Origin of the sequence: uncultured Xanthomonas sp., assembly GCF_964278005.1 — a bacterium.
Classification (GTDB): domain Bacteria; phylum Pseudomonadota; class Gammaproteobacteria; order Xanthomonadales; family Xanthomonadaceae; genus Xanthomonas_A; species Xanthomonas_A sontii.
In genome coordinates, this window is sequence record NZ_CAXYKF010000023.1 from 172569 (window position 1) to 287557 (window position 114989).

Here is a 114989-nt window from a genome sequence, read left to right on the forward strand (position 1 = left end):
TAATGCTCTCCTGGTTCAAACAGAAGGGCTGGAGCGTGGAGATGTCCTCGCCAGGGCTGATTGCTACCCAAATGCTTCGAAGCCTACACGGAGAGGGTGGGCTATACACCATTAATTCGGAGCGACTTCTAAAGATATTAGATAAGCATGCTTCGGAAAAGAAGGAGCATGATGGTCCAGATTCACCGAGAGCACCTAGGTGGATTAAGGAGAGCGCGCTTCATGCTGAGGTTAGGAAAATTATAATCGCCGAAGGCCTGCGCTTTGAACCCTCAAGGTATATTTCCCGTCTTTTGGAGGATAATGTTTTGCGCTTGGGATTGCAATTGCATTGTCCAACCTGTCAGCGCTGGATGTGGAAGGCGGTTGAGAGTTTGAGTGAAGAAATTGACTGTGAGCAATGCCTTAGCAAATTTTCGCTTTCCGCAGCTCCGCCAAGAGAAAGAGAGTGGAGTTACAAGCCGCATGGACCTTTTAATGTCCGAGGCTACGGTGGCGGGGCTTATCCAGTCCTTCTGACATGGAAGTATTTCAGCAGAGCTGGCATGAAAAGAACGACGCCTCTTTTAAGTTTTAATGCGCTGAAAGGGGATGTGAGGTGTGAGGTGGATTTGGCAATCTTCTGTGAGGACGAATCGTGGAGGAATTCAAAAAGTGAATTGATTTTGTGTGAATGCAAGGCTTATGATCTCCTGAAATCTCGTGATATCTCTAGAATGGAATTTCTCGGGAAGAATTTTCCTGGTTCTACCTTGGTTTTTTCAAAGTTTGGTGGCGAGTTTGAAGATTCAGAAAAATGTCTTTTGAAGTCTTTTGTTACTCGTCAACGAAAGTTGCGCTTAGCGGGGAAGCCTCATTGTCAAGTGGTTTTGCTAACCGGGCTTGAGCTGTTCGCTTATAATGATGCGCCCCAGTGTTGGGATGGGAAGCCGGAGCCATACGCAAATTGGCGACATATTTCAACAATATCTGAGCTTGGTGATGCGACTCAGAATATCTATCTGGGGATGGAGTCGTTCCATGAATGGGGCGATCCAAGCCGTACGAGGGTTTAGGCTAGGTAATCTTAGACATAGGTGCTGGCTTGGGTTGCTGGTCTGTGCTTAGGGGCTTGCGCGCACTTGAGCGACGAATGCTCATTTTGCGCTTCGCCTCATGCTGTTGCGTTTGTGTATAAAGCATGCCAATGCATGTGCTATTGATGATTCCGCGTGGTGCGGTAGCATCATTGATCCTTACGTGAAGGAACTGTCCAAAGTCTTTGCAGATAGGGATTCCTGCTCACATCCCATCCTAATGGGGCACCATCTAGTTGTAAGAGTGAGCGGTCAAAAATTATGGTCCCGACCCGCACTTAATCAGGCGCATCCCGCTAAGAAAAAGGCCTTCGGAAATCCGAAGGCCCTATATTCCAGTGCTATTCGATGCAATCAGCGCTTCATCGAACCGAAGAACTCGTCGTTGGACTTGGTGTTCTTCATCTTGTCCAGCAGGAATTCCATCGCCGCGATCTCGTCCATCGGATGCAGCAGCTTGCGCAGGATCCAGATCTTCTGCAGCAGTTCCGGCTCGATCAGCAGGTCCTCGCGGCGGGTGCCGGAGCGGTTGATGTCGATGGCCGGGTACACGCGCTTCTCGGCGATACGGCGGTTCAGGTGCACTTCGCTGTTGCCGGTGCCCTTGAACTCTTCGTAGATCACCTCGTCCATCTTGCTGCCGGTCTCGACCAGCGCGGTGGCGATGATGGTCAGCGAGCCGCCTTCCTCGACGTTGCGCGCCGCGCCGAAGAAGCGCTTCGGGCGGTGCAGGGCGTTGGCGTCGACGCCGCCGCTGAGCACCTTGCCGGAGGACGGCACCACATTGTTGTAGGCGCGGGCCAGGCGGGTGATCGAGTCGAGCAGGATCACCACGTCCTTCTTGTGTTCGACCAGGCGCTTGGCGCGCTCGATCACCATTTCGGCGACCTGCACGTGGCGCGCGGCCGGCTCGTCGAAGGTCGAGGAAATGACCTCGCCGCGCACGGTGCGCTGCATTTCCGTCACTTCTTCCGGGCGCTCGTCGATCAGCAGCACGATCAGGTGCACGTCCGGATGGTTGGTGGTGATCGCCGTGGCCACCTGCTGCATCAGCATGGTCTTGCCGGCCTTCGGCGGGGACACGATCAGCGCGCGCTGACCCTTGCCCTGCGGCGCCATCAGGTCGAGGATGCGGCCGGAGATGTCTTCCGAGGAACCGTTGCCGCGCTCCAGGGTGAAGCGCTTGCGCGGGAACAGCGCGGTCAGGTTCTCGAACAGGACCTTGTTCTTGCTCGCTTCCAGCGGCTCGCCGTTGATGGTGTCGACGATCGACAGCGCGAAGTAGCGCTCGCCGTCCTTCGGGAAGCGGATGCGGCCGGACAGGTGATCGCCGGTGCGCAGGTTGAAGCGGCGGATCTGGCTGGGCGAGATGTAGGTGTCGTCCGGGCCGGCCAGGTAGCTGGCCTCGGCCGCGCGCAGGAAGCCGAAGCCGTCCGGCAGGATTTCCAGCACGCCGTCGGCGGCGACGCCTTCGCCGTGGCGGGTCAGCACCTTCAGCAGGGCGAAGATCACGTCCTGCTTGCGCGCGCGGGCCACGCCGTCCTGGATGTTGAGCTGCTCGGCGATGTCCAGCAGCTTCTGCGCCGGCATCTTCTTCAGGTCGCTCAGCGAGTAGATCGGGAAGCCTTCCGGCACGCTCGCGTGCGGGCGCGGCACGAACGGCTCGTTGCCGCCGTTGTCGCTGGGCAGGCCGTTGTCCTGGAAGCGGTCGCCGCCGCGCTGGTTGCGGTCGCGGTCGCGGCGATTGCGGAAGCGGTCGCGGCGGTTGCCCTGCTGGTTGTTCTGGTTGTTCTGGTTCTGGTTGTTGAAGCGGTTGTTGTTGCCGCCGTCGCGCGGCTCACGGCCTTCGCGCGGTTCTCCGCCTTCGGACGCCTGGCCGCCGCCCTGCTGGGCCGGCGCGTCGCCGCCGTGGCTCTGGCCGCCGCTTGAGGCCGGGGCCGGAGCCGACTCCGTGGCCGCGGCGCGCGGCGCCTCGGTCTGGACGGGCGCAGGCGCGGGCGCGGGATTCAGCGGCAGGGTCGGCTGTGCCGGCGCGCCGTGCTCGGCGGCGCCTTCCGCGCCGCTCGCGGCCTTGCTGACGCGCGGCTTGCGCACGCGCTTCTCGGCGGGGGCGTCGGCGCTCCCGGGTTCGGACATGGTGTGATCGGACAAGTGGTGTTCCTCGCTAAGAGTGCGAGCGCCCAGCGTGGGGGCATACGGGGTTGGGAGGAGGTCTGGGAGAGAATCTTCCAGAGGGGGTGCGGTGTGCGAATGCCACCGGATGTATCGACACTATCACCGCCACGCAGGCACGGCAAGCAGGCGTTCGTGGGCGATTCAGCCGCCGGCGATGCTGCGCCGGCCGGGCTGCCGCGGCGCCGCCCCGGTTGCGGGGCGGACGCCGGCAGCGGGCGTCAGGCGGCGCTGCCGCCCAGGGTCTTGTCGATCATCTGGGTCAGCTGGCCCTTGCCGACCGCGCCGATCTGGGTGGCCTGGATCTGGCCGTTCTTGAACAGCAGCAGCATCGGGATCGAGCGCACGTGGTACTTGATCGCGGTGGCGCGGTTCTCGTCCACGTTGACCTTGGCGACCTTGAGGCGGCCGTCGTAGGCGTCGGCGAGGTCGTCCAGCACCGGCGCGATCATCTTGCACGGGCCGCACCACTCGGCCCAGAAGTCCACCAGGACCGGCTCGTCGGACTGCAGCACCGTGGCATCGAAATCGGCGTCGCCGACGTAAAGGACCTTGTCGCTCACTTTGGGGGTTCTCCTGGGCCAATGCGACTGGCCGGACCGGGTGGCCGCCGCATTGCGGTAAACTGGGGCATTGCGCGGCGATCTCAAGGGATTCCCCCTGTCGCGCGACCCGGCATGGAAGACGCCAGTGTGCGACGCTGCCGGGACCGATGCAAGCCGCGACCTTACGCTTCGGGCGGGGTGGCCTCACGAAGATGGAATGATGAGCGACAAACCGCTGACCGATGTGACTTTTTCCGCGTTCGAACTGCAGCCCGCGCTGCTCGCAGGCCTCGAAAGCGCCGGCTTCACCCGCTGCACCCCGATCCAGGCGCTGACCCTGCCGGTGGCCCTTCCCGGCCGCGACGTGGCCGGCCAGGCCCAGACCGGTACCGGCAAGACCCTGGCGTTCCTGGTGGCGGTGATGAACCGCCTGCTCAGCCGCCCGGCGCTGGCCGACCGCAAGCCGGAGGATCCGCGCGCGCTGATCCTGGCCCCGACCCGCGAACTGGCGATCCAGATCCACAAGGACGCGGTCAAGTTCGGCTCCGAACTGGGCCTGCGCTTCGCCCTGGTCTATGGCGGCGTGGACTACGACAAGCAGCGCGAACTGCTGCAGCAGGGCGTGGACGTGATCATCGCCACCCCCGGCCGCCTGATCGACTACGTCAAGCAGCACAAGGTGGTGTCGCTGCACGCCTGCGAGATCTGCGTGCTCGACGAAGCCGACCGCATGTTCGACCTGGGCTTCATCAAGGACATCCGCTTCCTGCTGCGGCGCATGCCCGAGCGCGGTACCCGCCAGACCCTGCTGTTCTCCGCCACCCTCAGCCACCGCGTGCTGGAGCTGGCCTACGAGCACATGAACGAGCCGGAAAAGCTCGTCGTCGAGACCGAGAGCATCACCGCCGCGCGCGTGCGCCAGCGCATCTACTTCCCCTCCGACGAGGAGAAGCTGACCCTGCTGCTGGGTCTGCTGTCGCGCAGCGAGGGCGCGCGCACCATGGTGTTCGTCAACACCAAGGCGTTCGTCGAGCGCGTGGCGCGCGCGCTGGAGCGCCACGGCTACCGGGTCGGCGTGCTGTCCGGCGACGTGCCGCAGAAGAAGCGCGAGACCCTGCTCAACCGCTTCCAGAAGGGCCAGCTGGAGATCCTGGTGGCCACCGACGTGGCCGCGCGCGGCCTGCACATCGACGGGGTCAAGTACGTCTACAACTACGACCTGCCGTTCGACGCCGAGGACTACGTGCACCGCATCGGCCGCACCGCGCGGCTGGGCGAGGAGGGCGACGCGATCAGCTTCGCCTGCGAGCGCTATGCGATGAGCCTGCCGGACATCGAGGCCTACATCGAGCAGAAGATCCCGGTCGAGCCGGTCACCGCCGAGCTGCTGGTGGCGCTGCCGCGCACCCCGCGCGCGCCGGTGGAGGGCGAGGCCACCGAGGCCGATGGCGAGGAGAGCATCGGCGAGATCTTCCGCGAGGCCCGCGCCCAGCGCGAGGCCGACGAGCAGCGTCGCGGCGGCGGGCGCGGCAAGCCCGGCGGCGGCCGCAGCGGCCCGGGCGGCCGTGGCGAGTCGCGCAGCGCCGATGGCAAGCCGCGGCGTCCGCGCACGCCGCGTCCGGCCGATGCCACGGCCGCTGCGGCCGACGGCACTGCGCCGGTTGCCGCCGCGCCGGCGCCCGCGCCCAAGCCGCCGCGCGCTGCGCCGGCCGAGGGCGCAGCGCCCGCGGTCGAAGGCGAGCGTCCGCCGCGCAAGCGCCGTCGCCGTCGCGGCGGGCGTCCGCTGGAAGGCGCCGAGGGCGCACAGGCCGGCAACGGCAGCGCCGCTCCGGCGACCGCGGCCCCGGCCAAGCCGGTGCAGGTCGTGGCCACCCCGGTCAAGGCCGCGCGCCAGGCCGAGCGTGGTGCGGCGGCGAAGAACGATTCGTTCCTGACCCGCCTGGGGCGCAAGCTGCGCTCGCTGGTGTCCAGCTCCTGAGCCGGACCGGCCGTCCGCCGCGTGCGAGGCGCGCGGTGGACGAACACCCCAGCCGCTCCGGCATAATCGCCGGATGAGCGTTCTGCGGTTCGACAATGTCAGCAAACAGTACGCCGGCGGCCACGCGGCGCTGGTGGACGTCAGCTTCGAGGTCGAGGAGGGCGAGATGCTGTTCGTCACCGGCCATTCCGGTGCCGGCAAGAGCACCTTGCTCAAGCTGATCCACCTGAGCGAGCGGCCCTCGCGCGGCGCCGTGCTGTTCGGCGAGCGCAACCTGCTGAAGGTACGCGGCCGCCGCGTGCCGCTGCACCGGCGCGAGGTCGGCGCGGTCTACCAGGACCACCGCTTGCTCACCGACCGCAGCATCGCCGAGAACGTCGCGCTGCCACTGATCCTGCGCGGCACCCGTCGCGCCGAGATCGGCAAGCGCGTGCGCTCGGTGCTCGAGCGCATGGGCCTGGGCCATCGCGAGAAGGCGCTGCCCTCGCAGCTGTCGGCCGGCGAGCAGCAGCGCGTCGGCATCGCCCGGGCGATGGTCGGCGAACCGCGGCTGCTGGTCGCCGACGAACCCACCGGCAATCTCGACCCGACCCTGGCCGCGGAGATCATGCAGCTGTTCGCCGAACTGCCGGCGCGTGGCACCAGCGTGCTGGTGGTCAGCCACGACCTGGCCCTGCTCAAGCAGATGCGCAAGCGCGTGCTGATCCTGGACCACGGCCGCCTGGTCGACGACATCTCGCCGCAGGACTTGGCCGAATGAGCGCGCGCAACGCCGGCGCCGCGGCGCCCTCGCGGCTGGGCGTGTGGTGGGACCACCACCTGCACAGCATCGTCTACAGCCTCGGCCGCGCCATGCGCAAGCCGTGGGCCACGCTGCTGACCATGGCGGTGATGGCGCTGGCGCTGACCCTGCCGCTGGGCCTGTCGATCGCCCTGGACAACCTCAAGCAGTTCGCCGGCAGCGTGCAGCAGTCGCGCGACATCAACGTGTTCCTGAAGACCGACGTCGACGCCGCCGCGGCGCAGGCGCTGGCGCAGACCCTGCGCGGCCGCGCCGACGTGGCCGCGGTAACGCTGCGCACCCCCGCCGAAGGCATGGCCGAGCTGCGCGACAGCGCCGGCCTGGGCGAGGCGCTGGACGCGCTGCAGGACAACCCGCTGCCGACGCTGCTGATCGTCACCCCGGCCGCGGCCGACGACACCCCGCTGGCGACCGCGCTGACCGCGCTGCCGCAGGCCGACCTGGTCCAGCACGACGCGCTGTGGCGCAAGCGCCTGGACGGCTGGCTGCATTTCGGCGAACGCCTGGTGCAGGTGCTGTCGCTGCTGCTCGGCGCCGGTGCGGTACTGGTGGTCGGCAACACCGTGCGCCTGGACATCCAGTCGCGACGCGAGGAGATCGGCGTGCTGCAGCTGCTCGGCGCCAGCGACGGTTTCATCCGCCGCCCGTTCCTGTACCTGGGCGCCTGGTACGGTTTCGGCGCCGGAGTGCTGGCGCTGGGCCTGCTCGCCGCCTCCGGCATGGCCCTGGGCCAGCCGCTGGCGGCACTGGCCGACAGCTACGGCAGCCACTTCGTGTTGCACGGGCTGGACGCGTTGCACGCCGGCTTCGTCCTGCTCGGCACCCTGCTGCTGGGCTGGCTCGGCGCCTGGCTGGTGACCGGCCACTTCCTGCGCCAGACGCGGCCCACCGACACCTGAGGCGCACATGGCCGGGCACGAGCTCAAGCATCTGATCAGCGCCGCCCCCCGGGTGATGGTGGTCGATGGCTCGAAGCTGGTGCGCAAGCTCATCGCCGACGTGCTGCATCGCGAACTGCCCGACGTGACCGTGGTCGGCTGCGCCAGCATCGCCGAGGCGCGCGCCGCGCTGGAGGCCGGTCCGGTCGATCTGGTCACCACCTCGCTGGGGCTGCCCGACGGCGACGGCCTGACCCTGGCGCGCAGCGTGCGCGAGGCCGCCGGCCAGGCCTATGTGCCGGTGATCGTGGTCTCCGGCGACGCCCAGCAGCACCTGGTCGAGCGCCGCTTCACCGAGTACGTCACCGACTACTTCGACAAGGCGCTCGGCCACGAGGCGCTGGCCACCTTCATTCGCGGCTACGTGCAGCCGCAGCCGGTGGCCGGCGCCACCGTGCTCTACGTCGAGGACAGCCGGGTGGTGGCCGAAGCCACCAAGCGCATGCTCGAGCGCCAGCAGCTGCACGTGGTGCACGTGCTCAGCGCCGAGGACGCCTTCGCCCTGCTGACCGCCGAGTCGCTGGGCCGCACCACCCGCCGCATCGACCTGGTGCTGACCGACGTCACCTTGAAAGGCGAGCTCAACGGCCGCGACGTGGTCCAGCGCATCCGCGTCGACTTCGCCTACGGCAAGCGGCGCATGCCGGTGCTGGTGATGACCGGCGACAGCAACCCGCACACCCAGTCCGAGCTGCTGCGCGCCGGTGCCAACGACCTGGTGCAGAAACCGATCGAAGAGCGCCTGCTGGTCACCAAGGTGCTGTTCCAGTTGCGCCTGGCGCGGCTCGACGAGATCGCGGTGACCTTCTGACCGATGTGATGTCCCGAGCCTGGAAGCGATGAGCAACAACGAAGACGAAAGCCGGATCCAGCTGGAGCCGTCATGGAAGGCGCAGGTCGGCGACTGGCTGCTGCGTCCGGAGATGCGCGAGTTGGCCACCTTCCTGCGCCAGCGCAAGGCCGCCGGTGCGCGGGTGTTCCCGCCGGGGCGGCAGATATTCGCCGCCTTCGACGCCACCCCGTTCGAAAAGGTGGAGGTGGTGATCCTCGGCCAGGACCCGTACCACGGCTACGGCCAGGCGCACGGGCTGTGCTTCTCGGTGCTGCCGGGGGTGCCGGTGCCGCCGTCGCTGCTGAACATCTACAAGGAGATCGAGGACGACCTGGGCATCCGCCGGCCGGACCACGGCTGCCTGCTGCCGTGGGCGCAGCGCGGCGTGCTGCTGCTCAACGCGGTGCTGACGGTGGAAGAAGGCCGCGCCGGCGCGCACCAGGGCAAGGGCTGGGAGGGCTTCACCGACCACGTCGTGGAGACCCTCAACCGCGAGCGCGAGGGTCTGGTGTTCCTGCTCTGGGGCAGCTATGCCCAGGCCAAGGGCAAGGTCATCGACACCCGCCGCCACCGTGTGCTCAAGGCCCCGCACCCCTCGCCGCTGTCGGCGCACCGCGGCTTCCTCGGTTGCAAGCATTTCTCCGCGGCCAATGAGTACTTGAAGCGCCGCGGCGCCGCCCCCATCGACTGGAGTCTGCCGCCGCGCGCAGAGCTGGAAGCGGTGCTGGGCGGCGCCTGAACCGCGGTTGGACAGGGCGACGCTGTCGCCTGGCGTGGACGCCATTTTCGCGAACCGGCTGCTACTTTTGCGGTCAGAGAACGGGATGACGATGCGTCCCGATTGTTTCAGTGGCTTGTGATGCAGTGTCATTCCTGATTCATATGTTGCATAAACAGAACACAGGAACTTTTTACTGTACCCAGCAGTCCAATTAGTAGACTGCTAAGATGAGCCCTATGAGCCAGACGCTTACTTCCAACGCATTGGTTGCCAACAACCTCCCGATCCCCAGTCCGCTCGGTTCGCTGGATGCCTATATCGGCGCCGTGCATCAGATCCCGGTGCTGACGTCCGACGAGGAACGTGCACTGGCGGTGCGATATCGCGACCAGGAAGACCTGGACGCGGCCCGCGAACTGGTCCATTCCCACCTGCGCTTCGTGGTCCACGTGGCCCGCGGCTACAACGGCTACGGCCTGCCGCTGGGCGACCTGGTTCAGGAAGGCAACATCGGCCTGATGAAGGCGGTCAAGCGCTTCGACCCCGACATGGGCGTGCGCCTGGTCAGCTTCGCGGTGCACTGGATCCGTGCCGAAATGCACGAGTACATCCTGAAGAACTGGCGCATCGTCAAGGTCGCCACGACCAAGGCGCAGCGCAAGCTGTTCTTCAACCTGCGCAAGTCCAAGACCCGCCTGGGCTGGATGAACGCGGCCGAGGTCACCGCCGTGGCCAAGGACCTCAACGTGTCCGAGCGCGAGGTGCTGGAGATGGAGTCGCGCCTGTCCGGTCGCGACATCGGTTTCGATGCGCCGTCCGACGAGGACGACGACCACGCGCCGCCGTCGCCGGCCGCGTATCTGATGGCCAACGAGGAAGATCCCTCGCAGGCCTACGAACGCGCCGACAGCGAGGACAACCAGCTGCAGCTGCTGCGCGAAGGCCTGGCGGAACTGGATGCGCGTTCGCGCGACATCATCAAGCGCCGCTGGCTGGATGCCGACAGCAAGATCACCCTGCAGGAACTGGCCGACGAGTACGGCGTGTCGGCCGAGCGCATCCGCCAGATCGAGGCGAACGCGCTGAAGAAGATGAAGGCGCTGTTCGTCGCCTGAGTCGCCTGCGGCGAGCGATTGCAGCGCGCGAAAAGGCCCGGCATTGCCGGGTCTTTTTTCTTGTCCTGGGCTGCCCGCGGATTGGCGACTGCCGGCTGCGGAAGTCCGTCCGCACGGCGCTGGATCACGACTCCGGCGGACGCGCCACCGGCAGGTGCCAGCCGTAGCGGATCGCCATGAAGCGCAGGCCGAAGCACAGCACCGCACCCACCCCCAGGCCCCAGGGCTGCGGCAGGTGCAGCACCTGCGCCACGGCCACCACGCCGCCGCCGAGCAGCGCCGCCACCGCGTACAGCTCGGCCTGCAGCACCACCGGCGTGCGCGCCACCAGCAGGTCGCGGACGATGCCGCCGCCGATGCCGCTGAGCATGCCCAACAGCGGCGCGCTGAGCGGACCCAGGCCGAACGCCAGCGCCTTGCTGGTGCCGTAGACCGCGAACAGCGCCAGACCCATCGCGTCGAAGATCTGCACCGGATTGCGCAGGCGCTCGACCGTGTGGTGGCTGTAGAAAGCCAGCAGCCCGGCCAGGCAGGCGACGCCGAGATAGCGCACGTCGGCCAGCGCCGCCGGCGGGGTGGCGCCGATCAGCACGTCGCGGGCGATGCCGCCGGAGACCGCGGCCGCGCACGACAGCACCAGCACCCCGAACAGGTCCAGGCGATGGCGCACGCCGACGGTGGCGCCGCTGATCGCGAACACGAAGGTGCCCAGCAGGTCGAGCAGGAACAGGAAGGTGGCCAAAACGGCACTGCGCTGCAGCAAAAAGGCCGGCTAGGATCGCAGCCCGGCCTTGCAGTGTCACCTGTCCACGGGCGGTGCGGGCTGCGCCTGCGTGTCCTCCGCCGCGGGCGGGTCGCCGAGGATGATGCGCGCGGCGCGCTGGTAGCTCCAGTACGCCCAGGCCCAGTTGAGCAGCACCACCACGCGGTTGCGGAAGCCGATCAGGAAGAACACGTGCGCGGCCAGCCAGAACCACCAGGCCAGCACCCCGGAGAGCTGCAGCCGGCCCAGGTGCACGATCGCGGCCATGCGCCCGATGGTGGCCAGGTTGCCGTAGTCGGCATAGCGGAACGGCACGCTGGCGGTGTCGCCGCGCAGCCGCCGGCGCAGGGTGTCGGCGACGTGCCGGCCCATCTGCTTGGCGGCCGGCGCCACCCCGGGAACCGGGCGGCCGTCGGCCTGCTGCAGCGCGGCCAGGTCGCCGGCCACGAACAGCTCCGGATGGCCGGGCACGCTCAGGTCCGGCTGCACCTGCACGCGGCCGCTGCGGTCCAGCGGCGTCTGCAGGGTCTTCGCCAGCGGCGAGGCGGCCACGCCGGCGGCCCAGACCACGGTGCGCGCCGGCACGAAGGTGCTGCCGAGGCGGTAGCCATGGGCGTCGATGTCGGCGACCGGGACCCCGGTCAGCACGTCCACGCCGAGCTTCTCCAGCTGTTTCTGCGCCTTGGCCGAGAGGTGTTCGGGGAACGAGGACAGCACCCGCGGGCCGGCCTCGATCAGCCGCACCCGCGCCTCGGCCGGGTCGATGCGGCGGAACTCGTGCTTCAGCGTGTGCCGGGCGATCTCCGCCAGGGTGCCGGCCAGCTCGACCCCGGTGGGGCCGCCGCCGACGATGGCGAAGCTGAGCCAGGCCGCGCGCGCGGCGGGGTCGGTTTCCGCTTCGGCACGTTCGAACGCCAGCAGCAGGTGCCGGCGCAGTTGCAGCGCGTCGTCCAGGGTCTTCAGGCCGGGTGCGTGCGCGGCCCAGTCGTCGTGACCGAAATAGGCATGGGTGGCGCCGGTGGCGACCAGCAGGTAGTCGTAGGCCAGCGTCTGCCCATCGGCCAGGCGCACTTGCCGCGCCTGCTTGTCGATGTCGACGACTTCCCCAAGGCGCACTTCGACGTTGTCCTGGTGGCGCAGGATCTGCCGCAGCGGCGCGGCGATGTCCGGGGCCGACAAGCCGGCGGTGGCGACCTGGTACAGCAGCGGCTGGAACAGGTGATGGTTGCGGCGGTCGATCAGGGTGATGTGCAGCGGCGTCCTGGCCAGAGCGCGGGTGGCCCACAAGCCGGCGAAGCCACCGCCGACCACGATCAGGTGCGGCACGCGTGTGTCGTCCATGCAGGACTCCAGGAGGGGAAGGGGAGAGGAGGCGTCCGTTGTCGGCGCGGCGGTCGCGTCGCAGCCGCGCGGCGCGCCGATCCTTTGGAACGCGCGCTGCCGGTGAGGCGCTGCGCGAACGTCGAGGGCCGGACCTGCATGTCCGTATAGTAGCGCGATGCCAAGCGCGGTCAGCGACATGGAGGACGCACGCTCATGCCAGCGACAGTGAAGGCGCGCGCGTCGGCGCCGCCGCCGACGCCGCTGCCCTCGCGCTGGCGCAGCCTGCTGTTCTGGGCCAAGACGCGGGCGCTGCAACTGCGCCGCGCGCTGCACGATCTGCGCGGCGGACCGCGCCGGCACCGGCGCGACGCCGGCCTGGCGATCGCCGACGGCACCTGTGCCGAATCGGTCACCGCGCTGTGGCCCGACAGCGAGGAGACCGCACCGCAGCTGGTGGCCGGCAAGATCCACAACCTGCGCCTGGCCGCGCGTGCGCTGCACGGCGTGGAGGTGCCGGCCGGGGCGACCTTCGGTTTCTGGCGCCAGCTCGGCCGCGCCACCCGCCGTCGCGGCTTCGTCGCCGGCCGCGAACTGCGCGAGGGCTGCCTGGTGCCGTCGATCGGCGGTGGCCTGTGCCAGGTGTCAAATGCGATCTACGACGCGGCGCTGCGGCAAGGCCTGGAGATTGTCGAGCGGCACCGCCACACCCAGGTGATTGCCGGCTCCCTGGCCGAGCGCGACCGCGACGCGGTGGTGTTCTGGAACTACGTGGACCTGCGCCTGCGCGCCGCCGCGCCGTGGCGGCTGGAGGTGTGGCTGGACGGCGAAGCGCTGCACGTGCGCATCCGTGGCGTTGCCGTGGCGCCGGCGGCGTTGCCGTTGCCGCCGCTGCAGCGACCCACCGCGCCGGCCGGTGTCGACGCCGCCAACGACTGCACCCGCTGCGGCCGCAGTGCCTGCCATCGCCATGTGCCAGCGGTGCCCGATGGGCTGCACCGCACCTGGCTGGTCGACGAGGACTGGCCGGAATTCGCCGAAGACCGCCGACGCCGGCAGCAACCCGGCGACCGCGTGCTGGCGCTGCCGCGGACCAGCGTCGCGGCCTTGCGCGCGGCGCTGCTGCGGCGCTGGTGGTTGTGGCGCGGCATGCCGTTGCCGCAGGCGCGCCAGCGCGCGCAGCGCATCCGCCTGCAGGCGCTGCGGCGGCGCCTGGGCGCGCGCGATGTCGACCTGGTGGTGCCGCAGAGCCTGTTGCCGGAGCTGTGGCTGGCCGGCGAGTTGCAGGGCCGGCGCTGGGACGTGTACATGACCGCCTTGCCGATGCACCTGTTGCAGGCGCGCCTGGACGTGGCCGCGCAGCGGCATCCGCACAGTCCCACGCTGTGCGATTTCCGCGCCGATCCGGCGCTGGTCGCCGCCGAGCGTGCGGCACTGGCGCAGGCGCGGCACTGGATCACGCCGCATCGCGAACTGCTGGCGCTGGCCGGTAGCCGCGGCCTCGCGCTGGAATGGCAACGGCCGGCGCTCCCGGCAGCCGCGCCGGAGCATGCGGCCATCACGGCGGACGCCGTACCGCGGGTACTGCTGGCGGCCTCGGCGCTGGCGCGCAAGGGCGCCTACGAACTGCGTGAGGCGGTGCGTGGCCTGCCGGTGTTGTTGCTGCTGCCGCCCGGTGCGCAGGAGACGCCGGACTTCTGGAACGGCATCGCGGTACAGCGGGTCGCGTCGATGGCCGAAGGCGTGCACGCTGCTTGCCTGGTGCTGCTGCCGGCGTGGATCGAACAACAGCCGCGCGGCCTGTTGCTGGCCATGGCGCTGGGCAAACCGGTGATCGCCACCGCCGCCTGCGGCCTGTCCGCGGACGCTGGCGCGTGGCGCTGCGTGGAGGCCGGCGACAGCGCTGCATTGCGCGCCCAATTGGTCGACGCACTGGGTCTGGTGGACTGAGCGAAACCTGTAGGCATTAGGGCCACCGTCTGCTTTTCCACGCCGATTGGATGCGCGTTCGTCTGGAGCAGCTTCAGAGCCGCCCTGCCTGGCGACACGCGCCACTGCCGCGTAGGGGCGGCTTCAGCCTACCGGTAATGCCCGTCGCGGCTGAAGCCGCCCCTAGGGAAGCGGATTGCGTGCGGTGCTGACGATTTGCAGCTTCATGCAAGGCCTGCGTATCGCTGGCTCGACGCGCTCTGGCGCTCCAGCGATGTACGTCATCGGTGCATTGAAGGACTTGCGTCGCGCACCGCGCGCCTATCTCAGTACAGATCCTGCGGATCCACATCCAGCGACCAGCGCACCCGCCGTGCCTGCGGCAGCGCGTGGATCGCCGGCACCGCCGCGTCCAGCAACGCGTGCAGCGCGCGCCGCGTGTTGGCCGACAGCAGCAACTGGGTGCGCTGGAAACCGGCGCGGCGCGGCATCGGCGCCGGCATCGGGCCGAAGCGCTGCACCTCGTCCTGCACCGGCAGCAGCGCGCGCACTGCGGCGAGGAAGGCGTTGGCGTGCTCGACCTGCTTGGCCTCGGCGCGCAGCAGCGCCAGGTGCGCGAACGGCGGGAAGCCGGCGGCCTCGCGTTGCTCCAGTTCCGCGGCGGCGAAGGCGTGGTAGCCGCCGTGCACCAGGGTCTGCAGCAGCGGATGCGCGGGGTGGTGGGTCTGCAGCCAGACCTCGCCCGGGCGCGCGGCGCGGCCGGCGCGCCCGGCGACCTGGATCAGCTGCTGCGCAAGCTTCTCGCTGGCGCGGAAATCGGCCGAGAACAGGCCTTCGTCGATGCCCACCACCACCACCCGGCTCAATTGCGGCAGGTCGTGGCCCTTGGCCAGGATCTGGGTGCCGACCAGGATGCCGGGCGCAGTGCCGAGCGTGGCCAACTGCGTCTCCAGCGCATCGCGGCGCTGGGTGGTGCTGCGGTCGATGCGCAGCACCGGCACGTCCGGGAATGCCTGCACCAGGCGCTCCTCCAGGCGTTCGGTGCCGATGCCCTGCGGCTGCAGGGCCAGGCTGCCGCAGTCCGGGCAGGCCAGCGGCGCCGGCTGGCGCGCGCCGCAGTGGTGGCATTGCAGGCGCCGGCCGCCGGCGTGCACGGTCATCGGTGTGGCGTGCAGTGGGGTGCTGCAGCGCTGGCACGGCGCGGTCCAGCCGCAGTCGTGGCACAGCAGCACCGGCGCATAGCCGCGGCGGTTCTTGAACACCAGCACCTGGCCGCCGTCGGCCAATGCCGTGCCGATCCCGGCCAGCACCTCCGGCGACAGCCCGTCCTGCAGCGGGCGCTTGCGCACGTCGAGCACGCGCACCGTCGGCGGTCTGGCGTCGCCGGCGCGGCGGGTCAGGCGCAGGTGTGCGTAGCGGCCGCCGGTGGCGTTGTGCAGGCTCTCCAGCGACGGCGTGGCGCTGCCCAGCAGCACCGGCACGTCCAGCGCCTTGCCGCGCACCAAAGCGAAATCGCGGGCGTGGTAGCGGATGCCGTCCTGCTGCTTGTAGCTGCCGTCGTGTTCCTCGTCGACCACGATCAATCCTGCCCGCGGCAGCGGCACGAATATCGCCGAGCGGGTGCCGACCACCACCCGCGCCTCGCCGCGCCAGGCGGCGGCCCAGACCCGGGCGCGTTCGTTGTCGTTGAGCCCCGAATGCAGCGCGTGCACCGGCACCCCCAGGCGGGCGCGGAAGCGGGCCAGGGTCTGCGGGGTCAGGCCGATCTCCGGCACCAGCACCAGCGCCTGGCGCCCGCGCGCCAGACAGGCGGCGATCGCCTGCAGGTAGACCTCGGTCTTGCCGCTGCCGGTCACACCGTCGAGCAGGAACGGGGCGAAGCCGGCGGCGGCGACCACCGCGTCGATGGCGGCCTGCTGTTCGGCATTGGGGGGCGGACCGGGTTGTGGCTGCGGCGCCGCGGCGCTGGCCGGCACCGCGATGCGCTCGGCGTGGCCGCGCTTGGCCAGCGCGCGCGCGGCGCTGCGCCAGTCGTCCATCGCCTGGTCCAGCCGGTCCTCGTCCATGGCGCCGTCCGCCAGCAGCGCGGCGAAGCGGTGCGGGCGGGTGCCGGCGCGGGCGCGGTGGCTGGCGCCAGCCTCGGTCAGGCGCCAGGCCCAGGCGTGGGTGTCGGGCAGCGGTTCGCCGCGACGCAACGGCACCGGCAGGGCGGTCGCCAGCACCTCGCCCAGCGGCGCGTGGCTGTAGCGCGCCAGCCAGCGCAGCGACTCGGCCAGTTCGCCGTGGAGCAGGGGCACCGGGTCCAGCCAGGCCAACGCCGCGCGCAGGCCGTCGGCGTCCTCGACCTGGCCGATCGCCGCGACCACTCCGCTCAGTTCGCGGTTGCCGAACGGCACCTGCACCCGGCGGCCGACGTCGCCGTCGGCGACCGTGCCCCCGGGCGGCGGCAGGTAGTCGAACACCTGCGGCAGCGGCACGGGCAGGGCGACGCGGAGCGTGGCGGCGGGGGAGGGCATCCGCCTAGTCTAGGGCGTGTCACCGATCCCCGAGTACGCCGCGTTGGGTCTGGCAGGCGCGCTGCCGGCGTTGCGGGCGCAGCGCCTGACTGGCCGTCAGGTCAAGCCGCGCGGCGTCGGCAGCGCGCCTGCCAGACCCAACCCGAAGGGCCGTGGTTGCGCGTGCCCGTGGCCGCGTCATCGCTCGGGCGTGGACGCACGTCCACTTCCTCGCTCTTCCTTGCCACAAGCACGCGCAACCGCGGCGCGGCATGCTCGGGGATCGGTGACACGCCCTAGCGGCCGTGGCAAGTGGGTTCCGGGGGGCGGGAGTTGCGCGCGATTGCTGCCCGCAAAGTGATAAACCGGTCGTAAATGGCCGCCGCGCTTGGGGAATCGAATTTATCCACATCTGCTGTGGATAAAGCTGTGCATGACGGGCATGCTCCACGCCGTGAAGACGGACTCACAAGCCTCTGCCACGAGTTGGACAAAAAAGCGCCAATCGCATTTATTCTTTTCGAAACAACAACTTGGCCGTGAAACACAGATGCAACATGGTTTCGCGGGGGCTTGACAAGACCTGTCGCAGGCCAATTTCCGGCGCTGTGCACAACCGGCCGTCGCGACGGCCGCGGGTGAGCCGATCGGGACGCCGCTGTCAAGCGCGCGGTGTGGCGGCTGCCTCGCTATCATCGCGCCGATGATGGAGTCCCGATGACCGCCACGTCCCCTTCCGACGGCGTGGCCGCACCGCCCGCCCTGGCCGCGTTCCTGCGCGGCATCGAACGCCGCGCCGCGGTCCTGGCCGACCTGCAGAGCGGCCGGCCCGAACGCGGCATGCCGGCCCTGGCGGCGGCGATGCGGGCCTTCCGCAGCCACGCCGCGGCGCTGCCGATGGCCGACTGGCCGCTGCGGTTCTGGAAGCTGCTCGCTGCGGTGCCCACCCTGCGCCAGGCCGATGCCGCCGACGGTGCCTGGCCGGCGCCGCTGGCGCATCTGCGCAGCCTGCAGCCGGCCGACCGCCTGGCGCTGTTGTTGCGCATCGTCGCCGGACTGGACGAGCCGCTGGCTGCGCAGGTGCTGCAGCTGACCACCGAGGACTACCAGCAGGCGCTGGCGCGGGCCTGTCCGCGCGACGCCGGCGGGCGTCCGGATGCGGCCGGCTGGCGCGCGCTGGCCGACGCGGCGCAACAGTGTCTGCGCGACCTGCCGCCGGCGCGGCTGCAGGCCCTGGCGCAACTGCGCGATGCGGCGATCGCCGGCAGCACGGCCTCGCCTGCGCCGGCCAAGGCGCCGGCCTCTGCCGCGGCCGCGGCGCGTCCACGCCGCCGCGCCGCGCGCTCGGCCCTGCGCACGCGCCTGGCCGGGGCGGTGATCGCGGTGGTGGTCCTGGCCCTGGTCGGGACGCTGTTCTGGGACCGCCTGCCCTGGCATCGGTCCCGTGCCGCGACCGCGGCCGGTGGCAGCGACGCGAGCCTGGCGCTGGGCGATACCGGCCCGGTGCAGGTGGAAGTGCTGCCGCCGGAGTCGGACACCGCCAGCGCGCCGCCGCTGCCGGCCGACCCGCCGGCGCCGCTGCCGGAGCCGGCGATCTACGACCTGGATTTCTATGCGTGGTACGCGGCCGGCGCGCCGCCGCCGCGGATCGAGCGCAGTGCTCCCAGCGCGGCCGACTTGGCGGAGGCCGCCGAAGCCCCGCCGGCTGCCACCGTTGCCCCGGCCGTCGCGCCCGCGGCGACCACGCCACCGGCGCTGACCCCGGCGCAACTGCGCGCGCGCCAGGCCGCCTGGGATGCGCTGCCGGCGGCGGCGCAGGCGCGGCTGCGTCAGGTCGCCACGGCCTTCGCCGGCCTGCCGATCGAGCAGCAGCACAGCCTGCATGCGCAGTTCGCCGAGATGGACGCCCTGGAGCGCCACGGCTGGTTGCTCGGCCCGGAACTGGGTGCCGAGTTCTGGGCGCTGCAGCCGCTGCTGGGCTACGTGCCGGAGGCGCAGCGGCAGGCACTGCTGGGCCTGTTGCGCGGCCTGCCGGCGGACCAGCGCGAGCATCTGGCGCTGCTGTCGCAACGTACCCCGCCGCAGGACCGTGCCGCCTTGCGCCGCGACCTGCTGGCGCAGGGCGCCGACAGCCGTGGTGCCTGGCTGAAGCAGCGCGCCGCGCGCTGAACTGCCCGCGGCGCCTGGCGTTCCGGGCACCCGGTCCCGAGCCCCGGGTCCGGGCTCCTCCTGCAGTCATCCGCCGCAGCGGGTAGAATGCCCGGCCTCCGCCACCCGGTGCCGGCGCTGTCTGCGCGGCCGCAGTCGGCGGGATCGCCAGAGTCTTGCAATGTTTTCGTCTTCCACCCCGGCCTCGGTCCGGGGCCGCGAACTGCGCACCACCGCGCAGCTCGCCCTGCCGCTGGTCCTGGGGCACGTCTCCACCGGCCTGATCAGCTTCGTCGACAACGTGATCGCCGGCCACCACGGCACCCGCACGCTGGCCTCGGTGACGGTCGGCACCGCGCTGCTGTGGCTGCCGATGATGATCCCGATCGGCACCCTGATCGCCCTGACCGCCTCGGTGTCGCAGCTCGACGGCGCCAAGCGCCATGCGCAGATCGGGCCGCTGTTCCGCCAGGCGCTGTGGCTGTCGCTGGGCCTGGGCCTGCTGATGTTCGCGTTCCTCAGCGTGATGCCGATGGCGCTGCCGCAACTGGGCATCGCCCCGGAGATCGTGCCCGGCGCGCGCGACTTCCTGCTTGCGATCCGTTGGGGCGTGCCGGCGCTGGTGCTGTACTTCTGCATGCGCTACCTCAGCGAAGGCATGCACTGGACCCTGCCGACCATGCTGCTCGGCTTCGGCGGCCTGCTGCTGCTGGCGCCGCTCGGCTATGCGCTGACCTTCGGCCTGTGGGGTCTGCGCGAGCACGGCGCCGGCGGCCTGGGCATGGCCTCGGCGATCATGATGTGGGCGCAGGCGTTGTGCTTCGCCATCTACCTGGCGCGGTCCAGGCGCTTTGCGCCGTTGCGCCTGTTCGCGCGGTTCGAGGCGCCGGACCTGCGCGCGATCGTCGGGCTGCTCAAGACCGGGTTGCCGATCGGCGTGACCATCCTGATGGAAGGCGGCCTGTTCATCGTCACCGCGCTGCTGATCGCGCGGCTCGGCGAGGTACCGGCGGCGGCGCACCAGATCGCGATCAACGTGGCGCAGCTGTGCTTCATGGTGCCGATGGGCGTGGCCGAGGCGACCACGGTGCGGGTCGGCCGCGCCGCCGGCGCGGGCGATGCGGTAGGCGTGCGCGGCGCGGCCTGGGCCGGCTATGCGATCGTGCTCGGCACCCAGGCGCTGTCGGCGCTGGTGCTGCTGGTCGGCCACGACGCCATCGTCGGCGTCTACACCAGCGACCTGGCGGTGGCGGCGCTGGCCTCCACGCTGCTGCTGTACGCGGCCACCTTCCAGTTCCCCGACGGCGTGCAGGTGCTGTCGGCCGGCGCGCTGCGCGGCCTCAAGGACACCCGCGTACCGATGTTGCTGGCCCTGTGCTCCTACTGGGGCCTGGGCATGCCGCTGGGCGCCGGCCTCGGCCTGTGGCTGGGCTGGGGACCGCAGGGCATGTGGATCGGCCTGATCCTGGGGCTGACCGCGGCCGCGGTGATGATGGGTGCGCGTTTCCGCTGGAGCAGCGCGCGGCTGCTGGCCGCGCCGGCGGCCCCCTGACTTCAGACGCATGTGCGGCGCCTGATGCAGCCGGTATGCTGCGCAGGCGCAAGACGCCTTCCTTTCGGAGCTTTCCATGAACCAACCCGTGCGTCGCAGCCCCGTCGCCAACTTCTTCGTCGGCCTGTGGGATGTGATGAACTTCACCCGCCGGTTGATCTTCAACCTGGTGTTCTTCGGTTTCCTGTTGCTGATCCTGCTGGCGATGGTGTTCGCCATGGCGCGCGGCGACGGCGGCAAGGCGCTGCGCGACCGCACCACGCTGCTGATCGCGCCGGAAGGCAAGCTGGTCGAGCAGTTCAGCGCCGACCCGGTCAGCCGCGCGCTGGCCAAGGCGATGAACGACAAGGGCGCGCAGGAGATCCAGTTGCGCGACCTGGTGCGCGCCATCGAGGCGGCCAAGACCGACCCGAAGATCGAGCGCGTGGCGCTGCGCCTGGACAAGCTGCAGCCCAGCGGCTTCGCCTCGATGCGCGAGGTGGAGAAGGCGCTGCAGGACCTGCGCAGCTCCGGCAAGCAGATCGTCGCCTACAGCGACAACCTGAATCAGTGGCAGTACCTGCTGGCCGCGCAGGCCAACGAGGTCTACCTGGACCCGATGGGCTCGATGACCCTGGAAGGCCTCGGCCGCTACCGCCAGTACTTCCGCGAGGGCCTGCAGGACAAGCTCGGCGTGGACGTGCACCTGTTCAAGGTCGGCGAATACAAGTCCGCCGCCGAGCCGTACGTGCTCGACGCGGCCTCGGCGGCGTCCAAGGAAGCCGACCTGTTCTGGATGAACGATGTGTGGCAGCGCTACGTGGCCGACATCGCCAAGGCGCGCAAGCTGGCGCCTGAGCAGATCAACGCCGGCATCGACACCATGCCCGAGGGCGTGGCCGCCGCCGGCGGCGACCTGGCCAAGTTCGCCCTGCAGCAGAAGCTGGTGGACGGCCTGAAGACCCGCGAGGACGTCGAGCAGTTGCTGGCCAAGCGTGGCGTGGCCGACGACGATGCCGACACCGGCTACCGCAACGTCGACCTGGACGGCTACCTGCAGCAGCTGGACCTGCGCCGTTCGCCGGTGGACTCGCGTCCGCAGGTGGCGGTGGTGGTCGCCGCGGGTGAGATCAGCGGCGGCGAACAGCCGGCCGGCCGCATCGGCGGCGAGTCGACCGCGGCGCTGCTGCGCCAGGCGCGCGACGACGACGCGGTCAAGGCGGTGGTGCTGCGCGTGGATTCGCCCGGCGGCGAAGTGTTCGCCTCCGAGCAGATCCGCCGCGAGGTGGTGGCGCTGAAGGCCGCCGGCAAGCCGGTCGTGGTGTCGATGGGCGACCTGGCTGCGTCCGGCGGCTACTGGATCAGCATGAACGCCGATCGCATCTACGCCGACCCGTCGACGATCACCGGCTCGATCGGCATCTTCGGCATGATCCCCAACATCACCCGCACCCTGGACAAGATCGGCGTGCATACCGACGGCGTCGGCACCACCCGTTTCGCCGGCGCGTTCGACATGACCCGGCCGATGGATCCGGCGGTGGGCCAGCTGATCCAGTCGGTGATCAACAAGGGCTATGCCGACTTCACCGGCAAGGTCGCGCAGGCGCGCGGCAAGTCGGTCGAGGCCATCGACCAGGTCGCGCGCGGCCGCGTGTGGAGCGGTGCGCAGGCCAAGGAGCGCGGGCTGGTGGACGCGTTCGGCGGCTTCAAGGACGCGGTGGCCGATGCCGCCGCGCGCGCCAAGCTGGGCGGCCCGGACAAGTACCGGGTGCGCTACGTCGAGAAGCCGGCCACGCCGTTAGCGCAGTTCGTCAGTGGGTTCGCCGGCAGCCGCCTGGGCGTGTGGATGCTGAGCGACTCGGCGCTGGGCCACGCCCTGCTGGCGCGCAGCCTGCCGGAACTGGACACCCAGCTGCGCTTCGTCAAGGACGCGGCCGACACCCGTCCGGGCGCGCCGGTGAAGGCGCTGGCCTACTGCTTCTGCGGTCTGTAAGCCGGCCCTGCGCCGGCAGCGGCGCGCTCTTGCGAGCGCGTCGCCTGCTTCCTGCAACGCCGGCCCCCGTGGCCGGCGTTGTTCATTGCGCGGTGGCGGCGTCGAGCGCGGCGTTCTGCGCGGCCGCGGCGTGGTCGAGCGTGGCCTGGGTCTGCCTGGCGCGATCCAGCGGCTGGGCGATGGCGCTGCGCAATGCGCTGGCCTTCGGCGGTGGCGGCGCATCGGGCGGTTGCGGCGGCTCCGGCTTGCATGCCGCCAGCAGTGCGAGCAGCGGCAATGCCAACGTCATCCTGCGCAGTGGTGCGGACATGGCGGCGACCTCCTCGAGGGTGGAGGTATCATCCTACGCCTCCCATGTGAGCAGACAGGCACGCGCATGCAGCACCGTTGGCGGCTGGACGGACAGACCGCGCTGATCACCGGCGCCAGCGCCGGCATCGGCCTGGCGATCGCGCGCGAACTGCTCGGGTTCGGCGCCGACCTGCTGCTGGTGGCGCGCGACCTCGACGCGCTGGAAGCGGCGCGCGACGAGTTGCGCGAGGCCTTTCCCGAGCGCGAGATCCTGGCGCTGGCCGCCGACGTCGCCGACGACGAAGACCGCCGCGAGATCCTGGACTGGGTCGAGGACCATGCCGATGGCCTGCACCTGCTGATCAACAACGCCGGCGGCAACGTCAGCAAGGCCGCGGTGGACTACACCGAGGACGAATGGCGTGGCATCTTCGAGACCAACCTGTTCTCCGCGTTCGAACTGTCGCGCTACGCGCATCCGCTGCTGGCGCAGCACGCGGCCTCGGCGATCGTCAACGTCGGCAGCGTGTCGGGACTGACCCACGTGCGCAGCGGCGCGCCCTACGGCATGACCAAGGCGGCATTGCACCAGCTCACCCGCAACCTCGCCGCCGAATGGGCCGAGGACGGCATCCGGGTCAATGCGGTGGCGCCCTGGTACATCCGCACCCGCCGCACCTCCGGGCCGTTGTCGGACCCGGACTACTACGAGCAGGTGATCGAGCGCACGCCGATGCGCCGCATCGGCGAACCGGAGGAAGTGGCGGCGGCGGTCGGCTTCCTGTGCCTGCCGGCGGCCAGCTACATCACCGGCGAATGCATTGCGGTGGACGGGGGCTTTTTGCGTTATGGGTTCTAGCGGCTCAGTCCTTTGCATGGCGGCTGCGCGGGCGCATGGCCGCAGCTGGAAGGCGCAGTGCAGTACGTTTCGGGTGGTGCGGCGTCGGGACTGAAGTCTCTCCCAAAAAAACCGGGATTGGGGAATCGGGAATGGGGATTGGTAAAAAAGCTGTTCGCACACACCGCGGTGACCTGTTCCTTTGCCTGCCGGCGGCCAGCGACATCGCCGGCGAATGCATCGCGGTGGGCGGTGGTTTTTGCGTCACGGGTTCTAGCGGTTCAGCCCTTTGCGTGGCGGCTGCGCGCGCGCAGGGCAGCAGATGAAAGGCGCAGTGCGGTACGCCCCGGGTGATACGGCGTCGGGACTGAAGTCCCTCCCACAAGAAGCTGTGCGCGCGCACCGCGGTGACCGGTTCCTTTGTCTTCCGGCGGCCAGCGACATGACCGGCGAATGCATCGTGGTGGATGGTGATTTTTGGCTGAGCGCTTTGTTTAGCGCTGCCTGCTGTGGTGCACGCGATCAACTGCGCGCAGCGGAATGCCTAGGAGCGGCTGGAGCCGCTCCTACGAAAACAGGCGCACAGCCACGCGCGCGGGCGATGGGTCACAGTCTACCGTCGGCGCACAGGATGCGGCTCGGCTGCACCGCCACGCGCGAGCGCGATGGGTCACGGTGCACGGCGATCCGGCGCGCCGCACTCGCTGGCCTCGAGCAGGTGCTGGCGGCGTTCGAACTCCGTGCGCAGTGCCTCGGCATGGTCGGGCACGGCGAAACGCCAGTGTGTCTCGGCCTCGGCCACATAGTTCTTCCAGGCATCGCATAGCTGCTCGGCGGGCAGCGGCTGGCACTGGTCGCGCAGCACTTCGCAGGCGCTGCCGCCGGCCTGGTTGGGGCCGCCATCCAGGTCCGTCGTGGGCAGCGGCACGCACCGCGGCGGCGGTTCGGCGACCTCTCCGATGTAGGACGCCTGCTCGCGGGTGCTGCAGGTGTACAGCGGCGGGGGCGGCAGCATTGGTGGCGGTGGCGCGGCGGCTGCGTCTGCCGCGGTTGGCGTGTCAGCAGACGTGGTGGTGGACGCGGCGGTCGTGGCGCGTGCGGGCGGCGGCGATGGCGCGGGCTGGGCGGCGATCGCGGCCGGCAGTGCGGCGCTGCTGACGCCCTGCATGATTTTTTTCTGCTGGCGCATGCCCTTGGGACAGGGCTGGTTCTGGATGGTCAGGTTGTCCTGCGCGTCGGTGCAGCGATAGAACACCACCGGTTCGGCGTGCGCGGCGCCGGCACAGGTCAGCACCACGGCGAGGCAGAGTGCGCGCCGCATCAGCTGCCGCCGCAGTCGCGCGCCAGACGCGCATCGATGCCGCGCTGCTCGGTTTCCATTGCGCGGCGCTCGCTCTGCAGCGCACTGTTGTAGCGACGGATCAGTTCCCAGCGGCGATCGCTCAGGCGTGCGCAGACTTCCTGCTCGGGCAGCGCGGTGCAGGTGTCGCGGATCATCGTGCTGCCGGCCGGCACGATCACGCCGGCGCCGGCGGACACCCCAGGCGGCGGTGGACCGGGCGGGCGCGGGCCGCCGGGCGGAGGCGGTCCCGGCGGGCCGGGCGAGCGACCATCGGGGCCGCGCCCGTATGGCCGTGCGTACGGGCCCTCGGCATAGCCATAGGCCCACAGCGGCACCCAGCGCGGATTGCCGGCGTTGTCGTCGCTGGTGTAACGCGTGCCTTCCGGGGTGACGCACTCGTACATCGGCTGCGCAGGCTGCACGGTGACGATGCGGAGTTCGCGCTGCGGCAGCGGCGCCGGCGAGGCCTGCGCGCGTGCCGGATCGGTGCTGATGGTGGTGGTCGGCCGCGGCGGCGGATCGCGCGGACGCTGCATGTCCAGCACCTGCTGCTGGCGCGCGTTCTCGCAGGGGGCGTTCTGCAGGCTGACCGCGCCGGAAGCGGCGATGCAGCGATAGATGCGCACCGACGCATTGCTGCCGTCGCTGCTGACCGTCTGCGTCTGTTGCGCCCAGCCGGCACCGATCCAGGACGACAGGCTCAGCAGCAGCAATGGGCGGAGAAGGAGGCGCATGCGCGCATCTTGCGCGCCTTGGGCAGCCAGGGAAAGGGCGGGGGAGCGGGGATTCAGGACGCGATGGCGCGGGTGGGGCCGCAGCGGGGTCTTGTCGCGCATCGGGCAGGCCGCGGGTCGGCCAACGTGCTTCCTGCAGCATTTCGCAGCTGCTGTACGGTGCCGCCGGCCTCGGCCAGGGCGCGCTCGTGCAGTACTGGCGCGTTGATCTGTCGCCGCGAGGCTTCGCCCGACCCTCATCCGGCCCTCCGGGCCACCTTCTCCCAATGGGAGAAGGGAGCAGCTACCCCTCTCCCGCTGGGAGAGGGGTTGGGGTGAGGGTCCGGCGCGAAGCGACTCGCGTAGTTTGAGTGCACGAGGCTGCGCCCGCACCCTCATCCGGCCCTCCGGGCCACCTTCTCCCAATGGGAGAAGGGAAGCGCTAGCCCCTCTCCCATCGGGAGAGGGGTTGGGGTGAGGGTCCGGTGCGCGAAGCGCCCGCGTGGCTCATCGCGCCATTGCCGCCAGACGCCGACGCGGCGGAAGACAGGCGTGCCGCGCCGAAGAGCAGCGCCTCAGGCGCGCAGGATCTCGCCGCTGGCGGCGTCGCGGATCGGGGTGGGCTGGGCCAGGCCGCCGGTGTCGCCGTCGAGCAGGCCGTCGAGGTCGCCCAGCACCAGCGGATCCAGTTCGCTGCGCTGCCGTGCCGGCGGCTCGCCGCCGCGGTTGGCACTGGTCGAGACCAGGGCGCCGCCCCAGGCCCGGCACAGGGCGGCCACCAGCGGATGGGCACTGATCCGCACGGCGATGCCCTGGTGCGCGCCGGTGATCCAGGGCGGCGCATGCGCGGCGGCGGGCAGGATCCAGGTATGCGGTCCGGGCCAACTGGCCAGCACCGCGGCCAGCCGGTCCGGCGGCAGGGCCGACAGGTCGAGCAACGGGCGCAACGGGTCCAGTTCGGCGGCGACCACGATCAGGCCCTTGTCCACGGGCCGCTGCTTGATTCGCAGCAGGCGGGTCACGGCGGTCTCGTCGTGCGGATCGCAGCCCAGGCCCCACACCGCTTCGGTGGGATAGGCGATCACGCCGCCCTTGCGCAGGACGGCGACGGCATGGCTCAGGGACAGGTCGGTCATGCGCGCATCATGCGGCACGTCCTCGTCTAAGGACAATGAGGGTCGGTTGGGCGGGGCTCGGGATTTTCGCAAGTCTCCGGCCCGCCGCTTTGCTGTGGGAGGGGCTTCAGCCCCGACGCCGTACCGATAAAGCGTCGGGGCTGAAGCCCCTCCCACAGAAAAACCGCGGTGTCGCGGATCTTCAGGCGCTGAGAGACGCCGTCGGCACCGCGAGAAGGCGGCTCGGCGCCCGCGCTCGTACTATTCGAGGGGGTGCGTCGGGCCGCCCTGGGCCATCCGCAGAGCGGCTCAGCCGCCCTTGGCCACGGTCTTCTTCGCCGCCTTCTTCACCGTTTTCTTGGCGGTTTTCTTCGCGGCCTTCTTGACCGCCTTCTTCGCCGCCGGCTTGGCCGGGGCGTCGGCGGCGGCCTTCTTCGCCGCGCTCTTCTTCGGCGGGGCTTCCTTCTTGGCGGCGGCCTTCTTGGCGCCGAAGCCCTTGCGCACCGGCTTGCCGGTTTCCTCCAGCAGCTTCTGCACTTCGTCCAGGCTCAGCGAGGCGGGCTCGCGATCCTTGGGGATCTTGCCGTTGAGCTTGCCGTCGCTGATGTACGGGCCGAAGCGGCCGTTGAGTACCTGGATGTCGCTGCCGGGAAATTCCTTGATGATGCGGTTGCGCGCGATCTCTTCCTTCTCCTCGATCAGGAACACCGCACGGGCCAGGTCGATGGTGTAGGGATCGTCTTCCTTCTTCAGCGAGGCGTAGACGCTGCCGCGCTTGGCGAACGGGCCGAAGCGGCCGATGCCGACGCTGACCTCCTCGCCCTGGTCCTGGCCGAGGCTGCGCGGCATCAGGAACAGCTCCAGCGCCTCCTCCAGGGTGATGGTGTGCATGCTCTGGCCGGGACGCAGCGACGCGAACTTGGGCTTGTCCTCGGCGTCCTCGGCGGTGCTGCCGATCGCCGCGTACGGCCCGAAGCGGCCCAGGCGCACGCTCACCGGCTTGCCGGTCTTGGGATCGGTGCCGAGCTCGCGCGCACCGCTGGCTTCGGCGCGGTCGACCGATTCCTTCTTGTCCTCGACCAGTTCCTTGAACGGCTCCCAGAAGCGCGACATCAGCGGGACCCACTCCTCCTCGCCGCGCGAGACCGCGTCCAGCTCGTCTTCGAGCTTGGCGGTGAAGTCGTAGTCCACATACTGGGTGAAGTGGCTGGACAGGAACTTGGACACCGCGCGGCCGACGTCGGACGGGCGGAAGCTGCGGCCTTCCATCTCCACATACTTGCGGAACAGCAGGGTCTGGATGATCGAGGCGTAGGTCGAGGGACGGCCGATGCCGTACTCTTCCAGCGCCTTCACCAGCGCCGCTTCGGTGAAGCGCGGCGGCGGCTGGGTGAAGTGCTGCTCGGCCAGGATGCGTTCCAGCGGCACGCGGTCGCCAGGCTTCATCGCCGGCAGCTTGCGGCCTTCGTCCTCGTCCTCGGCGCTCTTGTTGTCCTTGCCTTCCTCGTACACGGCCAGGAAGCCGGGCACCACCACGGTGGTACCGCTGGCGCGGAACACGTGTTCGCTGCCGGCCGACAGGTCGACGCTGACGGTGTTGAGCGTGGCCGGAATCATCTGGCAGGCCACCGCACGCTTCCAGATCAGCTCGTACAGCTTGCGCTCGTCGTCGGTCAGGAAGCGGGCCACCTGCGACGGGGTACGCAGCGCCGAGGTCGGACGCACCGCTTCGTGCGCTTCCTGGGCGTTCTTGGACTTGGTCTGGTAGGTGTTGGGCTGGTCCGGCAGCGAGGCGATGCCGTAGTCGCGGGCGATCACATCGCGGATCTCGGCCAGCGCGTCCTGCGACAGGTTGACCGAGTCGGTACGCATGTACGAGATCAGGCCGACCGTGCCTTCGTCGCCGATCGCCACGCCTTCGTACAGCTTCTGCGCCACCTGCATGGTCTTGCGGGTGGTGAAGCCGAGCTTGCGCGAGGCTTCCTGCTGCAGGGTCGAGGTGGTGAACGGCGGTGCCGGGCGGCGCTTGCGCTCCTTGCTGGCGACGTCGGTGACGTGCAGCGCGCCCTGCGCGGCCTGCTGGATGCGCAGGCGCGCGGCCTCGGCGGTGTCGCCGTCGGTGATGGTGAACTGCTCGAACTTCTGCCCGTCGAGCTTGATCAGCTTGGCGTTGAAGTGCTGCGAAGGATGCGCGCAGTCGGCGGCGATGGACCAGTACTCGCGGGCGATGAAGGCTTCGATCTCCTCCTCGCGCTCGACGATCATGCGCAGCGCCGGCGACTGCACGCGGCCGGCGGACAGGCCGCGCTGCACCTTGCGCCACAGCACCGGCGACAGGTTGAAGCCGACCAGGTAGTCCAGCGCGCGGCGGGCCTGCTGCGCATCGACCAGGTCGCCGGCGATCTGCCGCGGTTGCGCCATCGCTTCCTTGATCGCGCGCGGGGTGATCTCGGTGAACACCACCCGGTGCAGCGGCTTGCCCTTGAGCAGCCCGCGCTCCTGCAGGATCTCGGCGATGTGCCAGCTGATCGCCTCGCCCTCGCGGTCCGGGTCGGTCGCCAGGTAGATGTCTTCGGCCGCCTTGGCCGCCTTGGCGATGGCCTCCACGTGCTTCTCGTTCTTGTCGATCAGCGCGTAGCGCATCGCGAAGCCGTCGTCCGGATCCACCGCGCCTTCCTTCGGGATCAGGTCGCGCACGTGCCCATACGAGGCCAGGACATGGAAATCCTTGCCGAGGTATTTGTTGATCGTCTTGGCCTTGGCGGGCGATTCGACGATGAGCAGGTGCTTGGACATGGCGGGTCGGGCTTCGATGGGCGTGGGCGGACGCCCTGGGGGCGGTAGGGTGGCGCAATTGCTCCGGTTAGTGAAGCGTTGCGGTCTCGCAGAGAAGCCGACGCCCGGGATGGAACCCCCGGGCGTTCAGCTACGGCGCTTATTTATTAGTGGGCATGTCCGGCGCCCGCTGTCAAGCCGGCGCCTGCCGGCCGGGCAGGCGCGCGGGCGGCGGCGGGGGTTCCCGGAGCCCGCCGGACTCAGTGCCAGCCGCCCTTGGCGGCCACGCCGATCGCCAGCGCCACCACCAGCAGCGCCGCTGCCGACAGCAGGCCGAACAGGGCCAGGATCACCACCGTGACCGTGCCCAGCTTGCGCTGCTGCCATTCCGGGTGGTCGGTGTAGGCCCACTTGTCCACCACCAGGGTGTCGCAGAGCATGTCGTGCAGGGCCTGCTTGCGCTCGGTGAAGGCCGCCATCAGCAGGCCGATGCCCAGGGTCAGGCTGCTCAGCATGAAGCCGAAGTAGCGGCCCACGCCGCGGGACACGGTGATGCGGCTGCCGTCGGTGCGCACCACCTTGATGCCGACCGCCATCTTGCCCAGCGTGGCCTGCTTGGTGGAGGCGTGGAACAGGCCGTAGTACAGCGCCGCGATCGCCATCGGCAGCAGGTACAGCAGGAGCAGCATGACGATGCCGGCGGCGGTGCTGAAGTCCGGCTGCTTGCCGAAGCCGGTGATCCCGAAGAAGCCCAGCATCACCACGAACTGGATCACGTTGGCGACGATGCCGACCAGGAACGCGTCGATCAGGTAGGCGGCCACGCGTTTCCAGAAACCGGCCTGCACCACCTCGCCGCCGCCGACCACCCGCGCGCCACCGTCGAGCACGGCGCTGGGCGCCGCGTAGGGCGACGCCGCCACGGCCGGCGCGGGCGCGGTCCAGGCGTCGGGGACGGTCGCGGCCGGGGGCGGAGGAGGAGTCTCTCCGTCAACCTCGATCGGGGCAATCGCAGGCGCCGGCGCCTGGGTCAGGCCGAGTTCGTCGACGAACTCGGCCAGGGTGCGCCATTCGCTCAGGCCCTCGCGCCAGACCAGGGTGGACAATCCGATCTCGCCGCGCTGGAAGCGCTGCTGCAGGTCGGCGGCCGCTAGCGGCCCATGGCGCTGCTGCGCTGCGTCGGCGTAGTACCACTCAGTCATTCTGTTCCCCGGGAGTTGCAGTCGAAAACGGTGCGCCGGTCAGCCGCCGCGGCAGTGGACCGGCAGGACGCGATCGTCCAGGTCGGAACTGCAGTTCCAGGCGGACGTGCGCTCATCGTAGTCCAGCCACAGCGCTTTGCCATCCAGGCGCTTGTGGTCGGGCAGGTGCAGGGTGGCTTCCAGGCCGCAGTGGCCGTTGTCGAAGCGGCCGACCCGCACCTGCGCGATGGTGTCGCCGGCATAGCTCTGCGGTGCGCCGAAGCCGGTGTCGCCGTTGACCGCGCAGCGGTGCTCCTGTGCATTGAAGGCGGCGATCTGGTCCTTCAGCGGCGCCAGGTGGTCGAGCGCCTGCGCGACCTTCGCGCGTGCCAGGTAGTCCTGGTAGGCGGGCAGGGCGATCGCCGCGGCGATGCCCAGGGACGCCACCAGCAGCACGCCGACGATGGTGCCGACGATGGCCATGATCGCGCAGCCGGACAGGCCGCTGCGCGGCGCGGCGGTGGCAGCGGGGGGCACGGGCGCGGCCGTCTGGAGCGGTGGCGGCAAGGGCGGCGGGGTGGGGGCGTCGGGCAGGCCCAGTTCGGCGGCGACCGCGTGCAGCGGCCGCCACTCCGGCAGGCCTTCGCGCCAGACCAGGGTCTCGCGCTGCAGGCGGCCGTCGTGCAGGCGTTCCAGCAGGGCGGACGCCGGCAACGGGCCGTGCCGCTCGCGCGCGGCATCGACGTAGTACCAGATCGCCAATGGGGAAGTGTCTTCGTGCATCCGTGCGCGACCGTCAGCGACTCAGTGAACCGGCTCCGGCTCGTCGACGAACATCTGCGTTTCCATCCACGCGTACGCCGCCTCGGCACCAGGCTGGTTGAACAGCACCATCAGCACCACCCACTTCAGGTCGTCCAGATCCAGTTCGTCCTGATCCAGGGCCATGGCCCGGTCCAGCACCAGCTCGCGCTGGTCGCTGTCGAGGATGCCGTGCTGCTCCAGGAACAGCAGGAAGCCACGGCATTCCACGTCGAGCTTGTCCAGTTCCGGACCGTGGTAGATGCGGATCGGGCCATCGATGCGCGGCTGCGCCACGGCTGGGCGCTGGTCGGCCAGGGCGTCGAGCCAGTCGAACGCCTTGCTGATCTCGGTGGGGCTGAAACCGGCCTGGATCAGGCCATTCTGGAGGGAGTCGCGATCACGGACCGGATCCGCGTCTTCGCTGAAATAGTGTTCGAACAGGTACAGCAGGACATCCAGAATGCTCTCTTTCATTGCCCCTCGGCCTGCGTCGCGAGACGCTGTGGAGGTGAAGAAACTAGGGTTTGCGGGTGTAACGACCGCGTTCGACCGCCACGTAGCCATCCAGTTCCATGGCCAGCAGCATGGAGGACGCCGCTGCGGCCGTCAATCCGCTGCGTGCGATCACTGAATCCATACAGATGGGGTCGTGGCCCAGCGCCTGCCACAAGCGCTGGTAGTCGGGGTCGGAGAAGGCCGGCGTGGCGCCGTGCGCGGTGCTGGCTCCCTGTGTGGGGGCGTTCAGGCGCCCGCGCAAGGCGTCGGCCAGTGCGGCGGCCAGGGGCGCGACCCCGGCCAGCACCTCCTCGGCGCTTTCCACCAGCCCGGCGCCGTCGCGGATCAGCCGATGGCAGCCGCGCGCCAGCGGATTGTGGATCGAGCCGGGCAGGGCGAATACCTCGCGCCCCGCCTCGGCGGCCAGCCGCGCGGTGATCAGCGCGCCGGAGCGGGTGGCCGCCTCGATCACCAGGGTCGCCAGGCTCAGTCCGGCGATGATCCGGTTGCGCGCCGGGAAGTGCCCCGCCCGCGCCGGCGTGCCGGGCGGGTGCTCGCTGACCACCGCGCCGCGTTCGGCGATCTGGCGGCGCAGGGCGGCGTGCTGGCGCGGGTAGGCCAGGTCGGGGCCGGTGCCGACCACCGCCACGGTCAGCCCGTCCGCGCGCGACAGTGCGGCCCGGTGCGCGGCGGCATCCACGCCGCTGGCCATGCCGCTGGTCACCGCAAAGCCGGCCGTGGCCAGGGCCAGGGCGAAGCCGTAGGCGTTGTCGCGGCCGCCGGCGCTGGGGGCGCGGCTGCCGACCACGGCCACGGCCGGGTGCCACAGCACCGTGGGATCGCCGTCCACGTACAGCGCCAGTGGCGGATTGGGCGTGCGCCGCAACAGGGCCGGGTAGTCGGCATCGTGGCAGCCCAGCAGGTGCCGACCTGGTTGCGCCAGCCAGTGCTCGGCGGTGTCCAGCGCGGCGCGGTCGGGCCGCTGCAACGCGGCGATCTGCGCCGCATCCAGGCCGGCGGCCTGCCAGCCGGCGGGACCGGCGGCCAGCGCCGCGGCCGGGCTGCCGTGTTGCTCCAGCAGCAGCCGGCGTGGGGCGCTGGCGCCGCCGGCCAGCGACAGGCGCAGCAGGGCCGGGTCGGCGGGTGTGTGGGTAGGGGCGATGACCGGACTGGACATGCGCCCAGCCTAGGCCGCAGACGCGGACGGCGCCCTCGGGCGCCGTCTGCAATCGCTGTAGGGGGAGTCCCCAGCCGCGGGTCAGCGCGCGTCCGGGTGCTTGACGTCGTAGCCGATCCGGGTCGGCTTGATGCCGTCCATCACCAGCGCGTAGCTGACCTTGTCGAAGGTGCGGAACACCATCGCGTGCGCGGCGTACTCGTCCGGCAGCGCCACGGTACCGCTGCCGCCGGTGAAGCCGTCGTCGGCGCGGGAGGTGTTGGGGTGGCGCACGCGGTCGTTGACCCGGGTGCCGTGGCGCCACAGCGACACCACGGTGCCGTTGTCGATGCCTTCGCGGCGGCCGCCGGAAATGGCGATCACGTCGCGCGGGCCGGCCGCGCTGAACGCGTCGGCCACCGCCAGCACCCGCAGGCCGGCGGCCATCGCCTGCTCGGACGGCGGATGCGGCACGAACTGCAGGTCGTAGGGCTGCGCCTCGACCGGAATCAGGCGGTCGCCGGCGCGCACTTCGCGGGCGTTGTCCTGCAGCAGCAGGCCGGTGGCCTGGCGGCCGTCGGCGGACACGCGGGCGACGGTGCCGATGTTGACCTGGGCCAGTTCGTAGCCGAGGGTCTCGCGGCGCTTGTCCGGCGGCACGAAGGTCTGCCACAGGTTGCCGCTGCCGGGGATGCTGCGGCCTTCGGCGTCGAGGTCGTCGCTGAGCTTGGGCAGCAGGTAGCGCACGGTCGGGCGGACCACGGCGTAGCGCTGGCCGGCCTGCGCCTGGCCGAGGCCGACCGCGTAGACCAGTTGCCCGTCGGTGGCGCGCAGCCGGTTGTCTTCGGTGCCGACCACGTAGGGCAGGTTGTCGATGCGGTCGACCACGCGCAGGTTCTTCAGGAACGGCTCCACCTGCGCCAGCGGGATCGCGTCGATCGGCGCGTCCTGGCGCGGGCCCGGCTTGACCTCGGCATGCGCCACCCGGTCCAGGTAGGCCAGGCTGAGCACGTCGCCGGGGTAGATCAGGTGCGGGTTGTGCACCTGCGGATTGGCCTGCCAGATTTCCGGCCACAGCCAGGGCTTGCCGAGGAAGCGCCCGGCGATGTCCCACAGCGTATCGCCCTTGCGCACCACGTAGGTGTCGGGGTGTTCGGCGGCCATGCTGGCGGAAGCAGCGTAGGTCGCCACGGTGAGCATCGCCACGGCGACGACCGTACGGAGTCGATTGAACATGAGCGCGGAGCCTGATTCCCCAACAGGTTCGCGCACTATAGTGCAGAACCCTGGTGCGGGCGCAAGCGGCGGGCGCAGAAACGGGTAGAATCCGCAGGTCTTGCCGAATCGTCCGGCGCCCCCATCTTGGGTACCGCTATGGCCCTGCTCCCCATTCTCGAATTCCCCGATCCGCGCCTGCGTACCAAGGCGGTGCCGGTCGACGCCGCCGAGGTCACCTCCGCAGCCTTCCAACGCCTGCTCGACGACATGTTCGAGACCATGTACGACGCGCCCGGCATCGGCCTGGCCGCCAGCCAGGTCGACGTGCACAAGCGCTTCATGGTCATCGACGTCAGCGAGGAGAAGAACGCCCCGCAGGTGTTCATCAACCCGCAGATCGTGCAGCGCGACGGCGAACAGGTGTACCAGGAAGGCTGCCTGTCGGTTCCCGGCATCTACGCCGACGTGACCCGCGCCGACGCCATCACCGTGCGCTACCTGGACCGCCAGGGCCAGCCGCAGGAACTGAGCACCGACGGCCTGCTGGCGGTGTGCGTGCAGCACGAGATGGACCACCTCGACGGCAAGCTGTTCGTCGACTACCTGTCCCCGCTCAAGCGCGAAATGGTGCGCAAGAAGCTGGCCAAGGCGCGCAAGCACGTGGCCTGAGGCCGGGAACCGGGAATGGAGACACGGGAATCGTAAGCGCGGTGCCCGTGCCATTTCCGGGTCCGCGCGCTTTTCCCATTCCCCATTCCCCATTCCCGGTTCCCAGCCTCCATGAAACTCGTCTTCGCCGGTACGCCGGACTTCGCCGTGCCGTCGTTGCGCGCGGCTGCGCAGCGCCATGAAGTGGTCGCGGTCTACACCCAGCCGGACAGGCCCGCCGGGCGCGGCCGCGGGCTGACCCCGTCGCCGGTCAAGCTGGAGGCGGTGGCGCGCGGCATCCCGGTGTTGCAGCCGCAGACGCTGCGCGCGCCGGAAACCCTGCAGGCGCTGCGCGCGCTGCAGCCGGACCTGATCGTGGTGGTGGCCTACGGGCTGATCCTGCCCAAGGCGGTGCTGGCGATCCCGACCCATGGCTGCTGGAACGTGCATGCCTCGCTGTTGCCGCGCTGGCGCGGCGCCGCGCCGATCCAGCGCGCGATCGAGGCCGGCGACAGCGAGACCGGGGTGTGCCTGATGCAGATGGAAGCGGGTCTGGATACCGGCCCGGTGCTGTTGTCGCAGCGGACCCCGATCGGTGCCGACGAGACCGGCGGGCAGTTGCACGACCGCCTGGCCGCGCTCGGCGCGCAGGTGCTGGCCGACGGCCTGGGCCTGCTGCGCGCCGGCCTGCGTCCGGTGGCCCAGCCGCAGCCGGAGGCCGGCGTCACCTACGCGCACAAGCTGGACAAGGCGCAGGCGCGGCTGGACTGGCAGCAGCCGGCGGCGCAGCTGGCGCGGCAGGTGCGCGCCTTCGATCCGTGGCCGGTCGCCGAGGCGGTGCTGGCCGGCGAGCGGGTGCGGGTGCACGGCGCGATCGCGCTGGACCTGGCCCACGCGCAGCAGCCGGGCACGGTGCTGACCGCGTCCAGGCAGGGCATCGACATCGCCTGCGGCCAGGGCGCGCTGCGCCTGCGCGTGCTGCAGCGCGACGGCGGCAAGGCGATCACCGCCGCCGACTACCTCAACGCACGGCGCGACCTGCCGGTCCTGGCCTGAGGCGTCGACCATGCCTGCGTACGCCGCGTTGGGCCTGGCAGGCGCGGCTGTGGCCGCCTCCGCGCTGCGGCGCGGGCGGACGTCCACTGCGTCGCGCACCCCCATCATCCGCACGCGCAACCACGACACGGCATGCGCGCTAAAGCCTGACACCTCCCGGAGCGCCCGCCGATGACCGCGACGCCCGCCGCTGCGTGGCCGCCGGGCGTGGCCCCGCGGGTGCTTGCCACCCGTGTGCTGACCGCGGTGATCGACCGCGGCCGCTCGCTCAAGGCCGAACTGGCCGCCGCGTTGCCGACGCTGCCGGATCCGCGCGACCGCGCGCTGGTGGAGGCGATCTGCTTCGCCGTGCTGCGCCGCCGACCGGCCTACGAGGCCGCGCTGCGGATGTGGCTGCAGAAGCAGTTGCCGCAGCGCGACGCCGAACTGCGCGGCCTGCTGCTGGCCGGCTTCGCCCAGCTCGATGCGCTGGGCCTGGCGCCGCACGCGGCGCTGTCGGCGACGGTGGAGGCGGCGCGCGCGCTGGATCGGCCGCGCCAGGCCGGGCTGGTCAACGCGCTGCTGCGGCGCGCGCTGCGCGACGGGCTGCCGGCGGTGGCCGCCGACGCGGGCTGGCCGCTGTGGCTGCGCGACGCGCTGCGCGCCGACTGGCCGCAGCAGGCCGAGGCGATCTTCGCCGCCAGCCAGCAGCCGGCGCCGCTGTGGCTGCGGGTCAACCGCCAGCGCGGTACCCGCGACGCCTATCTGCAGGAGCTGGCCGCGGCCGGCATCGCCGCGCAGGCCTCGCCGCTGCTGGCCGATGCGATCCGCCTGGAGACGCCGCTGGCGGTGGGCGCCCTGCCGGGCTTCGCCGACGGGCGCGTGTCGGTGCAGGACGGCGCGGCGCAACAGGTCGCCGACGTGCTGGCGCCGGCGCCGGGCGCGCGCGTGCTCGACGCCTGCGCGGCGCCCGGCGGCAAATCCGCGCACCTGCTCGAACGCGATCCCAGTCTGCGCCTGACCGCGCTGGACGTGGATGCGCGGCGCCTGGCGCGGGTCGGCGAGACCTTTGCGCGCACCGGCGCCGGTGCGCAGGCGCAGCTGCAGGTCGCCGACGCGGCGCAGCCGCAGGACTGGTGGGACGGCGTGCCGTTCGACGCGGTGCTGCTCGACGCGCCGTGTTCGGCCACCGGCATCGTGCGCCGCCAGCCGGACGTGCTGCTGCATCGCCGCCGCGAGGACGTGATCGCGCTGCAGGCGCTGCAGGTGCGCCTGCTCGACGCCGCTTGGCAGGTGCTGCGGCCGGGCGGGGTGCTGGTCTACGCGACCTGCTCGCTGCTGCAGGACGAGAACGCGCGGCAGGTGCAGGCGTTGCTGGCGCGGCAACCGGGCGCGGCACTGGAGGATCCGGGCGCGGCCTGCGGGCATGCTTCCGGCGGCGGCCGCCAGCGCTTCCCAGGCGAGCAGGACTGCGACGGTTTCTACTACGCAAGGTTCCGCAAGACGGCATGAACCGGCCCCGGTATCATCGCGTCCCATGCTGAAGACCCGCGCCTCCCGAGAGTTCTGGTTGTTGGCCATCCTGGCCGTGCTGGTGCTCGGCGCCGGCCTGGGCTTGCGCGATCCGCATCCGGCCGACGAACCGCGTTTCGCGCTGGTCGCCAAGCAGATGGTGGAGAGCGGCAACTGGCTGTTCCCGCACCGCGGCACCGAGCTGTACTCGGACAAGCCGCCGATGCTGATGTGGCTGCAGGCCAGCTTCTACACGCTGTTCGGCAACTGGCGGGTGGCCTTCCTGCTGCCGTCGCTGCTGGCCGGGCTGGGCACGCTGGCCTGCGTCTACGACCTCGGCCGGCGCCTGTGGACGCGCCGTGTCGGCATGTATGCGGCCTACGCGCTGCTGTTCGCCTTCCACTTCACGTATCAGGCGAAGAAGGCGCAGATCGACCCGTTGGTGGTGTTCTTCATCACCCTGGCCAACTACGCGCTGCTGCGCCACCTGTTGCGCGGGCCGGACTGGCGGTTGTGGGCGCTGGGCTGGTTCGCCGCCGGGCTGGGCACGATCACCAAGGGCGTAGGCGTGCTGGCGCTGCTGATGCTGCTGCCGGCTGCGGCGGCGTCGCTGGCGCACTGGCGCGGGGTGCGGGTCGGCCTGCGCGATCCGCGCTTCTGGCTGGGGCCGCTGGCATTCCTGGCGGCGGTGTCGATCTGGCTGGTGCCGATGGTGGTCACCGCGCTGTCGAGCAACGCCCCCGAGTACCGCGCTTATCTCAACGACATCCTGTTCCGGCAGACGGCCGGGCGCTACGCCAAATCCTGGGACCACGCGCACGGGCCGCTGTACTTCTTCGGGGTGATGCCGAGCATGTGGCTGCCGGTGCTGCTGGCGCTGCCGTGGGCGATCCCCGCCTGGGCGCGGCGCCTGCGTCGGCGCGACGCGCGCTACCTGCTGCCGCTGGCCTGGTGGGCGCTGGTGGTGCTGTTCTTCTCGATCCCGACCGGCAAGCGCGATGTCTACGTGCTGCCGGCGCTGCCGATGCTGTGCCTGGCGATGGGGCCGCTCATTCCAGGGCTGTTGCGCAAGCCCGGGGTCAAGCGCCTGCTGCTGGCGTTCACCGCGTTGCTGACGCTGGCGCTCGGCGGTGTGGGCGCGGCGATCCTGCTGGGGCACGGCTTCCGCGCGAAGATGATGGAAGACCGCGGCATCGACCTGGCCACCGTGCAGGTGCTGGCCTGGATCCTGCTGGCGATCGGTCTGTGGGGCGTGGCCAGCCTGGCCGCGTTCGCGCGGCGCCGCCCGGAACTGGCGACGGTCTCGACCCTGACCATGGTCTGGGTGATGGCCGGCTTGCTGGTGTACCCGCTGATCAACATGTCCAGCTCGGCGCGCGGGGTGATGGAGTCGGTGGGGCGCCGCATCGGCCCGGAGGCCGAACTCGGCCTGGTCGCCTGGAAGGAGCAGAACCTGCTGATGGCCGACCGCCCGGCGACGACCTTCGGCTTCGTGGTGCCCTGGGACGAGCAACTGCGCCGCGGCATCGCCTGGCAGGCGCAGGCGCCGCAGCGGCGCTGGCTGCTGGTGCAGGAGGCGGCGATGCTGGGCTGTGTGGACCGCAACGCGAGCATCCTGGCCGGCGTGTCCAACCGGCGCGACTGGTGGCTGGTCCCGGCCAGTGCGATACACGGCCACTGCGTGGTCACCCAGGACGACCGCGACCGCCTGCGCGAGCAGGACAAGGACCGCTTCGAATGAGCCGCAGCCGCGCGTTGCGGCGGCGTGGCGCGGGTGCCGCTGGCGCCCGGCGCGCTGCGCGGGCAGGGAGACGCGCGTGCCGCCACGCCTGATCCGGGTCATCAGCCGCGACAACGGCGGCGGCCTCAGCCGCGACCTGCAGGTGGTCGCCGACCTGCTGCGCGAGACCGGCCGCTACCGCGTGGAGGTGCTGGGCTTCGGCACCGTGCGCATGGCCAACCGCCTGCGCGAACTGCGCCTGTTCCTGCGCAGCCTGCTGTTCGGGCGTGCCGACCTGCAGATCTTCCTGGAGCGGGTGTATCCGCGCTGCCTGGGCAGCGGCCTGCGCAATGCGTTGATCCCCAACCCGGAGTGGTTCCGGCACAAGTGGCTGCGCTGCCTGCCGCGCTTCGCCCAGGTGCTGTGCAAGACCCGCCAGGCCGAGCAGCGGTTTTCCACGATGGCGCCGACCGCCTTCATCGGCTTTTGCAGCGACGATTGCTACCGTCCTGAGGTCCCGCGCGAGCGCGCCTGCCTGCATGTGGCCGGGCGCAGTTCGGCCAAGGGCACGGCGCTGCTGCTACAGACCTGGGCGCGGCACCCCGAGTGGCCGCGGCTGACGGTGGTGCAGAGCGCGAAGAAGTCCCACCCGATCGAGGCCGAGAACATCGACTACCTGACCGGCTACCTCGACCAGCAGGAACTGCGGCGGCTGCAGAACGCGCACCGCTTCCACCTGTGCCCCTCCGAGGTGGAGGGCTTCGGCCACTACATCATGGAAGCGCTGAGCGTGGGCGCGGTGGTGATCACCACCAACGGGGCGCCGATGAACGAGCTGGTGAGCGCCGACCGCGGCGTGCTGATCGATCCGGTCGGCGAGGGGCCGGACAATTTCGGCGTGCGCTACCGGATCGAGGCTGCCGGCCTTGAGCAGGCGATGAGGCAGGCGCTGGCGCTGTCGCCGATGCAGTGCGACGCCCTGGGCACGGCCGCGCGCGGCTTCTTCGAGACGCGCCGGCGCGAGTTCGGCGAGCGCCTGCGCGCGGCGGTGGCCGATCTGCTCGGGGAAACGCCGCCGCCCGCCGTGCCGGCCAGCCATGGCGCCGATCGCGAGCAGGTCAGGCCGGGTTAGGGAAGCGCCCCGGATCATCGCCGACCACCTCCTCCCCACGGTCTTCACTCCTTGATGTCCCAGCCGATCGCGCCACGCCATGCCGTTTCCGCGTTCTCGCGCCAGTCCCTGGCCGAGCGCGGCGCGGCGCTCGCGCTGCTGTGCCTGCCGGCGCTGGTGATCAGCATCCCCAGCGGCCTGCTGCCGTTCGGCCTGCTGCTGCTGGCGACCAGTCTGCTGGCCCTGCCGCGGCTGCGCCAGGCGGTGGCGCCGATGCAGCCGTCGCTGCGCTGGCTGTGGATCCTGGCGCTGCTGGTGATCGGGCTGTCGCTGTGCTCGGTGCTGTACTTCGGCCAGCCGCTGAAGGACATCGACAACCGCACCCGCTTCCTGGTGCTGCCGTGGGCGGCGCTGTGGACCTACGCCCTGCGGCCGCCGCAGCGCCTGCTGTGGTGGGGCGCGCTGCTCGGCATCCTCGCCGCCCTGGTGCTGGCCAGCGTGCAGGTACTGCAGGGCCAGCCGCGTGCCGAGGGCTGGACCAACGCCATCGTGCTGGCCGACGTGGTGCTGATGCTGATGGTGCTGGCGGTGTTCTGCCGGCCGCGCGGGCAATGGCCGTGGGCCGTCGCCGCGGTGGTGGCCGGCGGCATCGTCATCCTGCTCAGCGGCAGCCGCGGCGTGTGGCTGGGCGTGCTGTTGCTGCTGGTGGTCAGCGCGCTGTGCCTGCGCTGGCGCGACAGCGCGACGCGGCTGATGATCCTGGGCGCGTGCACCGCGCTGGCGGCGGTGCTGGTACTGAGCGTGCCGGCGCTGACCAAGCAGACCCGCCTGGCCGAACTGCATCACGATGTGCAGCGCTACGAGCGCGGCGACAGCGATTCCTCGGCCGGCGCGCGCATCGAGCGCCTGCAGGTGGCGGCGGCGACCTTCGTCGAACACCCGGTGGTCGGGGTCGGCGTGGGCCGCTTCGACAATGCCATGCTGCGCCTGCCGGACTGCCGCAAGGGCTTCGTCGAGCGCTGCCACCTGGGTCATGCGCACAACGACCTGGCCGAGTGGAGCGCGACCCAGGGCCTGCCCGGCACCGTGCTGATCCTGATGGTGTATGGCGTGCCGCTGTGGCTGCTGCTGCGCCTGTACCGGCGCCGGCCACAGCCGCATTTCCACGGCGCGGCGGCAGCCGGGATCATGGTGGTGGCGGCCTACATCCTGTGCGGCATGACCCAGTCGATGTTCGCGCACCAGGTGAGCACCGGCTTCTACGTGGCGCTGGTCGGCGTGCTGATCGGGCTGGCCGCGCGCGAGGCGGTGCCGGCACAGGGCGCTGAAGGCGCCGCGCGAAGCCGGTAGACTGCCGATCCCGCATCGCCGGGCGGCGCGGCGCCTGGCGCCGACCGCCGGCACCGCGCCTGACTTCCGGATACCGCGCGCCATGGCCGACGCTGCCGCCGCCACCCTGCCGCTGAGCCTGGTGGTGATGACCTACAACGAGGCCGCCAACATCGCGCGCTGCCTGGACAGCGTGCCGTTCGCCGCCGACAAGCTGGTGGTGGACTGCGGCAGTACCGACGACACCGTGGCGATCGCCCGCGCGCACGGCGCGCGCGTGGTCGAGCAGGCCTGGCTGGGCTTCGGCCCACAGCGCAACTTCGCCTCCACCCAGGCCGCGCACGACTGGATCCTGGTGCTGGACGCGGACGAGTTCCTGTCCGACGCGTTGCGCGCCGAGTGCCTGGCGCGGTTGCCGCAACTGCTCGCCGAGGACCGCGTGGACGCGGTGTGGCTGCGCCGCAGCACCTGGTACATGGGCGCGCCGATGCGCTGGTACAAACCGATGGTCGGCGAGCGCCTGGCGCGGCTGTACCACCGCGGCCGCGCGCGCTGGAGCGATGCGCGGGTGCACGAATCGCTGCGCTTCGACGGCGCCAGCGCCGCGTTCGCGCCGCCGTTCAACCATCTGCACAACCCGACGCTGGTACACAAGCAGCTCAAGGTGCTGCGCTACGCCGAACTCAAGGCGCTCGGCTGGCGCGACAAGCGCAAGCCGGTGAGAATGTGGCAGAGCCCGTTCGTGTTCGCCGGCGCCTTCCTCAAGGACTACCTGCTGCGGCTGGCCTTCCTCGACGGCTGGCGCGGCTTCGTGGTGGCGCAGACCGCGGCCAGCTACGCGCTGTACAAGCGCATGCGCTACTACGAGATGCAGATCAACCCGGCTTCGGTGGAGCAGGCGCGGGCGCAACTGCAACGGCACGATCTGGAGCACTGATGAGCAAGCACTATCTGCTGTACGGGTCCGAGCGTTATGCGCTGGCGATCCTGCGTCCGCTGCAGGCGGCGATCCGCGCGCGCGGCGACCAGGCGGCATGGTTCTTCGACGGCCCCGGCGCCGAGGATCTGAGCGCCGACGAGCGCCATCTGGCGACGGTGGAAGAGGTGCTGGCGTGGAATCCGTACGCGGTGATCACCTCCAGCAACGCGGTGCCGCATTTCTTCCCGGGGGTGAAGGTCGAGACCTTCCACGGCTTCGACGCCGGCAAGCCGCGGCACATCTACGTGCGCGGCTTCTTCGATCTGTATTGCACCACCGGCCCGCGCGATACCGCGGCGTTCGGCGCGCTGGCGCGCAAGCTCGGCCACTTCGCGGTCAAGGAGACCGGCTTCCCCAAGATCGACCCGTTCATGCGCGAGATCGGCGCGGAACTGGCGCCGGTGCGGCAGCCGCCGGTGATCCTGTACCACTCCACGTTCTCGCCGTCGTGGAGCGCGGCCGGCATCCTCTACGACGAGGTCGCGCGGCTCTCGCGCAGCGGCGAATGGCGCTGGATCGTCACCTTCCATCCGAAGATGGACCCGGCGATGGTCGCGCGCTACCGCGCGCTGGAAAGCGAGTACCTGCGTTTCGCCGACAACGACAACATCCTGGAGCTGTTCCCGCAGGTGGACATGATGTGCTCGGACACCTCGTCCGCGCTCAACGAGTTCCTGCTCACCTACAAGCCGGTGGTGACCTTCAAGAACCGGCGTCCGGGGCCGCAGTTGATCGACATCGACGATCCGGCGCAGTTCGAGCCGGCGATCCGCCGCGCGCTGCAGCGGCCGCCGGAGCTGATGGCGGCGATCCGCGAATTCGCCGATAGCCTGCATCCCTACCGCGACGGCCAGTCCAGCGAGCGCGTGCTGCAAGCGATCGACGAGTTCGTCGCCGAGGGCGCGCGCAACCCGCGGCGCAAGCCGCTGAACCTGTGGCGCAAGCTGAAGATCCGCCGCCGCATCGGCTACTGGGGACGCGGCGCGCGTCGCTGACGCGCAGCGCCGCCGCGCGCGCTCACCAGCGCAGCCGTCGCTGCGCCAGCGCTGCGCCCAGTTGCTCGTACAGCGCCCGTGCCTGCGCGTCCGGCAGTAGCCGCATGCGCAGCGGCGGTTCGCCGTGGCGGGCGCCGGCAGTGTCCAGCCACAGGGTCGCGGTGCCGCAGCAGCGGTCCAGCGGCGAACGGCTCAGGTGCAGCGTCTGCAGCTTGTCCAGTTCGGCCAGCCGCCACCAGCGCCGCCACCAGCCGCCGCGCACCGCCACGTAGCGCGCGTCCAGCGCGTAGCCCATGCGCTGCGCCTGGCGCCAGGACTTGAACGCCGACCACGGCAGCCACAGCAGGCCCAATGAGGCCCAGGCACCGAGCGTGGGCCACAGCCCGGCGCACAGCAGCGGCACCAGCAGCAGCGCCGGCAGCGACAGGCGCCACCAGTGGCGCGTGGCGATCCCGTGCCAATGCGCTGGCGGCCAGACGACCTGCGGCAGCAGCCGCTGCAGCAGCGCATCGCAGGCGGCCGGCGTGGCCAGCGGCGCCAGTTCCGTCAGTGCGTGGTCGTGGCCGTGGCCGTGGTGCGACTGGATCACCGCCGTGTCGATGTGCAGGCTGCGCCGCCGCAGCAGCCGCTGCAGCACGCTCTCGTGCAGGGTCCAGGCCTGGATCCGGCGCCGCGCCACGCTGCTGCGCAACCGCGTCAGCAGGCCGCGCTCCACGGTCAGCCGGCGCTCGCTCTCGCTCAGCCGGAAGCCGTGGTACTGCACCAGCGCCAGCCCCATCGACAAGCCGCGCATCAGCAGCAACAGCGTCGCCAGCATCATGGCGAAGGTCACCGCGCCCGCCATCCAGCCCAGTTGCAGGTGCGTGGCGTAGCCGAACAGTTGCCGCCCGTAGTGCTCGATCGCGTTGGAGATCATGCGCTCGGGGAACAGGTGGTAGGTGGCGCCGAACGCGGTGAGCAGCACCACCATGCCGCGGTTGGAGATCAGCCCTTGGCGCAGCACTTCGGCGGTGGGCAGCGCCAGCAGCAGTTCGCTGTCCGGCGCGGCAGCGGGTGCAGCGTCGGCATCGGTCGCGGCGATCGTGTCGGCGGCGGGTGCGCGGTGGCGGATCTGCTGTTCCAGCGCCAGCGCCTGGTCCAGCCGCAGCACCCGCATCTGCGCCTCGGGCTTGGTGCCGCCGGCCGACTCCAGGCGTACCTCGGCCACGCCGAATAGCCGGTGCAGCAGCGACTGGTGCACCACCACGTTGTGGATGCGCGCGAACGGGATCTCGCGCAGGCTGCGTTCCAGCCAGCCGCTGCGGATGCTCAGGCTGTCGTGGCCGATGCGGTACTGGTAGGTGAGATAGCGCAGCAGCGACACCGCCACCAGCCCGCTGCACACCGCCAGCATCACCAGATGATCGGCGTGATCGCGGTGGCCGTCGCGGCTGCCGAACACCAGCAGCGCCAGCAACGGCAGCAGGAAATGCCTGAGGTGCTGCAGCAGCACGAACAGCCACGACCACGGATGCAGGCGCCGCACCGGCGTGGTGTGTTCGGCGTCGGCCAGGCCGCTCACAGCGCGTCGTCGTCGTGGTCGAGCTGGTGCGCCAGGCGCTCGCGCAGGCGTTCGGCGTCGGCCTGATCCAGACCGGGAACGGCGACCGCGGTATGGCGGGTGCCTGCGGTGTGCACGACCAGGGTGGCCAGGCGCAGGGCGCGTTCCAGCGGGCCGCGGCGCAGGTCCAGGTGCTGCACGCGCGAGATCGGGACGTGCGTCTCGCTCTGCCACAGGCGCCCGCGGAACACGTCCAGGCCCTGGGCATTCAGCCGCCAGCGGATGCGCCGGTGGCGGACGAAGCCGACCCAGGCGCCGCACAGGCTGCCCACCGCCGCCGCCGCCGCGCCCAGGGCCAGCGCATGCAGGCTGTGCAGGCTGAGGCCGACGATGCCGGCGGCGACCACCAGGATCAGCCCGAGCATGCAGCCGCCGCCGAGCGCAGCGAGCCAGGCGCCGCGCAACGGCACCGGTTGCCAGTCGGCCGGCGGCCAGTCCGCGGGCGCGGCGAAAGCGCTGGGCGCGGCGGGGGTGTCGTCCATGGGCGGCGGTGCGATCACGTCGGGGTCTCGGGGCGCGGGCGCGCGGCGTGGCCTGCGATCCTAACGCGGCGACGGCGGGCGTGCGCTGCCCGCCGCACGGTTTCCGTCCCGATCCGCGCAGGCGGTGTGGGGCCGACCTGCGCCGGTGGTTCAGCGCGCCGCGCGCAGCAGCGCGTCCACGTCCAGCGCGTGGCCGGCGCGGGCGGCCTTGGTGCGCAGGTAGCCTTCGTTCTCGGCGGTGATGGTGCCGGTGACCGGAATGCGCTCGGTCACCTCGATGCCGGCCGCGCGCAGGCGTTCGGCCTTGTTCGGGTTGTTGGTGAGCAGGCGCACGCGGCCGATGCCCAGCCCGCGCAGCATCGCCACGGCGCTGCCGTAGCGGCGCTCGTCGGCGCCGAAGCCCAGTTGCGCGTCGGCGTCGATGGTGTCCAGGCCGTCGTGCTGGTAGCCGTAGGCGCGCATCTTGGTGGCGATGCCGGTGCCGCGGCCTTCCTGGTCCAGGTACAGCAGCACGCCGCCGCCCAGCGCCTTGAGCTTGGCCAGGCCGTGCCGCAGTTGGTCTCCGCAGTCGCACTTGAGCGAGCCGAACAGGTCGCCGGTGAGGCAGGAGGAATGCACGCGCACCGGGACCGGCGCGCTCAGGTCGGGCTGGCCGATCACGATCGCGACCTGGTCGCGCTGCGCCACGCCGCCGCGGAACACGACGAATTCGCCAGGGCCCAGGTCGCGCAGCGGCACCTGGGTGCGGGTGACCAGGGTGTAGCTGTCGGAGGCGGCGAGGGCACAGCCGTGTTCCAGGTCGTCCAGGCGCAGCGACTGGCAGCCCTGGAAGGCGCTGCTGTCGGCGCCCAGGTCCGCCGCGACCATCGCCGGCAGCAGCAGGCCCAGGCGCGCGATCTCGGCGGCGCCGGCATCCAGCGCGTCGCCGGGCAGCCAGTGCGCGGGCACCGGGCCGTCGCGCAGGTAGGCCAGCGCCGCCAGCGCGTCGTAGGAGTGCCCGGCCAAGGCGATGCGCGCACCCTGTGGCGCATCCAGGCCCAGCACCTGCGCACGCGGCGGAGTCACGAACAGGTAGTGCCGCTGCCCGGTGGCCTCGGCGAAACCCAGGTAGGACGGTTCGGTGCTGCTGTCCAGCGCCATCACCGCGCGGGTGCGGCCGTTGCCGTCTTCGAGCAGGACCGGGCGCCCGGCGCGCAGCTCCGATGCCGCGCGTTCGCTGCGGATCGCGGCAGGATCGCCGAAGGCGTGCGCGGAAGGGGCGGTGGGGCTGGTCATGCACGACTCCAGATGGGGGATTGGCGGCGCCGCTTCAAGGCTGCCGCATCCGGTCGCGGCAGCACCGGCGCGGCGCCGGCAGGCGCATGGCGCCCGGCGCCATTGTCGCGCGCTTTGCCTGTCCCGCCAGCCTGCAGGCGATGGAACGCACTGTGCCCGCTCGCGCGCGCCGCCGATGCAACCAAATCGGCGGCTGCGGCAACGCGCCGGCGTGAGGGGAGGTGTGCACGTGCCGCCGGTTGCTTGCTACTGTGCGGCACCGCGTCCGTTCCGGCCCCCGCATGCAGCTCGTCGATTGCACCGAACCGCGCCACGCCATGGCGATCCTGGAGATCTTCAACGACGCCATCGTCCATTCCACCGCGCTGTACGACTACCGGCCGCGCCCGCCGGAGAGCATGGCGGCCTGGTTCGCGACCAAGCGCGCCGGCAACTTCCCGGTGCTGGGCCTGGAGGACGCCGACGGCACCCTGCTCGGCTTCGCCAGCTACGGCACCTTCCGCGCCTGGCCAGCGTTCAAGTACAGCGTCGAGCACTCGGTCTACGTGCACCGCGACCATCGCGGCCGTGGCGCGGGCCGACGCCTGCTGCAGGCGCTGATCGACACCGCGCAGGCGCGCGGCGTGCACGTGCTGGTCGGCGGCATCGACGCCAGCAATGCCGGCAGCATCGCGCTGCACGAGCAACTGGGCTTCGTGCATGCCGGTACCGTGCGCGAGGCCGGCTTCAAGTTCGGGCGCTGGCTGGACCTGGCGTTCTACCAGCGCATCCTGGCCGGCCCGGCGCAGCCGCACGACGATTAGCGCGGGCTTTGTCAGGGGCGAGCGCCTCAGTCGCTCTTAGTGCGGATGGCGCTCAGTGGCGTAGGGATTGGGCTCGGCCGGGTCCGGGCGCAGGGTGTAGCGCTTGTAGGTCCATTGGTACTGCGCCGGGTCGCGCCGCGCCACCCGTTCCACGCCTGCGTTGAGCGCGGTGGCCGCGCGCAGCGGGTCGGCATCGGCGATGTCCGGCGGCGCCGGTTGCACGTGCAGGGCGAACTCCAGGTCGTTGCCGACGCGCTCGCACCAGGCGAACAGCACGGTCGCGCCGGTGCGCTCGGCCAGGCGGTTGACTAGGGTCATGGTCAGCGCCGGCACGCCGAAGAACGGTGCGAACACGCCGTCGCCGGCCTTGGGCTGCTGGTCGGGCAGGATGCCGACCGCGCCGCCGTCCTTTAGCGTCTTGAACAACTGCCGCACCGCCGGACCCTCGGCGCGTACCTGGCGCACCCGCTCGCCGCTGCGCACCAACTGCAGGAAGGCATCGCCCACGGCCGACTCCGGCGCGCGGTAGACGATGGCGATGTCGCCGCGCGAGGCCAGCCACTGGTTGAGCAACTCCCAGTTGCCGAAATGCGGTGCGGCCACGATCACTCCGCGGCCGGCGGCCAGCGCCGCGTCGTACAGCTCCTGCCCGTGGCGCAGGCGCAGCCGCGCCAGGTTCTGCTCCGGCGGCCGGGTCCACAGCGCCAGGGTCTCGAACGCCTGCCGTGCGGTCGAGCGCAGCACGTCGCGCTGCAGCGCCACGCGCTCGCTGGGCAGCAGCTCCGGATAGGCCAGCTCCAGGTTGCGCCGAACCACCCGGCTCTCGCGCGCATCCAGGCGCAGCCACAGCCCGGCCAAGCCGTCGGCCAGGCGGCGCAGCCACGGCCACGGCAGGCGCGCCACGGCGGCGGCGCAGCGATACAGCAGGGAAGCGAGCGTCGCGGGTTTCATCGGCCCAGTTTATCCGCTCGGCGCATCTGGCCTGCCCGACGGGTGTCGCGGATCGCGCCGCCTGCGTGCCTTATCGCTTTCTCAATCTCGCCCATTCGGCGATGATGCGGCACGATCGCAACCGTTCGTCGCGGTGCGGACAGTAACGAATCCCCAATCCCCAATCCCAACCCCGCCCTATGCTCTCGCTGATCCAACGCGTCACCCAGGCCTCGGTCAGCGTCGATGGCGAGGTCGTGGGCCAGATCGGGCCCGGTCTGTTGGCGCTGGTGGCGGTGGAGCCGGGCGACGACGAGGCCAAGTTGCAACGTATGGCCGAGCGCCTGCTCGGCTACCGGGTGTTCTCCGACGACAGCGGGCGCATGAACCGCTCGTTGCGCGACACCGGCGGCGGCCTGCTGCTGGTCAGTCAGTTCACCCTGGCCGCCGACACGCGCTCGGGGATGCGGCCCAGTTTCACCACCGCGGCGCCGCCGGCCGAGGCTGAACGCGGCTTCAATCGACTGGTGGAGGTGTGCCGCGCGCAGCACCCGCCAGGGGTGGAAACCGGCCGCTTCGGTGCCCATATGGTCGTCAGCCTGGTCAACGACGGCCCGGTCACTTTCCTGCTCCGGCCGTAGACGCCGGCGCGTTCCTGGCGGAGCCGTTCAGGCTCCTCGTCCGGCAAGCGGCGGTCCGGGCTGTTATAATGCTAGGTTCACTCATTCACCTACCTGCCGGTGGCGCGAGCACTCATGGCCAACGAACGTCCTGCCCAGCAATCCGACATCAAGCAACTGATCAGCAAGGGCCTGGAACAGGGCTATCTGACCTACGCGGAAGTCAACGACCATCTTCCCGACGATCTGGTCGACCCCGAACAGATCGAAGACATCATCGGCATGATCAACGGCATGGGCATCGATGTCCATGAAGTTGCGCCCGATGCCGAAACCCTGTTGCTCAACGACGGCAACACCGGCAACCGCGAAGTCGACGACACCGCGGCCGAAGAAGCCGCCGCGGCGCTGACCGCGCTCGACACCGAGGGTGGTCGCACCACCGACCCGGTGCGCATGTACATGCGCGAGATGGGCACAGTAGAACTGCTGACCCGTGAAGGCGAGATCGCCATCGCCAAGCGCATCGAGGAAGGTCTCGGCCAGGTGCAGGCCGCGCTGGGGGCGTTCCCGCTGGCGGTGGAGACCCTGCTCGAGGACTACGAACAGCACAAGGAAGGCAAGAAGCGCCTGGCCGAGATCGTGGTCGGCTTCAACGACCTGATCGAGGAAGAGCCGGCCCCGCCGGTCGCGGTGTCCGACGACGACAGCGCCACCGATGCCGATGCCGACGAGGATGACGACGAAGACGTCGACACCGCCGAAGAGGATGCCGGCCCGACCGGTCCGGATCCGGCCGAGGTCGCGCGGCGCATGGAAGTGCTGGCCACCGAATACGCCAAGTTCAAGAAGGCCCACGCCAAGAACGGCGCCGAGCACAAGCTGGTCACCAAGCTGCGCAACGACATTGCCGAGGTGTTCGTCACCCTGAAGCTGCCGCTGCCGCTGACCGACGTGCTGGTGCGCAAGCTGCGCGACACCATGGCCCAGGTCAAGGACCACGAGCGCCGCGTGCTGCACCTGGCCACCCACGTGGCACGCATGCCGCGCAAGGACTTCATCCGTTCCTGGGAAGGCAACCAGACCAACGTGGCCTGGGTCGACGACGCGCTCAAGCGCAAGCAGAAGTGGTCGTCGGCGCTGCGCGACGTCAAGGACCAGATCATCGCCGAGCAGGAAGCCACCGTGGCGGTGGAGCAGGCCACCTACCTGAGCCTGGCCGAGCTGAAGGAAATCAGCCGCGCCATGGCCTACGGCGAAGCCAAGGCGCGCAAGGCCAAGAAGGAAATGGTCGAGGCCAACCTGCGCCTGGTGATCTCGATCGCCAAGAAGTACACCAACCGCGGCCTGCAGTTCCTTGACCTGATCCAGGAAGGCAACATCGGCCTGATGAAGGCGGTGGACAAGTTCGAGTACCGCCGCGGCTACAAGTTCTCGACCTACGCCACCTGGTGGATCCGCCAGGCGATCACCCGCTCGATCGCCGACCAGGCGCGCACCATCCGCATCCCGGTGCACATGATCGAGACGATCAACAAGTTGAACCGTATTTCCCGGCAGATGCTCCAGCAGTACGGCCGCGAGGCCACCCCGGAGGAGCTGGCCAAGGAAATGGACATGCCCGAGGACAAGATCCGCAAGGTGATGAAGATCGCCAAGGAGCCGATCTCGATGGAAACCCCGATCGGCGACGACGAGGATTCGCATCTGGGCGACTTCATCGAGGACACCAACGTGGAGTCCCCGATCGAGAACACCACCAACATCAACCTGTCCGAGACCGTGCGCGACGTGCTCGCCGGGCTGACCCCGCGCGAAGCCAAGGTGCTGCGCATGCGCTTCGGCATCGACATGAACACCGACCACACCCTCGAGGAAGTCGGCAAGCAGTTCGACGTGACCCGCGAGCGCATCCGCCAGATAGAGGCCAAGGCGCTGCGCAAGCTGCGTCACCCGAGCCGTTCGGAACAGCTGCGCAGCTTCCTCGATATCGATTGATCGAGCGCGGTTCGCGGCAACGAAAAAGCCCCGCCATGTGCGGGGCTTTTTCGTGGGTGAGGAGTCGGTGGCGTTGCGCAGGGTTGCAGTCCATGCCGCAGCCATGCGCTGTCATGTCAGCAGCCAGCCAAGCCTTGTGGGAGCGACTCACTCGCGACGGGCATTCCTAGTGAAGCCTCGTCGCGACTGAAGTCGCTCCCACAGTGCATCTCCGCGCTATTCGCCTACGCGAACGCCTTGCTGCCGCGCATCACCGCCAGCACGTCGTGGCAGGCGCCCATGGTGTGGTAGTCGGTCTTGCCGGCCGGGCTCTTCTCGTCGCTGTAGCTGCGGTTGTCGCGGCTGAGGATGCGGAACCAGGCGCCGTAGCGGTGGTCGACCAGGTGCTCCCAGGAGTACGCCCACAGCGTGTCGTAGGCGGCGCGATACGCCGCATCGCCGGTGGCGGCCAGCAGCCGCGAGGCCGCGGCGATGGCTTCGGCCTGCACCCAGAAGTACTTGTCGTCGTCGCAGAAGTAGGTTGGCGCCGCGGCCACGTCGGGCACGCCGACCACCTGCGCCTGTTCGGTACCGGAAGCGAAGCCGTAGACGATGCCGCCATGCTGCGCGTCCCAGCCGTGCGCCAGGGCGGTGTCGAACAGATGCCGCGCGGTCGGCAGCAGCCACGCCGGCGCGGTGCCGGTGGACGCCTGCAGGTGCCCGTGCAGCAACACCAGCAGCTTGGACCATTCGACCTGGTGGCCGGGCTGGAAACCCCACGGCCGGAACAGGTGCTTGGGGTTGTCGCGGTTGTAGTCCCAGTCCACCTGCCAGTCGGCGTCGTAGTGCTCCCACACCAGGCCGCCGGCCAGCGCCGCCTGGCGGCGGGTGATGTGGTCGGCCAGCAGCAGCGCGCGCTGCAGGTAGCGCGGCTCGGCGCTGGCCTCGTAGGCGGCGATCAGCGCTTCGCACAGGTGCATGTTGGCGTTCTGGCCGCGGTAGCTGGAGAACGTCCACTCCGGGGTGGCCTCGTCGCGGTACAGGCCGGCGGCGGCGTCCCAGTAGCGGGTTTCCAGCAGTTGCCAGGTCTCGTCCATCCACGCGTCGGTGTCCAGGCCGGCCTTCTTCGCGGTGGCGTAGGCCAGCAGCACGAAGGCGGCGCCGTAGGCGTGCTGGGTGCGGTCCTCGGCCACGCCGTCGCGCAGGGTCCACACGTAGCCGCCGCTGGGGGTATCGCGGTGCACCTCGCGCAGGTAGCGCAGGCCGTGGCGCGCGGCGTCCAGGTACTCGGCGGCCAGCGCCGAGTCGGCGAACTCGATCGCCGCCATCGCGTAGTTGAAGACGAAGCGGGTGCTGCTGACCAGGTGGCGATGGCCGGCGTCGTACACGCTGCCGTCGTCGCGGAAGTAGTGGAAGAAGCCGCCCGCCGGGTCGAGCGCGCGCGGGTGGTAGAAGGCCATGGTGTCGGCAATGTGCGCGCGCAGGACGGCGGCGTCGGCGAAGTCGGGCAGGGGCGTGGCGGGCAGGTTCATGCGGTTGACTGGCGAGCTGGGGGAGGGAAGGGAAGACAGCGGCGCACGGCGGCAGCGTGTGCGCCGCCGTGCCGGGAACGGATCAGTGGATCAGTGCATCACGCGCGCGGTCTGCGCGGCGGTGGGCGCGGCTGCCGTCAGGTCCGGCGACAGGCGCGAACCGCGCAGGCCGTACCAGACGATGTAGACGTAGCACAGCAGCGGGACCACGAAGGCATGCTGGATACCGATCGCATCGGCCAGCAGGCCCTGCACCAGCGGCACGATGGCGCCGCCAACGATCGCCATGATCAGCAGGCTCGATGCCTTGCTGGTGAGCACGCCCAGGCGTTCGATGGCCACGGTGAAGATGGTCGGGAACATGACCGAATTGAACAGGCCGATGGCGATCACGCTCCACATCGCCACATGGCCGGTGCTGACCATGGTCACGACCAGCAACAGTGCGGCGATGCCGGCGAACACCGCCAGCAGCTTGCGCGCGGGGATGAACTGCAGCAGCGCGGCGCCAGCGAAGCGGCCGACCATCGCGCCGAACCAGTAGTACGACAGATGGTGCGTGGCGTCGGCTTCGTTGAGGCCGCCGGTGGTGGGGCCGGAGATGTAGTTGATCAGGAAGCTGCCGATCGCCACTTCCGCGCCCACGTACATGAAGATCGCCACCACGCCCCACAACAGGTGCGGGTGGCGCAGCGCGTCGGCGAAGCGGTGATGCGACTCGGCGCCGCTATCCTTGTCCTCCCGCAGCGACGGCACCCGCATGACCAGCATGAACACCGCCAGCAGCAGCAGGCCGCCGGCCAGCATCAGGTAGGGGATTTCCACCGTACGCGCCTGTTCGATGCGGTAGGCGGACAGCTGCGCGGGATTCATCGCCGCGATCTGGTCGGCGCCGAGCACCGCGCCGGCCAGGATCAGCGGGCCGATCAGCCACGGGAACACGGTGGTGCCCAGCGAGTTCAGCGCCTGGGCGAAGTTGAGCCGGCTCGGCGCCTTCTCCGGCGCGCCGATCAGGCTGATGTACGGGTTGGCCGCCACCTGCAGCAGGGTGATGCCGCTGGCCAGCACGAACAGCGCGGTCAGGAACAGTGGGTAGGAGGGCAGGCGCGCGGCCGGGTAGAACATCGCCGCGCCGATCGCCGCCACCACCAGGCCGATGACGATGCTGGCCTTGTAGCCGGTCCGAGACACCACCGCGCCGGCCGGCACCGACATCAGGAAGTAGGCGCCGAAGAAAGTGAACTGGATCAGCATCGACTGCGCGTAGTTCATCTGGAACACGGCTTTCAGATGCGGGATCAACACGTCGTTGAGGCTGGTCAGGCCGCCCCAGGTGAAGAAGATCATGCTGACCACCGCGATGGCGGCGGTGTTGGACAGCGGGCGACGGCTCATGCAGCGACTCCGGGAACGGGCGAGAGGGCGACCCGGCTGCTGGCGCGCAGGCACAGCCGGGCGGGGGCGATGGTAAGCGCAGGCAGGGCCTGGCGGTGGCGCAGTGCGTCCAGCACCAGGCGCGCGGCCTGCATGCCGCGCTCGCGCGGGGCGACGGCGACGGTGGACAGCGGCGGGGTGGCGACGGCGGCCTCGGGAATGTCGTCGAAGCCGATCAGTGCGTAGTCGCGGCCGGCGATGCGGCCACGTTCGGCCAGGCCGCTGGCCAGGCCCAGCGCGACCACGTCGTTGTAGCAGACCAGCGCGGTCGGCAGCGGGTCGCGCGCGCACAGCGCGCCGGCCTGGCGCGCGGCTTCCAGCCGGGTCGGCGCGCATTCGATCAGCCACGCCGGGTCGACCGCGATGCCGGCGGCGGCCAGCGCCTCGCGGTAGCCGGCGCGGCGCTCAGCGCAGGAACTGGACTGGCGGTGGCCGCCGAAGAAGGCGATGGCACGGTGGCCCTGCGCCAGCAGATGTTCGGTGGCCAAGCGCGCGCCGCGGCGGTTGTCCAGCGCCAGCAGCGGCCAGTCGCCGTCCAGCGCGCGGTTGAACAGCAGCACCGGCAGGCGCGGCCCCAGCAGTTGGCGCAGCCGCGCCGCGTCGGTGTTCTCGGTGGGCGAGAGGATCATCGCCGCCGGGTGGTGTTCGATCAGCGAGGCCAGCACGGTCTGCTGGCGCTCCGGCGATTCGCCGGTGCTGCCCATCAGCATCACGTAGCCGGCCTCGGCCAGCGCCGCGTCCACGCCGCCAGCGAACTCGGCGAAGAACGGATTGGCCAGGTCGTTGACCACCAGCGCCACCGCATTGGACGCGCGGCCGCGCAGGCTGGCCGCGCCGCGGTGGTAAACGTAGCCCTGGCGGGCGATCTCCGCCGCCACCCGCGCGCGCGTGTCCGCATGCACCAGCGGGCTGTTGCGCAGCACCAGCGACACGGTCGCCCGCGACACGCCGCAGGCGGCGGCGATGTCGGACACGGTGACGCGTTTGTCGGCGGGAGACGGCGCCACGGCGGATTAGACCGGTTCAAAAGGTCGCTCATCCTGCGCTGTCGTGATTCGATCCGCATTTTGCAGTGCAGCAAGGCATTGCGGTGGCTTTGTGCTATCCGTTTGGATCGATTCGATACGGGGAGCCTGCCATGCGCAGCTCGAGGACGCTGGGCGGCGTTGCCGCACTGCTGCTGGCCGCGCTATGGCCGATCGCGCCCGCCGCCGCTGCAACCGGCGCCACCGCCGGCGAGCGTGCGGTAGCGGCGGTGGACCCCTTCATCGGCACCGGCGGCGAGGGCCACACCTATCCCGGCGCCACCGTGCCGTTCGGCATGGTCCAACTGAGCCCGGACACGCGCATCCAGCCGCGCAAGGACGCCTACGGCTGGGCGGCCGGCTACCGCTACGACGACCGCAGCCTGGTCGGCTTCTCGCATACGCATTTCTCCGGCACCGGCCACTCCGACCTGGGCGACGTGCTGCTGATGCCGATCAGCGGTGCGGTGCGCCTGGAGCGTGGCGACCCGGACACACCCGGCAGCGGCTACAGCGCGCGCTTCCGCCACGACGACGAGCGCGCCGAGCCGGGCTACTACGCGGTGACCCTGGACGACTACAAGGTGCGCGCCGAACTCACCGCCAGCGCCCGCGTCGGCGTGCACCGTTACACCTACCCGGCCGGACAGCCGGCGCACGTGCTGCTGGACCTGCGCACCAGCCTGTACGACTACCCGGGCAAGATCAGTTGGTCGCGGCTGCGCCTGCGCGCCGACGGCACCGTCACCGGCTTCCGCGAGACCCGCGGCTGGGCGCCGGGGCGGCAGCTGTACTTCGCCCTGCGCTTCTCGCAGCCGTTGCGCGGCCATGCCTTCCACAACACCGAGCAGGACATTCCCTACAAGGGCTTCCCGCCGCCGGGCGACAACGACCCCACCCAGCGCGCGCAGATCGAAGGCCGGCAACTGGTGGGATCGTTCGACTTCGGCGACGCCCTGCGCGGGCCGCTGCTGGTCAAGGTGGCGATCTCGCCGGTCAGCGAGGACAGCGCCATCGCCAATCTCGACGCCGAGGTGCCGGGCTGGGATTTCGATGGCGTGCGCCGCGCGGCGCGCGCGCAATGGGCGCAGGCGCTGGGCGCGGTGGAGGTGGACGCGCCGCCTGCGCAACGCACCCAGTTCTACACCGCGCTGTACCACAGCCTGCTCGGCCCGACCCTGTTCATGGACAGCGACGGCCGCTATCGCGGGCCGGACAACGCCGTGCACCAGGCGCAGGGCTACACCCACTATTCGACCTTCTCGCTGTGGGACACCTACCGCGCGCTGCATCCGCTGCTGACCATCGTGCAGCCACCGCAACGCACCAACGACATCGTCAACTCGCTGCTCGCGCACCAGCGCGAAAGCCCCTACGGCGTGCTGCCGGTGTGGGCGTTCCACGGCCTGGAGACCTGGTGCATGATCGGCTACCACGCGGTGCCGGTGATCGCCGACGCGTACATGAAGGGCATCCGCGGCTACGACACCGACGCCGCGCTCAAGGCCATGGTGGCCAGCGCCAACTACGGCCCCTACGACGGCATCGCCCAGTATCGCGAGCTGGGCTACGTGCCGATCGACGAGGAAGGCGAGGCCGCCTCCAAGACCCTGGAATACGCCTTCGACGACTGGACCATCGCGCGCATGGCCAAGGAGATGGGCCGCAGCGAGATCGCCGCCGCCTTCGCCAAGCGCGCCGGCAACTGGCGCAACGCCTTCGATCCGGATACCGGCTTCATGCGCGCGCGCAAGCGCGACGGCAGCTTCCGCACCCCGTTCGATCCGGACGCCAGCGGCTACGGCACCGACTACACCGAAGGCAACGCCTGGCAGTACTCCTGGTACGTGCCGCAGGACGTGGCCGGCCTGGCGCGTGCGCACGGTGGCGACGACAAGCTGCTGGCGCGGCTGGACCAGGTGTTCGACGCCAAGGTCGATCCCAAGGTGTTCGCGCACATGGAGGACATCACCGGGCTGATCGGCTGGTATGCGCACGGCAACGAGCCCAGCCACCACGTCGCCTATCTGTATGCCTATGCCGGGCAGCCGTGGCGCACCCAGGCGCGGCTGCAGCAGATCATGCGCAGCCAGTACGCAGCGCGCCCGGACGGGCTGGCCGGCAACGACGACATGGGACAGATGTCGGCCTGGTACGTGTTCACCGCGCTGGGCTTCTACCCGGTGGCGCCGGCCAGCAACCAGTACATCCTCGGCCGCCCGTTCCTGCCGCGCGCCACCCTGGCGCTGCCCAACGGCAAGCGCTTCACCGTGATCGCCGACGGCCTGGACGACGCGCATCCCTATGTCGGCAGCGTCACCCTCAACGGGCGGCCGCTGAACCGCGCGTTCCTGCGCCACGAGGAACTCATGGCCGGCGGCGAACTGCGCTTCACCCTGCAGGCCACGGCCAACACCGCGTGGGCGGCGGCCGGCGCCGAGCGCGCCTATTCGATGAGCGAGTGAAGGGCGCTCCACCTACTCCAGGAGATGTCCCGAAAGAGCGGCTTCAGCCGAGACGGGGCATTCCCGGTCGAGCTCTGTCGGCTGAAGCCGCCCCCACTGGAGCTTGCGGCGAGCCCGCCCGGTGCACTGTGGGAGGGACTTCCGTCCCGACTGCTGTAGCACTCTTGCATCGGATGGCTTCACTCGTCGCGACTGAAGTCGCTCCCACAGGGGCTTGCGGCGAGCCTGCCGGGTGCGCTGTGGGAGGGACTTCAGTCCCGACGCATTGCGCCATCGGAAAGCACAGCACTTCGCGTGTCGCGGCAGCATGACAGTTAGCTCCCAAAGCGCCAGCGGCATCCGGCTGGGGTGTAGCGGCAGCAAGGTCGGAGAAGCGTTGAAGCCGCGCTGGCGTGAGTCTGAGCATGGATGACGGCTACGGCTACGGCTACGGCTACGGCCACGGCCTCTGCGCCGCGCTGAGGCCTCGTGCGCGACGCAAGCGCGAGCGTCAGCATCGCGTGAATTCGGCATGGCCCGCATTGCGTATGGCGTCGCGCAGCGTGCGCCGCCACACGCTGTCACAGCGCGTCGCATCACATGCACGCGCATTTAATGTCATCCACACATTCCATTTGCGGCGTTCGTGGTCTTGTAGCGCGGCTGCATCGCATCGCGCGGACCGGGTGCGCCGGCGCCGTCGTCATCCCTGGAAGCGCGACCGCGTGCAGGCGCATCCCGTTCCGACGCCCTTGCCATGCGACGGCGCAGTCCGCGCTGCCGGCAACGGCGCGCAGAGGCGACGTGTCCTTCTCATTCGTCGAACGGGATCTTCCGAATGCATGTCTGCCTGCTGTCCCTCTTTCCTCCTCACGATGCGGCCGCGCTGGACACGGCCATGGCGGCGGCACAGGCACAGGGCTGCGATCACATCGTCTTGCCCAATCCGTTCGCACAGGATGCGCAGGGCCGTCTGCACGACCCCGCAGCCGACGACGCGGCGGGCCAGACACAGTTGCGCCACTGGCTGCAGCGGGCCGAGCAGCATGGGCTGCGCGTGCTGCTGGACCTGCGCATCGACGAGATCGGCGGCGGCAGCCGCCTGCTGCAGGAACACCCGCACTGGTTCCGCGCACGCAGCTCGGCGCTGCCGGATCCGCGCGCCGAACGCGCCGCGCCGGACATCGCGGTGGGCCGCTTCGCCTCCGCGGAAGAAGGGGTTGGACTGGCACAGTGGTGGAGCGCGCGGCTGCTCGACTGGGTGCATAGCGGCGTGGCCGGCTTCCGCGTATTGCAGCCGCAGCGCGTGCCGGCGTCGCTGTGGCGCACGCTGATCGACGGGGTCCACGCACATGCGCCGCAGGCGCGGCTGCTGGCGTGGACGCCCGGCTTGGGCCTGGACGCCTTGCGCGGCCTGGCCGGTGCCGGCTTCGATGCCGCGTTCTCCTCGCTGGCCTGGTGGGACGGTCGTGGCGACTGGTTCTTCGACGAGGACAGCGCCCTGCGTGCGCTGGCGCGTTGCGTGGTCGGCACCGTCGATGCCGAGACGGCCTCGGATACGCCGCTGCCCTTGCCGCGCGCACAGCGGCAACGCCTGGCCGCGGCGTTCGGTGGGGCCTGGGCGATCGCCGCGCAGGACACATCGACGGAACACGGGCAGCCCACGCCTACGCAGCACGGATCCTCCGAGAGCGATGCGTCCACGCCGGTCGCATCGCTGCCCGACGCCAACGCGTCGCTGCGCCTGCGCCCACTGCTGCGCGACGGCGCGCTCACCGCGGTGGCGGTGGAGCCGCTGGATGCCGCGCCATGGCTGGTGCTGCTCAACAGCGACCGCGACCACCTACTGCCCGTGCCCGGGCCGGCGCTGCTGCGCCTGCTCGGCGACAGCGAGGGCCTGCTCAGCGACCATGGCGAGCCGATCCATGGCGAGCAGGGCGGCACCCTGGAAGCGGGCGAGGTGCGCATCTATCGCAGCCTGCCGGCGCGCCCGGTACTGACCGCCGCGCGCGCACGCACACCGGCCGAGATCGCCGCCGGCGAGGCGCGGGTGTGCATCGAGGCGGTGACGCCGTCGGTGGATGACGGCCGCTTCCCGGTCAAGCGCACGGTCGGCGATCGCGTGTGCGTGGAAGCCGATGCGTTCTGCGACGGCCACGACCGCATCGCCGTTGCCTTGCTGTGGCGCGCCGCCGATGCGCGGACCTGGTCGAGCGCGCCGATGCGTGCCCTAGGCAACGACCGCTGGCGCGGCGAATTCCCGCTGCAGCGCCTGGGCCGCTACGAGTTCCGCATCGAAGCCTGGCGCGATGTGTACGCCACCACCCATGCCGACCTGGAAAAAAAGCGCGCCGCCGGCACGCTGCTGCCGGTGGACGTGCAGGAGGCGCTGGCCCAGGTCGAGGCGGCGCGTGGGCGCAGCCGCGGCGCGCTGGCGACGCGGCTGAAGGCCATCGCCACCCGTATCGCCCGCACCGACGACCTGGCCGAGAAGGCGCAACTGCTGCTCGAACCCGACACCGCCGAAGCGATGGCGCGCGCCGATGCCAAGCCGTTCCGCGCCGAATACCCGATGACCTTCCGGGTCGAGGCCGAACGCCGCGCGGCGCACTTCGCCAGTTGGTACGAACTGTTCCCGCGCTCGCAGAGCGGCGATCCGCAGCGCCACGGCACCTTCGACGACGTGATCGCGCGGCTGCCGCACATCCAGGCCATGGGCTTCGACGTGCTGTACATGCCGCCGATCCACCCCATCGGCGAGAAGAACCGCAAGGGCCGCAACAACGCCGTGACCGCCGAGCCGGGCGAACCCGGCAGCCCGTATGCGATCGGCTCGGCCGAGGGCGGACATACCGAGGTGCATCCGGAGCTGGGCGGGCTCGAAGGATTCCGCCGCCTGCGCGCAGCCGTGGCTGCGCACGGCCTGGAACTGGCCCTGGACTTCGCCATCCAGTGCGCGCCGGATCATCCGTGGCTGCGCGACCATCCCGACTGGTTCACCTGGCGCGCCGACGGCTCCATCCCGTACGCGGAGAACCCGCCGAAGAAATACCAGGACATCGTCAACGTCGACTTCTACGCCAGCGGCGCGGTGCCGGCGCTGTGGAACGCGCTGCGCGATGCGGTGCTGTTCTGGGTCAACGAAGGCGTCACGCTGTTCCGCGTCGACAACCCGCATACCAAGCCGTTCCCGTTCTGGGAATGGCTGATCGCCGAGGTGCGCGGGCGCCATCCGCAGGTGGTGTTCCTGTCTGAGGCCTTCACCCGGCCCAAGCCGATGTACCGGCTGGCCAAGGTCGGCTTCTCGCAGTCCTACACCTACTTCACCTGGCGCCAGCACAAGGCCGAGCTGCAGGCCTATATCGAGGAACTCAACAGCGGCGCGCCCAGCGAGTGCTTCCGCCCGCACTTCTTCGTCAACACGCCGGACATCAATCCGCTGTTCCTGCAGCACAGCGGGCGCAGCGGGCACTTGATCCGCGCCGCGCTGGCGACCACGCTGTCCGGGTTGTGGGGCATGTACCAGGGCTTCGAGCTGTGCGAGGCCACGCCGCTGCCGGGCAAGGAGGAATACCTCGACTCGGAGAAGTACCAGTTGCGCGTGTGGCCGGAGCGCGCACCGGGCGACATCGTCGAGGAGATCACCCGCTTCAATCTGCTGCGCCGCCAGCATCCGGAGCTGCAGTCGCACCTGGGCACGCGCTTCTACGTCGCGCACAACGAGCAGGTGCTGTACTTCGGCAAGTTCCTCGACGCCGCACACCTGGCGCGCGGACGCAGCCTGGTGCTGGTGGCGGTGAGCCTGGACCCGCATGCGGCGCAGAACGCGCAGATCGAAGTGCCGCTGTGGGAGCTGGGCCTGCCCGACCACGCCAGCGTCGCCGTGCGCGACCTGTGGGACGGCCACGACTTCGCCTGGTACGGCAAGACCCAACACATCCGCCTCGATCCGTCGCGGCCGTTCTCCCTGTGGCGCATCCGCGCCGGAGTTCTTGCATGAATGTCGCCGCGCCGTCGTCCCCCCAACTCGAGCCGCGCGCACCGGCCGGCGATGCGCGCTGGTACAAGGACGCGATCATCTACCAGGTGCACGTCAAGTCGTTCTTCGATTCCAACGACGACGGTATCGGCGACTTCCCCGGCCTGATCTCCAAGCTCGACTACATCGCCGACCTCGGCGTGGACACGATCTGGCTGCTGCCGTTCTATCCCAGCCCGCGCCGCGACGACGGCTACGACATCGCCGAGTACATGGCGGTGCATCCGGACTACGGCAGCATCGCCGACTTCCAGCGCTTCGTGGAGCAGGCGCACGCGCGCGGCATCCGCATCGTCACCGAGCTGGTGATCAACCACACTTCCGACCAGCATCCCTGGTTCCAGCGTGCGCGCATGGCCCCGGCCGGCTCGCCGGAGCGTGCGTTCTACGTGTGGTCGGACAGCGACCAGGACTACGCCGGCACCCGCATCATCTTCTGCGACACCGAGAAGTCCAACTGGACCTGGGACCCGGAAGCCGGCCAATACTTCTGGCACCGCTTCTACTCGCACCAGCCGGACCTGAACTTCGACAACCCTGCCGTGCTGGAAGCGGTGCTGGAAGTGATGCGCTTCTGGCTGGACCTGGGCGTGGACGGACTGCGCCTGGACGCGGTGCCGTACCTGATCGAACGCGACGGTACTTCCAACGAGAACCTGCCCGAGACCCACGCCATCCTGCGCCGCATCCGCGCCACGCTCGATGCCGAATACCCCGACCGCATGCTGCTGGCCGAGGCCAACATGTGGCCGGAAGACACCCAGCAGTACTTCGGCGAGAACGCCGACGAATGCCACATGGCGTTCCACTTCCCGCTGATGCCGCGCATGTACATGGCGATCGCGCGCGAGGACCGCTTCCCGATCACCGACATCATGCGCCAGACCCCGGAGATCCCGGAGAGCTGCCAGTGGGCGATCTTCCTGCGTAACCACGACGAGCTGACCCTGGAGATGGTCACCGACTCCGAGCGCGACTACCTGTGGCAGACCTATGCCGCCGACCGTCGCGCGCGCATCAACCTGGGCATCCGCCGGCGCCTGGCGCCGCTGCTGGAGCGCGACCGCCGCCGCATCGAACTGATGACCTCGCTGCTGCTGACCATGCCCGGCACGCCGGTGCTGTACTACGGCGACGAGATCGGCATGGGCGACAACATCCATCTCGGCGACCGCGACGGCGTGCGCACGCCGATGCAATGGTCGATCGACCGCAACGGCGGCTTCTCGCGCGCCGATCCCGCCGCGCTGGTGCTGCCGCCGATCATGGACCCGCTGTACGGCTTCCAGGCAGTCAACGTGGAAGCGCAGCAGCGCGACCAGTACTCGCTGCTGACCTGGACCCGCCGCGTGCTGTCGGTGCGCAAGCGCTACCGCGCCTTCGGCCGCGGTGCGCTGCGGTTCCTCTACCCGGGCAACCGCCGCCTGCTCGCCTACCTGCGCTGTCACGAGGACGAGACCGTGCTGTGCGTGGCCAACCTCTCGCACACGCTGCAGGCGGTGGAGCTGGACCTGTCCGAGTTCGAGGGCCGGGTGCCGGTGGACATCCTCGGCGGCGGCAGCTTCCCGCCGATCGGGCGCCTGACCTACCTGCTGACCGTGCCGGCGTTCGGCTTCTACGCCTTCCAACTGGTCGGCAACGCCACGCTGCCGGACTGGCATGTGCCGGCGCCGGTGCCGCTCCCGGACTACCAGACCCTGGTGCTGCGCAGTGGAACCGACAGCGCCGGCCTGCAGCCGCACCTGGCGACGCTGGAGCGCGACATCCTGCCGACGTGGCTGTCCACGCGGCGCTGGTTCGCAGCCAAGGACCGCGCGCTGCGCAGCGTGTGCATCGCCCGGCGCACGCCGCTGTCCGGCGGCGACGGCCTGACCCTGCTGGAGATCGAGGCGGAACTGGACGATGGCGCCCACGAGCGCTACATCCTGCCGCTGGGCATCGTCTGGGAGCGCGAGCAGCCGAGCGTGCTGGCCGAGCAACTGGCGCTGGCGCGCGTGCGCCACGGTCGCGAGGTCGGCTACCTCACCGACGCCTTCGCGCTGAAGCCCTTCACCCTGAGCATGCTGGCCGCGCTGCGCGACAAGGCGGAGCTGCGCGTGGATGGCGAGGCCGGCGCCGAGGCGACGGCAGAGCGCATCCGCTTCTGCCCGACACCGGCGCTGCAGCGCGTGGACATCCCCGCCGATCCGGAAATCCGCTGGCTGTCGGCGGAGCAGAGCAACAGCTCGCTGATCGTCGGCGACGCGGCGGTGTTCAAGCTGCTGCGGCGCGTGTCGGCCGGCATCAATCCGGAGATCGAGATCGGCGAGCGCCTCACCGCGCTGGGCTATGCCAACGCCGCGCCGCTGCTGGGCCATGTCGCGCGCGTCGAGGCCGACGGCAGCGAGACCACGCTGGCGCTGCTGCAGGGCTTCGTGCGCAACCAGGGCGACGCTTGGCGCTGGACCCTGGATCACCTCGCACGCGGCGCCGAGGAATACGATGCCGCCCAGGACGATGCGGCGCGGCTGGAGAGTGTGGCTGGCTACGACGCCTTCGCCGCCCTGGTCGGCCGGCGCTTGGCCGAACTGCACGCGGTGCTGGCGCAACCCACCGACGCGCCCGCCTTCGCGCCGCAGCCGGTGGACGCGGCCGCCGCGCAGCAGGTGGTGGACGGCGTGGTGCACGAGGTGCAGGCGATGTGGGACACCCTGCTGGCGCATCGCGACGCCAACGACGACCCGGCCGAACACGCCGCGGTGGACAGCCTGCTGGCCGAGCGTGCGCGTTTGGATGCCTGGCTGCAGCAGGCGCCGTCGCTGTTGTCGGGTGCGCTGCTGACCCGCGTGCATGGCGATTTCCACCTCGGCCAGATCCTGGTCGCGTTCGACGACGTGGTGCTGATCGACTTCGAAGGCGAGCCAGCCAAGTCGCTGGACGAACGCCGCGCCAAGGCCAGCCCGCTCCATGACGTGGCCGGTTTCCTGCGCTCGCTCGACTATGCCAGCGAAGTCTCCGCGCGCGGCGAAGAAGGCACCGCGGCGCGTGTGGGCGCGGGTTTGGACACCGCGCAGGAGGCCTACCTGGCCGCGTTCCGCAGCCGCGCCAGCGCCGCGTTCCTGTCGGCCTACCGTGCCGTGCTCGATGCGAGCCCGCATCCGTGGGTGGCGCCGGCTGCGTTCGAGGCCACCACTTTGCTCTTCCTGATCGAGAAGGCCTGCTATGAAATTCGCTACGAGGCCGCCAACCGCCCGGCATGGATCATGGTGCCCATACAGGGACTGTTGCGCATACTCGACCGCTTTCCCGCGCCCCAGGAGTCGATTCGATGAGTGATGCCGTCCACGTCTGGGACGACGCGACGCAACGCGCCTTCGCCACCGCCCGCCACGGCGACCCGTTCGCCGTGCTGGGCGCGCATCGCCTCGGCGAGGCGCGGGTGCTGCGCAGCTACCAGCCGGGCGCCGATGCGGTGCTGGCGGTGCTGGAGGACGGCAGCGAGGTGCCGCTGCAGCAGGGACCGGAAGGCTTCTTCCACGCCGAATTGCCGGGCGAGGGGCGCTACCGCCTGCACATCCGCTGGCCCGGCGGCGAGCAGGACACCGCCGACGCCTACGCCTTCGGCCCACAACTGAGCGACTTCGACCTGCACCTGATCGCCGAAGGCCATCACCTGCACCTGGCCGACGCGCTGGGCGCCAACGTGGTCGAGGTCGACGGCGAACGCGGCACCCGCTTCGCGGTGTGGGCACCGAACGCCTCGCGCGTGGCGGTGATCGGCGACTTCAACAGCTGGGACGCGCGCCGCCACCCGATGCGCCTGCGCCACCAGGCCGGCGTGTGGGAGCTGTTCGTGCCTGGCGTCGACCCCGGCGCCCGCTACAAGTTCGCCCTGCGCGGCCCGCGCGGCGAAGAACTGCCGGCCAAGGCCGACCCGGTCGCGCGCCAGGCGGAACTGGCGCCCGGCACCGCCTCCATCGTCGCCGACCCCACGCCGTTCCAGTGGCGCGACGACGCCTGGATGGACACGCGCGCGCGCCGCCACGCCCCGCAGGCGCCGATCAGCGTGTACGAAGTGCACGCCGGCTCGTGGATGCACGCCGCCGACGGCAGCCTGCTCGATTGGGACGCGCTGGCCGAGCGGCTGATTCCCTACGTCGCCGACATGGGCTTCACCCACATCGAACTGCTGCCGGTCACCGAGCATCCGTTCGGCGGCTCCTGGGGCTACCAGCCGCTGGGCCTGTTCGCGCCCACCGCACGCTTCGGCAGCCCGGACGGCTTCGCCCGCTTCGTCGACCGCTGCCACCGCGAGGACATCGGCGTCATCGTCGACTGGGTGCCGGCGCATTTCCCCACCGACGCGCACGGCCTGGCCCACTTCGACGGCACCGCCCTGTACGAACACGCCGACCCGCGCGAAGGTTTCCACCGCGACTGGAACACCCTCATCTACAACCACGGCCGTCGCGAAGTCTCCGGCTTCCTGATCGCCAGCGCGCTGGAGTTCCTGCAGCGCTACCACGTCGACGGCCTGCGCGTGGACGCCGTCGCCTCCATGCTCTACCGCGACTACAGCCGCAACGCCGGCGAGTGGGTGCCCAACATCCACGGCGGCCGCGAGAACTACGAGAGCATCGCCTTCCTGCGCCGGCTCAACCAGGTGGTGGCCGAGCAGGCGCCCGGCGCCATGACCATCGCCGAAGAATCCACCGCCTGGCCCGGCGTCACCGCCGACCTCGCCCACGGCGGCCTGGGCTTCGACTACAAATGGAACATGGGCTGGATGCACGACAGCCTGCACTACATCGAACTGGACCCGATCTACCGCCGCTACCACCACGGCGAGATGACCTTCAGCATGGTCTACGCGTATTCCGAGCGATTCATGCTGCCCATCTCCCACGACGAAGTGGTGCACGGCAAGCGCTCCCTGCTTGGGCGCATGCCCGGCGACGACTGGCAGCGCTTCGCCAACCTGCGCGCCTACCTCGGCTACATGTACACCCACCCCGGGCGCAAACTGCTGTTCATGGGTTGCGAGATCGCCCAGCCCACCGAGTGGAACCACGACGCCGCACTGCCCTGGCACCTGCTCGACCAACCCAACCACCGCGGCATCCAGCGCCTGGTTCGCGACCTCAACCGCCTCTACGCCGAGCACCCCGCGCTGCACGCCCGCGACGACGAACCCGAAGGTTTCGCCTGGGTCATCGGCGACGACGCCGGCAACAGCCTGTTCGCCTACCTGCGCAAGGCCCGCAGCGGCGACACCCCGCTGCTGGTGGTGGCCAACCTCACCCCGCAGGTGCACCACGGCTACCGCATCGGCGTCCCCCGCGCCGGCCGCTGGCGCGAACTGCTCAACTCCGACAGCGAGATCTACGGCGGCAGCAACACCGGCAACGGCGGCAGCGTGCGCGCCGAGAACGTCGGCGCGCATGGCCATCCGGCGTCGCTGGCGTTGACCATCCCGCCGCTGGCGGTGCTGGTGCTGGGAGTGGAGGACTAGGAGTCGCAGTTGATCGTATGCGGTACGGCGTGGACGTGCGCGGCCATGGTGTCGCGGGCACACGCTATCCTGGTGCCGGCCCGCACCACTTGGCGGGGCAGGGGACGCATGGGAGGGCGCGTGGATGACATCCTGAAGTCGCTGCGAGCAGACGTCGACAACCAGGAAAGCGACGACGGCTACTTTTCGCTGGGCTTCCTGATCGACCAAGAGCATGCCGGCCAGCCGTACAACATCGGGCTCTGCCGGGACGAGATCGAGGATCCCGGGTGCCTCTACATCGAGGCGGACGACCAGATCCATGGATTCGCGACCAGGCGGGCGAGATACGCGTTCAACGGGAACGTACTCGCCATCGAACTGCTGGATGACCACGTGTTCCACTGGACCGGCAGTAAAGTCGTGAAGATCATTGTGCCGGAGGGGCAGGCGCGGCAGGTCGCTGCTTGCGTCGCGAGCATGTTCTCTGGCATTGGGGGCCAGTAGCGGCGCTCGCTGTTTGTGGCTGGCGGAAGGTTGCGGCCCCTGCTGATGGGTGTCAGCACGGCCCGCTACCGTTTTCACGCGTAGGGGTAAGCTGCGTGGGAGCCCCGACGCTCCCGTCCCGGGAAGACAGCGCGCCACGTCGAACTGTAAACTCACGCTGCTTCGGCGCCTCCCCAGCGAGTACGCCAGAGGCGCCAAGCCGGCGGCCGGCGCATCGCCCGCCCGCTCCGGACGCATCCGGGCCTATAGCTCAACGGTTAGAGCAGAGGACTCATAATCCTTTGGTTCCAGGTTCGAATCCTGGTGGGCCCACCATCAGCATGCAAAGGCAATCGCATGCTGTCTGCTCTTCAAGATGAGCGGACGTTGGAAGTGAGCCTGATCTCATTCTTGTAGTGTTGGTGAGGCCGTCGTCTTAGAAGCGCGCGATGTACATGTTTGCCTCGAGATGGCAATGCGAAGCTATGGCGCCGGGTAGATCGAATAGGCGTGGTTTTGCACGGAAGTCGAAGAGACGATAAAGGCGATATTTGTCAGCATCGACTTCCGAGCGCGCCAGTTCGTTGCGGCTGACATGGAATGGAGTCAGGATGCCGAACGCGGTGGTCTTTACCTCGATGAGTCGTTCTCGGCCATCGGTCTCGTAGGAGAGTATGTCGTAGCCTAGGCCATCGCCTTGAGAAGCGGCTATGTGTTCGACCCGATTGGCCAGGCGTTTCTGGCCAGCTGCATGAAGGCGGCGGGTTTCCAACTCTATTACGAATAATTCGCCGGCCCGCCCCAGCGATTGATTCCGCGCTTCTTGTGCCAGGTAGTCGCGTTGGATAGGCGAGAATCTGGGCAGGTAGATAGGTGGTGTCTCTCGTACCCGTGCCGCTGTCGGTGCCGGAACCCATACGGCATCCGTATCCTCTGGGGCGATCATGACGGCAGGCCGCAGCACCGCGGATTGAGCAGCAGCCTGTAGTGCATCGTTCGACTGCGCCTGACCTCCCGCCACGTCGAACAACAGGGTCTGGTAGTTGCCGCGCGGCTTGTAGCCATCGATGTACGGGTAGCCGAGTGCGAGAAGGACTGCGCTGATGTTGCAGTGCTTGAAATCGATGGCGGCTCGATTGCGCCCGTCAAGCCGCTCGGCCAGCGCACGTGCATGGACGGTCTTGCTATACCGCTGGCCGTTCAGTTCGAGCGTGAGCATGTGCAAGTAGTCGGCGACGCAGGCCTCCACTTCTTCATGCGACCAGTCTGTGCCTCGTGCCATATAGCTCCTCTCGCGTGTCACCAGGTTAACTAGCAGAAGTGTGGGGGGGCTAGTCCTGGCAGCGATAGCTCTGTGGGGCGATGTGATGCGGGCAGTAGCGATTGCTAATGGTCTACCAGCAGCATGCAACGGCGACTGCATGTTGTCCGCTCTTGAAAATAGCGGATGTTAGGAGAGAACCCGGCCCGTTCTCGACAGGAGCGGCTGCCTGGCTGAGGCGCTTGTCGCCGTGTTGATCCGTCATTTGCCCCTCAAACGCCTTTGTAGTAACGTAACTACATTCAGCGGATCTAGGAGGTGCCTTATGACCATCACAACGCTATCAAGTCGGGAACTGAATCAGGACGTGACGCGGGCAAAGAAGGCCACCAAGAGCGGCCCGGTGTTCATCACGGACCGCGGCAAGCCTGCGCACGTGCTGTTGAGCTTCGAAGACTATCAACGGCTGACCAGGCAGCGGCGCAACATTGCCGATGCGCTGGCGATGCCGGGCATTGCAGACGTCGAGTTTGAGCCGCCGTGCGTGACGATTGGAGCCCGGCCGGCTGATCTTTCGTGATGTTCGTGCTCGACACCAACGTGCTGTCGGAGTTGCGCAAGGTGCGGCTCGGCAAAGCGGATGCGAATGTGGCGGCGTGGGCGGAAAGCGTCGATGCCGCCGATCTCTTCATCTCGGCCATCACCGTCATGGAGCTGGAGCTGGGCGTTCTTTCGATTGAACGCAAGGACGCTAACCAGGGCGCCATGCTGCGCTCGTGGCTAGAGCAGCACGTACTGCCCGAGTTTTCAGGGCGAACATTGCCGATCGACACCGCTGTGGCGCAACGCTGCGCTCGGTTGCATGTACCCGACAAGCGCGGCGAGCGCGATGCGCTCATCGCGGCGACGGCGTTGGTGCATGGTATGGCGGTGGTTACGCGCAACGTCTCTGATTTCGAGCCTACGGGAGTTTCCATCGTCAATGCGTGGGAGCCGTTGTTGCCATGACCGCTTGTGGATTCATGCGCAAAGGCAATTGGGAAGTTGCCTGCTATGAAGAGACGCGACGGTTAGAAGTAAACCTGACCCCGTTTATTCCTGTCATTTGATGAGGGGGCGTAGCATGGGCTAAGCCCCCCGGTAACTACTTCGCCTTCACGGTTCGATGGTGGTCCACTGGCTTTCAATGTGCTGCGCCATGTCGTCAAGCATCTTCAGGGTCTCGGGCCTCATGGGCTGACCTTGGAAGTACTTTCCGGAAAAAAGGTCAATCAGTTCGAACTGATGCGGCTTGGCTTCAATGCCGTTCTGCGTTAAAACCCAATAGCCGAACTCCAGCGTAAGGCGAGCTTCTTCCGAGTCGCACTGCACGCCCTTCTCATGGAAGTAGATGTAGCGAACCTCGTTACCGTCCATCGCCACAACGTGCGGCGAGAAGCGGACCTCAAGAGTGCGCACATAAGCTTGGTAGCGATGCCCTGTAATAATTTTCAGTCGGCGCTTCGCATGCGGTGAAGCGATGAAGGCTTCCAGCACCCGCAACGAGTTGTTACGGCGTGTTTCCTGGGCAATGCCTTGCAGCTTCCCACGCGCATCGATGATGCCGGGAAAGCCGCGTTTCATTACGTCACGGATACCCGCAAGAGCCTTGGCGTAGTACGGCTGCATGAAAACTTGCGGCGTGCCCTTGGGATATTTCTGGTCGTGCAAGAACCGCATTTGCCGACTTGCGGACATGCGCACGAAACGCGCGAGGTTGCGATCAGAGAGACGGGGTTTCGGTACAACGGGAGAGAGCTTATGGATAGTACTCATGTTGTATGTAGGTCCTTAGCAATCTACGAATGAAAAGAGGTACGACCTAACGGCCGCCCTTCGTTTCCTCATTTCCCGCGCGACTTCGACGGCTTGCGAACAGTACGTTCGGTGACTGTCGTGGTCTTGTGCGCCTTGGCGTATTCCGGCGTGACGTATTTTCCGGTGATCGCGCTGCGGTTCTGAGTGGTCTTCTTGCTAGCCATAACAAGTTCCTCTTAGGTTGTTTGATGAACAGTTGGTATGACTGCCCAACGAAACACCGCCCCCCTGCAAGAGGCGCTAGTGGTCCGTGTCCGGAGAGGTGGGAGACCTACGTAGGTGCTTTACGAAAGTGGGCTATTGCGCCTATACTTCCGCGTCTGCCAGGACGAGCAGCTTGTTGGTGCTCCACCGTCCGAATAGTTGGACAGTTGTTCAGCTTTCTCGATTTCGGTTGTTATCACCTCCATTCTTGCTAGTTGGACCAAACGCCCCGCCACAAGCGGGGCGTTTGTTTTTGGCATTTCGTTGGACTCTAGTCCCATTTTAACAATTTGGCAAGGGACTTAAATTTGGCGGCCACAACATGTTGTGGTGTCTCATCTGGTGAGACTAGATGTTGTGGTTTTGCAAGAACCGCTTGCACGCAAGATGAACGCAAAACCTAGTTTCGCAGGCTAAATTCTTACATTCGGCACAAAATAAGTGTGTTCTGCAGCATCTATCGCGGGTGATTCGAGTTTTAGAGGGTGACTGACCGGCCGGCTTCCCCTCCTCTGACGGCGTTTGTAAGCGGGGTTCTCATGCGCAGCGAGACCCAGGGTCAGGCTGACCTATCCCGTGCCGAAATCCTACAGATGTCTACAGGCATCCTGTTTTTTGCGTTGACAGCTTCTTTTGGGTCGAGCAACTATCTACTCGCTGCGGCAAATTCCGCAGCCGGGTTTGGTCTCCCGAAATCACTTGGCGACTCCCACTCCAATGGAGGACGTCATGTCCGGTAGTGCTGCCGTTCGTTCAAAGACCAAATCCCCTCGCCGCGCCGCCAAGGCACCACCCTGCTGGCTCAAGCTCGAATCCCCCGACCCCTTGGATGCGATTGCCGCCGAACCGCTGCCTGGCGCGTCGGCGCCGCCGTTGTGTTCCGATGCTGACAAGGACCCAGTGCCCAGGCGCTCGGTCCCGCGCCGGCCCACGCAATGCACCATCGGCTATCGCTACTACGATGTGGACCGCAATGGCATGCGGGTCGGGCGGCAGGTGCCCAGCCTGCGCTTGCATGGCCTGTGGCTGGAAGGCCTGGGCTTCGCGGTGGGCGGCAAGGTGCGCATCACGATGGCCAATGGCGCCCTGCTGATCACGGCTGTGCAGGTGGCGCCGCCGCCCGCGGCGAAGGCGCGACGCACGTCCAGGGTGACACCGTAGCCGCTCGGTTCTGGCAGTGGCATTGCTGGGGTGGCCGGCTCTTGCCGAATCGCTCGAGGGGCGGCGGCGGCGCGGTGCTGGCCGCGTCGTCACTACACGCCGTCCCCTTTGACGGAGTAGCCTCCTCGTACGGCGTACATCGCCGTCCCCTGCGGGCAATGCGGATGTTATGTGGCGATTGGCTGCCCTAATCACCGCAGAAGGTGCCGGCGATTGTGCCTCGGCGAATTGGGCAATCGGCACCGCTTCATGCGGTGCGAAAAAGCCGTATTCACCAGCGCTAGGACTAGCCGGCAGCGAACGGCTCTACCTGGATATCAGCTATGTGAGCTTTATTCGTTTTGCGGGTATCTTGCGATTAGCGGGATAACGGGTATTACTGCAATGTCGACACGCCACGTTCTGGTCACCGCAACGCAACTAGGCGCGACGCTGCAGGCCGCACGCAAGGCCAAGGGGCTGACTCAGGCTGCACTGGCCGGCCGTCTCGGCCTGAGCCAGTCGCGGGTTTCTCATCTGGAGTTGAATGCTCATGCGTTGAGCGTCGAACAACTCCTGGCCTGGTGCGCGGCGCTGGGGTTGGAGTTGACCATCGGCACCCGCGACGACTCCACCGCCGCCGCCAAGCAAGTGGAGTGGTGAGATGGGGCGTCGATCGCACAGTCGCAGCCTCTCCATCTGGACCAATGGCGTTCGCGTGGCGCGATGTACGCTGCCTGCGCGCGGGGAGATGGAACTGCACTACGACGCGGACTGGGAGCGCTGCTCACAGGCGGCAGGGGTAAGCCGGTAGTTGGACCAAGCGACATTTGTGGATGGTGACGGCCGTGGGAAAGCGCGCTCAGTCGCGCTCGAAGCGCTGCAATTCGTCCAGTTGCGCCAGCGCCTTGCGCAGGCTGCCGCCGCTCAAGGAATCGTCCATCTTCCGGCCGAGCTCGGCGCGTTGCGGCCGGCGCGCCCAGCGGTGGAACCACCAGGTGCCGAGCAGGCCGGCGATGCCGATGCCGTAGCCGCTCCACACCAGCGCGGGGGCCTTGGCCAGCAGATCGACATCGCCCAGACCAGCCAAGGTCTGCAAGACCGCGATCCACAGGAACCACCACGGTAGACCGGCGACCATGCCGCTGCGGATGTACAGCGTGCGTGCGCGCAGCAATTGCTTCTGGATGCCGAGCACCGGCTGCGCATAGTCGATGTTGCCGAGTCGCCCCAGCACCACACCGGCCGCGACGATCGTCAGCACCCCATACGCCTGCACCAACACGCCGGCGACGATGGACGAAGCATGTGCTGGCTGCCTCATCCACAGCAGCGACGCGAGCAGGACGAACGCAATGCCGAACAGGATCTGCATCACCTGGCCCCAGTACAGCGGGCGCAGGCTGCCGCGCGTCCGGTCCAGTTTGCGCTCGCGCAGTTCGTGCAGCTTCAACGTGTTGTCCAGTTGCAGTCGGCGGTCCAGCGATTGCCAGGCCGATTTGAAGTCGTCGAGTTCCATCGTGGTCTCCATGGCGTGTCTTAGCGAAATTCGTCGCGGATGCGCTGTTTCAGGCGTCCGATCTTGGTGGAGACGTTGCTTTCGGTGATGCCGAGGATCTGGGCGATCTCGCGTTGCGGGCGGTCTTCGAGGTAGAGCAGCAACAGCGCGCGGTCCAGCGGCGGCTGGCGGGCGATGACGTCCTGCAGCAGGCGAAGCCGCTGTTCGTTCTCCGGGTCCGCGGCGTTGCCGTCGGCCACGTCGTGCAGGGTTTCGTCCAGCGGCATCGCGTCGTGCCGCTGCCGCAGTTCGCGGTTGCGCAGGTGGCTGATCGCCACGTTCAGCGCGATCCGGTACATCCAGGTGCTGACGCTGCGCGCTGGGTCGTACGTCGGCCAGGCGTGCCAGAGCTGTGCCGCGATTTCCTGGGCCAGATCGGCGCGGTCCTCGGCACCGCGCGCATAGCTGCCGGCGACCTTGAACACGATGCCGGAATGGCGCTGCAGCAGCGCGCTGAAGGCATCTCTGGCGTCGTTCGCGGTCATGGCGGTTGCGATGGTATCCATTGGTTCACCGGCGCGGCCTTCGCGCCCCTCGACACCATGATTCGCGCCAGCGCACGGAATCTCACACCGCGCCAGCAAGAATCTTCAACTGGTCATTGCGCGGAAGGACGTTGCTGGATCAAGCCGCGCGGCAGCGCGGCGTCGGCTTGAATGCAGCGTCAGGCTGTTTGTCGGCAAGTGGCAATGCCAAAGCTGACGGTGCTGCAGCGCGTTACGCTGCCCTTGTCGTCGCGACACGTCGTGTTGCCGAAAACAGTGCGTTGCGCCGCGAACCGCGTTGCGCTAATCGCTACGGGTCGTGGTATTGCCATATGAGTCCGTGCTGCTGCGCGTCACGCTTCCGTCGTCGCCCCGGCAGGTCTTGTTGCCGTACGAGTCCGAGGAGCAGCGAATCGTGTTGCCCCGGTCGTCACGGGTCGTGGTATTGCCGTAGGAGTCCGTGCTGCTGCGCGTCACGCTTCCGTCGTCGCCGCGGCAGCTCTTGTTGCCGTACGAGTCCGAGGAGCAGCGAATCACGTTGCCCTGGTCGTCACGGGTTGTGGTATTGCCGTAGGAGCCTTTGCTGGTGCGCGTCACGCTTCCGTCGTCGCCGCGACACGTGGTGTTGCCGTACGAGTCCGTCGAGCAGCGTGTTGTGTCGGCAAGTGCGCTCGACGTTGCCAGCAGTCCAGCCAAAATTGCGAGTGTGGCCATTTTCATTTTGAAACCCCCTGTGTGTGGAGCGATTCAGCGCTTCCCAGTGTAGGCGTTGATCGTCAGTCAGGCAGGGCGCTCTATCGCCTTCGATCGCTCCTCGTCGCGGGACGGTTCAGCGTCACCCGCTTCGTATTCAACGCAACGCGATCGATGCTGGATCGCGTTTCGATACGGAGACGAACTGTTGCGCAGCAGCATGCAACTCATCAAAAGGCGTGTTACTTCTAGCTCAGTTGGATCGATCCAAAGCCGTTGATGCAGCGCATCCGGGGAAGACGGCGGGTAGGGGTCGCGTGCTACGCGTTTGCTGAGGCCTGCTCTTCTGTCCGCATGCAGCTGCGGTCGTGAAACGGTGCCGGATGCCGACTTGAGCGCCGATCCCTCGGGTCGATCCGGTCCACGTTGCGTGCCTTAGCTGCGCGCCGTAGCCACCGAGGTGCGTGACGCCACACGTCGCGGCACAACCGACCGAGAGAGTTTGGGGAGTCTGCCATGCCAATCCGTCCGTGCTTCGCGCACATGCCTGAGTCTTCACGCCGGTGGTTGGCGGCCGTCGCGGCATCGGCGCTGTGGTGCGCGGGCAGCGGCGCGGCATGCGCGGCCGATCCCGGCTTCGCGTCTTCGTTCGAGCGGGGCGAACCTGCGCCTGCATCGGCCATGCAGTCCGAAAAAGCAGGCGTCCGAGTCACCATCGGCAATGGCCCGGAACTGCCCTACGCGGCCCAGGCCGGCATGGGCTACACCGGGCTGCATGCGCTGCACTATCGCGCCAATGCGGCCGGGCGCGCACAACTGTTCGCGGTCGATCTGCCGGTGGAGCCGGACACGGTGCTGTCGTGGATGGTGCTGCCGGAGATTGTCGACGGCGACACGGTGGCGTCGACGGGCGTAACGGTGGATCTGCTGTTCGACGATGGGCGCCGCTTGTCCGAGTTTGGCGTGGAGGATCAGCACGGTGCGCTGGTCGGTGCGGCGGGGCAGGCGGCGTCGAAGACGCTGTATCCGCAGCAGTGGGCGCTCAAGCAGGTGCGGTTGGGTGAGGTGGCGGCCTTGCGCGGCAAGCGCATCCGTGCCATCGAGTTGCAGGTCCAGCCTGGCGCCGGCAAGGTGGCATCGGGCTGGATCGATGATGTCGTGGTGCGCCGTGAAGCGGCGCTGCAGGCGGCGCGGCGGCCCAGCGACGAGGTAGTGACCACGCGCGGCACGCAGTCCAACGGCACGTTCTCGCGCGGCAACAACATCCCGGCCACGGCGATGCCGCATGGCTTCAATTTCTGGGTGCCGGCGACCGATGCGGGGACGCTGAGCTGGCTGTACCGCTGGAACGAGCAGAATGACGACGACAACCGGCCGCGGTTGCAGGCGCTGTCGATCAGTCACGAGCCTAGTCCGTGGATGGGCGATCGCCAGACCTTCCAGGTGATGCCCTCGTCCACGCGTGGGGTGCCGGAGGCGGACCGTGCGAAGCGTGCGTTGTCGTTCGGCCACGACCGCGAGGAGGCACGCCCGCATCTGTACCGGGTGGACTTCGACAACGGCATCCGCGCCGAGTTGGCGCCGAGCGAGCGGGCGGCGATCTTCCGCTTTCGCTTTCCCGAGGGTGGCGATGCCAATCTGTTGTTCGACAACGTCGATGCACGCGGCGGGCTGACTCTGGATGCGGCGACGCAGACCCTGCGTGGCTATTCCGACACGCGAAGCGGCCTATCCAATGGCGCCACGCGCCTGTTCGTGTATGCGCGCTTCGACCGTCCGTGGACGGCCAGCGGCAAGATCGCCACCGGGCGCCCGACTGGCTACGTCAAGTTCGCGCCGGGCGCGGATCGCACGGTGGTGATGCGCATCGCCACCTCGCTGATCTCGGTGGAGCAGGCGCAGCGCAATCTGCAGCAGGAGATCGGCGACGCCGGGTTCGAGCTGGTGCAGTCGCGTGCGCAGGACGCGTGGGACGCGGTGCTGGGCCGGGTGCAGGTGCAGGGCGCCAGCCACGACCAGCGGGTCACGGTCTACTCCAATCTGTACCGGCTGTTCCTGTATCCGAACATCGCCCACGAGAACGTCGGCGACGCGGCGCATCCGGATTGGCGGCATGCGGATCAGAACCGCTGGTCCAACGACAACACCGGCGGCGATGCCGAGCGCACCGCGGCGCCGATCGTGCCCGGCAAGGTCTACGTCAACAACGGCTTCTGGGACACCTTCCGCACCAGTTGGCCGGCCTATGCGCTGTTCGCGCCGGAACAGGCCGGGGCGATGATCGACGGATTCCTGCAGCAATACCGCGACGGCGGCTGGGTGGCGCGCTGGTCCTCGCCGGGCTATGCGGACCTGATGGTCGGCACCAGTTCCGACGTGGCGTTCGCCGATGCCTGGTTGAAGGGCGTGCGCGGGTTCGATCCGCACGAGGCGTATGCGGCGGCGCTACGCAACGCGACGGTGGTGCCGCCGGTGTCGAATGTCGGCCGCAAGGGCCTGGCCCGCTCGATGTACCGCGGCTACGCGGCCAACGACGTACACGAAGGGCTGTCGTGGACGCTGGAGGGCGCGCTCAACGACTTTGGCCTGGCGCAGATGGCGCAGGCGCTGGCGGAACAGGAACAGGAACAGGAACAGGATCCGCAGCAGGCGCAGCGCTACCGCGAGGAAGCCGAATACTTCCAGGCGCGGGCCACCGATTATGTGTCTCTGTTCGATCCCGCGACCCGCTTCTTCCGCGGGCGCACGCCCGCCGGCCAGTGGGACGTGCCGGCGGCGCGCTTCGATCCGCGCGTGTGGGGCGGCGACTACACCGAGGCCAATGCCTGGACCTTCGCCTTCACCACGCAGCACGACGCCGCGGGCCTGGCCGGGCTGCTCGGCGGCGAGGACGCCATGGCGGCGCGATTGGACGAGCTCTTCGCTACGTCGGAGACGGCCGACAAGCGCTTTGCCGGCAGCTACCGCGGCGTCATCCACGAGATGACCGAGGCGCGCGACGTGCGCATGGGCATGTACGCGCACAGCAACCAGCCCTCGCACCATCTGCCTTGGATGTACGTGGCGGCGGGGCAGCCGTGGAAGACCCAGCGCCTCACCCGCGAGGTGCTGCGCCGGCTGTACCTGGGCAGCGAGATCGGCCAGGGCTATCCGGGCGACGAGGACAACGGCGAGATGTCGGCGTGGTACCTGTTCGCCATGCTCGGGCTGTATCCGCTGCGGATGGGCGCGCCGGAGTACGTGATCGGCTCGCCGGCGTTTCCGCGTGCCGAGGTCGAGCTCGGCAACGGTCGCAAGCTGGTGGTGATCGCGCGCAACAACAGTGCGCGCAACGTGTACGTGCAGTCGCTCACGCTCAACGGCAAGCCGTGGAAGAAGGCCTGGCTGCGCCACCAGGACATCGCTGACGGCGCCACGCTGGAGTTCGTGATGGGGGCGACGCCGTCGCGCTGGGGCAGCGGCGCGGACGCGTTGCCGCCATCGCTGACGCCGCCGGGCAGTGCGCCGCGCGGGCTGGAGGATGTGGCGTCGCAGGCCGTGGCGGTGTCATTGGAAGGGCAACCCAAGGCCGCGGCCCTGATCGACGACGATGCGACCACGGCGCTGCCGCTGTCGGCTGGTGCCAGCGTCGAGTTGCGTTTCGCTGCGCCACAGCGCGCCACCCACTACACGCTGACCAGCGGCGATGCCGCGGTGTCCGGCCTGGCATGGACGCTGGAAGGCCGCAACGGAGACGGCGCGTGGACCACGCTGGACCAGCGAAGCGCGCAGACATTCGCCTGGGCGCGGCAATTGCGGCCGTTCCGCATCGCCAAGCCCGGCGTGTACAGCGCCTACCGCCTGCGCCTGGATGCGGGCAAGGACGTGGCGCTGGCCGAGATCGAACTGCTGCAGCCGGTGACGCGGCAGGCCATGCCGTGACCGCGTGCGAACGCGGTGAGCGCGGCCTGCCTGCCGCGCCTGGCGGACGTAGTACGCCGTACTAGGCCTGTTGCGCGGCAGCATGCGCTGCTGCATGGGCTGTGATACTTAGTTTTCCACTGCATTAGAACGATCCAATCGCAGCTGCGCAGAAGGGGGAGGGAGACGTAGGGAAGCCGGCTTGCCGCAAGGGCGCCGGAGAGTTTTCGTGTCACATCGCGCGGGGTTCTCGCCCGATCCTTGGATCGATAGAAACCCGCCGCAGCCGATCAATCTTTGGGAGAGGATGATTGAAATGAACTGCATGCCATCCGCACGCAACCGCAGCACGCTGTCTGCCGGCATCGCCATCGCCTTGTTCGCGACGGCCGCCTCCACCACCGCCTTCGCCCAGCAGGCCGACGGCACGCCGGCCCCCACGGGGCAGGCCGAGGTCAAGGCCACCGACCTGGACGCGGTGACGGTCACCGGCTACCGCTACGCGATCGAGAAGAGCCTGGAGCAGAAGCGCAACGCCAATGCCGTGGTCGATGTGATCACCGCCGAGGACGTGGGCAAGTTCCCCGACAAGAACGTGGCCGATGCGCTGCAGCGCGTGCCCGGCGTGGTCATCACCCGCGACGGCGGCGAGGGCAAGAACGTCAGCGTGCGCGGCCTGTCCTCGGAGCTGGTGCTGACCGAATTGAACGGCAACTACATCGCCACCGCCGAGTCCAACGGCGACCCGACGCGCTCGTTCAACTACACCCTGCTGCCGTCGAACCTGCTCGGCAGCGCCGAGCTGTACAAGACACCGGAAGCGCGCATCGACGAAGGTGGCATCGGCGGCACGGTGATCCTGCAGACGCGGCGCCCGCTGGAGCTGGAGCCCAACTCCGGCTTCCTCTCCGCCGAGGGCGTGTGGTCGGACAGCAGCAAGAAGACCGACGGCCAGTTCTCCGGCTCGTACTCGTGGCACGACCAGGACAACCGCTTCGGCGTGTTCGTCGGCTACACGCAGCAGAAGCGCACCGCGCGCACGCTCAACGCCAGTACCGAGAGCTGGCAGTGGTACGGCCGCGACGAAGGCGGCCCGGCGGTCGACGTCAACGGCAATCCGTCGGACTTCAACGCCAACTGGTGGGGCGGCACCGGCTTCTGGGACCAGAACGGCAAGTACTACACCCGCTTCATGATGCCCACGGCGGTCAGCCTGGACGTCAAGCAGGAGGAACGCGAGCGCAAGGGCGGTCAGCTGACCTTCCAGTTCAAGCCCACCGACGACCTGACCCTGACCGCGAACTACTTCCGCTTCGATCTGTCGCAGAACTCGCAGACCAACACGGTCAAGATCCCCGAGTGGAACATCGCCCGCTACTACGGCGACGGCAACTGGCGTGGCGGCCGCCTGCTCGACGGGCTGCAGTTCGATCACAGCGGCACCATCGTCACCGGCGCCAACTACAGCCTGCATCCGGGCAAGGCCTACTACTGCAGCGAGGCGCAGGCCGCCGCGGCCGGCCTGCCGCCGGGCGGTTGGGGCTCGGACGACTGCACGGTGCCCACGCCGCAGATCACCGGCAGCTACAACATCGAGAAGTCGCTGTCGCAGACGGTGGACCTGGGCGGCGAGTGGCGCGGCGAGAAGGTGGACGTGTCGTTCAAGGCCGGCCGCACCTGGGCCAAGGGCGGGCCGGAACTGCAGTTCTCGCTGCCGATCAAGCCGCGCCGGCAGAACGCCGACGGCAGCTGGAGCAACGGCAACTTCGCCAGCGCCTGGGACCTGACCGGCACGCCAACCATGACCTTCTCGCCGGAGCTGATGCAGAACCTGCGCGACGGCATCCTGCAGGTCGACCTGGGTTCGACCGGTTCGTCCTGGACCCGCAACACCAACCAGCAGCAGTACGCGCAGATCGATACCACCTGGCACATGGACGGCGCCTTCTTCGAATCGCTGCAGTTCGGCCTCAAGCGCCGCGACGGCGGTATCCACCGCAACACCGGCAACAACTACTGGGTGTGCCCGGGCACCGACCCGAGCGACTACAACAACCGCTACTGGAACGGGCGCTGCAACGCGCTGGCCACGCAGTTCTCGCCGGACCTGCTGTTCCCGCTGGACAACCTGGCCGGCGGGGTGAAGTCCAGCGCGTTCCCGGCGATCAACTTCCCCGGCTACATCGGCTACTTGAACCAGACCTACGGCGCGATGCAGACCCGCAACGAAGACAACTTCGTCTACAACGTCGACGAGAAGATCTATTCGACCTACCTGCAGCTCAACTTCCACACCGAGCGCCTGCGCGGCAACGTCGGCGTGCGGGTGGCGCGCACCGGCCAGCATGCCGATTCCACCGACAAGGTGACCGCCTACAACGATTATTTCTTCGATGGTGCCGACGGCAATCCGCTGGCCTGTCAGCAGGGCGCGGCCATGCCCGCGGGCGCGCCAGCCGATACCTACTGCGGCACCGAAGGCTATTGGCGGCTGTCCGACACCGAGCAGCGCACCGAGTCGTTCGTGGTCAGCGCGCTGGACCGCAAGTACACCGACGTGCTGCCGAGCTTCAACCTGGCCTACGACCTGACCGAGAACCTGCTGCTGCGCGCGGCGGCGTCGAAGGTGATCGCCCGGCCCAGCTACAACGCCATTGCCGCGCCCGGCAGCCTGGAGTACTACAGCCCGGAATACGTGGCCGACCGACGCCTGACCGGCGGTGCCAGCGAGCAGGGCTGGTACGGTTCGGGCAGCAACAAGAAGCTGGAGCCGTACAAGGCCAACCAGTTCGACCTGGGGCTGGAGTGGTACTTCCAGCCGGGCTCGGTGGCGGGCGTGGGGCTGTTCCGCAAGAACGTGGAGAACTTCTCGGTCGATGTGATCAGCGACGTCAACATGCTGATCAACGGCCAGACCGTCACGGTGCAGAACTACAGCACCAAGGCCGGCGGCCAGGACGCGGTGTCGCAGGGCGTGGAGCTGTACGCGCAGCACACGCTGCCCTCCGGCCTTGGCGTGCAGTTCAACTACACCTACAACGATGCCAGCAAGGCCGCGGTGCGGCTGGAGGATGGCACCGAGGTCGGCAAGACCTCGATGCCGGGCAGCGCCAAGAACCAGACCAACCTCACCGTGTTCTACGAGACCGACCGGCTGCTGCTGCGCGCCTCGTACAACCGTCGCGGCGAGCTGGTGCAGGGCCTGGTCAACGGCTTGAACGTGTACGAGGAGCCGTACTACCAGATCGATCTGAACGCGGCGTACAACATCACCCCGGCGCTCAGCCTCACTGCGTCGGTGCTGAACCTGACCAAGCAGGAGTCGCGCCAGCACCTGGGCGACGACACCCGGGCGCGCTTCTACACCGGCGGCTACGCCGGGCGGCTGGCGTACCTGGGGCTGACCTACAAGTTCTAAGCTACCGCGTGTCGTGCCCATGCCTGCCGCGCGGCGGACGGCATGGGCGCGACGGCCCGGCGATGGCCGGGCCACCGTTTTCGCCGTCCACGACCGCGCCGTCGCGCCGGTCGCGGTCGTTCACCACAGGACCCATCGCATGACGTGTTCCCCGTTGCCTTCCCTGCTGCGCACGCTCGCCCTGTCCTTGTTGCTGGTGACGCCGGCACTGGCCGCCGCGCCGCGGCTCAGTGCCGAGGTCAACACCTTCATCGGCAGCAAGGATGACGGCAACACCTTCCCGGGTGCGTCGGCCCCGTTCGGGATGATCCAGGTCAGCCCGATCGGCGCGCACTACGCCGGCTGGCGCTACGACGATCCGCAGATCCGCGGCTTCGGCCATTCCTTCCTGTCCGGCGCCGGCTGCTGGGAGCAGGGCGGCCAGGTCTCGGTGCTGCCGGTGACCGGGCGCATCGGTCCGGGCGGCGCGTTCGATGCGGGCGACCCGAAGGCGTTCGACCACACCCGCTATGGCGCGCGCTACCAGCACGACGGCGAGCGCGGCCAGGCCGGCTACTACAAGGTGCGGCTGACCGATTACGGCGGCATCGACGCCGAAGCCACCGCACTGACCCGCGCTGCGGCCGAGCGCTACACCTTTTCCACCTCGGGCGAGGGCCACGTACTGGTCAACATCGGCCAGGCCAACGCCCGCCATACGGTCACCGGCAGCACCCTGAACGTGGTCGGCGACCGCGTCGTGGAAGGCAAGCTGGTGACGCAGAGCTTCTGTGGCGGCCACCAGTACACCACCTGGTTCCGCCTGGAGTTCGATCGCCCGTTCAAGGCCTTCGGCACCTGGGGCGAGGCCGGCGGCGTGCCCGGATCGCGTCATGGCATGGAGGGCGAGGGCAAGCCCAGCGGCGCCTGGCTGACCTTCGACCTGAGCAAGGGCCGCGCGGTGACCGCCATCTCGGCGATCTCGCACGTGGACGCCGAGGGCGCGCGCAACAACCTGCGCCGCGAGGGCATGGCCAATGGCCGCCTGCTCGGCTTCGATGCGATGCGCGCCCGCGCGCAGCAGGCCTGGGACAAGGAACTGGCCAGCGTGCGCGTGCAGGGCGCCAGCGGCGACGACCGCGTGGTGTTCTACACCGCGCTCTACCACGCGCTGCTGCAGCCGCTGACCGGCAGCGACGCCGATGGCCGTTACCGCGGCTACGACGACGGCATCCACCACGCCGACGGCTGGACCTACCACGAGTTCTTCTCGCTGTGGGACACCTATCGTGCGCAGAACCAGTTGCTGGCGTTGCTGCGGCCGCAGCGCGCCGCCGACATCGGCCGCTCGATCCTGGCGATCAATGCACAAGGCGGTTGGCTGCCGCGCTGGGGCTATGCCAACTTCGAGACCAACGTGATGACCGGCGACCCGGTCACGCCGTTCCTGGTCGACCTGTGGCGCTTCGGCGCGTTGCAGGGGCGCGAGGCCGAGGCCTACACCGCGCTGCGCCGCAATGCGTTCGAGATGCCGCCGTTGAATTCGCGACACGCCGGGCGTTCGGGCAATGCCAACTACCTGGCGCAGGGCTTCGTGCAGTACGACCGCGCGTTTCCGTCCAAGGGCATGGATGTCGACCCGCACCACGGCGGCTCGGCGACGCTGGAGTACGCGCTGGCCGATTGCGCGCTGTCGACCATGGCCGGTGCGCTGGGGCATGCCGAGGACGCGGCGGTGCTGAATCGGCGTGGGCGCAACTGGCGTTCGATCTGGGATCCATCGGTGCGCGATACGCAGACCGGCTTCACCGGTTTCCCGCGGCCGCGCACCGAGGATGGGGCGTGGTACACGCCGCCGGACGGTCACTACGATCCGCGTTCGCAACACGGCTTCCACGAGGGCACGGCCTGGCAGTACCAGTGGCTGGCGCAGCAGGACGTGCCGGGCCTGGTGGAGGCGATGCACGGGCCGGAGCAGACCGCGCGGCGACTGGATACCTTCTTCGCCTACGACGCGCTGCTGGCCGACCCGGCCGGCGCGGCGCGCAAGGAATGGGTGATGGGGCCGTACAGCTACTACAGCCAGTTCCGCTACAACCCCAACAACGAACCGGACCTGCATGCGCCGTGGATGTACACGCTGATCGGCCAGCCGTGGAAGACCAGCACCGTGCTGCATGCGGCGCAGACGCTGTTCACCAATGCGCCCAACGGCGTGACCGGCAACGACGACCTGGGCACGATGTCGGCGTGGTACCTCTTCAGCGTGATGGGCCTGTACCCGGCGGTGCCCGGCACCGGGCAGTTCCTGCTGCACGCGCCGCGCTTCTCGCGCATCGAACTGGACGTGGGGCCGGGCCGCACGCTGCGCATCGACGCGCCGCAGGCCGGGGATGGCAAGCTGCGCTACGTCGGTGGCGTGTCGCTGGATGGCCGTGCGCACGCGCCGGTGTGGCTGGATTGGGCGCAGTTGCACCAGGGCGGACGTCTGCGTTTCGACCTGCGTGACGCGCCGCAGCCGCAGGGCTGGGGCACGCAGCCGCAGGACCTGCCGGTGTCGCCGTGCGCGGCGCCGCCGTCCGCCGCCAGCCTGGGCTGGCGCTGAGTCCGTGCCGTCGCGCGGCAGCGGCGCGCAGCCGATGGTTTAGGCTGCGCGTCTCGTCCGAAAGGAATCGATCCGATGCGCCAGAAGCGTCCATCCCGTTCCGGATCCGCAGGCTCCACGCCGACCAAGGCAGCCAAGGCTGCGTCGCGCAGGGTGGCGCCGGCTGCGGCGGAGCGTGCGGACAAGGCGAACAAGGCCGCGAAGACCGCACCGGCCGCCGCCGCACGCGACCGCCAGCGGGTGGTGACCGTCACCGACATCGCCGATGCGGTCGGCGTGTCGCGCGCGACCGTGTCGCTGGTGCTGCGCGGCAGTCCGCTGGTGCATGCCGACACCCGTGCGCGGGTGGAAGCGGAGCTGAAGCGGCAACGCTACGTCTACAACCGCGGTGCCGCCAATCTGCGCCGGCGCACATCGACCTGCGTGGCCCTGGTCATCAACGACCTGGCCAATCCGTTCTTCGCCGAGTTCGCCGCCGGCGTGGACGAGGCGCTGGGCGAGCAGGGCTACGTGACCCTGCTCGGCAGCACCGGCGAATCGCCCGCACGGCAGCAGGCCGTACTGGCCTCGCTGATGGAACACACCCCGGCCGGCGTGATCCTGTCGCCGGCCGAGGGCAGCGACGCCGCCGAACTGCACACGGTGCTGGACGCACGCGCGAACGTGCTGCTGTTCAACCGCGAACTTGCCGGCGCCGACGACTGGGGTTTCCTCGGCCTGGACAACCAGCGCGGCGCGCAACTGGCCACCGAACACCTGATCGCGCTCGGCCACCGCCGCATCGCCTTCTACGGCGGCCATGCCGATTCCAGTTCCTGCCGGCAGCGTCGCGCCGGCCACGCGCAGGCGATGCGGCAGGCCAGGCTGCCGGTCGATCCGGCCTGGCTGATCGAGTCCGCGCCCAATCGCCTGGAAGCGGCGGCGCGCCACGGTGAACTGTTCGCCCACGACGCACCGCCCACCGCGGCGGTCTGCTACAACGATACGGTCGCGCTCGGCCTGATGCTGGGCCTGCTCGCGCGCGGCATCCGTCCGGGCCAGGACTTCGCGATCACCGGCTTCGACGACATCCCCGAGGCCGCGGTGAGCACGCCCGCGCTGACCACGCTCGCCGCGCAACCGCGCGCCCGCGGCCGCCAGGCGGCGCAACTGGTGCTGGAGCGGCTGGATGCGGCCGCGCCGCCGCGCAGGACGATCGTGCCGGTGAGCCTGTCGGTGCGCGAGAGCAGCGGCGCGCCGGTCGCGCGCAAGCGCACCTAGCACGGCGAACGCGGCGGCGGCCGCCGCGACGATGCGCGATGGCACTCGGTGCGCGCAGTGCCATCGCGACGCCCTCTAGACAGAGGCGGGCAGATAGTGGGTTGCACCCTCACAGCGGCGCGTCCCGCGGGTTCGTGCTGAGCGAGCGCTTCGCCCCCTTCTTCCTTTCGTCGAGAGCCGTCTCATGCATCTGCAGACTGCACCGCGCCGTTCCGTGGTGGCCAACGCCTTCTACGGCCTGCTCAATCCCATTCCGTTCGGCTGCTTCGTCGCCGCGCTGATCTTCGATATCGTCTATGCCCGCAGCGGCGTGATCCTGTGGACCAAGGCGGCGGCCTGGCTGATCGCGATCGGGCTGGTCATCGCCATCGTGCCGCGCCTGATCAACCTGGTGCAGGTCTGGATCACTGCGCGGCGCTCCACGCTGCCGGTGGAGCGGCTCGACTTCTGGCTGAACCTGCTCGCCATCGTCGCCGCCATCTTCAATTCCTTCGTGCACAGCCGCGACGCGTATGCGGTGGTCCCGGCAGGGCTCTGGCTCTCGATCCTCACGGTCGCGTTGTTGGCGATCGGGCATGTGCTCATCGCCATCCGCACCACGCCACGCGAGGGTTACGTCCATGGCTAAGCGCCTGTGCCTGTCCGTTTTCGCGCTGAGCGGCGCAGTGGCCCTGGCCGCCTGCGGCGGCAAGGCCTCGCTCGAGCCCACCCAGCAGGCGGGCAACGCGCCGCCGCTGCCGCAGCCGCGCAACTTCCTGCTGCCGCCGATGCAGGTTCCCGAGGGAGTGGGCTGGAAGGAGGGGCAGGCGCCCACGGTGGCGGCTGGCCTGAAGATCGAGAAGATCGCTGGTGGCCTGAAGCATCCGCGCCAGCTGTACGTGCTGCCCAACGACGACGTGCTGGTGGTGGAGGCCAATTCGCCAGGGATGGAACCCGTCACCACGCCCAAGCAACTGATCGCGGGGCTGGTCCAGAGCCGCTCCGGCAAGAGCGCCAAGGGCGGCAACCGCATCACCCTGCTGCGCAGGGCCGCGGACGGCAAGTGGGAACAGCATGCGTTCCTGAAAGGGCTGCACTCGCCGTTCGGGGTGCAACTGATCGGCGATGCGCTGTACGTCGCCAACACCGATAACATCATGAAGTTCCCCTACGTCGCCGGCCAGACCGAGATCACCGCGCCCGGCACGCTGTTCGCCGATCTCCCCGGCACGATCGAACACCATTGGACCAAGGCACTGCTGGCCAGCCCCGACGGACGCAAGCTGTACGTCGGCGTGGGTTCCAACAGCAACATCGGCGAGAACGGGCTGGACGTGGAATACCGCCGCGCGGCCGTCCTGGAAGTGGACGTGGCCTCGGCAAGCAGCCGCATCTTCGCCTCGGGCATCCGCAATCCGACCGGACTGCAGTGGGAGCCGCGCACCGGCAAGCTGTGGGCGATCGCCAACGAGCGCGACGAGATCGGCGCCGACCTGGTGCCCGACTACCTGACCTCGGTGCAGGACGGCGGCTTCTACGGCTGGCCGTACAGCTACTACGGACAGAACGTGGATGTGCGGGTCAAGGACCAGCGCCCGGACCTGGTGGCCAAGGCGATCAAGCCGGACTACGCGTTGGGCTCGCATGTGGCCGCGCTGGGCCTGTGGTTCTCCCGCGGCGATGCGCTGCCCGCCAAGTACCGCGAGGGTGCGTTCGTGGCCGAGCACGGCAGCTGGAACCGTTCGCCGCTTAGCGGCTACCAGGTGGTGTACGTGCCGTTCCAGCAGGGCCGGCCGGTCGGCCCGCCGCAGACCGTGGTCAGCGGCTTCCACTCGCAGGACGAGTCGCAGCTATATGGCGCCCCGGTCGGCCTGGCGCAGGACAAGGACGGCGCGCTGCTGATCGCCGACGATGTCGGCAACAGCGTCTGGCGTGTGCGCTTCTGACCGGTTGCAGGTTGTGCCGAGCACTGGCGAGCGGGTGGAGTGGTTCTGCGTGACGCTGGACCCATCGCTGTCTCCGGCCGCTGCCGAAGTGCGGCGGCACACTCGGGACTCTGCGCGGCCGGAACGCAGAGACCATGTGGAACGAAAAAGCGATCTGCCCGACTTCGACTCGGCAGCACGTTGATTCCACACACTTGGCACACCTTCAGTTCAGGCGTATCCAGTCCAGCGCCACCAGCATGCGGACCGCTTCGACGAGCGCTTGCTGCGTCTGTTCGGAATCGGCCGTGGTCCTGGAAGCGAGTAGATGCGCATGCAGTTGATGCGGGGGGAGCGCCTGCCCGGGATGCGCCACCTGCAGCCGGCGCGCGGCCTGGAACACCGTCATGATGTCCTCGGCCTGGTCGATGTTCCTGATCTGTGCGAACAGGTCCACGGCTTTCGCGATCTCGGTGTCGTAGGGCGCATACGCCGCGGCGAATCGCGCACGCTCCTTGTCGTACTGCGGCGAGGCCCGCAGTGCCATGGTCCGCCCCTGCGGCTGCTCCTGCAGCCAGTTGCGGTTGGCCAGGTCTGTCAGGATCGGCCGGACGTCGCCCTGGCGCGGGCCGCGGCCGGCAGTGCCGAAGGTCAGCCCGGTCGGTACGCCCAGTTCGGTCATGGCCCAGCAGAGCGTCTGGAACAGGGTGCGCCCGATCGGCCGCGCTTCCGGCCGGGCCTGCAACCGCCGCAGCACTTCCATGATCGCGATCCAGCCCGGCTGGGGTGCCGTACGTTTGCCAACGCCCTCGGTCGAGGTGTTGGCCGGCCGCGACGGGAAGGCGGTTTCGAGTTGCGCCAGCGGCGTGCCGTACGGCGCATAGACCTCGATGTCGACCGGCAGGTGCGCCAGCGTGCGGTAGATCAACGGGCCGACCTCCTCCCAGGCCAGGCCGCCGTTGCCGCAGCCCAGCGGCGGCAGGGCAAGACTGCGCACGCCCCATTCGCGCAGATGCGCGGCGAGGTGGTCCAGCCCTGCCGCGATGTCCTCCAGCCACAATGGCAGCGACAGCGCCGGTCTAGCTCTCGGCAGACGCACCACCGCCGCGTCGCGCACGCCAGCGCGCCACCCGCTCCTGCAGCCCCACCACGCAGACGAAGAATGCCGGCACGAAGAAGATCGCCAGCACGGTGCCGCTGACCATGCCGCCGAACACGCCGGTGCCGATGGCGTGCTGGGTCTCGGCGCTGGCGCCGCTGGCCAGCATCAGCGGCACCACGCCCAGGGCGAAGGCCAGCGAGGTCATCAGGATCGGGCGCAGGCGCAGGCGCGCGGCGTTGGTCGCCGCCTCGAGCAGGCCCTGGCCGTCGCGGTGCAGTTGCCGGGCGAACTCGACGATGAGGATGGCGTTCTTCGCCGACAGGCCGATGATGGTGATCAGGCCGACCTTGAAGAACACGTCGTTGGGCAGGCCGCGCAGCATCACCGCGGCCACCGCACCGAGCAGGCCCAGCGGCACCACCAGCATCACCGACAGCGGGATCGTCCAGCTCTCGTACAGCGCCGCCAGCACCAGGAACACCACCAGTGCCGACAGCAGCATCAGCAGCGGCGCCTGCGCGGCCGACTGCCGCTCCTGCAGCGATTGCCCGGTCCAGGCCACGGCGAAGCCCTGCGGCAGCTGCGCGGCCAGCCGTTCCATCTCGGCCATGGCCGCGCCGCTGGACACGCCAGGCGCGGCGCCGCCGGTGATGCGCACGGCCGGGAAGCCCTGGAAGCGCGCCAGCTGCTGCGGCGCGTCGGTCCAGGTGGCGGTCACCACTTCGCGCAGTGGCACCATGCCGCCCTCGGTGCTGCGCACGCGCAGGCCCAGCACGTCGTCCAGTTGCATGCGCGACGCGGCGTCGGCCTGCAGGATCACCTGCTGCATGCGCCCGGCGTTGGGGAAGTCGTTGACGTACAGCGAGCCCATCGCCGCCGACAAGGTGTTGCTGATCGCGGAGAACGGCAGGCCCATGGCTTCGGCATGCTGGCGGTCGATCTCCAGGCGGATGCTCTTGCCCGGCGGCAGCCCGTCCTGATACACGCCGCTGACCACCTTGCTGCCCGCGGCCAGTTGCAGCAGCTTCGCCTGCGCCGCCATCAGCGCGGCCTCGCCGCGGTTGCCGCGGTCCTGCAGGTACAGGGTGAAGCCGGAAGAGGTGCCGAGCTCGTCGATGGCCGGCGGCAGCAGGCTCATCACCGTGCCCTCGGGCAGGTCGGCCATGGCCTGCTGCACGCGGTCGGCTTCGTCGCTGGAGGTGGCGCCGTCGCGCTGGTCCCAGTCCTTGAGCATGGTGAAGGCCATGGCCGCGTTGGTGCCCGAGCCGGAGAAGCTGAAACCCAGGATCACCAGGTTGGAGGCCAGCGCCGGGCGCGTGGCGACGTGCCGCTCGAACGCCTCGACCACCGCCAGCGTGCGCTCGCTGGTGGCATCGGTGGGCAACTGGATCGAGGTCATGAAGTAGCCCTGGTCCTCTTCCGGCAGGAACGCCGAGGGCAGCACGCGCATGGCGAAGACCAACGCCACGCACAGGACCGCGAACACCGCCAGCACCCGCGCGCTGCGCCGCAGCAGCCGCGCCACGCGTGCGGCATAGCTGCCGGTCAGGCGCTCGAAGCCGCGGTTGAACGCGCCGAAGAATCCGCGCTTGGCATGATGGCCGGGCGCGATCGGGCGCAGCAGGGTGGCGCACAGCGCCGGGGTCAGGGTCAGCGCCAGGAACGCCGAGAACAGGATCGACACCGCCATCGCCAGGGTGAACTGCTGGTAGATCACGCCCACCGAGCCGCTGGCGAAGGCCATGGGGATGAACACCGCGGTCAGCACCAGGGTGATGCCGACCACCGCGCCGGTGATCTCGCGCATCGCCTTGGTCGTGGCCTGCCGCGGCGGCAGGCCTTCGCTGGCCATGATCCGCTCGACGTTCTCCACCACCACGATGGCGTCGTCGACGATGATGCCGATCGCCAGCACCATGCCGAACATCGTCAGCACGTTGATCGAGAAACCGGCCAGCAGCATCACCGCGAAGGTGCCCAGCAGTGCGATCGGCGCGACGATGGCCGGGATCAGCGTGTAGCGCACGTTCTGCAGAAACAGGTACATCACCAGGAACACCAGCACCATCGCTTCGAGCAGGGTCTTGACCACCTGCTTGATCGAGAGCTTCACGAACGGCGCGGTGTCGAACGGGATCGAATAGCGCATGCCGGTCGGCATGCTCGCGGCCAGTTCCGCCAGCCGCGCCTTCACCGCCTGCGCGGTGCGCACCGCATTGGCGCCGGGGGAGAGCTGGATCGCCGCGCTGGTGGCGGGAGCGCCGTCCTCGCGGTTGGAGAAGCCATAGGACTGTGCGCCCAGCTCCACCCGCGCCACGTCGCCCAGGGTCACCCGCGCGCCGCCGCTGTCGGCACGCAGCACGATGGCGGCGAACTGCGCGGGCGTGGTCAGTTGCCCGGCCACGGTCAGCGGCACGGTCAGGCGTTGTCCGCGCACGGTCGGCTCGTCGCCGAGGCGGCCGGGCGCGATCTGCGCGTTCTGCTGTTCGATCGCCTGCGCCAGTTCGGTCATGGTCATGCCGTAGGCGACGAGCTTGTCCGGGTCCACCCACACGCGCATGGCCTGCTCGGCGCCGAACAGCTGCACACGGCCGACGCCGTCGATGCGCCGCAGTTCCTGCACGATGTTGCGGGCCAGGTAGTCGTTGAGCGCCACCTCGTCGTAGCGGCCGTCCGGCGAGGTCAGGCCGACCAGCATCAGGAAGCCGGACGCGGCCGATTCCACCTGCAGGCCGTTCTGCCGCACCGCCTGCGGCAGGCGCGGCTCCACCGCCTTGATGCGGTTCTGCACGTCCACCTGCGCCAGCTCCGCATTGGTGCCGGGCTTGAAGGTGGCGGTGATCTGCGCGCTGCCCGAGGTGTCCACCGTGGACTCGAAGTAAAGCAGGTTCTTGACCCCCGACAGCTCGCGTTCGACCAGGCTCACCACCGAGTCGTTGAGGGTCTGCGGCGTGGCGCCGGGGTAGGACGCGATCAGCGACACCGAGGGCGGCGCCACCGAGGGATAGCGCGCCACCGGCAGCTGGCCGATGGCCAGGGTGCCGAACAGCACGATGAACAGCGCGATCACCCAGGCGAAGACCGGGCGTTCGATGAAGAACTGGGGCATGGCGGCGTTCCCGGTTCAGTCCGCGGCGGCGGTGGCGACCACCGGCGGCTGCCACGCACGCGCCTTCACCCGGGCGCCGGTGCTGAGCCGGTCGATGCCTTCGACCACCACCTGCTGCCCGGGTTGCAGGCCGGCGACGACACGGTAGTGCCCCTGCACCAGTTCGCCCAGCTGCACCGTCGCGCTGTGCGCCTGCGCATTGGCGTCCAGCACCCACACCTGCGCGCGCTTGCCGACATGGGTGATCGCCTGCTGCGGCACGCGCAGCGCCTGCGCGTAGTGGGCGCGCGGCACCCGCGCCCGCACGTACATGCCTGGCAACAGGCGCCGTTGCGGGTTGTCGACGAGGATGCGCAGCAGCACATCGCCGGTGCCGGCATCGACGGTGATGCCGGAGAACAGCACGCGCCCGCTCAGTCCCGAGGGCGTGCCGCTGCGGTCGAGGATCTGCGCCGGCAGGCCGTCGTCGCCGGTGGCCTGCGCGCGCGCGGCCGGATCCAGCGGGTCCAGGTCGCTGGCGGACTGGCGCACGTCGACGTAGACCTGGTCGATCTGCTGGATCACCGCCATCGGCGCGCTGTCGCTGGGCGAGACCAGCGCACCCTCGGTGAGCAGTGCCTGGTCGATGCGGCCGTCGATCGGTGCGTCGACGGTGGCGAAGGCCAGGTCCAGGCGCCGCCGCGACAGCGTCGCCTTGGCCTCGGCGACCGCCGCGGCGGCCTGGCTGCGCTGCGAGGCGGCGTCGTCGTACATCTGCCGGCTGACCATGCCGGATTCGACCAGCCGCTGTAGCCGGGCATGCTGCACGTCGGCCAGTACCTGCGCGGCCTCGGCACGGTGCAGTGCGGCTGCGGCGGTGTCCATGTCGGCCTTGAACGGTGCCGGGTTGATCTGGAACAGCGCATCGCCGCGCCGCACATCGGCGCCCTGCTCGAAGAAGCGACGCTGCACGATGCCGCCGACCTGTGGGCGGATCTGTGCGCTGCGCAGCGCGGCCACGCGGCCGGGCAGGTCCACGCTCACCGTCATCGGCGCAGGGTGCAGGGTCACCGCGGTGACCTGTACCGGCGCGGCAACCGCTTGCGGCTGCGCGCCGCCGCCGCAGCCCGCCAGGGCCAACGCCAGCGCGCCGCCGAGTCCCAGAGTCCGTACCTGTTGCCGCATGCCCATGCCTCGTGCCTCGTCGCTGCCGCCGCGGATGCGGCGGACGCCAAAGCCGCGCATGGTCGCGGCCGCGGGTTGCGCGGCGTTCGATGCGATGTGGAGATATGATGGAGATCCGCCCGTCCGGGCCGATGCGCCTTCGCTGCCTCCATGTCCGTTTCCTCTCCGGGTGCCGCCGTGCCCGCGTCCGCGCCGCTGGTCCTGATCGCCGAAGACGAGAGCGAGATCGCCGAGATCCTCAGCGCCTACCTGGCGCGCAGCGGGCTGCGCAGCGCCCACGCCGCCGATGGCCGCGCCGCGCTGGAACTGCACCTGGCGCTGGATCCGGATCTGATCCTGCTGGACGTGCAACTGCCGGCGGCGGACGGCTGGAAGGTGCTGTCCGAACTGCGCCACCGCGGCGAGACCCCGGTGATCATGCTCACCGCGCTGGACCAGGACATCGACAAGCTGATGGGCCTGCGCCTGGGCGCCGACGACTACGTGGTCAAGCCGTTCAACCCGGCCGAGGTGGTGGCGCGGGTGCAGGCGGTGCTGCGGCGCATCCGCGGCAACGGCGCCGAGGAGGCGCGCAGCCTGCGCGTGGGCGCCTTCCATGTCGATCTGGACCAGCACGAGGCCAGCGTGCGCGTGGGCGAGCAGCGGCACACGCTGGACCTCACGCTCACCGAGTTCAAGCTGCTGGTGCGGCTGATGCGCGCGCCGAAGCGGGTGTTCAGCCGCGCCGAACTGCTCGACGCCTGCCTGCCGGAAGGCGACACCCAGGAGCGCACCATCGACAGCCACATCAGCAAACTGCGCAAGAAGCTGGAGGCGCTGGGCGTGCAGGGCACGCCGGCCAGCGTGCGCGGCGTCGGCTACCGGTTCGGATCCGGCGCATGAGTCGCGCCCCCGGGCTGCGCCGCCAGGTCATCCTGTCGCTGGGCGCGCTGGCGCTGTGGATCATCCTGCTGTCGGTGGTCGGCTCCTACGTGTTCTACGCGCTGGCGGCGGCCTACCAGCCCAACAGCATCTCCGACACCTGGGTGCCGTCGCGGGTGGAGATGATGTGGATCGGCGCCACCGCCGCACTGGCCGTGGCGATCGCGGTGGCGGTGGCGGTGCGGCTGTCGCGGCGCATCCTCACCCCGCTGAACTCGGTGGCGCACAGCCTGCGCGAAGTCGCCCAGGGCAACTTGCACGCACGCGCGAGCATGGATGCGCATGCGCTGGGCGAGACCGCGCAACTGGTGCGCGACTTCAACGCCATGGCCGACCGCCTGCAGGCGATGACCCGCGAGCGCGCATTCTGGAATGCCGCCGTCGCCCACGAACTGCGCACGCCGGTGACGATCCTGCGCGGGCGCCTGCAGGGCCTGGCCGAGGGCGTGTTCGCGCCGGACGTGGCGGCGTTCGAGAGCCTGCTGCGGCAGGTGGAAGGCCTGAACCGGCTGATCGAGGACCTGCGCGTGCTCAGCCTCACCGACAGCGGGCACCTGGAGTTGCAGACGGCGCCGGCCGACCTGGCGCGGGAAGTGGAGGCCGTGCTGCATGCCTTCGGCGCCAGCCTGGACGCGCGCGGGCTGGTGCTGGAACCCGTGCTGGCGCTGCGCACGCCGGTGCTGTGCGATGCGGTGCGCATCCGCCAGGCGCTGATGGCCTTGCTCGAAAACGCGCAGCACTATGCCGAGCCGGGCCCGCTGCGGGTGGGCGTGCAGGCGGACGCGGGCCAATGCGTGCTGTTCGTGGAAGACACCGGCCCCGGCATCGCGCCCGAGATCGCCGCGCGGGTGTTCGATGCGTTCCGCCGCGGCGATCCGTCGCGTTCGCGCAAGAGCGGCGGCAGCGGCCTGGGCCTGGCGGTGGTCAAGGCCATTGCCGTGGCGCATGGCGGCGATGCGCTGTGCCTGCCGGCCTGCAGCGGGACACGATTCGAAGTGCGCTGGCCGCTGGTCTCGTTGGAGGCCAGCGGTACTTCCCAGTCGCGAACATCGCCGAGCCGGCACGCTATGTGAGTTACCAGGGGCGTGTGCTAGCTGTTGTTGTCGCTCGTTGGTGGCACACGGAGGTTTGTCGACGCGTGGCTCGCCCTCAATAGTCGGTGTAAAGATAGATCCCGGCGAACCGGCTCGTATACCAGCCGGCGCCGCCCTGGGCTTTGGGGGTGCTGAGATTCGCGATCTCGGAAGACAGTTGCACTGCCGTGACCTGGTAGCCAGTGGTATCGGCATCCAGCTGCGTTTGTGAATCGCTGTTTTTTGCGTTCATGTCCGCGATCGCGAGGGCGAGTTGCTCTTTCGAGATGCACATGCCATACCATCTCAGATTCTCGCCCTTGGCACCGGTCACGGCATGGCTGAATGGCATTAGCGAAAGATATTTTCTGCCTTCGGTATAAGCGCTTCCCACGTAATAGCTGGAGAGCCCAGCGTCATAGTAGGCACCTTCGCTGATTCCGATGTCGGGCCAGCGGCTATCCCAGGTCTTGATGCTGTAGCTGAAGGGCCTCCCATTCTTGTCCGTGAGCCACAAGACGACACCGTTGTAGAAGACGGCTCCTTCGCTATAGCTGTCGATGACGGTCTCCGAGTGCTCCAGACACATTTTCGGATCGGAACCGAATTGGTTGGAATCCCAGGGGCGTCGGTTTACTTGGTGGTTCCAGCCTACGTAATACCACCCCATCGGGGATGGATTGGGCAGACTGTAGGAATGCAAGTGAATGGTCGCCTGGGCTCCCTGCTTTTGCACCGATGTCGAGCCGTATCCATTTGGATCGATCGACGCCTGAAAATCTGACCAGGGGGTGGGCGTGTTCAGATGCGAAAAATCGCCGACATTCCAGCTTGCGTGACGCTGCATGGCTTTCCCGAAGCTGTAAGTGTAGAAGCCATCGGCGCCTCCTCCTTCGTCGTTGGCAACGACGACGTCTTTCAGGCCTTTGCCATCGGGTTGGACCCAGAAATGCTGGGATGCCTGGGCTTGCTCGAGGAAGAGAAGGGCTCCCGCGAAAAGAACGAGGTCTAAGATTCTTCCCATTGGCGTTTGGCGTCCTGCAACGCAATATGCTTGAGTCAGATTGACGAACCCTCGTCGCCGGTTGCCATGCGGCGGCAGCGACGTGTCTTGCCTGTTCTACCGCATGCGGAGTGAGCATGGCAACGCTTTGCTGCCTCCCAGGGAAGGCCTGCGCTCCTGCTGGGAGTGCATAGTTGGCATGGGATGCTGTCGCGCACGGTTCGCTATCGATAGACTGTCTTGTGAACGAGCCAAGTTGCGGTCATTCAACACCGCCACAACCACGTCAAGGACGATCTCGCAGCGCGGCGTGCAGTTCGCCATGTTGCTCTGCAATCATGGAGATGGCATACGCCCCGGCAGCATGCGGGTCAGCACCTCGTCGCGCCGGACCCAGTGATGGAACAGCGCGGCGGCCACGTGCAGCAGTACGACGACCCATGCGATCCATTTGCCGATGAAGTGGTGCACCACGTCGATCGGCGCTTCGAACGCCTCCCAGCTCAGATGCCAGGTGCGGCTGATCCAGGCGAACAGCGCGGTCTCGTTGAAGCCGGGAATGCGGAACAGGCCGAAGTCGGTCGGCGCGCCGGTGCCGATGTAGCCGGTCAGCGGCATCACGATCAGCAGCGCGTACAGGCCCCAATGCGCCAGATGCGCGAGCCGGTGTTCCAGCGCCGAGCCCGGCGGATCGTCCGGTTGCACGTCCAGCCAGCGCCACAACAGCCGCGGCAGCACCAGGAACCCGACCAGCAGGCCCAGCACCCAGTGCAGGTTGAGCACCGGCAGCGAGGCGTCGGAGGTGTCGTCCATGAACCAGATGACGTAGTACACCACCGCATAGGCGCCGATGAAGGCGGCGGCGGTGGTCCAGTGGAACAGCTTGGCGAGGGCGCCGAAGCGCTGTGCGGTATTGCGCCAGTGCATGTGCGTGATCCTGGTCGAGTGGCGAGGCGGGGAGTGCTGCGGAATCAGGGCGTGCGCAGGCTGTCGAGCAGCCGGTCCAGGGCGTCCAGTGCGTCGGCCAGCCGTGCGTGCAGGTCGGCGTCCGGCTCGGCGATCCAGAACGCCGCCTCGGTGATCGCGCCGTAGAGCATGCGTGCCATCACCCCGGCATGCAGCGGCGCCACCGTGCCGGCGGCGATCAGGGCTGCCAGCGCCGCCTGCAGCGCGGCGATGCCCACCGACTGCGCCGCCGGCGGCACGTCGCCGAACACGGCGCGCGCGTCCTGCAGGATGATCCGGCGGATCTCCGGTTCCAGCGCCAGTTCCAGGTAGGTGCGGCAGCGGCGGCGGAAACCGTCCCACGGCGTGGGCGCGGCGTCGGACACCGCCTGCAGGCGCAGGCCCACCTCGGCCTCGATCTGCTCGATGACCGCGATCAGCAGGCCGTCCTTGCTGCCGAAGTGGTGATACAGCGCGCCACGGGTAAGACCGGCCTCGGCGGTCAACACGTCCATCGAGGTGTGCGCGAAGCCGTGCGTGGCGAACGCCTGCCGCGCCGCAGCCAGCAGGCTGGCGCGGGTGGTCTCGATCATCTCGCGGCGGCTGCGGCGCTGGTGCATGGGCGGGCCTTCATTCACATACGTGGCGTACGTTATTTGCGTACAGTGCGTATGTCAATGTGTCCCGGTCGATTCGGTGTGCGCTGGGCAGCTTGGGCAGCGCGGCGGCCGGTGCGCTCCGAAGGCCTGAGATTCGAGTGGCTTGCCCGTCCTGCGAACGCCTCGGCCAGGGCCTCTCAGGCATCGACAGCGCGATCGCGGCGGCGTGTGGAATGCGCCTGGTCGCAAACCCAATAGATGCTGGTGCCTGTCGCGAAGGCCGTCGTAAAGGGCGCCGTCGCGGCGGCTCAGGACTGCGCGACGGAACCGCCCATCGTGCGCATGCGATGCACCGGCATGACGCCGACGCACCGTCGCACTAGCCAAGGCCTTCACTGCGGGTGTGGTCTGGTGACCGCTGTGCAACCGAATTGGAGTGTCGAATGGACACCACGCTGATGCCCTGGGTCGCCGGACTGTTCGTCCTGCTCATCGCCGCGATGCTGTATCTGGTCACGCGCGCCAAGAAGAACCGCAACCGCCCGGCACAGGATCACGCCGCGACCAAGAGCGACGTGGACAGCGCGGCCAAGCGCTAGCGCGTCGGGCGCGGCGCGGTCGCCTGCGCCGTGCTCAGGCGTCCGCGTCGATCGGCGCGAAGCGCGGGCGGCGTACGCCATCGATCTCCACCTGCTCGATGAACATCGGATACGGCCGCACCCACAGCGTGCCTTCGCCGTACAGCGGCCGGTACAGCACCAGCGGTTCCAGCGTCTCGCTGCTGCGGACCACGCCCAGCACCTCGTACTCGCCGCCCTTGAAGTGGCGGTAGCGGCCGAGGGCGATGGAAGGCAGCGGGCTGAGGTCGCGCATGACGGTGTCCTGGTTGGCGGGAGCGCGAGTGTAGCCGTCTGCACCTGCGCTCTTTGCGTTGCGAGGGCGAATTGCGCGACCGCGGCGGTTCGCCGCGTCGTGACGACGGAACGCTCCTGCGGGGGAAACTCAGGCAACCGGCCTTAAGAAGCAGCGTCCATTGTCGCCCGCAGGCTTCACTTCTGCGCACGTCAAGGCGCCAAATCGGCGAAGTCGAACGCCTGCCCCGGCTCGGCGGCGACGAAGTCCGTTGCGGCGATGCCGGCCAGGTGCAGTGCGGCGGCCAGCGCTTCGCGCGGCTCATCACGCCCTTCGTCGGTGAGCTGGAAGGTGCCCCAGTGGATGCCGAGCGCGCGCCGCGCGCCGGTGTCGCGGAAGATCCGCACCGCTTCGGTGGGGTCGATGTGCTGTGGCGCCATGAACCAGCGCGGCGCGTAGGCGCCGATCGGGATCAACGCCACGTCGGGCGCGCCGTGCCGGTCGCGGATCTCGCGGAAGATGGCGCCATCGCCGTAGCCGGTGTCTCCCGCGAACCACACCGATCCCCGCGCGGTCTCGACGAAGAAGCCGGACCACAGCGCCATCCTGCGGTCGGCGATGCCGCGGCTGGACCAATGGTTGGCGCGGGTCAGCGTCGCCGTCGCGGTGTCGCCGATCGGCAGCCGGTCGTGCCAGTCGCCGGTGGCGATGCGCGCATCGGGCACGCGCTTGCGCAGCAGGACGTCGTTGCCCAGCGGCATCACGAACAGCGGCTGGTGCGCGTCGTGCAGCGTGCGCAAGGTCGCCAGGTCGAAGTGGTCGTAGTGGTTGTGGCTCAGCAGCACCGCATCGATGGGCGGCAGGTCCGCGAAGCGGATGCCCGGTGCCGTTACCCGCTTGGGCCCTGCGATCTGCGAAGGGCTGGCGCGCTGCGACCACACCGGGTCGGTGAGCAGGTTGAGGCCGGCGGCCTGGATCAACAGCGTGGCGTGGCCGACCATGGTGATGCGCAGGCCGTCGTGCCGCGGTGCAGGCATGGCCGGCGTCACCGGGACCTGCGCAGGCCAGCGCACCGCGCCCATGGCGGCCTTCCAGCGCAGGACCTTGCTCAGCGCATTGTCGATCGTGGGCTGGCCGGGGTTGAAGAAGCGCACGCCATCGAAATGGTCGCTGACGGGGCCACGGTAGTAGGGGTTGGCCATTGAGGCGCGATCCGGATGACGCAAGGGGAGGGAAGGTTAACCGCCAGCGGCGCAAGCGTGCGTGCGCGCCTGCCTCGGCTGCCGCGATATCGGTCCCCGGCCGGTGCCAAGTGCGGCCTCACTTCGGCGTGCCCAGCCCACCCATGTTGAGCATCACCCGCAAGCCGATCACCAGCGCATCGTCGGGCGCACGGCGCGCCGCGGGATTGCCCAGGATGTCGGGATGGACGATGTACTGCACGTTCGGCACCAGGAACAGCGGCGTCTGCGCGATGCGGTAGCTGTAGTTGAGTTCGAACATGAGTTCGTTGCGCGCGATGTCCGCGGCCGCGCCGCGCCTGCGCAGCAGGTCGTTCATGTAGCCCTGCTGGTCCGCACTGAAGCGGTAGTAGTGCGCGATCGCGCCCATGCCGTCGCCGGGCCGCGCCGCGAACGGGCCGCTGTAGTACAGGCCGGCGGTGACCTGCAGGTCGTAGACCTGGTGCTTGTCGAACGGTGCGGCGACGTTGCCGAAGGCGACCAGCATGCGCTTGCTTGCCATGCCCTGCGGCCGGTACAGCGCGCGTTCGCCGAGCGCGTAGGCGCCCCAGCGCCCGCCGTCGTACAGGCGCGCGGGGCCGCCGACCAGCCCGCGCAAGCCGCCGGCCTGGTTGTAGCGCAGGTCGCTGTAGTCGGCCGAGTTGTACCAGAGGCCGGCGAGGTAGCGCGGTGCGCCCTTGCCCCGTGCGGGATCGGGTTCGTAGCCGACCTCGAGCGTGCCCAGCACGCCGGTGCTGTCGGCGGTGCTCCAGTCCAGGCCGTGGTTGTTCTTGCGCTGCGGGTTCAGTTCGAATGCGCCCACCGAGACATAGGTGGCGTCGGGCTTGTAGCGCAGCTTCGCGCCCCAGTTCACGTAGGGAAAACCGACGAAGCCGCCATCGGCCTGGCTCAGCTGGAACGGGCAGTCCGAGGCGCTGACGAAGCGGCAGCCGTAGCGGCTGCGCGCGAATTGCCAGGTGGTGTTCATGCGCCCGGCGACCAGTTGCCAGCGCCCGTCGGCGAAGCTCTGTTCCCAGGTCAGCTGCGCCAGTTGCGTCTGCTGCTGCGGGTACCAATAGCCCTGCACCTTGACGCCGTTGCCGATCTGCCGCTGCGAGAGGCTGTCGCCGTAGTACCAGGCGCCGGTGGCGTGCAGCGTGGCGCCGGGAATGCCGAACAGGCGTTGCAGATCCAGGTCCGCGCCGGCGACCACGCCGCCGGCGTTGCGGTCGCCGCGCGACAGGCCGCCGTCGACGTTGCGCGCATAGTCGTTGGACCAGACCAGGCGCGGCGCGATGCCGTGGTCGTCGAGCCATTGCGTGGTGTCGGCGGCAATGGCGGAGGCCGGCAGGGCGGCCGCAGCCGCCAGCAACGAGACGCAGGAAAGAGAACGGGACATGGGACGCTCCACGGACGAGACGAAGCACTCGCCGGACGTGCGCGGTGGGTGCGCGGCGACGCGGCAGTGCGCGAAGGGAAGACACCTTCCGGTCGTGGAGCCGCAGCACGGCGTCGCGTCCGTCGGCGACGGGCACGCCTGTGTGCAGACCTGTGGGGGACCGGCAAAGAAACGCGAGGGCAGACCGGAACGCGTTGCGCGGCGCCGAGGCGCACGCCATCGCCGCAGCGGATGGGCCGCGCAACTGCGCGGCCCATCGAGCTGGAGGCAACCCGTGCGGGTCAGCCCACCTTGCCGAGGCCGGCGGCGGCCATCGCCGCAGCGATCTCCTTGTCGGCGCCCTCGGCCAGCGGCAGCAGCGGCGAACGCACCGTGGCGTGGTCGAGCAGGCCGCGCGCGACCAGCGCCCACTTCAGCGCCACCGAGCCTTCCATGTGCGAGCCGCGGTGATAGACGCTCTTGGTCACCGGCAGCAGACGGTCGTGCAGTGCGCGCGCCTTGGCGTAGTCCTTGGCCTTGCCCGCGGCGATCATCTCCAGCAGCGGCTCCGGGGCGATGCAGCCGTAGCCCACCAGCGCGCCATCCACGTCGAACATGGTGTGCAGCAGATACTCGTCGTGGCAGGTCAGCACCGGCACGTGCGGGCGCTCCTTGCGGAACACCGGGATCTCGGTGTCCCAGCGCTTCATGTTGCGCACGCCGTTCTTCATCGCGACCACGCCCGGCAGCGCGGCGATCTCCAGCAACGTCTCCAGGTCGTAGGTGGCCTTGGTCGCGTCCGGGTACTGGAACAGGATCATCGGCAGCCCGCTGGCCTCGTGGATGGCCTTGTAGCGGTCCTGCGGCGCGCCCTTCTGGTAGCCGAAGCGCAGCCAGCCGTGCGACGGATAGATCAGGCCGGCGGAGGCGCCGGCGGCGACCGCGCGCTTGGCTTCGTCGGCGGCGACGCGGGTGCCTTCCAGGGTGATGCCGGCGATGATCGGGATGCGGCCGTCGACGGCGTCGCGGAAGGCGGTGATCACCTTGGCCTGTTCGTCGCGCTCCAGGAACGTGCCTTCGCCGGCGTGGCCGAGCACGGTCAGGCCCTTGACCCCGTCGATGCCGCCGAGCCAGGCGCCGATGCGCTTGATCGCGGGATAGTCGACGGCGCCGTCGCGGGTGAACGGGGTGACCGGGGCGGGGACCAGGCCTTTCAGGTCGATGGTGCTCATGCTCATTTCCTCTTCTTTGGATCAACGGGGGATGGAATCGAACGCGGGGTCCGACGGGGGTGGTGCGGAGGTGTTGTGCGATGCGCCGGCGGCAGTGCCGGCGATACGCTCAGGGCGACAGCTGCTCCAGCGATTTGCCCTTGGTTTCCAGGGCGAAGCGCCAGGTCACGACGGCGCCGGCCAGCAGCACGGCGGCGAAGGCGGCGAACACGTAGCGGATGCCGAGTCCGGCGATGACCGCGCCGACCAGCAGCGGCCCGCAGGCCGAGCCCAGGCGCAGCCAGGCGCTGCCCAGTCCGGTGCCGATGGCGCGGATGCGGGTGGGGTAGAGCTCGGCCGAATACAGGTACAGCGAGAAGGTGATGGTCTGCACCGCGGCGTAGCCGAGCGCCGCGAACACCAGCACCTGCGGCGCCGAGGTGCCGCCGAGCGCCGCCAGCGCCAGCAGCGGCACGCCGCCGGCCACGAACGCCAGCCCATACCAGCGCTTGCGTCCGACCTTGTCGATCGACAGCGCGCACACCACCGCGGCGGCGACACCGGCCAGCGAGGTGAAGAAGCCATAGGCGATGCTCTGCTGCAGCGACAGCCCGAAGTGCGTGCGGTACAGCGTCGGCAGCCAGGTGATGATGCCGTTGGCCACCAGGTAGGAGCAGAACCACAGGCTCCAGATCACCAGGGTGCGCTTGCGATAGACGCTGCCGAACAGCTCGCGCCAGTCCGAGCGCTGCGCCTTGGGCAGCGCGCTGCGGTCGAACACCGGCGCCGGCAACGGGCCATGGCGGCGCTCGGCGCTGCGCTCCAGTTCGGCGACGATGGCGTCGGCCTTGGCGTAGCGGCCCTTGGAGGCCAGCCAGCGCGGCGATTCGAACATGAAGAAGCGCAGCGGAATCATGATCGCCGCCGGGATCAGCCCGACCATGAACATCGCCTTCCAGCCGTAGGCCGGCACCAGGAAGTAGCCGATGCCGCCGGCGGCGACCAGGCCGAGCAGGAACATCACCTCGTACAGCAGGAAGAAGCGCCCGCGCTTCTTCGAACCGATCAGTTCGTTGATGTAGGCGCTGGCCACCGGCACCTCGCCGCCGGTGCCGATACCCTGGACGAAGCGGAACGCGATCATCGCCGCGGCGCTGCCGGCGAACAGGCAGGCCACGTCCATCGACACGAACAGCAGGATGGTGAACAGCAGCACGTGCAGGCGGCCGATGCGCTCGGCCAGCCAGCCGAAGAGCACCGAGCCCAGCAGTTGGCCCAGGTAGCCGGCCGACAGGATCGTGCCGATCTGCGCCGGCGACAGCTGCCATTCCTTGGTCAGCACCGGCATCGCGTAGGCGATGGCGATCACCGTGTAGCCGTCGAAGAACGTGGCGGCGCCGACGATGTTGCGCGCCCACCACACGTTGCGGGTGATCGGCAGGCGTTCGAGGCGTGCGCCGATCTCCGCCTGCGCCTCGGCGATGGACGGGGTGCGGGCGGTGGCGTTGGCGGTGGGGGCAGGGGCTGTGGTGGGCATGAGCATCGTGGCTGCCTTTCGCAGGACAAGGGGACCCCGACGCGGGCGCCGAAGCGTCCACGCAGCGAGACCGACAGGGAGGGCCCGGCGGTGGCCCGGGCGGATCAGGTGCTGGGGGCGGTCACGGCAACACTCCCGCTGGCCTGGATCGCGAAGGCGATGTCCTTGGCGGCCAGCAACGTCGGCTGCAGGGCGGTCTCCAGCAGTTCGGCGTGGCTGGTGCGCACCGACGGCGCGGCGACACTGATCGCGCCGAGCGGATAGTCGTCCGCATCCAGCACCGGGACCGCCAGCACGCGCAGGCCCTCCGTCAGCATCGACTCCAGGATCACGTAGCGGTCGCGGCGGATGCTGTCGAAGGTGCGCCGGATCGTGGCGATCTCCGGCGTCTGCGCACCCTGCACGTCGACCCCGGTCACCCGCGTCACTTCCGCCGGCGCCAGGTGCGCCAGCATCGCCAGGCCGATCGCCGTACGGGTGCTGGGCACGGTGGTGCCGATGCGGATGTCCACGCCCAGGCGGGTGATGCCGGCGCGCACGCGCTCGATGTAGAGCACGTCGGGGCCTTGCAGCACCGCGAAGCTGGCCGCTTCGTTGACGTCGCTGACCAGCGTGCGCAGCAGCGGCCGCACCACGCTGCGCAGATCGCGGCGGGCGATGGCGTGGAAGCCGAGGTCGAGCACCTTCAGGGTCAGGCGGAAGCGGCGGCTCTCCGGCACGCGGTGCACGTAGCCCAGCTCGACCAGGGTGTTGAGCATGCGGAAGGTGGTGCCGGGATCGAGCCGGGCCAGGGCCGCGATCTGGCTCAGCGACAGTTCCTCGTGCTCGGACGAGAACGCCTCGAGCACGCGAAAGCCCTTGGCCAGTGACTGCACGGTGCTGCGCAGCTTCTTGTCCCCGGCCTCGTCGCCGTCGTCGGGCGCGGCGCCGGCCGCGCGCTGGGAAGTCGTCTTGATCATCTGCAGTTCCTGGAGGACCCGGGGGAATCGCCAGCTTGCTCGACCCGCCCGGTGATGTCGCTTGACAAGTGAATTTCGGATTGCGAAAATAATTTCGAAATTTCATGCCAAGACTCCGCCCGGGCGCTCGATGCGTCAAGTTGCGGCGCAACATGCGTGGGCGGTTCTCCCTGCGCGTCGACGATCCGTGGTTTCGAAACCTCCGAAAGACGCGTCATCGCCTGCTGGGAGTTGCATGGGCGCGAGGCCATGCCGCGCCATCGCGCGATGTCCGTGCTTGGGGCGGCGCTTATCGCGAGGCACGTGGCGTCGCGTCTGTATCGCCAGGTAGACGAACGCGGCCGTGCGCGGCGATGTCAGCCGTGCTGGCAGACAGCGGCATGGCGGCATCGATACCGTGATGCATGGCTCGAACGACCCGACAGACGCCGCCCCCGCCGGCGCAGACATGGTGGCAAGCACTCTCGTTCAAGCGCACCGCCGCCGAGGTCTCGGCGGTGCTGGTGGTGATCGGCGCGACCTACGGCTTCGTGCAGTACGTGGAGGTCAAGCCGCTGCAGCGGCAGCTGGCCGAGGCGCAGGCCGGTGCCTGCGACGCCAAGGCCGCGGCGATGTCGCTGATGCTGAGTCTGTTGCCGGGCGAGAGCCGCACCCTCTTCGATGGCGCGCTGACCATCGCCAATCTCACGCCAGCGCAGGACGATGCCAAGGTGCGGCTGCGGATCGCGCCGCTGGGTGCGGCCGCGGTCGACAAGCTCCAGCCGGTGCCGGGAGACCGCTTTCTGGTGCAAGTGCCGGGCCGTGGCCGCTATGCGGTCTACCTGCGTTCCAGCAGCGCGCAGTTCGTGGAGCTGTCGATCCTGCGGCAACCGTGAGCCGGTCGCTGGCGCCGGCACGCCATTCAAGAAATCCAGCGCATGGCCGCCATTGCGGATAGCGGAGCCGTTTCGCCGAAGCGGCCGTCCCTCGGGGGAACGCGCATGCTGTCCTTGCCACGTTTGCTGGGCCGCCACCTGGCCAAGTTCCTGTCCAAGCCGCGCCGCCATGGCTCGCAACTGCCGACCAGCCCGCCGCAGCTGTTGCGTGCCACGCTGCGCAAGGGCGACGTGTTGCTGGTCGAGGGCAACAGCCGCTTCTCCACCGCCATCAAGTACCTGAGCCAGTCCACCTGGTCGCACGCGGCGCTGTACATCGGCGACCACGTGGCCGCGCTTCCCGGCGAGGAAGCGCCGCTGTTCTGCGATGTCGACATCAACGTCGGCGTGCGCCTGGTGGGATTGAGCGAGTTCGCCGGCCTGCACACGCGCATCTGCCGTCCGGTCGGGTTGAGCGCGCAGGAGATCGAGACCGTGGTGGAGTACATGGTCTCGCGGGTCGGCAACAGCTACGACCTGAAGAACATCTTCGACCTGGCGCGCTACCTGATCCGCACGCCGCCGCTGCCGTCGTCGGTGAAGCGGCGCTTCCTGGAGCTGGGCAGCGGCGAGCCGACGCGGGCGATCTGCTCGACGTTGCTGGCGCAGGCGTTCGGCGCGATTCGCTATCCCATCCTGCCGGAAATCGATCAGGCGCCGCCGACGGGAAGCGATGCCGGAGAAGACGCGGAGATCCTGCATCCGCGCCATCACAGCCTGACGCTGCCGCGCGATTTCGACGTCTCGCCGTACTTCAACGTGGTCAAGCCGCGCTTGCAGCAGGGCTTCGATTTCCATCGCCTGGTGTGGGAGCCGCACGCCGCCGGCGTGCCGTCCGCGAGCGCGCCGATGGATACCGCACTGGCCTGACGGAAGCCGGCTGCAGCGTGAAACTGTGGTGCGCGTTGCTCTGGCGAAGCACTTCGCAGTTCAAGTTCGAGCGCGCGCTGGCCGATACAAAATTCCGTTCTCTGCTTTCTACGCCATGAATCCCATCCAATTTCTGCGCCGCCATATCGCCAATCTGCCCATGGCGCGCAAGTTCATCGTGCTGTGCACGCTGATCGCGCTCGGCGTGATCCTGCTCGCCGTTGCCGCGGCGCGCCTGCAATATCTCAACCTGATCGATGCGCGCAAGCAAAGCGTCAAGACCCAGGTCGACATGGGCCTGAGCGTGATGCAGCACTACGCCGATCTGGCCAAGCGCGGCGAGATGACCGAGGCGCAGGCGCAGGCAGCGGCCAAGGGCGCGCTGGCCGACATGAAGACCAACGGCGGCGTGGACTACTTCTTCATCGTCGACCCGCAGATGCGCATCGTCATGCATCCCAAGCGCGCGGTCGGCACCGACATGAGCGGCTACAGGAGCGATGCCGGCGAGTACGTGTACCGCGACATCCAGACGGCGGTGCGCAGCGGCGACGGTTTCAGCTACTACACCGCGCCCAAGCCCGGCAAGTCGGTGCAGCTGCCGAAGATCAGCTACGCCGCGCTGTACCCGCAGTGGAACTGGGTGCTGGCGATGGGCGTGTATGCCGAGGACATCCAGGCCCAGGCGATGGGCTTCACCAGGATCCTCACCGTGATCGGTGGTGGCCTGGTGGCGCTGGTGGTGGGCCTGTGCTGGCTGATCGCCGGCGCCATCGTCGCGCCGCTGCGCGGCGCCACGCGGACCGCCGAAGCGATCGCCTCGGGCCGCTTCGACAATCCGATCAAGGTCGAGTCGCGCGACGAGACCGGGCAGTTGATGACCAGCATGCAGCAGATGCAGACCCAGCTGCAGCGCTTCAACGGCGAGATGCAGACCCTGGTGCGGCTGCAGCAGGGCGAGGACATCAGCCACCGCATGCCGGAGGACTTCCCCGGCGACTACGGCACGCTCGCGCACGGCATGAACACGGCGCTGTTCGAGCACCTGGACGCGATCGTCGAGGCGATGGCGATCATGGACGAGTACGGCCGCGGCGACCTGCGCCGCGACATGCGTCGGCTGCCGGGACAGCGCGCCGCGCTGCACGAGGCGCTGGACGTGGTCAAGGCCAACCTGTCGGCGGTCAACGGCGACATCGCGCGGCTGGCCGACGCGGCCGCCCGCGGCGACTTCACTGCGCGTGGCGACGAGGCGCGCTACGCGTTCGCGTTCAAGGAAATGGTGGAAGCGCTCAACCGGCTGATGCGTCAGGCCGACAGCGGCCTGGCCGACGTCGGCCGGATCATGGGGGCGATCGCTGATGGCGACCTGTCGCAGCGCGTGGACGCGCGCTACGAAGGCGCGTTCGGCACCCTCGCCGACGCCGCCAACCGCACCGCCGAGCAACTGACCGGCATCGTGCAGGGCATCCAGCGCGCGGTCGGCTCGATCAACACCGCCGCCAGCGAGATCGCCAGCGGCAACAGCGACCTGTCGGTGCGCACCGAGCAGCAGGCGGCCAGCCTGGAAGAAACCGCCGCCTCGATGGAGGAGCTGACGTCCACCGTGAAGCAGAACGCCGACAGCGCGCGCCAGGCCAACCAGCTGGTGCTCAGCACCGGCGAGGTGGCCGAGCACGGCGGCCGCGCCGTGGAGGAAGTGGTGGCGACCATGGCCTCGATCAGCGCCGCGTCCGCGCGCATCGCCGACATCATCGGCGTGATCGACGGCATCGCCTTCCAGACCAACATCCTCGCGCTCAATGCGGCGGTGGAAGCGGCGCGCGCCGGCGAACAGGGCCGCGGCTTCGCCGTGGTGGCCTCGGAAGTGCGCACGCTGGCGCAGCGCTCGGCGGCGGCGGCCAAGGAGATCAAGGCCCTGATCTCCGACTCGGTGCAGGAAGTGGAGCAGGGCTCGACCCTGGTCAACCGCGCCGGCACCACCATGACCGAGGTGGTCGCCTCGGTGAAGCGGGTCACCGACATCATGGCCGAGATCTCCGCGGCCAGCGCCGAGCAGAGCGCGGGCATCGACCAGGTCAGCAAGACGGTGATGCAGCTGGACGAGGGCACCCAGCAGAACGCGGCATTGGTGGAAGAAGCCAGCGCGGCGGCCAAGAGCATGGAAGACCAGGCGGCGGAACTGGCACGCGCGGTGGCGGTGTTCCGCCTCGCCGGCGGTGCCGCCATCAGCGTGGCACCGGCCCCCGCGGCCAGGCCGCAGCCGGCCAGGTCGGCAGTGCGGGCTGTCGCCGTCGCCACCAAGCCCAAGCCGACGGTCCCGGTGCGGCAAGTGGCGGCCAAGCCACGCCCGATCCAGGGCGTGCCGGCGGACAGCGCGGAGTGGGAAGAGTTCTGAGCCAGTGCGGCGTGGTGGCGCCTGCTGCCACGCCGTGGCCGCTCCTGCAGGTGATGGCATCGCCTGGCATCCGAGGCGTATCGCCCCAGCTTCTTCATCCACTTTTTGCCTGTGGCTGCCTATGGTCGCAGCGACGGCGTGCCGGCAGTGCGGCGGTGGAGGAGGAGCCGAGTCGATGTTCTGGAAACGCAACAGCCTGTCGATCGTGTTGCTGGCGCTGAGCCTGCTGTTCATGGCCGCTCAGGCGCTGAGTGGCCACCAAGCCTACAACGAGGAACTGCGCCAGCAGGGGCTGGCGGCGCTGCCGATGTGGCAGTACCTGCACAGCGGGCACTTCATCGGCGCGCTGTTCGAGAACTGGGAGAGCGAGTTCCTGCAGATGGGCATGTACGTGGTGCTGACGGTGAAGCTGCGCCAGTGGGGCTCGGCCGAGTCGCGGCCGCTGTCGCCAGGGCAGGAGGACGACGCCGTCGCGCCGGGCCCGGCGCCTTGGCCGGTGCGCGCCGGCGGCATCTGGCTGGCGCTGTACGAGCGCTCGCTGGCACTGGCCTTCGGTGCGCTGTTCCTGCTCAGCTTCGTCCTGCATGCACTGGGCAGTTGGCGCCACGAGGTGGCCGAGCAGGCCATGCAGCATCGGCCGCTGCCGTCCTTCTGGGAACACGCCAGCGGCGCGCAGTTCTGGTTCGAATCGATGCAGAACTGGCAGAGCGAGTTCCTGGCGGTGTTCGCGCTGGTGGTGTTGAGCATCTGGCTGCGGCAGAAGGATTCCCCGCAATCCAAGCCGGTGCACGCGCCGCATCGGCAGACCGGCGATTGATCGCGGCGCCGAGGGCGGTGTCGACCACGGGCAATGGCCCAGACATGCGAACGCCGCGGTGCTTGTGCATCGCGGCGTCGGCGTCGTTGCGGTGGACCTGCAGTGAAGCGCTAGCGCGCCACGCTGCCCTTGGTCGAACCGGCACCCGGGCCGGCACCCAGGTCGGCACCGGTGGTCGGGTCGCTGTCCGGCTGCGACAGCGTACGCGCCGCCAGCGCCTGCACTGCGCTCTGTTCCAGTTCGCTCAGGCCCACGCTGGGCATCCCGCTGCCGCCATCCACCGCCACCTGGCGATTGCGGTTGGCAATGGACTCCCACTGGCTGCCGCTGTTCCAGGGCCCCTGCATGTCGCCGTCGCCCTGCGACATGTCGTAGTAGCGGTCGGTGAAGGCCGGATCGCCCGGCAGCTTGCCCGGCGGGAAGTTCGGCTCGATCGCGTACAGCGCCTTCTCGAAGGATTTCTGGTGCGCCACCTCGCGGGTCATCAGGAAGGTCAGCGCATCGACGATGCCCGGATCGTCGGTGACGTTGATCAGGCGCTCATACACGATCTTGGCACGCGCTTCGGCGGCGATGTTGGAGCGCAGGTCGGCCGTCGGCTCGCCGATGCTGTCCACGTAGGCCGCGCTCCACGGCACGCCACTGGAATTGACCAGCGCCGGGCCGCCGCCGTAGAGAATCTGCTGGGTCTGGCTGGTGTTGTTGTTGCGGGTGAGGTTGCGCATGTCCTCGGCTTCGGCCATGCCTTCGGACAGCACCGCCTTCGGCCCCTGGTTGAGCATGGCGATGATCGAGCCGATGATTTCCAGGTGGCTGAGCTCCTCGGTGGCGATGTCGTAGAGCAGATCCTTGCGGCCGGGATCGACCTCGCCGATGGCCTGGGTGAAGTAGCGCATCGCCGCGGCGAGCTCGCCTTGCGGGCCGCCGAACTGTTCCAGCATCAGCGAGGCCAGCGCCGGATCGGGTTGTGCCACGCGGACCGTGTACATCAGCCGCTTGTTGTGCATGAACATGGGTTCTCCTGGAGTGCCGCCCGAACGTCGTGACGACGCAATGGCGCGACCGAGGGCCGCGCGTGGGGGATAGGCGTCTGGGACGCCGCGACCCGCGCTGGCGGGCCGCGGCCGGGGCGGTCAGGCCGCCTTGCGCTTGCGTGCCGCTTCTTCGTTGCCCCACTGCTCGGCCAGCAGGGTCAGCTTCTCGTCGGTGGACTTCTCTTCATTGAGCGTTTCCAGCAGCAGGCTCAACGCATCGTCCATGCCCAGCTGCTTGGCCATGGCGGCAAGTGTGCCGTAGGACGCGATCTCGTAATGCTCGACCTTCTGCGCGCCGCCGATCAACGCGGCATCGCGCACCGGGCCGGCTTCGATCGACTCGATCACTTCCTTGCCTTCTTCCACCAGGCCTTCCATGGCGGCGCACTTGATCCGCTTCAGGCGCAGGTTGCCTTTCTCGACGATCTGGTCGATGCGTTCGATCTGGCCCTGGGTTTCTTCCAGGTGCGCTTCGAACGCCGCGCGCAGCGCCGGGTTGGTGGAGGCGCGCGCCAGCCGCGGCAGGGCCTTGGTGAGCTGCTTCTCGGCGCTGTAGATGTCCGACAGCTCGTGGATGAACAGTTCGTCGATGGTCTTGACGGCCATGGGGAGTCTCCGGTCGATGATGGTGGGTGCTGCTGGGGAATGCGCACGCGTCGTGCGGTGCACGACGACGCTCAGTGCTTGGCGGTTTCGCCTTCGGTGCGTTCGCGCTTCAGGAATGCCAGGATCGTGGCTTCCTGGTGCTCGATCAGCCACTCGGCCATGGCGATTTCCTGGTCGAGGATGGCGGCGCAGATGTCGGCGATCTCGGTCTGCCCGGCTTCCTTGGCGGCGATCACCAGGGAACGGTAGCTGGCGATCTCCATATGCTCGAACGCGTAGCTCACGCCCAGGCTCTTGGCCACCTCGTCGCTCATCATCGAATTGCCGGCGGCGTGCACCGAGGCCATCACGCTCGCCACCGTGCCCTTGATCGTCGGGACCGAGCCGTCGAGGATCTGGATGCAGCGCTTGACCTGCTCGGACTGATCGCGGGTTTCGTCGACGTGCTGCTGGATGCGCGCCTTCAGCTGCGGGTAGTGCTCCAGGCGGCCGGCGGTGGCAGTGAGCATGGTGTTGGCCTCCTGCTCCATGGCGTAGGCGTCCTGCAGCCACTTCAACAAGCGTTCGGTGTTGCTTCGGGTCATGGATATCGCTCCAGATGGTGTGCGCGACGCACCTGCATCGCATCGCGCGTCCGTGTGTTTTTCCCCTGTGCGATCAACCTAGAATTGCCGCCGTTAGAGCAGTTGCAGCGCAGAGTGAATGCCGTGCGAGATGCCGTGTGAGGAGATGTACACGGTGGTGATACGCGTGATGCGTGGTGCTGCATGTCTTTTGCGCTCGCGCTCTTAGGAGCGGCTTCAGCCGCGACAGGTATTCCCATGAAGGCCTGTCGCGGCTAAAGCCGCTCCTAAAGAGGGGAGTGCGCTGGATCTGTGGCCTGCTAACGAGACAGCAGCAGGCGCGATGCGTGTGCTTGCGTGAGGAATCACAGCGACAACATCAGGGGAAAGCCTCTCGCGGCCAGAGTCGCACCTACAGCGCCGCCAGCCCGCAGCGCTTTTCCCATTGCCGATTCCCCACTTACGATTCCCGGCCTTACAGCGTCACCGCGCCACCCGAGATGGTCAGCAACGTGCCCGAGGTATAGCTCGAGGTGTCCGCAGCCAACAGCACATAGGCCGAGGCCAGTTCCGCTGGCTGGCCAGGACGGCCGAACGGCGTCTGCTCCCCGAAGGTGCGCACCGATTCCTCATCCATGCCGGTGGGAATGAACGGAGTCCAGATCGGGCCCGGCAGCACCGCGTTGACGCGGATCTTCTTCTCGGCGAGCAGGCCGGCCAGGCCGATGGTCAGGTTGGCCAGCGCGCCCTTGGTCGCAGAGTACGGAAGGATGTTGGGCGTGGGCTTCTTCGAGTTCACCGAGGCGGTGTTGATGATCGAGCCGCCCTCGGGCATGTGCGGCAGCGCCAGCCGCACCAGGTGGAACGGCGCATGCACGTTGGTGGCGAAGGTCTTTTCCCACTCGTCGAGGGTGATCTCGTCGAAGCTGTGGAAATAGCGCTGGTAGGCCGCGTTGTTGACCAGTACGTCGAGGCCGCCGAAGGCGTCGGTCACGGTCTTGATCAACGTCTCGGCCTGCGCGCGGTCGCTGATGTCGCAGGGATGCAGCAGCACGCGCACACCGGCATCCTCAACCAGCTTGCCGATGCGCTCGGCGTCGTCCTGCTCGTCGGGCAGATAGGCGATGGCAACGTCGGCGCCTTCGCGCGCATAGGCGATCGCCACCGCCGCGCCGATGCCGCTGTCGCCGCCGGTGATCAGCGTGCGCTTGCCCTGCAGCAGGCCGTGGCCGACATAGCTGTCTTCGCCATGATCCGGTTTCGGATCCATGGCCTGGGTCTTGCCGGGAAAGGATTGCTGCTGCGCCTTGAACGGCGGCGAGGGATAGTTCGGAACGGCCATGTGCATGCCTCGTTGGGGGAGTGTCCGACGAGGGTGGGCAGGCGCAGGTAAAGCCGGGGCCAAGGCCATGTCGGCGGCATGTCACGATGCGGGCAAGCGCCCGTGCCAATGGCTGTCTGCGGTGGCGACGCCGCTGCGCCGCGAACTCAGCCGGCGGCGAGCGTGCGCGCGCCGACGATGATCATGCGCAGCATCGCGGTGATCTGCCGGATCAGTTCAGGATCCTTCTCCGGCGGCAGGTCCATCGCGGTGGCGCCCATCGCGAACACCAGCCGGGTGATCGCCTTGGACACCAGTGCCGGCTCGTGCAGTGGCGCGCCCTCCAGCGCGGCCAGGCGGATCAGGTCCACCCGCAGTTCGTCCTCGAAATAGTTCAGCTCGCGGTCCACCGCATGCTTGAACGCGTCCGAGCCGACCGTGCCCTCGCGTAACAGGACGTGCAGCAGCTTGTCGTCGGCGCGCAACTGTTCCATGAAAGTCTCAACGGAACTGAGGATGATGCTGCGGCGGTTGCCGGCGGCACGCTGCCGTGCCTGGCCGATGATGGTGCGCAGCGAGCTGCCGGCCAGGTCGATCAGCGCCACCGCCAGCTCGTCCATGTCGCGGAACTGGCGGTAGAAGCTGTTGGGGGCGATGCCGGCCTCGCGGGTCACCTCGCGCAGGCTCAGTGTGGACACGCTGCGGTGCGGCCCGATCAGCTTCAGCGCCGCGGCCAGCAGGTCCTCGCGCGAGATCGCGCCCTTGCGGGCGTTCGGCGTGTCCGCGGACGGGGGAGGGGAGAGCGTCGTCATGGGCAGACCGGGCCAGGCAATGGGGGATGATAACGCCATTGCTGAATGCACAACTGTATAGACATCTGTATCTTCATCTGTATAGTGGACCCCATGAATGCTGCCCGCCGTCCCGCCAAGCTCCGCCCTGCCGCCCGCGCCCTGCGCGCCTGGGTCAAGCCGGACGTGTTCGATTTCTGGTCCACCCGCCTGCACCCGCTGTGGACCTGGCAGCGCCCACGTGCGCGCCTGGTGCAGCGTGAGGCCGCCAGCAGCGATGCGGTGACCCTGGTGCTGCAGCCCAACCGCCACTGGCGCGGCCTGCGTGCCGGCCAGCACGTGGAACTGGGCGTGGAGATCGACGGCCGCCGGCTGCTGCGCAGCTACAGCCCCACGCCGTTGCCGGGCGGGCGCCTGGCGATCACGGTCAAGACCGTCGACGGCGGCCGGGTCAGCCAGTACCTGGCCGGCGCGGCGCGCATCGGCGAGGTGTTCGAACTCGGCCAGGCCTACGGCGAGATGGTGCTGCCGACCGCGCCGCACGGCCGCTGGCTGCTGCTGGCCGCCGGCAGCGGCATCACCCCGATGCGCGCGCTGCTGCGG

At 69.1% G+C, this 114989-nt stretch carries 90 protein-coding genes, 1 tRNA gene and 1 pseudogene (2 of these 92 cut by a window edge); 47 read left to right on the plus strand and 45 right to left on the minus strand.

All coding sequences use genetic code 11. From position 1 onward, the window contains the following. Nucleotides 1-1055, plus strand: the 3' portion of a protein-coding gene (locus tag ACHWVH_RS15135; RefSeq protein WP_295926361.1) for a hypothetical protein. Its footprint begins 1318 nt before the window's first position; only the last 1055 of its 2373 coding nucleotides appear in the window; its start codon lies off the left edge, out of view; it ends in the stop codon at nt 1053-1055. A 375-nt stretch (nt 1056-1430) separates the two neighbouring features. On the opposite strand, the gene rho is transcribed toward ACHWVH_RS15135, so the two are convergent. After that, nucleotides 1431-3227 carry a transcription termination factor Rho gene (rho, locus tag ACHWVH_RS15140; RefSeq protein ID WP_295926364.1) on the minus strand — a complete coding sequence of 599 codons (1797 nt, stop codon included), beginning with the start codon at nt 3225-3227 and terminating at the stop codon, nt 1431-1433. 242 nt (nt 3228-3469) lie between these two features. After that, the gene (gene trxA, locus ACHWVH_RS15145) at nt 3470-3811 is read right to left on the minus strand and encodes a thioredoxin TrxA (protein ID WP_017908556.1); all 342 of its coding nucleotides are present in this window, start codon (nt 3809-3811) and stop codon (nt 3470-3472) included. 202 nt (nt 3812-4013) lie between these two features. Here trxA and rhlB point away from each other — a divergent pair, with 202 nt between their 5' ends. The 6 genes from rhlB (at nt 4014) to rpoH (ending at nt 10179) form a co-directional block, all read left to right on the plus strand. Next, a complete protein-coding gene (gene rhlB, locus ACHWVH_RS15150; protein WP_295926368.1) occupies nt 4014-5771 on the plus strand; it encodes an ATP-dependent RNA helicase RhlB in 1758 nt (585 codons plus the stop codon). A 73-nt stretch (nt 5772-5844) separates the two neighbouring features. Beyond that, on the plus strand, nt 5845-6531 hold the full coding sequence (gene ftsE, locus ACHWVH_RS15155; RefSeq protein ID WP_043094534.1) for a cell division ATP-binding protein FtsE: 687 nt from the start codon (nt 5845-5847) through the stop codon (nt 6529-6531). Beyond that, entirely contained in the window at nt 6528-7472 is a 945-nt protein-coding gene (ftsX, locus tag ACHWVH_RS15160) for a permease-like cell division protein FtsX (protein ID WP_010343178.1), read from the plus strand. Before ftsE ends, ftsX begins: the two co-directional genes overlap by 4 nt. Before the next feature lie 7 nt (nt 7473-7479). After that, nucleotides 7480-8322 (plus strand): response regulator, encoded by an 843-nt coding sequence (locus tag ACHWVH_RS15165; RefSeq protein ID WP_017909425.1) that lies wholly within the window; start codon nt 7480-7482, stop codon nt 8320-8322. A 28-nt stretch (nt 8323-8350) separates the two neighbouring features. Further along, entirely contained in the window at nt 8351-9082 is a 732-nt protein-coding gene (gene ung, locus ACHWVH_RS15170; protein WP_043094536.1) for a uracil-DNA glycosylase, read from the plus strand. 218 nt (nt 9083-9300) lie between these two features. Next, complete coding sequence (gene rpoH, locus ACHWVH_RS15175) at nt 9301-10179, plus strand: RNA polymerase sigma factor RpoH (RefSeq protein WP_026143641.1); 879 nt, start codon at nt 9301-9303, stop codon at nt 10177-10179. A gap of 124 nt (nt 10180-10303) precedes the next feature. Here the strand turns inward: rpoH and ACHWVH_RS15180 are convergent, their stop codons facing one another. After that, on the minus strand, nt 10304-10921 hold the full coding sequence (locus ACHWVH_RS15180) for a trimeric intracellular cation channel family protein (protein WP_026144447.1): 618 nt from the start codon (nt 10919-10921) through the stop codon (nt 10304-10306). Nucleotides 10922-10978: 57 nt separating this feature from the next. Then, entirely contained in the window at nt 10979-12283 is a 1305-nt protein-coding gene (locus ACHWVH_RS15185) for an NAD(P)/FAD-dependent oxidoreductase (protein WP_267092866.1), read from the minus strand. A 195-nt stretch (nt 12284-12478) separates the two neighbouring features. On the opposite strand from ACHWVH_RS15185, the gene ACHWVH_RS15190 reads away from it, so the two are divergent. Then, a complete protein-coding gene (locus ACHWVH_RS15190; RefSeq protein WP_394687488.1) occupies nt 12479-14212 on the plus strand; it encodes a VanW family protein in 1734 nt (577 codons plus the stop codon). A 305-nt stretch (nt 14213-14517) separates the two neighbouring features. Here the strand turns inward: ACHWVH_RS15190 and ACHWVH_RS15195 are convergent, their stop codons facing one another. After that, nucleotides 14518-16707 (minus strand): primosomal protein N', encoded by a 2190-nt coding sequence (locus ACHWVH_RS15195; protein ID WP_267100259.1) that lies wholly within the window; start codon nt 16705-16707, stop codon nt 14518-14520. Between the two features lie 696 nt (nt 16708-17403). On the opposite strand from ACHWVH_RS15195, the pseudogene ACHWVH_RS15200 reads away from it, so the two are divergent. The 3 genes and pseudogenes from ACHWVH_RS15200 to sppA all read left to right on the plus strand — a co-directional run. Next, a pseudogene (locus tag ACHWVH_RS15200) lies at nt 17404-18387 on the plus strand (hypothetical protein); the annotation flags it as partial. A gap of 628 nt (nt 18388-19015) precedes the next feature. Further along, nucleotides 19016-20386 (plus strand): MATE family efflux transporter, encoded by a 1371-nt coding sequence (locus ACHWVH_RS15205; protein WP_017911990.1) that lies wholly within the window; start codon nt 19016-19018, stop codon nt 20384-20386. Between the two features lie 76 nt (nt 20387-20462). Beyond that, nucleotides 20463-22361, plus strand: coding sequence for a signal peptide peptidase SppA (gene sppA, locus ACHWVH_RS15210; protein WP_267085811.1), 1899 nt, complete (start codon nt 20463-20465; stop codon nt 22359-22361). A gap of 82 nt (nt 22362-22443) precedes the next feature. Here sppA and ACHWVH_RS15215 read toward each other — a convergent pair whose 3' ends face one another. Beyond that, nucleotides 22444-22671, minus strand: coding sequence for a hypothetical protein (locus ACHWVH_RS15215; RefSeq protein ID WP_226975218.1), 228 nt, complete (start codon nt 22669-22671; stop codon nt 22444-22446). A gap of 66 nt (nt 22672-22737) precedes the next feature. Between ACHWVH_RS15215 and ACHWVH_RS15220 the strand changes: the two genes are divergently transcribed. Next, on the plus strand, nt 22738-23511 hold the full coding sequence (locus ACHWVH_RS15220; protein WP_017914851.1) for an SDR family oxidoreductase: 774 nt from the start codon (nt 22738-22740) through the stop codon (nt 23509-23511). A 649-nt stretch (nt 23512-24160) separates the two neighbouring features. Here ACHWVH_RS15220 and ACHWVH_RS15225 read toward each other — a convergent pair. From ACHWVH_RS15225 to ACHWVH_RS15265, 9 genes are all read right to left on the minus strand, one after another. Next, on the minus strand, nt 24161-24811 hold the full coding sequence (locus ACHWVH_RS15225; protein WP_267085810.1) for a DUF4124 domain-containing protein: 651 nt from the start codon (nt 24809-24811) through the stop codon (nt 24161-24163). Further along, nucleotides 24811-25566: a DUF4124 domain-containing protein gene (locus tag ACHWVH_RS15230; RefSeq protein WP_267100262.1), complete on the minus strand. Its 756-nt coding sequence runs from the start codon at nt 25564-25566 to the stop codon at nt 24811-24813. The genes ACHWVH_RS15225 and ACHWVH_RS15230 overlap by 1 nt, the downstream gene beginning before the upstream one ends. A gap of 554 nt (nt 25567-26120) precedes the next feature. After that, nucleotides 26121-26681, minus strand: a complete 561-nt coding sequence (locus tag ACHWVH_RS15235) for a Sua5/YciO/YrdC/YwlC family protein (RefSeq protein WP_017914937.1) — start codon at nt 26679-26681, stop codon at nt 26121-26123. A gap of 288 nt (nt 26682-26969) precedes the next feature. Further along, nucleotides 26970-29456 (minus strand): DNA topoisomerase I, encoded by a 2487-nt coding sequence (locus ACHWVH_RS15240; RefSeq protein ID WP_295964115.1) that lies wholly within the window; start codon nt 29454-29456, stop codon nt 26970-26972. Nucleotides 29457-29695: 239 nt separating this feature from the next. Beyond that, entirely contained in the window at nt 29696-30637 is a 942-nt protein-coding gene (locus ACHWVH_RS15245; RefSeq protein ID WP_148829210.1) for an RDD family protein, read from the minus strand. 39 nt (nt 30638-30676) lie between these two features. Further along, nucleotides 30677-31399: a pilin gene (locus ACHWVH_RS15250; RefSeq protein WP_394687489.1), complete on the minus strand. Its 723-nt coding sequence runs from the start codon at nt 31397-31399 to the stop codon at nt 30677-30679. Nucleotides 31400-31420: 21 nt separating this feature from the next. After that, on the minus strand, nt 31421-31894 hold the full coding sequence (locus ACHWVH_RS15255; protein WP_010340686.1) for a DUF494 family protein: 474 nt from the start codon (nt 31892-31894) through the stop codon (nt 31421-31423). Between the two features lie 43 nt (nt 31895-31937). After that, on the minus strand, nt 31938-33092 hold the full coding sequence (gene dprA, locus ACHWVH_RS15260) for a DNA-processing protein DprA (RefSeq protein WP_394687490.1): 1155 nt from the start codon (nt 33090-33092) through the stop codon (nt 31938-31940). Nucleotides 33093-33173: 81 nt separating this feature from the next. Further along, entirely contained in the window at nt 33174-34307 is a 1134-nt protein-coding gene (locus ACHWVH_RS15265; RefSeq protein WP_017912905.1) for a LysM peptidoglycan-binding domain-containing protein, read from the minus strand. Between the two features lie 138 nt (nt 34308-34445). Between ACHWVH_RS15265 and def the strand changes: the two genes are divergently transcribed. From def to ACHWVH_RS15305, 8 genes are all read left to right on the plus strand, one after another. Continuing rightward, nucleotides 34446-34958: a peptide deformylase gene (gene def / locus ACHWVH_RS15270; protein ID WP_010340689.1), complete on the plus strand. Its 513-nt coding sequence runs from the start codon at nt 34446-34448 to the stop codon at nt 34956-34958. A gap of 111 nt (nt 34959-35069) precedes the next feature. After that, a complete protein-coding gene (gene fmt, locus ACHWVH_RS15275) occupies nt 35070-35993 on the plus strand; it encodes a methionyl-tRNA formyltransferase (RefSeq protein ID WP_017912906.1) in 924 nt (307 codons plus the stop codon). A 171-nt stretch (nt 35994-36164) separates the two neighbouring features. Beyond that, nucleotides 36165-37484, plus strand: a complete 1320-nt coding sequence (rsmB, locus tag ACHWVH_RS15280; RefSeq protein WP_394687491.1) for a 16S rRNA (cytosine(967)-C(5))-methyltransferase RsmB — start codon at nt 36165-36167, stop codon at nt 37482-37484. Between the two features lie 25 nt (nt 37485-37509). After that, on the plus strand, nt 37510-39225 hold the full coding sequence (locus tag ACHWVH_RS15285) for a glycosyltransferase family 39 protein (RefSeq protein WP_295924061.1): 1716 nt from the start codon (nt 37510-37512) through the stop codon (nt 39223-39225). A gap of 76 nt (nt 39226-39301) precedes the next feature. Continuing rightward, nucleotides 39302-40336, plus strand: a complete 1035-nt coding sequence (locus tag ACHWVH_RS15290) for a glycosyltransferase (RefSeq protein WP_043094556.1) — start codon at nt 39302-39304, stop codon at nt 40334-40336. 54 nt (nt 40337-40390) lie between these two features. Continuing rightward, nucleotides 40391-41665: an O-antigen ligase gene (locus ACHWVH_RS15295; protein WP_295924064.1), complete on the plus strand. Its 1275-nt coding sequence runs from the start codon at nt 40391-40393 to the stop codon at nt 41663-41665. Between the two features lie 82 nt (nt 41666-41747). Then, on the plus strand, nt 41748-42581 hold the full coding sequence (locus tag ACHWVH_RS15300; RefSeq protein WP_267082776.1) for a glycosyltransferase family 2 protein: 834 nt from the start codon (nt 41748-41750) through the stop codon (nt 42579-42581). After that, complete coding sequence (locus ACHWVH_RS15305; RefSeq protein ID WP_394687492.1) at nt 42581-43618, plus strand: CDP-glycerol glycerophosphotransferase family protein; 1038 nt, start codon at nt 42581-42583, stop codon at nt 43616-43618. The genes ACHWVH_RS15300 and ACHWVH_RS15305 overlap by 1 nt, the downstream gene beginning before the upstream one ends. A 22-nt stretch (nt 43619-43640) precedes the next feature. Here the strand turns inward: ACHWVH_RS15305 and ACHWVH_RS15310 are convergent, their stop codons facing one another. The 3 genes from ACHWVH_RS15310 to ribA form a co-directional block, all read right to left on the minus strand. After that, nucleotides 43641-45179 carry a PH domain-containing protein gene (locus ACHWVH_RS15310; protein ID WP_295924072.1) on the minus strand — a complete coding sequence of 513 codons (1539 nt, stop codon included), beginning with the start codon at nt 45177-45179 and terminating at the stop codon, nt 43641-43643. Beyond that, nucleotides 45176-45700: a PH domain-containing protein gene (locus ACHWVH_RS15315; protein ID WP_295924074.1), complete on the minus strand. Its 525-nt coding sequence runs from the start codon at nt 45698-45700 to the stop codon at nt 45176-45178. Before ACHWVH_RS15315 ends, ACHWVH_RS15310 begins: the two co-directional genes overlap by 4 nt. Nucleotides 45701-45850: 150 nt before the next feature. Then, the gene (ribA, locus tag ACHWVH_RS15320) at nt 45851-46975 is read right to left on the minus strand and encodes a GTP cyclohydrolase II RibA (protein WP_267082780.1); all 1125 of its coding nucleotides are present in this window, start codon (nt 46973-46975) and stop codon (nt 45851-45853) included. A 281-nt stretch (nt 46976-47256) separates the two neighbouring features. On the opposite strand from ribA, the gene ACHWVH_RS15325 reads away from it, so the two are divergent. Beyond that, a complete protein-coding gene (locus tag ACHWVH_RS15325; protein WP_017911888.1) occupies nt 47257-47778 on the plus strand; it encodes a GNAT family N-acetyltransferase in 522 nt (173 codons plus the stop codon). 36 nt (nt 47779-47814) lie between these two features. On the opposite strand, the gene ACHWVH_RS15330 is transcribed toward ACHWVH_RS15325, so the two are convergent. Beyond that, the gene (locus ACHWVH_RS15330; protein ID WP_209249270.1) at nt 47815-48729 is read right to left on the minus strand and encodes a lauroyl acyltransferase; all 915 of its coding nucleotides are present in this window, start codon (nt 48727-48729) and stop codon (nt 47815-47817) included. Between the two features lie 179 nt (nt 48730-48908). Here ACHWVH_RS15330 and dtd point away from each other — a divergent pair, with 179 nt between their 5' ends. Together dtd and rpoD are read left to right on the plus strand one after the other, a co-directional pair. Further along, nucleotides 48909-49349, plus strand: coding sequence for a D-aminoacyl-tRNA deacylase (dtd, locus tag ACHWVH_RS15335; RefSeq protein ID WP_017911891.1), 441 nt, complete (start codon nt 48909-48911; stop codon nt 49347-49349). Between the two features lie 114 nt (nt 49350-49463). Then, complete coding sequence (gene rpoD / locus ACHWVH_RS15340) at nt 49464-51326, plus strand: RNA polymerase sigma factor RpoD (RefSeq protein ID WP_010340704.1); 1863 nt, start codon at nt 49464-49466, stop codon at nt 51324-51326. Between the two features lie 224 nt (nt 51327-51550). On the opposite strand, the gene ACHWVH_RS15345 is transcribed toward rpoD, so the two are convergent. From ACHWVH_RS15345 to ACHWVH_RS15355, 3 genes are all read right to left on the minus strand, one after another. Next, complete coding sequence (locus tag ACHWVH_RS15345) at nt 51551-52837, minus strand: AGE family epimerase/isomerase (RefSeq protein ID WP_267084211.1); 1287 nt, start codon at nt 52835-52837, stop codon at nt 51551-51553. Between the two features lie 90 nt (nt 52838-52927). Further along, nucleotides 52928-54232 (minus strand): sugar MFS transporter, encoded by a 1305-nt coding sequence (locus tag ACHWVH_RS15350; protein WP_267084210.1) that lies wholly within the window; start codon nt 54230-54232, stop codon nt 52928-52930. Further along, nucleotides 54229-55278, minus strand: a complete 1050-nt coding sequence (locus ACHWVH_RS15355) for a LacI family DNA-binding transcriptional regulator (RefSeq protein WP_150410424.1) — start codon at nt 55276-55278, stop codon at nt 54229-54231. The genes ACHWVH_RS15350 and ACHWVH_RS15355 overlap by 4 nt, the downstream gene beginning before the upstream one ends. 131 nt (nt 55279-55409) lie before the next feature. Here ACHWVH_RS15355 and ACHWVH_RS15360 point away from each other — a divergent pair, with 131 nt between their 5' ends. The 6 genes from ACHWVH_RS15360 (at nt 55410) to ACHWVH_RS15385 (ending at nt 68071) form a co-directional block, all read left to right on the plus strand. Beyond that, on the plus strand, nt 55410-57761 hold the full coding sequence (locus ACHWVH_RS15360; protein ID WP_394687493.1) for a GH92 family glycosyl hydrolase: 2352 nt from the start codon (nt 55410-55412) through the stop codon (nt 57759-57761). Between the two features lie 817 nt (nt 57762-58578). Further along, a complete protein-coding gene (locus tag ACHWVH_RS15365) occupies nt 58579-61740 on the plus strand; it encodes a maltotransferase domain-containing protein (RefSeq protein WP_394687494.1) in 3162 nt (1053 codons plus the stop codon). After that, nucleotides 61737-65090, plus strand: coding sequence for a maltose alpha-D-glucosyltransferase (gene treS, locus ACHWVH_RS15370; RefSeq protein WP_394687495.1), 3354 nt, complete (start codon nt 61737-61739; stop codon nt 65088-65090). Before ACHWVH_RS15365 ends, treS begins: the two co-directional genes overlap by 4 nt. Further along, entirely contained in the window at nt 65087-67270 is a 2184-nt protein-coding gene (gene glgB / locus ACHWVH_RS15375) for a 1,4-alpha-glucan branching protein GlgB (protein ID WP_394687496.1), read from the plus strand. Before treS ends, glgB begins: the two co-directional genes overlap by 4 nt. A 120-nt stretch (nt 67271-67390) precedes the next feature. Then, nucleotides 67391-67756 carry a hypothetical protein gene (locus ACHWVH_RS15380; protein ID WP_295964083.1) on the plus strand — a complete coding sequence of 122 codons (366 nt, stop codon included), beginning with the start codon at nt 67391-67393 and terminating at the stop codon, nt 67754-67756. Nucleotides 67757-67995: 239 nt separating this feature from the next. Next, nucleotides 67996-68071 (plus strand) — tRNA-Ile (locus ACHWVH_RS15385). A gap of 100 nt (nt 68072-68171) precedes the next feature. On the opposite strand, the gene ACHWVH_RS15390 is transcribed toward ACHWVH_RS15385, so the two are convergent. Beyond that, nucleotides 68172-68954, minus strand: coding sequence for a DUF3883 domain-containing protein (locus tag ACHWVH_RS15390; RefSeq protein WP_394687497.1), 783 nt, complete (start codon nt 68952-68954; stop codon nt 68172-68174). A 367-nt stretch (nt 68955-69321) separates the two neighbouring features. Here ACHWVH_RS15390 and ACHWVH_RS15395 point away from each other — a divergent pair, with 367 nt between their 5' ends. Then, a complete protein-coding gene (locus ACHWVH_RS15395) occupies nt 69322-69576 on the plus strand; it encodes a type II toxin-antitoxin system Phd/YefM family antitoxin (protein ID WP_394687498.1) in 255 nt (84 codons plus the stop codon). Further along, nucleotides 69576-70004, plus strand: coding sequence for a type II toxin-antitoxin system VapC family toxin (locus ACHWVH_RS15400; RefSeq protein WP_394687499.1), 429 nt, complete (start codon nt 69576-69578; stop codon nt 70002-70004). The genes ACHWVH_RS15395 and ACHWVH_RS15400 overlap by 1 nt, the downstream gene beginning before the upstream one ends. Before the next feature lie 147 nt (nt 70005-70151). Here the strand turns inward: ACHWVH_RS15400 and ACHWVH_RS15405 are convergent, their stop codons facing one another. Both ACHWVH_RS15405 and ACHWVH_RS15410 read right to left on the minus strand, forming a co-directional pair. Continuing rightward, nucleotides 70152-70811, minus strand: coding sequence for a hypothetical protein (locus ACHWVH_RS15405; protein WP_152240097.1), 660 nt, complete (start codon nt 70809-70811; stop codon nt 70152-70154). 68 nt (nt 70812-70879) lie between these two features. Further along, a complete protein-coding gene (locus ACHWVH_RS15410; protein WP_193314234.1) occupies nt 70880-71017 on the minus strand; it encodes a hypothetical protein in 138 nt (45 codons plus the stop codon). Between the two features lie 769 nt (nt 71018-71786). On the opposite strand from ACHWVH_RS15410, the gene ACHWVH_RS15415 reads away from it, so the two are divergent. Next, nucleotides 71787-72218 carry a SymE family type I addiction module toxin gene (locus ACHWVH_RS15415; RefSeq protein WP_295942343.1) on the plus strand — a complete coding sequence of 144 codons (432 nt, stop codon included), beginning with the start codon at nt 71787-71789 and terminating at the stop codon, nt 72216-72218. Between the two features lie 384 nt (nt 72219-72602). Beyond that, a complete protein-coding gene (locus tag ACHWVH_RS15420; protein ID WP_152181663.1) occupies nt 72603-72860 on the plus strand; it encodes a helix-turn-helix domain-containing protein in 258 nt (85 codons plus the stop codon). A gap of 199 nt (nt 72861-73059) precedes the next feature. Here the strand turns inward: ACHWVH_RS15420 and ACHWVH_RS15425 are convergent, their stop codons facing one another. From ACHWVH_RS15425 to ACHWVH_RS15435, 3 genes are all read right to left on the minus strand, one after another. Further along, nucleotides 73060-73716, minus strand: coding sequence for a serine/threonine protein kinase (locus ACHWVH_RS15425; RefSeq protein ID WP_394687500.1), 657 nt, complete (start codon nt 73714-73716; stop codon nt 73060-73062). A 20-nt stretch (nt 73717-73736) separates the two neighbouring features. Further along, the gene (locus tag ACHWVH_RS15430) at nt 73737-74240 is read right to left on the minus strand and encodes an RNA polymerase sigma factor (protein WP_026143219.1); all 504 of its coding nucleotides are present in this window, start codon (nt 74238-74240) and stop codon (nt 73737-73739) included. Between the two features lie 303 nt (nt 74241-74543). After that, a complete protein-coding gene (locus ACHWVH_RS15435) occupies nt 74544-74960 on the minus strand; it encodes a hypothetical protein (RefSeq protein ID WP_394687501.1) in 417 nt (138 codons plus the stop codon). A gap of 516 nt (nt 74961-75476) precedes the next feature. On the opposite strand from ACHWVH_RS15435, the gene ACHWVH_RS15440 reads away from it, so the two are divergent. From ACHWVH_RS15440 to ACHWVH_RS15465, 6 genes are all read left to right on the plus strand, one after another. Beyond that, nucleotides 75477-78854, plus strand: a complete 3378-nt coding sequence (locus ACHWVH_RS15440; protein ID WP_394687502.1) for a GH92 family glycosyl hydrolase — start codon at nt 75477-75479, stop codon at nt 78852-78854. A 295-nt stretch (nt 78855-79149) separates the two neighbouring features. Further along, complete coding sequence (locus tag ACHWVH_RS15445; RefSeq protein ID WP_394687503.1) at nt 79150-82251, plus strand: TonB-dependent receptor; 3102 nt, start codon at nt 79150-79152, stop codon at nt 82249-82251. 139 nt (nt 82252-82390) lie between these two features. After that, nucleotides 82391-84835 (plus strand): GH92 family glycosyl hydrolase, encoded by a 2445-nt coding sequence (locus tag ACHWVH_RS15450; RefSeq protein WP_295924118.1) that lies wholly within the window; start codon nt 82391-82393, stop codon nt 84833-84835. 75 nt (nt 84836-84910) lie between these two features. Further along, nucleotides 84911-86095, plus strand: a complete 1185-nt coding sequence (locus ACHWVH_RS15455) for a LacI family DNA-binding transcriptional regulator (protein WP_394687504.1) — start codon at nt 84911-84913, stop codon at nt 86093-86095. 184 nt (nt 86096-86279) lie between these two features. Next, entirely contained in the window at nt 86280-86723 is a 444-nt protein-coding gene (locus ACHWVH_RS15460; protein WP_295924124.1) for a DUF2231 domain-containing protein, read from the plus strand. After that, nucleotides 86716-88020, plus strand: coding sequence for a PQQ-dependent sugar dehydrogenase (locus ACHWVH_RS15465; RefSeq protein WP_394687505.1), 1305 nt, complete (start codon nt 86716-86718; stop codon nt 88018-88020). The genes ACHWVH_RS15460 and ACHWVH_RS15465 overlap by 8 nt, the downstream gene beginning before the upstream one ends. 205 nt (nt 88021-88225) lie before the next feature. Here ACHWVH_RS15465 and ACHWVH_RS15470 read toward each other — a convergent pair whose 3' ends face one another. Genes ACHWVH_RS15470 through ACHWVH_RS15480 form a run of 3 tightly spaced genes read right to left on the minus strand, consistent with a single transcriptional unit; the run spans nt 88226 to nt 93434 of the window. Beyond that, complete coding sequence (locus ACHWVH_RS15470; protein WP_394687506.1) at nt 88226-89116, minus strand: Appr-1-p processing protein; 891 nt, start codon at nt 89114-89116, stop codon at nt 88226-88228. Next, on the minus strand, nt 89079-92210 hold the full coding sequence (locus ACHWVH_RS15475) for an efflux RND transporter permease subunit (RefSeq protein WP_295964041.1): 3132 nt from the start codon (nt 92208-92210) through the stop codon (nt 89079-89081). Before ACHWVH_RS15475 ends, ACHWVH_RS15470 begins: the two co-directional genes overlap by 38 nt. A 15-nt stretch (nt 92211-92225) precedes the next feature. Beyond that, entirely contained in the window at nt 92226-93434 is a 1209-nt protein-coding gene (locus tag ACHWVH_RS15480; protein WP_295924134.1) for an efflux RND transporter periplasmic adaptor subunit, read from the minus strand. 90 nt (nt 93435-93524) lie between these two features. Here ACHWVH_RS15480 and ACHWVH_RS15485 point away from each other — a divergent pair, with 90 nt between their 5' ends. Both ACHWVH_RS15485 and ACHWVH_RS15490 read left to right on the plus strand, forming a co-directional pair. Further along, nucleotides 93525-94256 carry a response regulator gene (locus ACHWVH_RS15485; protein ID WP_394687507.1) on the plus strand — a complete coding sequence of 244 codons (732 nt, stop codon included), beginning with the start codon at nt 93525-93527 and terminating at the stop codon, nt 94254-94256. Next, nucleotides 94253-95368 carry an ATP-binding protein gene (locus ACHWVH_RS15490; RefSeq protein ID WP_394687508.1) on the plus strand — a complete coding sequence of 372 codons (1116 nt, stop codon included), beginning with the start codon at nt 94253-94255 and terminating at the stop codon, nt 95366-95368. The genes ACHWVH_RS15485 and ACHWVH_RS15490 overlap by 4 nt, the downstream gene beginning before the upstream one ends. A gap of 76 nt (nt 95369-95444) precedes the next feature. Here the strand turns inward: ACHWVH_RS15490 and ACHWVH_RS15495 are convergent, their stop codons facing one another. The 3 genes from ACHWVH_RS15495 to ACHWVH_RS15505 all read right to left on the minus strand — a co-directional run bounded on the left by ACHWVH_RS15495 (nt 95445) and on the right by ACHWVH_RS15505 (nt 97936). Beyond that, nucleotides 95445-96392, minus strand: coding sequence for a hypothetical protein (locus ACHWVH_RS15495; RefSeq protein ID WP_295924141.1), 948 nt, complete (start codon nt 96390-96392; stop codon nt 95445-95447). 315 nt (nt 96393-96707) lie between these two features. Beyond that, the gene (locus tag ACHWVH_RS15500) at nt 96708-97298 is read right to left on the minus strand and encodes a cytochrome b (protein WP_394687509.1); all 591 of its coding nucleotides are present in this window, start codon (nt 97296-97298) and stop codon (nt 96708-96710) included. 44 nt (nt 97299-97342) lie between these two features. Next, nucleotides 97343-97936 (minus strand): TetR/AcrR family transcriptional regulator, encoded by a 594-nt coding sequence (locus ACHWVH_RS15505; RefSeq protein WP_394687510.1) that lies wholly within the window; start codon nt 97934-97936, stop codon nt 97343-97345. A gap of 422 nt (nt 97937-98358) precedes the next feature. Between ACHWVH_RS15505 and ACHWVH_RS15510 the strand changes: the two genes are divergently transcribed. After that, a complete protein-coding gene (locus ACHWVH_RS15510; protein WP_017910105.1) occupies nt 98359-98514 on the plus strand; it encodes a hypothetical protein in 156 nt (51 codons plus the stop codon). A 34-nt stretch (nt 98515-98548) separates the two neighbouring features. On the opposite strand, the gene ACHWVH_RS15515 is transcribed toward ACHWVH_RS15510, so the two are convergent. The 6 genes from ACHWVH_RS15515 to ACHWVH_RS15540 all read right to left on the minus strand — a co-directional run bounded on the left by ACHWVH_RS15515 (nt 98549) and on the right by ACHWVH_RS15540 (nt 105072). Next, nucleotides 98549-98788 carry a DUF1653 domain-containing protein gene (locus ACHWVH_RS15515; protein WP_017912852.1) on the minus strand — a complete coding sequence of 80 codons (240 nt, stop codon included), beginning with the start codon at nt 98786-98788 and terminating at the stop codon, nt 98549-98551. Between the two features lie 191 nt (nt 98789-98979). Continuing rightward, nucleotides 98980-99969 (minus strand): MBL fold metallo-hydrolase, encoded by a 990-nt coding sequence (locus ACHWVH_RS15520; RefSeq protein ID WP_295909949.1) that lies wholly within the window; start codon nt 99967-99969, stop codon nt 98980-98982. A 118-nt stretch (nt 99970-100087) separates the two neighbouring features. Beyond that, entirely contained in the window at nt 100088-101386 is a 1299-nt protein-coding gene (locus ACHWVH_RS15525; RefSeq protein WP_295924146.1) for a carbohydrate porin, read from the minus strand. A gap of 281 nt (nt 101387-101667) precedes the next feature. Beyond that, nucleotides 101668-102597: a dihydrodipicolinate synthase family protein gene (locus ACHWVH_RS15530; RefSeq protein WP_026144587.1), complete on the minus strand. Its 930-nt coding sequence runs from the start codon at nt 102595-102597 to the stop codon at nt 101668-101670. Nucleotides 102598-102706: 109 nt separating this feature from the next. Continuing rightward, entirely contained in the window at nt 102707-104113 is a 1407-nt protein-coding gene (locus ACHWVH_RS15535; protein WP_394687511.1) for an MFS transporter, read from the minus strand. Nucleotides 104114-104217: 104 nt separating this feature from the next. Beyond that, entirely contained in the window at nt 104218-105072 is an 855-nt protein-coding gene (locus tag ACHWVH_RS15540; protein ID WP_017912848.1) for an IclR family transcriptional regulator, read from the minus strand. 404 nt (nt 105073-105476) lie between these two features. Between ACHWVH_RS15540 and ACHWVH_RS15545 the strand changes: the two genes are divergently transcribed. The 4 genes from ACHWVH_RS15545 to ACHWVH_RS15560 all read left to right on the plus strand — a co-directional run bounded on the left by ACHWVH_RS15545 (nt 105477) and on the right by ACHWVH_RS15560 (nt 110071). Continuing rightward, nucleotides 105477-105947 (plus strand): hypothetical protein, encoded by a 471-nt coding sequence (locus ACHWVH_RS15545; protein WP_039728364.1) that lies wholly within the window; start codon nt 105477-105479, stop codon nt 105945-105947. 105 nt (nt 105948-106052) lie between these two features. Then, nucleotides 106053-106856: a YiiX/YebB-like N1pC/P60 family cysteine hydrolase gene (locus tag ACHWVH_RS15550; protein WP_267086967.1), complete on the plus strand. Its 804-nt coding sequence runs from the start codon at nt 106053-106055 to the stop codon at nt 106854-106856. Between the two features lie 133 nt (nt 106857-106989). Further along, nucleotides 106990-109254 (plus strand): methyl-accepting chemotaxis protein, encoded by a 2265-nt coding sequence (locus ACHWVH_RS15555; RefSeq protein ID WP_394687695.1) that lies wholly within the window; start codon nt 106990-106992, stop codon nt 109252-109254. Nucleotides 109255-109429: 175 nt separating this feature from the next. Beyond that, nucleotides 109430-110071: a DUF6766 family protein gene (locus ACHWVH_RS15560; RefSeq protein WP_152235639.1), complete on the plus strand. Its 642-nt coding sequence runs from the start codon at nt 109430-109432 to the stop codon at nt 110069-110071. A 110-nt stretch (nt 110072-110181) separates the two neighbouring features. Here ACHWVH_RS15560 and ACHWVH_RS15565 read toward each other — a convergent pair whose 3' ends face one another. The 5 genes from ACHWVH_RS15565 to fabR all read right to left on the minus strand — a co-directional run bounded on the left by ACHWVH_RS15565 (nt 110182) and on the right by fabR (nt 114407). Next, nucleotides 110182-111084 carry a manganese catalase family protein gene (locus ACHWVH_RS15565; protein WP_043094621.1) on the minus strand — a complete coding sequence of 301 codons (903 nt, stop codon included), beginning with the start codon at nt 111082-111084 and terminating at the stop codon, nt 110182-110184. 120 nt (nt 111085-111204) lie between these two features. Next, complete coding sequence (locus tag ACHWVH_RS15570) at nt 111205-111711, minus strand: ferritin-like domain-containing protein (protein WP_267111403.1); 507 nt, start codon at nt 111709-111711, stop codon at nt 111205-111207. A gap of 71 nt (nt 111712-111782) precedes the next feature. Continuing rightward, nucleotides 111783-112295 (minus strand): ferritin-like domain-containing protein, encoded by a 513-nt coding sequence (locus ACHWVH_RS15575; RefSeq protein WP_267111402.1) that lies wholly within the window; start codon nt 112293-112295, stop codon nt 111783-111785. Nucleotides 112296-112749: 454 nt separating this feature from the next. Continuing rightward, nucleotides 112750-113616: an SDR family oxidoreductase gene (locus ACHWVH_RS15580; RefSeq protein WP_017910119.1), complete on the minus strand. Its 867-nt coding sequence runs from the start codon at nt 113614-113616 to the stop codon at nt 112750-112752. A gap of 146 nt (nt 113617-113762) precedes the next feature. Next, nucleotides 113763-114407 carry an HTH-type transcriptional repressor FabR gene (gene fabR / locus ACHWVH_RS15585; RefSeq protein ID WP_017912841.1) on the minus strand — a complete coding sequence of 215 codons (645 nt, stop codon included), beginning with the start codon at nt 114405-114407 and terminating at the stop codon, nt 113763-113765. 93 nt (nt 114408-114500) lie between these two features. Here fabR and ACHWVH_RS15590 point away from each other — a divergent pair, with 93 nt between their 5' ends. After that, a protein-coding gene (locus ACHWVH_RS15590) for a ferredoxin reductase (RefSeq protein ID WP_394687512.1) crosses the window boundary here: on the plus strand, nt 114501-114989 show its 5' portion. 588 nt of this gene lie beyond the right edge of the window; the window shows 489 of its 1077 coding nt (coding positions 1-489); it begins with the start codon at nt 114501-114503; the stop codon falls past the right edge of the window.

What these genes read in the sequence shown, in the direction of transcription:
- ACHWVH_RS15265 (WP_017912905.1), bottom strand. Translation starts at nt 34,307, where the DNA reads ATGTTCAATCGACTCCGTACGGTCGTCGCCGTGGCGATGCTCACCGTG.
- glgB (WP_394687496.1), top strand. Translation starts at nt 65,087, where the DNA reads ATGAGTGATGCCGTCCACGTCTGGGACGACGCGACGCAACGCGCCTTC.
- ung (WP_043094536.1), top strand. Translation starts at nt 8,351, where the DNA reads ATGAGCAACAACGAAGACGAAAGCCGGATCCAGCTGGAGCCGTCATGG.
- ACHWVH_RS15560 (WP_152235639.1), top strand. Translation starts at nt 109,430, where the DNA reads ATGTTCTGGAAACGCAACAGCCTGTCGATCGTGTTGCTGGCGCTGAGC.
- ACHWVH_RS15485 (WP_394687507.1), top strand. Translation starts at nt 93,525, where the DNA reads ATGTCCGTTTCCTCTCCGGGTGCCGCCGTGCCCGCGTCCGCGCCGCTG.
- ACHWVH_RS15495 (WP_295924141.1), bottom strand. Translation starts at nt 96,392, where the DNA reads ATGGGAAGAATCTTAGACCTCGTTCTTTTCGCGGGAGCCCTTCTCTTC.
- ACHWVH_RS15440 (WP_394687502.1), top strand. Translation starts at nt 75,477, where the DNA reads ATGCCTGAGTCTTCACGCCGGTGGTTGGCGGCCGTCGCGGCATCGGCG.
- ACHWVH_RS15360 (WP_394687493.1), top strand. Translation starts at nt 55,410, where the DNA reads ATGCGCAGCTCGAGGACGCTGGGCGGCGTTGCCGCACTGCTGCTGGCC.
- ACHWVH_RS15195 (WP_267100259.1), bottom strand. Translation starts at nt 16,707, where the DNA reads ATGCCCTCCCCCGCCGCCACGCTCCGCGTCGCCCTGCCCGTGCCGCTG.
- dprA (WP_394687490.1), bottom strand. Translation starts at nt 33,092, where the DNA reads ATGTCCAGTCCGGTCATCGCCCCTACCCACACACCCGCCGACCCGGCC.
- rsmB (WP_394687491.1), top strand. Translation starts at nt 36,165, where the DNA reads ATGACCGCGACGCCCGCCGCTGCGTGGCCGCCGGGCGTGGCCCCGCGG.
- ACHWVH_RS15190 (WP_394687488.1), top strand. Translation starts at nt 12,479, where the DNA reads ATGCCAGCGACAGTGAAGGCGCGCGCGTCGGCGCCGCCGCCGACGCCG.
- dtd (WP_017911891.1), top strand. Translation starts at nt 48,909, where the DNA reads ATGCTCTCGCTGATCCAACGCGTCACCCAGGCCTCGGTCAGCGTCGAT.
- rhlB (WP_295926368.1), top strand. Translation starts at nt 4,014, where the DNA reads ATGAGCGACAAACCGCTGACCGATGTGACTTTTTCCGCGTTCGAACTG.
- ACHWVH_RS15530 (WP_026144587.1), bottom strand. Translation starts at nt 102,597, where the DNA reads ATGAGCACCATCGACCTGAAAGGCCTGGTCCCCGCCCCGGTCACCCCG.
- ACHWVH_RS15535 (WP_394687511.1), bottom strand. Translation starts at nt 104,113, where the DNA reads ATGCCCACCACAGCCCCTGCCCCCACCGCCAACGCCACCGCCCGCACC.
- ACHWVH_RS15415 (WP_295942343.1), top strand. Translation starts at nt 71,787, where the DNA reads ATGTCCGGTAGTGCTGCCGTTCGTTCAAAGACCAAATCCCCTCGCCGC.
- ACHWVH_RS15240 (WP_295964115.1), bottom strand. Translation starts at nt 29,456, where the DNA reads ATGTCCAAGCACCTGCTCATCGTCGAATCGCCCGCCAAGGCCAAGACG.
- ACHWVH_RS15245 (WP_148829210.1), bottom strand. Translation starts at nt 30,637, where the DNA reads ATGACTGAGTGGTACTACGCCGACGCAGCGCAGCAGCGCCATGGGCCG.
- ACHWVH_RS15390 (WP_394687497.1), bottom strand. Translation starts at nt 68,954, where the DNA reads ATGCTCACGCTCGAACTGAACGGCCAGCGGTATAGCAAGACCGTCCAT.
- ACHWVH_RS15505 (WP_394687510.1), bottom strand. Translation starts at nt 97,936, where the DNA reads ATGCACCAGCGCCGCAGCCGCCGCGAGATGATCGAGACCACCCGCGCC.
- ACHWVH_RS15215 (WP_226975218.1), bottom strand. Translation starts at nt 22,671, where the DNA reads ATGTCCGCACCACTGCGCAGGATGACGTTGGCATTGCCGCTGCTCGCA.
- ACHWVH_RS15550 (WP_267086967.1), top strand. Translation starts at nt 106,053, where the DNA reads ATGCTGTCCTTGCCACGTTTGCTGGGCCGCCACCTGGCCAAGTTCCTG.
- ACHWVH_RS15365 (WP_394687494.1), top strand. Translation starts at nt 58,579, where the DNA reads ATGCATGTCTGCCTGCTGTCCCTCTTTCCTCCTCACGATGCGGCCGCG.
- ACHWVH_RS15315 (WP_295924074.1), bottom strand. Translation starts at nt 45,700, where the DNA reads ATGGACGACACCCCCGCCGCGCCCAGCGCTTTCGCCGCGCCCGCGGAC.
- ACHWVH_RS15300 (WP_267082776.1), top strand. Translation starts at nt 41,748, where the DNA reads ATGGCCGACGCTGCCGCCGCCACCCTGCCGCTGAGCCTGGTGGTGATG.
- ACHWVH_RS15435 (WP_394687501.1), bottom strand. Translation starts at nt 74,960, where the DNA reads ATGAAAATGGCCACACTCGCAATTTTGGCTGGACTGCTGGCAACGTCG.
- ACHWVH_RS15230 (WP_267100262.1), bottom strand. Translation starts at nt 25,566, where the DNA reads ATGCGCCTCCTTCTCCGCCCATTGCTGCTGCTGAGCCTGTCGTCCTGG.
- ACHWVH_RS15185 (WP_267092866.1), bottom strand. Translation starts at nt 12,283, where the DNA reads ATGGACGACACACGCGTGCCGCACCTGATCGTGGTCGGCGGTGGCTTC.
- ACHWVH_RS15305 (WP_394687492.1), top strand. Translation starts at nt 42,581, where the DNA reads ATGAGCAAGCACTATCTGCTGTACGGGTCCGAGCGTTATGCGCTGGCG.
- ACHWVH_RS15410 (WP_193314234.1), bottom strand. Translation starts at nt 71,017, where the DNA reads ATGGCTAGCAAGAAGACCACTCAGAACCGCAGCGCGATCACCGGAAAA.
- ACHWVH_RS15330 (WP_209249270.1), bottom strand. Translation starts at nt 48,729, where the DNA reads ATGAAACCCGCGACGCTCGCTTCCCTGCTGTATCGCTGCGCCGCCGCC.
- ACHWVH_RS15490 (WP_394687508.1), top strand. Translation starts at nt 94,253, where the DNA reads ATGAGTCGCGCCCCCGGGCTGCGCCGCCAGGTCATCCTGTCGCTGGGC.
- ACHWVH_RS15575 (WP_267111402.1), bottom strand. Translation starts at nt 112,295, where the DNA reads ATGACCCGAAGCAACACCGAACGCTTGTTGAAGTGGCTGCAGGACGCC.
- fmt (WP_017912906.1), top strand. Translation starts at nt 35,070, where the DNA reads ATGAAACTCGTCTTCGCCGGTACGCCGGACTTCGCCGTGCCGTCGTTG.
- ACHWVH_RS15250 (WP_394687489.1), bottom strand. Translation starts at nt 31,399, where the DNA reads ATGCACGAAGACACTTCCCCATTGGCGATCTGGTACTACGTCGATGCC.
- ACHWVH_RS15400 (WP_394687499.1), top strand. Translation starts at nt 69,576, where the DNA reads ATGTTCGTGCTCGACACCAACGTGCTGTCGGAGTTGCGCAAGGTGCGG.
- ACHWVH_RS15515 (WP_017912852.1), bottom strand. Translation starts at nt 98,788, where the DNA reads ATGCGCGACCTCAGCCCGCTGCCTTCCATCGCCCTCGGCCGCTACCGC.
- fabR (WP_017912841.1), bottom strand. Translation starts at nt 114,407, where the DNA reads ATGACGACGCTCTCCCCTCCCCCGTCCGCGGACACGCCGAACGCCCGC.
- ACHWVH_RS15325 (WP_017911888.1), top strand. Translation starts at nt 47,257, where the DNA reads ATGCAGCTCGTCGATTGCACCGAACCGCGCCACGCCATGGCGATCCTG.
- ftsE (WP_043094534.1), top strand. Translation starts at nt 5,845, where the DNA reads ATGAGCGTTCTGCGGTTCGACAATGTCAGCAAACAGTACGCCGGCGGC.
- ribA (WP_267082780.1), bottom strand. Translation starts at nt 46,975, where the DNA reads ATGACCAGCCCCACCGCCCCTTCCGCGCACGCCTTCGGCGATCCTGCC.
- ACHWVH_RS15405 (WP_152240097.1), bottom strand. Translation starts at nt 70,811, where the DNA reads ATGAGTACTATCCATAAGCTCTCTCCCGTTGTACCGAAACCCCGTCTC.
- ACHWVH_RS15525 (WP_295924146.1), bottom strand. Translation starts at nt 101,386, where the DNA reads ATGTCCCGTTCTCTTTCCTGCGTCTCGTTGCTGGCGGCTGCGGCCGCC.
- rpoH (WP_026143641.1), top strand. Translation starts at nt 9,301, where the DNA reads ATGAGCCAGACGCTTACTTCCAACGCATTGGTTGCCAACAACCTCCCG.
- ACHWVH_RS15350 (WP_267084210.1), bottom strand. Translation starts at nt 54,232, where the DNA reads ATGAGCCGTCGCCCGCTGTCCAACACCGCCGCCATCGCGGTGGTCAGC.
- ACHWVH_RS15225 (WP_267085810.1), bottom strand. Translation starts at nt 24,811, where the DNA reads ATGCGGCGCGCACTCTGCCTCGCCGTGGTGCTGACCTGTGCCGGCGCC.
- ACHWVH_RS15235 (WP_017914937.1), bottom strand. Translation starts at nt 26,681, where the DNA reads ATGACCGACCTGTCCCTGAGCCATGCCGTCGCCGTCCTGCGCAAGGGC.
- ACHWVH_RS15165 (WP_017909425.1), top strand. Translation starts at nt 7,480, where the DNA reads ATGGCCGGGCACGAGCTCAAGCATCTGATCAGCGCCGCCCCCCGGGTG.
- ACHWVH_RS15425 (WP_394687500.1), bottom strand. Translation starts at nt 73,716, where the DNA reads ATGGAACTCGACGACTTCAAATCGGCCTGGCAATCGCTGGACCGCCGA.
- ACHWVH_RS15500 (WP_394687509.1), bottom strand. Translation starts at nt 97,298, where the DNA reads ATGCACTGGCGCAATACCGCACAGCGCTTCGGCGCCCTCGCCAAGCTG.
- ACHWVH_RS15285 (WP_295924061.1), top strand. Translation starts at nt 37,510, where the DNA reads ATGCTGAAGACCCGCGCCTCCCGAGAGTTCTGGTTGTTGGCCATCCTG.
- ACHWVH_RS15545 (WP_039728364.1), top strand. Translation starts at nt 105,477, where the DNA reads ATGGCTCGAACGACCCGACAGACGCCGCCCCCGCCGGCGCAGACATGG.
- treS (WP_394687495.1), top strand. Translation starts at nt 61,737, where the DNA reads ATGAATGTCGCCGCGCCGTCGTCCCCCCAACTCGAGCCGCGCGCACCG.
- ftsX (WP_010343178.1), top strand. Translation starts at nt 6,528, where the DNA reads ATGAGCGCGCGCAACGCCGGCGCCGCGGCGCCCTCGCGGCTGGGCGTG.
- ACHWVH_RS15295 (WP_295924064.1), top strand. Translation starts at nt 40,391, where the DNA reads ATGTCCCAGCCGATCGCGCCACGCCATGCCGTTTCCGCGTTCTCGCGC.
- ACHWVH_RS15580 (WP_017910119.1), bottom strand. Translation starts at nt 113,616, where the DNA reads ATGGCCGTTCCGAACTATCCCTCGCCGCCGTTCAAGGCGCAGCAGCAA.
- def (WP_010340689.1), top strand. Translation starts at nt 34,446, where the DNA reads ATGGCCCTGCTCCCCATTCTCGAATTCCCCGATCCGCGCCTGCGTACC.
- ACHWVH_RS15395 (WP_394687498.1), top strand. Translation starts at nt 69,322, where the DNA reads ATGACCATCACAACGCTATCAAGTCGGGAACTGAATCAGGACGTGACG.
- ACHWVH_RS15430 (WP_026143219.1), bottom strand. Translation starts at nt 74,240, where the DNA reads ATGACCGCGAACGACGCCAGAGATGCCTTCAGCGCGCTGCTGCAGCGC.
- rpoD (WP_010340704.1), top strand. Translation starts at nt 49,464, where the DNA reads ATGGCCAACGAACGTCCTGCCCAGCAATCCGACATCAAGCAACTGATC.
- ACHWVH_RS15445 (WP_394687503.1), top strand. Translation starts at nt 79,150, where the DNA reads ATGAACTGCATGCCATCCGCACGCAACCGCAGCACGCTGTCTGCCGGC.
- ACHWVH_RS15460 (WP_295924124.1), top strand. Translation starts at nt 86,280, where the DNA reads ATGCATCTGCAGACTGCACCGCGCCGTTCCGTGGTGGCCAACGCCTTC.
- ACHWVH_RS15565 (WP_043094621.1), bottom strand. Translation starts at nt 111,084, where the DNA reads ATGTTCATGCACAACAAGCGGCTGATGTACACGGTCCGCGTGGCACAA.
- ACHWVH_RS15455 (WP_394687504.1), top strand. Translation starts at nt 84,911, where the DNA reads ATGCGCCAGAAGCGTCCATCCCGTTCCGGATCCGCAGGCTCCACGCCG.
- sppA (WP_267085811.1), top strand. Translation starts at nt 20,463, where the DNA reads ATGAACCAACCCGTGCGTCGCAGCCCCGTCGCCAACTTCTTCGTCGGC.
- ACHWVH_RS15255 (WP_010340686.1), bottom strand. Translation starts at nt 31,894, where the DNA reads ATGAAAGAGAGCATTCTGGATGTCCTGCTGTACCTGTTCGAACACTAT.
- ACHWVH_RS15570 (WP_267111403.1), bottom strand. Translation starts at nt 111,711, where the DNA reads ATGGCCGTCAAGACCATCGACGAACTGTTCATCCACGAGCTGTCGGAC.
- ACHWVH_RS15420 (WP_152181663.1), top strand. Translation starts at nt 72,603, where the DNA reads ATGTCGACACGCCACGTTCTGGTCACCGCAACGCAACTAGGCGCGACG.
- ACHWVH_RS15220 (WP_017914851.1), top strand. Translation starts at nt 22,738, where the DNA reads ATGCAGCACCGTTGGCGGCTGGACGGACAGACCGCGCTGATCACCGGC.
- ACHWVH_RS15465 (WP_394687505.1), top strand. Translation starts at nt 86,716, where the DNA reads ATGGCTAAGCGCCTGTGCCTGTCCGTTTTCGCGCTGAGCGGCGCAGTG.
- ACHWVH_RS15205 (WP_017911990.1), top strand. Translation starts at nt 19,016, where the DNA reads ATGTTTTCGTCTTCCACCCCGGCCTCGGTCCGGGGCCGCGAACTGCGC.
- ACHWVH_RS15475 (WP_295964041.1), bottom strand. Translation starts at nt 92,210, where the DNA reads ATGCCCCAGTTCTTCATCGAACGCCCGGTCTTCGCCTGGGTGATCGCG.
- ACHWVH_RS15450 (WP_295924118.1), top strand. Translation starts at nt 82,391, where the DNA reads ATGACGTGTTCCCCGTTGCCTTCCCTGCTGCGCACGCTCGCCCTGTCC.
- ACHWVH_RS15510 (WP_017910105.1), top strand. Translation starts at nt 98,359, where the DNA reads ATGGACACCACGCTGATGCCCTGGGTCGCCGGACTGTTCGTCCTGCTC.
- ACHWVH_RS15520 (WP_295909949.1), bottom strand. Translation starts at nt 99,969, where the DNA reads ATGGCCAACCCCTACTACCGTGGCCCCGTCAGCGACCATTTCGATGGC.
- ACHWVH_RS15345 (WP_267084211.1), bottom strand. Translation starts at nt 52,837, where the DNA reads ATGAACCTGCCCGCCACGCCCCTGCCCGACTTCGCCGACGCCGCCGTC.
- ACHWVH_RS15540 (WP_017912848.1), bottom strand. Translation starts at nt 105,072, where the DNA reads ATGATCAAGACGACTTCCCAGCGCGCGGCCGGCGCCGCGCCCGACGAC.
- ACHWVH_RS15480 (WP_295924134.1), bottom strand. Translation starts at nt 93,434, where the DNA reads ATGCGCGGCTTTGGCGTCCGCCGCATCCGCGGCGGCAGCGACGAGGCA.